Annotated in this window: 105 protein-coding genes and 1 tRNA gene (1 of these 106 cut by a window edge); 41 read left to right on the forward strand and 65 right to left on the reverse strand. The window is 60.2% G+C overall.

What is annotated here, in order from left to right; translation table 11 throughout:
• Nucleotides 1-110: 110 nt before the first annotated feature.
• Nucleotides 111-902: an SDR family NAD(P)-dependent oxidoreductase gene (locus ACO6TG_RS11495; RefSeq protein ID WP_422378299.1), complete on the reverse strand. Its 792-nt coding sequence runs from the start codon at nucleotides 900-902 to the stop codon at nucleotides 111-113.
• A gap of 134 nt (nucleotides 903-1036) precedes the next feature.
• The gene (locus ACO6TG_RS11500) at nucleotides 1037-2944 is read right to left on the reverse strand and encodes a propionyl-CoA synthetase (RefSeq protein WP_422378300.1); all 1908 of its coding nucleotides are present in this window, start codon (nucleotides 2942-2944) and stop codon (nucleotides 1037-1039) included.
• Between the two features lie 189 nt (nucleotides 2945-3133).
• On the opposite strand from ACO6TG_RS11500, the gene ACO6TG_RS11505 reads away from it, so the two are divergent.
• On the forward strand, nucleotides 3134-3901 hold the full coding sequence (locus ACO6TG_RS11505; protein WP_422378301.1) for a sulfite exporter TauE/SafE family protein: 768 nt from the start codon (nucleotides 3134-3136) through the stop codon (nucleotides 3899-3901).
• Between the two features lie 93 nt (nucleotides 3902-3994).
• Nucleotides 3995-5635 carry an acyl-CoA synthetase gene (locus ACO6TG_RS11510; protein ID WP_422378302.1) on the forward strand — a complete coding sequence of 547 codons (1641 nt, stop codon included), beginning with the start codon at nucleotides 3995-3997 and terminating at the stop codon, nucleotides 5633-5635.
• A gap of 159 nt (nucleotides 5636-5794) precedes the next feature.
• On the opposite strand, the gene ACO6TG_RS11515 is transcribed toward ACO6TG_RS11510, so the two are convergent.
• Together ACO6TG_RS11515 and ACO6TG_RS11520 are read right to left on the reverse strand one after the other, a co-directional pair.
• Nucleotides 5795-5974 carry a YdcH family protein gene (locus ACO6TG_RS11515; RefSeq protein ID WP_094072507.1) on the reverse strand — a complete coding sequence of 60 codons (180 nt, stop codon included), beginning with the start codon at nucleotides 5972-5974 and terminating at the stop codon, nucleotides 5795-5797.
• A 125-nt stretch (nucleotides 5975-6099) separates the two neighbouring features.
• Entirely contained in the window at nucleotides 6100-6360 is a 261-nt protein-coding gene (locus ACO6TG_RS11520; RefSeq protein ID WP_422378303.1) for a hypothetical protein, read from the reverse strand.
• Nucleotides 6361-6425: 65 nt separating this feature from the next.
• Between ACO6TG_RS11520 and ACO6TG_RS11525 the strand changes: the two genes are divergently transcribed.
• The 3 genes from ACO6TG_RS11525 (at nucleotide 6426) to ACO6TG_RS11535 (ending at nucleotide 8380) form a co-directional block, all read left to right on the forward strand.
• On the forward strand, nucleotides 6426-6632 hold the full coding sequence (locus ACO6TG_RS11525) for a YdcH family protein (RefSeq protein ID WP_422378304.1): 207 nt from the start codon (nucleotides 6426-6428) through the stop codon (nucleotides 6630-6632).
• 130 nt (nucleotides 6633-6762) lie between these two features.
• Nucleotides 6763-7251 carry a 5-(carboxyamino)imidazole ribonucleotide mutase gene (gene purE / locus ACO6TG_RS11530; protein WP_422378305.1) on the forward strand — a complete coding sequence of 163 codons (489 nt, stop codon included), beginning with the start codon at nucleotides 6763-6765 and terminating at the stop codon, nucleotides 7249-7251.
• A 34-nt stretch (nucleotides 7252-7285) separates the two neighbouring features.
• Nucleotides 7286-8380 (forward strand): 5-(carboxyamino)imidazole ribonucleotide synthase, encoded by a 1095-nt coding sequence (locus ACO6TG_RS11535; protein ID WP_422378306.1) that lies wholly within the window; start codon nucleotides 7286-7288, stop codon nucleotides 8378-8380.
• A 125-nt stretch (nucleotides 8381-8505) separates the two neighbouring features.
• Here ACO6TG_RS11535 and ACO6TG_RS11540 read toward each other — a convergent pair whose 3' ends face one another.
• The gene (locus tag ACO6TG_RS11540) at nucleotides 8506-9903 is read right to left on the reverse strand and encodes an MATE family efflux transporter (protein ID WP_422378307.1); all 1398 of its coding nucleotides are present in this window, start codon (nucleotides 9901-9903) and stop codon (nucleotides 8506-8508) included.
• 401 nt (nucleotides 9904-10304) lie between these two features.
• On the opposite strand from ACO6TG_RS11540, the gene rpsU reads away from it, so the two are divergent.
• Complete coding sequence (gene rpsU, locus ACO6TG_RS11545) at nucleotides 10305-10532, forward strand: 30S ribosomal protein S21 (RefSeq protein ID WP_008188883.1); 228 nt, start codon at nucleotides 10305-10307, stop codon at nucleotides 10530-10532.
• Between the two features lie 158 nt (nucleotides 10533-10690).
• Entirely contained in the window at nucleotides 10691-11554 is an 864-nt protein-coding gene (locus ACO6TG_RS11550; protein ID WP_422378308.1) for a tetratricopeptide repeat protein, read from the forward strand.
• Nucleotides 11555-11565: 11 nt separating this feature from the next.
• On the opposite strand, the gene ACO6TG_RS11555 is transcribed toward ACO6TG_RS11550, so the two are convergent.
• The 5 genes from ACO6TG_RS11555 to ACO6TG_RS11575 form a co-directional block, all read right to left on the reverse strand.
• A complete protein-coding gene (locus tag ACO6TG_RS11555) occupies nucleotides 11566-12237 on the reverse strand; it encodes an RluA family pseudouridine synthase (RefSeq protein ID WP_422378309.1) in 672 nt (223 codons plus the stop codon).
• A 95-nt stretch (nucleotides 12238-12332) separates the two neighbouring features.
• The gene (locus ACO6TG_RS11560) at nucleotides 12333-12614 is read right to left on the reverse strand and encodes an aa3-type cytochrome c oxidase subunit IV (protein ID WP_422378310.1); all 282 of its coding nucleotides are present in this window, start codon (nucleotides 12612-12614) and stop codon (nucleotides 12333-12335) included.
• Between the two features lie 174 nt (nucleotides 12615-12788).
• Nucleotides 12789-14168 carry an ABC1 kinase family protein gene (locus ACO6TG_RS11565; protein ID WP_422378311.1) on the reverse strand — a complete coding sequence of 460 codons (1380 nt, stop codon included), beginning with the start codon at nucleotides 14166-14168 and terminating at the stop codon, nucleotides 12789-12791.
• A gap of 98 nt (nucleotides 14169-14266) precedes the next feature.
• Nucleotides 14267-15160 (reverse strand): heme-dependent oxidative N-demethylase family protein, encoded by an 894-nt coding sequence (locus ACO6TG_RS11570; protein WP_422378312.1) that lies wholly within the window; start codon nucleotides 15158-15160, stop codon nucleotides 14267-14269.
• 19 nt (nucleotides 15161-15179) lie between these two features.
• Nucleotides 15180-17000 carry a M3 family oligoendopeptidase gene (locus tag ACO6TG_RS11575; protein ID WP_422378313.1) on the reverse strand — a complete coding sequence of 607 codons (1821 nt, stop codon included), beginning with the start codon at nucleotides 16998-17000 and terminating at the stop codon, nucleotides 15180-15182.
• Between the two features lie 192 nt (nucleotides 17001-17192).
• On the opposite strand from ACO6TG_RS11575, the gene ACO6TG_RS11580 reads away from it, so the two are divergent.
• Both ACO6TG_RS11580 and ACO6TG_RS11585 read left to right on the forward strand, forming a co-directional pair.
• On the forward strand, nucleotides 17193-18746 hold the full coding sequence (locus ACO6TG_RS11580) for a sigma-54-dependent transcriptional regulator (RefSeq protein ID WP_422378314.1): 1554 nt from the start codon (nucleotides 17193-17195) through the stop codon (nucleotides 18744-18746).
• Between the two features lie 393 nt (nucleotides 18747-19139).
• Entirely contained in the window at nucleotides 19140-20894 is a 1755-nt protein-coding gene (locus tag ACO6TG_RS11585) for a DUF882 domain-containing protein (protein ID WP_422378868.1), read from the forward strand.
• A 74-nt stretch (nucleotides 20895-20968) separates the two neighbouring features.
• Here the strand turns inward: ACO6TG_RS11585 and ACO6TG_RS11590 are convergent, their stop codons facing one another.
• The 3 genes from ACO6TG_RS11590 to ACO6TG_RS11600 form a co-directional block, all read right to left on the reverse strand.
• Nucleotides 20969-21235 (reverse strand): DUF2312 domain-containing protein, encoded by a 267-nt coding sequence (locus ACO6TG_RS11590; protein ID WP_094072519.1) that lies wholly within the window; start codon nucleotides 21233-21235, stop codon nucleotides 20969-20971.
• A 116-nt stretch (nucleotides 21236-21351) separates the two neighbouring features.
• Nucleotides 21352-21648: a DUF1244 domain-containing protein gene (locus ACO6TG_RS11595; protein WP_422378315.1), complete on the reverse strand. Its 297-nt coding sequence runs from the start codon at nucleotides 21646-21648 to the stop codon at nucleotides 21352-21354.
• 44 nt (nucleotides 21649-21692) lie between these two features.
• On the reverse strand, nucleotides 21693-22502 hold the full coding sequence (locus tag ACO6TG_RS11600) for an N-formylglutamate amidohydrolase (protein ID WP_422378316.1): 810 nt from the start codon (nucleotides 22500-22502) through the stop codon (nucleotides 21693-21695).
• Between the two features lie 450 nt (nucleotides 22503-22952).
• On the opposite strand from ACO6TG_RS11600, the gene ACO6TG_RS11605 reads away from it, so the two are divergent.
• Both ACO6TG_RS11605 and pyk read left to right on the forward strand, forming a co-directional pair.
• Nucleotides 22953-23396 (forward strand): DUF1036 domain-containing protein, encoded by a 444-nt coding sequence (locus ACO6TG_RS11605; protein ID WP_422378317.1) that lies wholly within the window; start codon nucleotides 22953-22955, stop codon nucleotides 23394-23396.
• Nucleotides 23393-24829, forward strand: coding sequence for a pyruvate kinase (pyk, locus tag ACO6TG_RS11610; RefSeq protein WP_422378318.1), 1437 nt, complete (start codon nucleotides 23393-23395; stop codon nucleotides 24827-24829). Before ACO6TG_RS11605 ends, pyk begins: the two co-directional genes overlap by 4 nt.
• A gap of 166 nt (nucleotides 24830-24995) precedes the next feature.
• Here pyk and ACO6TG_RS11615 read toward each other — a convergent pair whose 3' ends face one another.
• From ACO6TG_RS11615 to cpdR, 5 genes are all read right to left on the reverse strand, one after another.
• On the reverse strand, nucleotides 24996-26003 hold the full coding sequence (locus ACO6TG_RS11615) for an alpha/beta fold hydrolase (RefSeq protein ID WP_422378319.1): 1008 nt from the start codon (nucleotides 26001-26003) through the stop codon (nucleotides 24996-24998).
• A gap of 67 nt (nucleotides 26004-26070) precedes the next feature.
• Nucleotides 26071-26733 carry a tetratricopeptide repeat protein gene (locus tag ACO6TG_RS11620; protein ID WP_422378320.1) on the reverse strand — a complete coding sequence of 221 codons (663 nt, stop codon included), beginning with the start codon at nucleotides 26731-26733 and terminating at the stop codon, nucleotides 26071-26073.
• Nucleotides 26734-26895: 162 nt separating this feature from the next.
• A complete protein-coding gene (gene ykgO, locus ACO6TG_RS11625; RefSeq protein ID WP_006932207.1) occupies nucleotides 26896-27021 on the reverse strand; it encodes a type B 50S ribosomal protein L36 in 126 nt (41 codons plus the stop codon).
• Between the two features lie 150 nt (nucleotides 27022-27171).
• Nucleotides 27172-27246: transfer RNA gene (locus ACO6TG_RS11630), tRNA-Val, on the reverse strand.
• 149 nt (nucleotides 27247-27395) lie between these two features.
• A complete protein-coding gene (gene cpdR / locus ACO6TG_RS11635) occupies nucleotides 27396-27755 on the reverse strand; it encodes a cell cycle two-component system response regulator CpdR (protein WP_068409675.1) in 360 nt (119 codons plus the stop codon).
• A gap of 238 nt (nucleotides 27756-27993) precedes the next feature.
• Here cpdR and ACO6TG_RS11640 point away from each other — a divergent pair, with 238 nt between their 5' ends.
• Complete coding sequence (locus tag ACO6TG_RS11640; protein ID WP_247646299.1) at nucleotides 27994-28857, forward strand: N-formylglutamate amidohydrolase; 864 nt, start codon at nucleotides 27994-27996, stop codon at nucleotides 28855-28857.
• 528 nt (nucleotides 28858-29385) lie between these two features.
• Nucleotides 29386-30183 (forward strand): histidinol-phosphatase, encoded by a 798-nt coding sequence (hisN, locus tag ACO6TG_RS11645; RefSeq protein ID WP_422378321.1) that lies wholly within the window; start codon nucleotides 29386-29388, stop codon nucleotides 30181-30183.
• Here the strand turns inward: hisN and ACO6TG_RS11650 are convergent, their stop codons facing one another.
• Both ACO6TG_RS11650 and ACO6TG_RS11655 read right to left on the reverse strand, forming a co-directional pair.
• Nucleotides 30184-31326, reverse strand: coding sequence for an alpha/beta fold hydrolase (locus ACO6TG_RS11650; protein WP_422378322.1), 1143 nt, complete (start codon nucleotides 31324-31326; stop codon nucleotides 30184-30186).
• A 176-nt stretch (nucleotides 31327-31502) separates the two neighbouring features.
• A complete protein-coding gene (locus tag ACO6TG_RS11655; RefSeq protein WP_422378323.1) occupies nucleotides 31503-31940 on the reverse strand; it encodes a hypothetical protein in 438 nt (145 codons plus the stop codon).
• Between the two features lie 276 nt (nucleotides 31941-32216).
• On the opposite strand from ACO6TG_RS11655, the gene ACO6TG_RS11660 reads away from it, so the two are divergent.
• The gene (locus tag ACO6TG_RS11660; protein WP_094072529.1) at nucleotides 32217-32663 is read left to right on the forward strand and encodes an Hsp20 family protein; all 447 of its coding nucleotides are present in this window, start codon (nucleotides 32217-32219) and stop codon (nucleotides 32661-32663) included.
• A 256-nt stretch (nucleotides 32664-32919) separates the two neighbouring features.
• On the opposite strand, the gene ACO6TG_RS11665 is transcribed toward ACO6TG_RS11660, so the two are convergent.
• The 5 genes from ACO6TG_RS11665 to ACO6TG_RS11685 form a co-directional block, all read right to left on the reverse strand.
• Nucleotides 32920-33978, reverse strand: a complete 1059-nt coding sequence (locus ACO6TG_RS11665) for a threonine aldolase family protein (RefSeq protein ID WP_422378324.1) — start codon at nucleotides 33976-33978, stop codon at nucleotides 32920-32922.
• A gap of 42 nt (nucleotides 33979-34020) precedes the next feature.
• Nucleotides 34021-34608: a DoxX family protein gene (locus ACO6TG_RS11670; RefSeq protein ID WP_422378325.1), complete on the reverse strand. Its 588-nt coding sequence runs from the start codon at nucleotides 34606-34608 to the stop codon at nucleotides 34021-34023.
• A gap of 35 nt (nucleotides 34609-34643) precedes the next feature.
• On the reverse strand, nucleotides 34644-35417 hold the full coding sequence (locus ACO6TG_RS11675) for a DNA-binding domain-containing protein (RefSeq protein ID WP_422378326.1): 774 nt from the start codon (nucleotides 35415-35417) through the stop codon (nucleotides 34644-34646).
• 13 nt (nucleotides 35418-35430) lie between these two features.
• The gene (locus ACO6TG_RS11680; protein WP_422378327.1) at nucleotides 35431-36321 is read right to left on the reverse strand and encodes a DUF692 domain-containing protein; all 891 of its coding nucleotides are present in this window, start codon (nucleotides 36319-36321) and stop codon (nucleotides 35431-35433) included.
• 99 nt (nucleotides 36322-36420) lie between these two features.
• Entirely contained in the window at nucleotides 36421-36726 is a 306-nt protein-coding gene (locus tag ACO6TG_RS11685) for a DUF2282 domain-containing protein (RefSeq protein ID WP_422378328.1), read from the reverse strand.
• 605 nt (nucleotides 36727-37331) lie between these two features.
• On the opposite strand from ACO6TG_RS11685, the gene gltB reads away from it, so the two are divergent.
• The gene (gltB, locus tag ACO6TG_RS11690; RefSeq protein WP_422378329.1) at nucleotides 37332-42065 is read left to right on the forward strand and encodes a glutamate synthase large subunit; all 4734 of its coding nucleotides are present in this window, start codon (nucleotides 37332-37334) and stop codon (nucleotides 42063-42065) included.
• A gap of 88 nt (nucleotides 42066-42153) precedes the next feature.
• Nucleotides 42154-43584, forward strand: coding sequence for a glutamate synthase subunit beta (locus tag ACO6TG_RS11695; protein WP_422378330.1), 1431 nt, complete (start codon nucleotides 42154-42156; stop codon nucleotides 43582-43584).
• Between the two features lie 75 nt (nucleotides 43585-43659).
• Here ACO6TG_RS11695 and ACO6TG_RS11700 read toward each other — a convergent pair whose 3' ends face one another.
• From ACO6TG_RS11700 to ACO6TG_RS11710, 3 genes are all read right to left on the reverse strand, one after another.
• Complete coding sequence (locus ACO6TG_RS11700; protein WP_422378331.1) at nucleotides 43660-44928, reverse strand: DUF459 domain-containing protein; 1269 nt, start codon at nucleotides 44926-44928, stop codon at nucleotides 43660-43662.
• A 36-nt stretch (nucleotides 44929-44964) separates the two neighbouring features.
• Complete coding sequence (locus tag ACO6TG_RS11705; RefSeq protein WP_422378869.1) at nucleotides 44965-46134, reverse strand: lytic murein transglycosylase; 1170 nt, start codon at nucleotides 46132-46134, stop codon at nucleotides 44965-44967.
• 193 nt (nucleotides 46135-46327) lie between these two features.
• Nucleotides 46328-47797, reverse strand: coding sequence for an outer membrane beta-barrel protein (locus ACO6TG_RS11710; RefSeq protein ID WP_422378332.1), 1470 nt, complete (start codon nucleotides 47795-47797; stop codon nucleotides 46328-46330).
• A 202-nt stretch (nucleotides 47798-47999) separates the two neighbouring features.
• Between ACO6TG_RS11710 and ACO6TG_RS11715 the strand changes: the two genes are divergently transcribed.
• The 3 genes from ACO6TG_RS11715 (at nucleotide 48000) to ACO6TG_RS11725 (ending at nucleotide 50823) form a co-directional block, all read left to right on the forward strand.
• A complete protein-coding gene (locus tag ACO6TG_RS11715; RefSeq protein ID WP_422378333.1) occupies nucleotides 48000-49013 on the forward strand; it encodes a KpsF/GutQ family sugar-phosphate isomerase in 1014 nt (337 codons plus the stop codon).
• A gap of 160 nt (nucleotides 49014-49173) precedes the next feature.
• Nucleotides 49174-49941, forward strand: coding sequence for a motility protein A (locus ACO6TG_RS11720; RefSeq protein WP_422378334.1), 768 nt, complete (start codon nucleotides 49174-49176; stop codon nucleotides 49939-49941).
• A gap of 27 nt (nucleotides 49942-49968) precedes the next feature.
• Entirely contained in the window at nucleotides 49969-50823 is an 855-nt protein-coding gene (locus ACO6TG_RS11725; RefSeq protein WP_422378335.1) for a flagellar motor protein MotB, read from the forward strand.
• A gap of 29 nt (nucleotides 50824-50852) precedes the next feature.
• Here the strand turns inward: ACO6TG_RS11725 and ACO6TG_RS11730 are convergent, their stop codons facing one another.
• The 10 genes from ACO6TG_RS11730 to ACO6TG_RS11775 form a co-directional block, all read right to left on the reverse strand.
• Entirely contained in the window at nucleotides 50853-51308 is a 456-nt protein-coding gene (locus ACO6TG_RS11730) for an NfeD family protein (protein WP_422378336.1), read from the reverse strand.
• Nucleotides 51305-52294: an SPFH domain-containing protein gene (locus ACO6TG_RS11735; protein WP_422378337.1), complete on the reverse strand. Its 990-nt coding sequence runs from the start codon at nucleotides 52292-52294 to the stop codon at nucleotides 51305-51307. The genes ACO6TG_RS11730 and ACO6TG_RS11735 overlap by 4 nt, the downstream gene beginning before the upstream one ends.
• A 202-nt stretch (nucleotides 52295-52496) precedes the next feature.
• The gene (hemH, locus tag ACO6TG_RS11740; RefSeq protein ID WP_422378338.1) at nucleotides 52497-53576 is read right to left on the reverse strand and encodes a ferrochelatase; all 1080 of its coding nucleotides are present in this window, start codon (nucleotides 53574-53576) and stop codon (nucleotides 52497-52499) included.
• A gap of 233 nt (nucleotides 53577-53809) precedes the next feature.
• Entirely contained in the window at nucleotides 53810-55048 is a 1239-nt protein-coding gene (locus tag ACO6TG_RS11745) for a phenylacetate--CoA ligase family protein (protein ID WP_422378339.1), read from the reverse strand.
• 39 nt (nucleotides 55049-55087) lie between these two features.
• Complete coding sequence (locus ACO6TG_RS11750) at nucleotides 55088-55942, reverse strand: ABC transporter ATP-binding protein (protein WP_094072545.1); 855 nt, start codon at nucleotides 55940-55942, stop codon at nucleotides 55088-55090.
• A gap of 58 nt (nucleotides 55943-56000) precedes the next feature.
• Nucleotides 56001-57332, reverse strand: a complete 1332-nt coding sequence (locus tag ACO6TG_RS11755) for an ABC transporter substrate-binding protein (RefSeq protein WP_094072546.1) — start codon at nucleotides 57330-57332, stop codon at nucleotides 56001-56003.
• A 108-nt stretch (nucleotides 57333-57440) separates the two neighbouring features.
• Nucleotides 57441-58517, reverse strand: coding sequence for a branched-chain amino acid ABC transporter permease (locus ACO6TG_RS11760; RefSeq protein WP_422378340.1), 1077 nt, complete (start codon nucleotides 58515-58517; stop codon nucleotides 57441-57443).
• A 17-nt stretch (nucleotides 58518-58534) separates the two neighbouring features.
• A complete protein-coding gene (locus ACO6TG_RS11765) occupies nucleotides 58535-59488 on the reverse strand; it encodes a branched-chain amino acid ABC transporter permease (RefSeq protein WP_094072548.1) in 954 nt (317 codons plus the stop codon).
• 15 nt (nucleotides 59489-59503) lie between these two features.
• Nucleotides 59504-60304 (reverse strand): ABC transporter ATP-binding protein, encoded by an 801-nt coding sequence (locus ACO6TG_RS11770; protein WP_422378870.1) that lies wholly within the window; start codon nucleotides 60302-60304, stop codon nucleotides 59504-59506.
• 23 nt (nucleotides 60305-60327) lie between these two features.
• A complete protein-coding gene (locus ACO6TG_RS11775; protein ID WP_422378341.1) occupies nucleotides 60328-62313 on the reverse strand; it encodes an AMP-dependent synthetase/ligase in 1986 nt (661 codons plus the stop codon).
• Between the two features lie 369 nt (nucleotides 62314-62682).
• Here ACO6TG_RS11775 and ACO6TG_RS11780 point away from each other — a divergent pair, with 369 nt between their 5' ends.
• Nucleotides 62683-63075 (forward strand): VOC family protein, encoded by a 393-nt coding sequence (locus ACO6TG_RS11780; protein WP_422378342.1) that lies wholly within the window; start codon nucleotides 62683-62685, stop codon nucleotides 63073-63075.
• A 12-nt stretch (nucleotides 63076-63087) separates the two neighbouring features.
• Here the strand turns inward: ACO6TG_RS11780 and ACO6TG_RS11785 are convergent, their stop codons facing one another.
• Both ACO6TG_RS11785 and ACO6TG_RS11790 read right to left on the reverse strand, forming a co-directional pair.
• Nucleotides 63088-63465: an iron chaperone gene (locus ACO6TG_RS11785; protein ID WP_422378343.1), complete on the reverse strand. Its 378-nt coding sequence runs from the start codon at nucleotides 63463-63465 to the stop codon at nucleotides 63088-63090.
• A gap of 138 nt (nucleotides 63466-63603) precedes the next feature.
• On the reverse strand, nucleotides 63604-64152 hold the full coding sequence (locus ACO6TG_RS11790; protein ID WP_422378344.1) for a hypothetical protein: 549 nt from the start codon (nucleotides 64150-64152) through the stop codon (nucleotides 63604-63606).
• Nucleotides 64153-64663: 511 nt separating this feature from the next.
• On the opposite strand from ACO6TG_RS11790, the gene ACO6TG_RS11795 reads away from it, so the two are divergent.
• From ACO6TG_RS11795 to ACO6TG_RS11805, 3 genes are all read left to right on the forward strand, one after another.
• The gene (locus ACO6TG_RS11795) at nucleotides 64664-65674 is read left to right on the forward strand and encodes an ABC transporter substrate-binding protein (RefSeq protein ID WP_422378345.1); all 1011 of its coding nucleotides are present in this window, start codon (nucleotides 64664-64666) and stop codon (nucleotides 65672-65674) included.
• A 63-nt stretch (nucleotides 65675-65737) separates the two neighbouring features.
• Nucleotides 65738-66535: an ABC transporter ATP-binding protein gene (locus tag ACO6TG_RS11800; RefSeq protein WP_422378346.1), complete on the forward strand. Its 798-nt coding sequence runs from the start codon at nucleotides 65738-65740 to the stop codon at nucleotides 66533-66535.
• Complete coding sequence (locus ACO6TG_RS11805; protein ID WP_422378347.1) at nucleotides 66532-67299, forward strand: ABC transporter permease; 768 nt, start codon at nucleotides 66532-66534, stop codon at nucleotides 67297-67299. The genes ACO6TG_RS11800 and ACO6TG_RS11805 overlap by 4 nt, the downstream gene beginning before the upstream one ends.
• A gap of 17 nt (nucleotides 67300-67316) precedes the next feature.
• On the opposite strand, the gene ACO6TG_RS11810 is transcribed toward ACO6TG_RS11805, so the two are convergent.
• A complete protein-coding gene (locus ACO6TG_RS11810; RefSeq protein ID WP_422378348.1) occupies nucleotides 67317-68324 on the reverse strand; it encodes a GlxA family transcriptional regulator in 1008 nt (335 codons plus the stop codon).
• A 64-nt stretch (nucleotides 68325-68388) separates the two neighbouring features.
• Between ACO6TG_RS11810 and ACO6TG_RS11815 the strand changes: the two genes are divergently transcribed.
• Nucleotides 68389-68703: a DUF1272 domain-containing protein gene (locus ACO6TG_RS11815; RefSeq protein WP_422378349.1), complete on the forward strand. Its 315-nt coding sequence runs from the start codon at nucleotides 68389-68391 to the stop codon at nucleotides 68701-68703.
• A gap of 53 nt (nucleotides 68704-68756) precedes the next feature.
• On the opposite strand, the gene ACO6TG_RS11820 is transcribed toward ACO6TG_RS11815, so the two are convergent.
• Nucleotides 68757-69809 carry a LacI family DNA-binding transcriptional regulator gene (locus tag ACO6TG_RS11820; RefSeq protein WP_422378350.1) on the reverse strand — a complete coding sequence of 351 codons (1053 nt, stop codon included), beginning with the start codon at nucleotides 69807-69809 and terminating at the stop codon, nucleotides 68757-68759.
• Nucleotides 69810-69924: 115 nt separating this feature from the next.
• Between ACO6TG_RS11820 and ACO6TG_RS11825 the strand changes: the two genes are divergently transcribed.
• From ACO6TG_RS11825 to ACO6TG_RS11835, 3 genes are all read left to right on the forward strand, one after another.
• Nucleotides 69925-70227 (forward strand): hypothetical protein, encoded by a 303-nt coding sequence (locus ACO6TG_RS11825; RefSeq protein WP_422378351.1) that lies wholly within the window; start codon nucleotides 69925-69927, stop codon nucleotides 70225-70227.
• Nucleotides 70228-70318: 91 nt separating this feature from the next.
• Nucleotides 70319-72286, forward strand: a complete 1968-nt coding sequence (locus tag ACO6TG_RS11830; RefSeq protein WP_422378352.1) for a PAS-domain containing protein — start codon at nucleotides 70319-70321, stop codon at nucleotides 72284-72286.
• A 9-nt stretch (nucleotides 72287-72295) separates the two neighbouring features.
• Entirely contained in the window at nucleotides 72296-73021 is a 726-nt protein-coding gene (locus ACO6TG_RS11835) for a response regulator transcription factor (RefSeq protein WP_422378353.1), read from the forward strand.
• 80 nt (nucleotides 73022-73101) lie between these two features.
• On the opposite strand, the gene ACO6TG_RS11840 is transcribed toward ACO6TG_RS11835, so the two are convergent.
• From ACO6TG_RS11840 to ACO6TG_RS11855, 4 genes are all read right to left on the reverse strand, one after another.
• Nucleotides 73102-74052, reverse strand: coding sequence for an asparaginase (locus ACO6TG_RS11840; RefSeq protein WP_422378354.1), 951 nt, complete (start codon nucleotides 74050-74052; stop codon nucleotides 73102-73104).
• Between the two features lie 301 nt (nucleotides 74053-74353).
• Nucleotides 74354-77020 (reverse strand): TRAP transporter large permease subunit, encoded by a 2667-nt coding sequence (locus ACO6TG_RS11845; RefSeq protein WP_422378355.1) that lies wholly within the window; start codon nucleotides 77018-77020, stop codon nucleotides 74354-74356.
• 21 nt (nucleotides 77021-77041) lie between these two features.
• Nucleotides 77042-78076, reverse strand: coding sequence for a TRAP transporter small permease subunit (locus ACO6TG_RS11850; protein WP_422378356.1), 1035 nt, complete (start codon nucleotides 78074-78076; stop codon nucleotides 77042-77044).
• Nucleotides 78077-78151: 75 nt separating this feature from the next.
• Nucleotides 78152-79252 (reverse strand): TRAP transporter substrate-binding protein, encoded by a 1101-nt coding sequence (locus tag ACO6TG_RS11855; RefSeq protein WP_422378357.1) that lies wholly within the window; start codon nucleotides 79250-79252, stop codon nucleotides 78152-78154.
• Between the two features lie 188 nt (nucleotides 79253-79440).
• On the opposite strand from ACO6TG_RS11855, the gene ACO6TG_RS11860 reads away from it, so the two are divergent.
• From ACO6TG_RS11860 to ACO6TG_RS11870, 3 genes are all read left to right on the forward strand, one after another.
• Entirely contained in the window at nucleotides 79441-80802 is a 1362-nt protein-coding gene (locus ACO6TG_RS11860; RefSeq protein WP_422378358.1) for a cache domain-containing protein, read from the forward strand.
• 7 nt (nucleotides 80803-80809) lie between these two features.
• Entirely contained in the window at nucleotides 80810-81478 is a 669-nt protein-coding gene (locus ACO6TG_RS11865; protein WP_422378359.1) for a response regulator transcription factor, read from the forward strand.
• A 70-nt stretch (nucleotides 81479-81548) separates the two neighbouring features.
• Complete coding sequence (locus tag ACO6TG_RS11870) at nucleotides 81549-82307, forward strand: gamma-glutamyl-gamma-aminobutyrate hydrolase family protein (RefSeq protein WP_422378360.1); 759 nt, start codon at nucleotides 81549-81551, stop codon at nucleotides 82305-82307.
• 4 nt (nucleotides 82308-82311) lie between these two features.
• Here the strand turns inward: ACO6TG_RS11870 and ACO6TG_RS11875 are convergent, their stop codons facing one another.
• On the reverse strand, nucleotides 82312-84228 hold the full coding sequence (locus tag ACO6TG_RS11875) for a DUF1007 family protein (RefSeq protein ID WP_422378361.1): 1917 nt from the start codon (nucleotides 84226-84228) through the stop codon (nucleotides 82312-82314).
• Between the two features lie 251 nt (nucleotides 84229-84479).
• Here ACO6TG_RS11875 and ACO6TG_RS11880 point away from each other — a divergent pair, with 251 nt between their 5' ends.
• The gene (locus ACO6TG_RS11880) at nucleotides 84480-85547 is read left to right on the forward strand and encodes a Glu/Leu/Phe/Val dehydrogenase dimerization domain-containing protein (RefSeq protein WP_422378362.1); all 1068 of its coding nucleotides are present in this window, start codon (nucleotides 84480-84482) and stop codon (nucleotides 85545-85547) included.
• A gap of 69 nt (nucleotides 85548-85616) precedes the next feature.
• Here ACO6TG_RS11880 and ACO6TG_RS11885 read toward each other — a convergent pair whose 3' ends face one another.
• Both ACO6TG_RS11885 and ACO6TG_RS11890 read right to left on the reverse strand, forming a co-directional pair.
• Nucleotides 85617-86156, reverse strand: a complete 540-nt coding sequence (locus ACO6TG_RS11885; protein WP_422378363.1) for a TetR/AcrR family transcriptional regulator — start codon at nucleotides 86154-86156, stop codon at nucleotides 85617-85619.
• Nucleotides 86157-86263: 107 nt separating this feature from the next.
• Nucleotides 86264-87181: a helix-turn-helix transcriptional regulator gene (locus ACO6TG_RS11890; RefSeq protein WP_422378364.1), complete on the reverse strand. Its 918-nt coding sequence runs from the start codon at nucleotides 87179-87181 to the stop codon at nucleotides 86264-86266.
• A gap of 172 nt (nucleotides 87182-87353) precedes the next feature.
• Between ACO6TG_RS11890 and ACO6TG_RS11895 the strand changes: the two genes are divergently transcribed.
• On the forward strand, nucleotides 87354-87644 hold the full coding sequence (locus ACO6TG_RS11895) for a putative quinol monooxygenase (protein WP_422378365.1): 291 nt from the start codon (nucleotides 87354-87356) through the stop codon (nucleotides 87642-87644).
• Entirely contained in the window at nucleotides 87641-87946 is a 306-nt protein-coding gene (locus tag ACO6TG_RS11900) for a hypothetical protein (RefSeq protein WP_422378366.1), read from the forward strand. Before ACO6TG_RS11895 ends, ACO6TG_RS11900 begins: the two co-directional genes overlap by 4 nt.
• Nucleotides 87947-88047: 101 nt before the next feature.
• Here the strand turns inward: ACO6TG_RS11900 and ACO6TG_RS11905 are convergent, their stop codons facing one another.
• The 4 genes from ACO6TG_RS11905 to ACO6TG_RS11920 form a co-directional block, all read right to left on the reverse strand.
• Nucleotides 88048-88947 carry a LysR family transcriptional regulator gene (locus ACO6TG_RS11905; RefSeq protein WP_422378367.1) on the reverse strand — a complete coding sequence of 300 codons (900 nt, stop codon included), beginning with the start codon at nucleotides 88945-88947 and terminating at the stop codon, nucleotides 88048-88050.
• 119 nt (nucleotides 88948-89066) lie between these two features.
• A complete protein-coding gene (locus ACO6TG_RS11910; RefSeq protein WP_422378368.1) occupies nucleotides 89067-89567 on the reverse strand; it encodes a DUF2937 family protein in 501 nt (166 codons plus the stop codon).
• A 25-nt stretch (nucleotides 89568-89592) separates the two neighbouring features.
• Nucleotides 89593-90570, reverse strand: coding sequence for a WD40 repeat domain-containing protein (locus ACO6TG_RS11915; protein WP_422378369.1), 978 nt, complete (start codon nucleotides 90568-90570; stop codon nucleotides 89593-89595).
• A gap of 12 nt (nucleotides 90571-90582) precedes the next feature.
• A complete protein-coding gene (locus ACO6TG_RS11920) occupies nucleotides 90583-91665 on the reverse strand; it encodes a CobW family GTP-binding protein (RefSeq protein WP_422378370.1) in 1083 nt (360 codons plus the stop codon).
• Nucleotides 91666-91879: 214 nt separating this feature from the next.
• Between ACO6TG_RS11920 and ACO6TG_RS11925 the strand changes: the two genes are divergently transcribed.
• The 4 genes from ACO6TG_RS11925 (at nucleotide 91880) to ACO6TG_RS11940 (ending at nucleotide 97703) form a co-directional block, all read left to right on the forward strand.
• Nucleotides 91880-93043, forward strand: coding sequence for a pyridoxal phosphate-dependent aminotransferase (locus tag ACO6TG_RS11925; RefSeq protein ID WP_422378371.1), 1164 nt, complete (start codon nucleotides 91880-91882; stop codon nucleotides 93041-93043).
• 169 nt (nucleotides 93044-93212) lie between these two features.
• A complete protein-coding gene (locus ACO6TG_RS11930) occupies nucleotides 93213-95381 on the forward strand; it encodes a diguanylate cyclase (protein ID WP_422378372.1) in 2169 nt (722 codons plus the stop codon).
• 237 nt (nucleotides 95382-95618) lie between these two features.
• Nucleotides 95619-96032 (forward strand): universal stress protein, encoded by a 414-nt coding sequence (locus tag ACO6TG_RS11935; protein WP_422378373.1) that lies wholly within the window; start codon nucleotides 95619-95621, stop codon nucleotides 96030-96032.
• A 30-nt stretch (nucleotides 96033-96062) separates the two neighbouring features.
• Entirely contained in the window at nucleotides 96063-97703 is a 1641-nt protein-coding gene (locus ACO6TG_RS11940; protein WP_422378374.1) for a BCCT family transporter, read from the forward strand.
• Nucleotides 97704-97753: 50 nt separating this feature from the next.
• Here ACO6TG_RS11940 and ACO6TG_RS11945 read toward each other — a convergent pair whose 3' ends face one another.
• The 4 genes from ACO6TG_RS11945 to ACO6TG_RS11960 form a co-directional block, all read right to left on the reverse strand.
• Nucleotides 97754-98845 carry a LacI family DNA-binding transcriptional regulator gene (locus ACO6TG_RS11945; protein ID WP_094072577.1) on the reverse strand — a complete coding sequence of 364 codons (1092 nt, stop codon included), beginning with the start codon at nucleotides 98843-98845 and terminating at the stop codon, nucleotides 97754-97756.
• Nucleotides 98846-98942: 97 nt separating this feature from the next.
• Nucleotides 98943-99479 (reverse strand): OmpA family protein, encoded by a 537-nt coding sequence (locus tag ACO6TG_RS11950; RefSeq protein ID WP_247646119.1) that lies wholly within the window; start codon nucleotides 99477-99479, stop codon nucleotides 98943-98945.
• Between the two features lie 54 nt (nucleotides 99480-99533).
• Nucleotides 99534-100178, reverse strand: coding sequence for a L,D-transpeptidase (locus ACO6TG_RS11955; RefSeq protein WP_094072578.1), 645 nt, complete (start codon nucleotides 100176-100178; stop codon nucleotides 99534-99536).
• Between the two features lie 150 nt (nucleotides 100179-100328).
• Nucleotides 100329-101234 (reverse strand): DMT family transporter, encoded by a 906-nt coding sequence (locus ACO6TG_RS11960; protein ID WP_422378375.1) that lies wholly within the window; start codon nucleotides 101232-101234, stop codon nucleotides 100329-100331.
• Between the two features lie 126 nt (nucleotides 101235-101360).
• Here ACO6TG_RS11960 and ACO6TG_RS11965 point away from each other — a divergent pair, with 126 nt between their 5' ends.
• Together ACO6TG_RS11965 and ACO6TG_RS11970 are read left to right on the forward strand one after the other, a co-directional pair.
• Nucleotides 101361-101816, forward strand: coding sequence for a methylated-DNA--[protein]-cysteine S-methyltransferase (locus ACO6TG_RS11965; protein ID WP_422378376.1), 456 nt, complete (start codon nucleotides 101361-101363; stop codon nucleotides 101814-101816).
• Nucleotides 101817-101994: 178 nt separating this feature from the next.
• Nucleotides 101995-103194: a D-alanyl-D-alanine carboxypeptidase family protein gene (locus ACO6TG_RS11970; protein ID WP_422378377.1), complete on the forward strand. Its 1200-nt coding sequence runs from the start codon at nucleotides 101995-101997 to the stop codon at nucleotides 103192-103194.
• 11 nt (nucleotides 103195-103205) lie between these two features.
• Here the strand turns inward: ACO6TG_RS11970 and ccmI are convergent, their stop codons facing one another.
• The 4 genes from ccmI to ACO6TG_RS11990 are packed head-to-tail and all read right to left on the reverse strand — an operon-like array spanning nucleotide 103206 to nucleotide 107910.
• Nucleotides 103206-104633 carry a c-type cytochrome biogenesis protein CcmI gene (gene ccmI / locus ACO6TG_RS11975; RefSeq protein ID WP_422378378.1) on the reverse strand — a complete coding sequence of 476 codons (1428 nt, stop codon included), beginning with the start codon at nucleotides 104631-104633 and terminating at the stop codon, nucleotides 103206-103208.
• Nucleotides 104630-105109, reverse strand: a complete 480-nt coding sequence (locus ACO6TG_RS11980) for a cytochrome c-type biogenesis protein (protein WP_422378379.1) — start codon at nucleotides 105107-105109, stop codon at nucleotides 104630-104632. Before ACO6TG_RS11980 ends, ccmI begins: the two co-directional genes overlap by 4 nt.
• 12 nt (nucleotides 105110-105121) lie before the next feature.
• A complete protein-coding gene (locus ACO6TG_RS11985) occupies nucleotides 105122-107107 on the reverse strand; it encodes a heme lyase CcmF/NrfE family subunit (protein ID WP_422378380.1) in 1986 nt (661 codons plus the stop codon).
• Complete coding sequence (locus ACO6TG_RS11990) at nucleotides 107104-107910, reverse strand: Crp/Fnr family transcriptional regulator (protein WP_422378381.1); 807 nt, start codon at nucleotides 107908-107910, stop codon at nucleotides 107104-107106. The genes ACO6TG_RS11985 and ACO6TG_RS11990 overlap by 4 nt, the downstream gene beginning before the upstream one ends.
• Nucleotides 107911-108147: 237 nt before the next feature.
• Between ACO6TG_RS11990 and ACO6TG_RS11995 the strand changes: the two genes are divergently transcribed.
• Nucleotides 108148-110493, forward strand: a complete 2346-nt coding sequence (locus tag ACO6TG_RS11995; RefSeq protein WP_422378382.1) for a hypothetical protein — start codon at nucleotides 108148-108150, stop codon at nucleotides 110491-110493.
• A gap of 61 nt (nucleotides 110494-110554) precedes the next feature.
• Complete coding sequence (locus tag ACO6TG_RS12000) at nucleotides 110555-110941, forward strand: Rap1a/Tai family immunity protein (RefSeq protein WP_422378383.1); 387 nt, start codon at nucleotides 110555-110557, stop codon at nucleotides 110939-110941.
• Nucleotides 110942-111083: 142 nt separating this feature from the next.
• Here ACO6TG_RS12000 and ACO6TG_RS12005 read toward each other — a convergent pair whose 3' ends face one another.
• The 4 genes from ACO6TG_RS12005 to ACO6TG_RS12020 all read right to left on the reverse strand — a co-directional run.
• On the reverse strand, nucleotides 111084-111323 hold the full coding sequence (locus ACO6TG_RS12005) for a hypothetical protein (RefSeq protein ID WP_422378384.1): 240 nt from the start codon (nucleotides 111321-111323) through the stop codon (nucleotides 111084-111086).
• 103 nt (nucleotides 111324-111426) lie between these two features.
• The gene (locus ACO6TG_RS12010; protein ID WP_422378385.1) at nucleotides 111427-111951 is read right to left on the reverse strand and encodes a MarR family winged helix-turn-helix transcriptional regulator; all 525 of its coding nucleotides are present in this window, start codon (nucleotides 111949-111951) and stop codon (nucleotides 111427-111429) included.
• Between the two features lie 171 nt (nucleotides 111952-112122).
• Nucleotides 112123-112911 carry an ABC transporter ATP-binding protein gene (locus tag ACO6TG_RS12015; protein ID WP_422378386.1) on the reverse strand — a complete coding sequence of 263 codons (789 nt, stop codon included), beginning with the start codon at nucleotides 112909-112911 and terminating at the stop codon, nucleotides 112123-112125.
• 53 nt (nucleotides 112912-112964) lie between these two features.
• Nucleotides 112965-114006 carry the 3' portion of an MFS transporter gene (locus tag ACO6TG_RS12020; protein WP_422378387.1) on the reverse strand. Its footprint extends 116 nt past the window's final position, so the window shows 1042 of its 1158 coding nt (coding positions 117-1158); its start codon lies beyond the right edge, outside the window; it ends in the stop codon at nucleotides 112965-112967.

A 114006-nucleotide genomic window follows, 5' to 3' on the forward strand; every position in this document is an offset into this window, starting at 1 on the left:
CGCACCTGGACCTGCCGATCCCGGAAAACGACTCTGTCGTCGAAAATAAAAAGAGCGGCCTGCTGGCCGCCCTTTTGATTCAATCCATCCGTGGAACGCTCTGGCTCCGATCAAACGTCGTCCGGCACCGCAACGGTGTAGTTGAGCGGCATGCGCCCGCCATCGGCGAAGATGGTCTGGCCCGTGACATAGCCGGCATCGCTGGACGCCAGGAATGCGGCAACCCCGGCGATTTCGGCCGGTTCGCCGATGCGCAGCATCGGGGTGCGCGACATGATCCGGTTCTTGGCTGCCGGATCGGAATTCACCGAAGCCAGCATTTCCGTCATGATCGAGCCCGGGCCGATCGCATTGACCCGAATACCGTATTGCGCCAGCGACAGAGCCGCAGTCTTGGTCAGCTGGCTCATGCCACCCTTGGAGACGCAATAAGGCACCTGGTTCGGAATCGCCAGAACCGAGTTTACCGACGACATGTTGATGATGCAGCCGGGCTCACCACCGCCCTGCACTTTCTCGACCATGTGCCGCGCAACCGCCTGGGCACACAGGAAGGCGCCTTTCAGGTTGATCGACAGCACCCGGTCGAAATCATCTTCTTCAAGATCGAGGAAATCGGCGCCAACGACGATACCGGCATTGTTCACCAGGACGTCGATGTCGCCATAGGCGTTGAGCGTTTCGGCGACCAGGTTGCGCACATCGAGACGCTCGGCGACGTTGCAATGAATGTACATTGCCTCGCCCTGGGTCTTCAGATCTTCCGCAGCGGCTTCGCCGGCATCATCATCCACATCGGCAATCACGACCTTTGCGCCATCGGCGACAAAACGCTTGGCGATGGCAAAGCCGATTCCACGGGCTGCGCCGGTAATGATGGCGACCTTATTCTCCAAAGACACGGAAACCTCACGGTTGCTAGTATTGTGACCAGCCGCGAAAAGACGCGGGCCGCGCAGCGGCGGCCCGACCTTAAGTGGCAAAATCAGCTCTGTCGATGGCCCTTCTCAGGCTCCAGCAACGTCACTTGGTTGTTTCAGGCGGAAATCCCGTGGGATTTCAAAGCGTCGCTGATCTCATCCAAAATTGCCGGATCATCAATCGTCGCCGGCATCTTGTAGCTTTCGCCATCCGCGATCTGACGCATCGTGCCGCGCAGGATCTTGCCGGAGCGGGTTTTCGGCAGCCGGTCGACCGTTATGGCGATCTTGAACGCGGCAACCGGTCCGATCTTTTCGCGCACCAGCTTCACCAGCTCCTTCTCGATGTCGTCATGGGAGCGCTCGACGCCGGCCTTCAGAACCACAAAACCGCAGGGCAGCTGCCCCTTCAGCTTGTCGGCGATGCCGATCACCGCGCATTCCGCTACATCCTGGTGTGTCGCCAGCACCTCTTCCATGCCTCCGGTCGACAGACGGTGGCCGGCGACATTGATGATGTCATCGGTGCGCGCCATGATCGACAGGTAACCATCGTCATCGATCACACCCGCATCGGCTGTCTTGTAGTAGCCGGGGAACTCGGCGAGGTAGGAATCGAAGAAACGCTTGTCCGCATTCCAGAGCGTCGGCAGGCAGCCCGGCGGCATCGGCAGCTTGACCACGATGTTGCCGAGCGTGTTGGCACCAAGCGGATGGCCCGCATCGTCCAGCACCTGAACGTCGTAGCCCGGCATCGGCACCGTCGGCGAACCGGGTTTCACCGGCAGCGATCCAAGCCCGAGCGGATTGCCCACGATGCACCAGCCGGTTTCCGTCTGCCACCAGTGGTCGATCACCGGCACCTGAAGCTGGTCGATGGCCCAGTTGACGGTTTCCGGGTCGGCGCGCTCACCGGCGAGAAACAGCGACCGGTACTGGGACAGGTCGTATTTCTTGATGAGTTCGCCATTCGGATCCTCCTTGCGAATCGCGCGGAAGGCCGTCGGGGCGGTGAACAGCGAAACGACGTTATGGTCCGAAATCACCCGCCAGAACGTACCGGCATCCGGCGTGCCGACGGGCTTGCCCTCGAACACGATCGTGGTGCAGCCATGCAGCAGCGGTGCGTAACAGATATAGGAATGTCCAACGACCCAGCCGACATCGGAGGCGGCCCAGAAGACCTCGCCCGGCTCAACGTCATAGAGGTTCTTCATGGTCCATTTGAGCGCGACCATGTGGCCACCATTGTCGTGCACCACGCCTTTCGGCTGACCGGTCGTTCCGGACGTATAAAGAATGTAGAGCGGGTCGCTCGCCTTGACCGGCACCGGCGCAATCCGGCGCCCGGCGGCAACAGCATCTTCCACCAGCTTGCCAAGATCGTGGTCACGGCCATCCAGAAGCTCTGCGACCTGTTCTTCCCGCTGGAAGACAAGGCAGCTTGAGGGCTTGTGCGCGGCCAGTTCGATCGCCTGGTCAAGCAGCGGCTTGTAGGCAATCACCCGGCCCGGCTCGAGACCACAGGAGGCTGCGATGATCGCCTTCGGGGCCGCGTCGTCGATCCGTGTCGCCAGTTCGTTGGCGGCAAAGCCACCGAACACAACGGAGTGGATGACGCCAAGGCGGGCGCAGGCCAGCATCGCCATCACCGCTTGCGGGATCATCGGCATGTAGATGATCGCCCGGTCCCCCTTCTCAAGACCCTGGTCGGCCAGGACGCAGGCCATGGCCTCGACCTCTTCCAGAAGCTCCGAATAGGTGTAGGTGGCTGTCTTGCCTGTGATCGGGCTGTCATAGATCAGGGCAGGCTGACCCGGACGGCCACGCTCCACATGACGGTCAAGGCAGTTGTAACACGTGTTGCATTCCCAGTCGGGGAACCAGCGGCCGTACTGCCCCTCATCGGGATCGAACACCTTGTCGCCCGTCGACACCCAGTCGATCTCGTCCGCCGCCGACTTCCAGAAGCCGAGCGGATCGTCCTTCCAGCCCTGATAGACCTCGTGATACCGGCTTGCCATGATGTGTCCTCCCAAACGGCCGCCTGCGGGGGATCGCGATCCCCTGCTCTTTGGGCCTAGAGTGCTGTAAGGGCACCCAAAAAGGCAAGCCTAACCCTTTAGGCAATTAGACGGTCGGGACTTTACGTAAACCTTCTGGCGTGATTGTCTGCCCGCCCCTTCTGAATTTTCATCGCGATACTGCTGCCCATGACCCCGATTGCCGATCCCTGGTTCTATGCTGCCGCCATTCCGGCGGTGTTTTTTGTCGGCTTGTCCAAGGGCGGCTTTGGCGGCACCTTCGCCATGCTCGGCGTGCCCATCATGTCTCTGGTGATTTCACCGCTCCAGGCCGCCGGTATCATGCTGCCGATCCTGATCGTCATGGATGTGGTGGCCCTGCTGGCATACAAGGGCCGCGCGGACTGGAAATGCCTTGCCATCCTGCTGCCGGCCGCCGTCCTGGGGATCGGCATCGGCTGGGCAACGGCGGCCTATGTCAACGATGACTTCGTGCTGTTTCTGATCGGCGTGATGTCACTCGCCTTTGTCGCCGATTATGTTTTCAAGCAACGCAAGGCAACCGGGGCTGCCAACCACAATCTGCCCAAGGGCACGTTCTGGGGAACCGTCGCCGGGTTCACCAGCTTCATCAGCCACACGGGCGGCCCTCCCTTCCAGATGTACATGCTGCCGCTTCGCCTGGCGCCCCTGCTGTTTGCCGGCACCGCCGTCATCTTTTTCGCAACCGTCAATGCGATCAAGCTCGTGCCCTATTTCCTGCTCGGGCAGTTCGACACAACCAATCTGTCGACTTCGGTAACGCTGTTCCCGGTCGCGTTGATTGCCACCCTGGTCGGGGTCCAGCTGGTCAAGATCGTCAAGGCGGATACGTTTTATGCCATCATCTACATCTTCATGGGCCTGATCGGCGCAAAGCTTGCCTATGACGGCCTGATGGGCCTGCTGGCGGGATGAAAAGCTTGATGTGACGCAATTTCGACGTGGCTAACCGCAAGGCGAATTGCACCGGAAATGGTTTCCGGTTTTCATGAGAAAAACTCCGGGAGGATGACCATGGACGCTGCTGCCAACCCGTTCACGCAGGGGCTTGAGAAAAACACGGCCAACTACGCTGCGCTGAGCCCGCTCAGCTTCCTTGCCAGAGCAGCAGATGTTTTTCCCGAAACCATCGCGATCGTTCATGGCAACCAGCGGACCGACTATCGCACCTTCTATGATCGAGCCCGCCGGCTCGCCTCGGCGTTGACCGGGCTTGGCGTCAGCAAGAACGATACCGTCAGCGTCATGCTGTCCAACGTGCCGCCGATGCTGGAGGCGCATTACGGCGTGCCGATGGCCGGTGCAGTGCTGCATTCCATGAACACGCGCCTGGACGCGGCCATCATTGCCTTCCAGCTGGATCACGCCGATTGCAAGGTGCTGATCACCGACCGGGAATACGCACCGGTGGTCAAGGAAGCCCTGTCTCTGGCATCCGTTTCGCCCACGGTGATCGACTATTCCGACCCGGAATTTCCCCAGGACGGCGAGCGTCTCGGAGAAATCGACTACGGGGTCTTTGTCCAGTCGGGCGATCCGGAGTTTGTCTGGTCCCTGCCGCAAGACGAATGGGACGCCATCACGCTCAACTATACATCCGGAACCACCGGTAATCCGAAAGGCGTGGTCTACCATCACCGTGGTGCCTATCTGCTGGCTCAGGCCAACGTCATCACCGCTTCAATGGCCAAACACCCGGTCTATCTGTGGACGTTGCCGATGTTCCATTGCAATGGCTGGTGTTTTCCCTGGTCGCTGTCACTCGTCGCCGGCACGCATGTCTGCCTCAGATGGGTGCGGCCGAAGACCATGTGGGACCTGATTGCCGACGAGGAGGTCACCCATCTCTGCGGCGCTCCGATCATCATGTCCACGCTCCTGAACGCGGCCGCGGAAGACAAACGGGACCTGGACCGCGAGGTGGAATTCTTCACTGCGGCTGCACCGCCGCCGGAAAGCGTTCTGGCGGCCATGAAGATGGCCGGCTTCAACGTCACCCACCTCTATGGCCTGACGGAGGTCTACGGCCCGGCGGTCGTCAATGACTGGAAACGGGAATGGGACGCGCTTGCCTCCGATCAACAGGCCCAGAAAAAGGCGCGCCAGGGCGTGCGGTACGTTGCCCTGGAGGACCTGACGGTGCTCGACCCGGAAACGCTGGAGCCGGTGCCAGCGGATGGCGAGACCCTTGGCGAAGTCATGTTCCGCGGCAATGTTGTCATGAAAGGCTATCTGAAAAACCCGGAAGCAACCGACAAGGCTTTCAAGGGCGGCTGGTTCCATTCCGGCGACCTCGGGGTGCTTTACCCGGACGGCTATATCCAGTTGAAGGACCGGTCCAAGGACATCATCATCTCTGGCGGGGAAAACATCTCCTCGATCGAGGTGGAGGAGGTTCTCTACAAACATGCCGATGTCACGGCCGCCGCGGTCGTCGCCCGTCCGGACGAGAAATGGGGTGAGACCCCTTGCGCCTTTGTCGAGATGAAGCCCGGATCGCCGGTCAGCGAAGCGGATCTGATCGCCTTCTGCCGCCAGCATCTGGCCGGCTTCAAGGCCCCCAAGACCGTCGTCTTCTGCGACCTGCCCAAGACATCCACCGGCAAGATCCAGAAATTCGCGCTCCGGGAACAGGCAAAGGCGCTCTAGATTTTTCGAGAACGAGCAGCCCCTCACTCAGGAGGACGTTGGTGGCTGGGCACACGCTGCATTTTCAAAGCAATCCGGTGTTTTCCCCTCAGACGCACTACACAAATAAAACAAAAACGCCGCGCAAAGCGCGGCGTTTTGAATTTACGGCATGTCCGCCTAGTGGAGCGTAACATCTTGCCGTATTCGCTCGATCTCGTCCTTGATCTTGAGCTTTTGTCGTTTCATGTCAGCCAATTCCAGGGAGTCAGTACTCGGATGCAACAGAGCGTCTTCAATCCTGCGTTCCATTTCCGCGTGACGGCGCTCGAGTTCTGCGAGATGCGACTGCATTGACATGGAAAAAACCTCCTGTCTGTTGGCTCAACATTTTCATCGTGCCACAGAAATTCCGGCCTTGTCGATTGCAGATTCCGCATACCTGAAGCGTTTCGCCGTCAAATAATGCATTCTGGCGACTATCCTTACGAAACCCTAAAAAGCGGCGTGGAATTAACCAGTTCAAAACTCAAGAAAATTCCCCTTGAAAGATTTGCCAGTTCACAACTTTTCCCCGCGCGCTTTTTTCGCAGTTCCTTTCCGGCCGGACCATCTTCAACTGCAGCAATTTGCACGACAAATCCGGTGCTGATGCGTCTTGCCAGAACCTTGCCCAGCCGTATTTCCGGATAGTCCCCAATGCCCTGAGGAGATCTGGCTGCAAATTCCGGACGCGCGTCTGCCAAAGATGCTATCTTGCCGGAGTTCGGTGAAATGGATTAGGACTATCGTCCTGTTTTGGGGGACATGAATGGCGCAACAGGACAGTGAAGCCTTGCGTATGGAACTGGCGCAGCTGCGGCAGGAGCATCGGGACCTTGACGTGGCCGTCGAAGCACTCGCGGCGACGTCCAACCACGACGTTCTGCAGCTGCAACGGTTGAAGAAGAAGAAGCTGATGATCAAGGATCGGATCTCCGTTCTGGAAGACCAGCTGTTCCCGGACATCATCGCCTGATTGCCACGCTCTGAGCGGCCTGGTCCTCTATTTCAAAAATTCCCCGTTTCCGGCGATTCGCGCTTGCGATGTGGCTGTTGCTGCCTATACTCCGCGGCTCTTCTGAGCCCGCCGGAACCTGGAGCGTGAAATGGCACAAGCGGACGTCGCAATCATCATGGGCAGTCAGTCGGACTGGCCGACAATGAAACACGCGGCGGATACGCTTGATCAGCTGGGGGTCAGCTACGACGCGCGGATTGTCTCGGCCCATCGCACGCCCGACCGCATGTATGAGTTTGCCAAGGGCGCCAAGGCAGAAGGGTTCAAGATCATCATTGCAGGCGCCGGCGGCGCCGCCCACCTTCCAGGCATGACCGCCTCGCTGACGCCGCTGCCCGTTTTAGGTGTTCCGGTCGAGAGCCGGGCGCTGTCCGGCGAAGACAGCCTTCTGTCCATCGTCCAGATGCCGGCAGGCATTCCCGTCGGCACGCTGGCGATTGGCAAGGCTGGCGCCACAAATGCAGCCCTTCTGGCAGCCGCCGTGCTCGGCCTGACCGATCAGGTCGTCGCCGACGCACTCGATACGTACCGATCGAACCGCACGGCTGCGGTGGCTGAGGCACCGACTGACGACTGACCCCGCAAGACCGGCAATAACAGGACCGTCCGACATGAGCGACACACCCCGGCTGGCCCCAGGCGACACGATAGGCATTCTCGGCGGCGGCCAGCTCGGCCGCATGCTGGCGCAATCAGCGGCCAGCCTCGGCCTGAAAGCCCATATCTACTGCCCCGATCCCGCCAGCCCCGCTTTCGATGTCAGCGCGACCTTCACTGTCGCACCATATGAAGACGCAGACGCGCTCGACCTGTTTGCAAGTTCCGTTGCAGCCGTCACCTACGAGTTTGAAAATGTTCCCGGTGCGACGGCTGCCCATCTCGATGCGCGGGTCCCGGTCCGCCCCGGCGTGCGTGCCCTGGAGGTTGCCCAGGATCGTCTATCGGAAAAACAATTCCTGTCCGGCGCCGGCGTTGCCATTGCGGATTATGCCGACATCCAGTCCCAGGCCGATCTCGACGCGGCCGTTGCACGGTTTGGTGGAGCGGGCGTCCTGAAAACCCGCCGCTTTGGTTATGACGGCAAGGGGCAGAAGATGATCCGCAGCACCAACGATGCCGATGGCGCCTTCGACGCGCTTGGCGCCGTGCCGATGGTTCTGGAGCAGCTGATCGGCTTTGATTGCGAAGTGTCGGTGATTGTGGCCCGGGACGTCGACGGCCACACCGCCTGTTACGACATTGCCCGCAACCACCATGAAAATCACATTCTGAAGACATCGACGGTGCCGGCCGGCGTCACCGAGGCAACCGCCTCGACGGCACGCGCCATGGCAGAGAAGATCGTTACGGGTCTTGATTATGTCGGGGTCATGGGCGTTGAGATGTTCCTGGTTCGCGACGAAAAAGGCGAACGGCTGCTGGTCAACGAGATCGCCCCCCGGGTGCACAATTCCGGTCACTGGACGCAGGATGCCTGCCTCTGTTCGCAGTTCGACCAGCATATCCGTGCGGTCGCCGGCTGGCCGCTCGGCTCCGCGGACCGGCACTCGGACGCGGTCATGGAAAACCTGATCGGCTTTGATGCCGACAGCTGGCAGGACGTTCTGCGCGAGCCGGCTGCCCGTCTGCATCTTTACGGCAAGGCGGAAACCCGCGAAGGCCGCAAGATGGGCCATGTCAACCGGCTCTCGAAACAGTCAGTCTGAGATATCGGCCGGTCACCGATCTCACAGGCCAGCATGATCAGCCCTTCCGGACACATTCAGCGGTACTGCGCGCTGTTCCGGAAGGTCGACCTGACATGAGCGAACAGCCTTGACCGGTTGATCACTCAGCCTCGCACAAGACCAAGCTTTTCCCTGCGCGAAAAACGAAGGTTGGCAAGAACCGCGACCGACGCCAGCCCGCCAGCCAGCCCCACCCAGACGCCAACACCGCCCCAACCGGCCAGAAAGCCCAGGCCGAGCGACAGGCTGATGCCGACCACCCAGTAGCCGAACAAGGCGTAGAAGAGCGGGATGGTGGTATCGCCCAGTCCGCGCAGGTTGCTCACACCAATGATCTGGCCACCATCTGCCAGCTGGAAAAGCGCGGCCACCAGCAGGAACGACACGCCATAGGCCAGGACGTCCTGGGCGTCCGGGTCGTCCAGGTCGAGATAAAAACCGACCAGGGTTTCCGGAAACGTCCAGAACAGGATTGCAAAACAGCCCATGAACAACACCGTCACGGCCAGCGAGGTCCAACCGGCTCGGCCGACGCCGGCATGATCTCCCCGGCCGGCCGCAAGACTGACGCGCGTCATGGCGGCGACCGAGAGACCAACCGGAACCATGAATGTGATCGAAGCGATTTGCAGAGCAATTCCGTGCCCGGCGAGCGGCAGCGTTCCAAGCCATCCGATCATGATGGCAGAGGCGGCAAACAGAGAGCCCTCGGCAATGATCGTGAACCCAATTGGTGTCCCCATCCGGACGATCTGGAAAAAGACCGGCCAGTCGGAGCGCCAGATGCGGCCCAGAATATTGTACCGGCGCAACCTCGGATGCAGCAGTGTATAGGCAAACAGGAACAGGCAGGTCGTTGTCGCGCTGAATACGGAGGCAATGCCCGCACCGACCAGCTCCAGCCGGGGAAAGCCGAAATGCCCGAATATCAGGAGGTAGTCCAGGATCGCGTTGACCACGGCACCTGCGATCGTCGCCCAGAGCACGACCTGCGTCTTTTCCATGACGGTGAGAAAACCGCGAATGGCCATGATCAGGAGCGCCGGCAACATCGTCCATTGCAGATAGCGCATGTAGATCCTGGCCAGTTCGGCCAGTTCCGGTTCCTGGCCAAGCTCGTTCAGGATCGGCTCTACAAAGAAAAGAACGACCCAGACAGGAAGACAGAACAGCACGGAGATCCAGAAGCCCATGCGCACGGCTCGGCGCAAGTCACGCGGCTTGCGCTGACCGCGCGCCCGAGCGGCCAGCGGGATCACCGCCTGCAGCACGCCCATGCCGAAAAACCACAACAGCATGTAGAAATTGAATGCCAGCACGCTTGCAGCCAATTCCTCTGCACCCAACCGACCGATCATCAGAACGTCGGTCGTGTTGATTGCCATCTGCGCCAACTGCGCTCCGGCAAGCGGCAGGCCAAGCGAGAGGGTTGGCAGAATATCACTGCGCCAAAGCGAAGTTTGCTGCTCCGAATCGGGCACCCTTGACGCGTTCTGCGCCATCGTTTCCTCCAAAATGTGGGCAAACCCGCAACTTTATAATCATGATTGGTCTGGCGGGTGAGACTTCCACCTCTAATCCCCCTAAGCACCGAAGTCCACACCTCTTCTCACGCCATGGATCGCGAAAGCACCCCGGTTTGGCGGGCCGTTTGAGCATGTTTCTTTGCGAATGGCTGTGGACACGGCCAGATTGCTCTGGTATGTAGCCCGCCAATAGTGAGCGACGCGTCAGCGGCGATCAGGTTCCTGTACACATGTGAATGCTCGGTACATCGATCGTATCGGTGAGCGTTGACTGCGTGCCTCGGAGCAGTCGCACCAAAGCTGGCCAGACCTCGCTAAACTCAAAGTCCATACTGGCTGCGGATTGGCCGCGGCGCATCGAAAATGGGAAAAAACGCGTGCAGGTTCTGGTTCGCGACAACAATGTCGATCAAGCGCTGAAGGCGCTGAAGAAAAAGATGCAGCGCGAAGGCATCTTCCGTGAAATGAAACTTCGCGGTCACTTTGAAAAGCCGTCTGAAAAGAAGGCGCGTGAAAAGGCTGAAGCCATTCGCCGCGCGCGCAAGCTGGCTCGCAAGCGGGCACAGCGCGAAGGCCTTCTGCCGGGCAAATCCGCTCGCCGTTAAGTCGGCTTGAGTGCGCCTGGCGGCAACAAACGCCACTTTCGACAAGATTGCCGTAAGGCCGACCGCGTCCCGGTCGGCTTTTTGGCGTTTTGCAACGAAGGCTTTAAACTGAGTGGCGTGCCGCGGTAACAGCCACATTACCGCCCAATTGGAGGCACATGAACGGCATGTTTATTCACTTGACGATAAGAGATCACATGTGCCGCATGCGCAAGTTCCTGCCCCACGCCGCATTGCTCAGCCTGGCAACCCTTCTGGCTGCCTGCAACACGTCAGGTGTCTATAACGACGTTCCGGTCAACACGTCGGCCGGCTCGGCGACCAACATCGCCTCCTTGAGTGCGGTGATCGAGGCCAATCCGTCCGATGCGACCGCCTACAGCACGCGCGGCATTGCCTATGGCCAGGCCGGCAAGCTGGACAATGCCGTTGAAGACTTCAACCGCGCCCTGCAGCTGAACCCGCAGTCCTACCAGACCTACGCCAACCGCGCCCTGGTCTACCGCCGCATGGGCCGCACCCAGGAAGCGGTGTCGGATTACACCCGCGCCATCAACATCAAGCCGGACTATGACGTGGCTTATGTCGGCCGCGGCAACATCTACCGGCAGCAGGGCAATTACAGCGCCGCGCTGGCCGATTTCAACTCCGTCATCGCCCGCGACAGTTCAGATGCCCGTGCTTTCTACAATCGCGGCCTGATCTATCAAGCACAGAACCAGAACCAGCAAGCAATCGAGGATTTCGCCACCGCGATCGGTCTCAATCCGAAAGCCAGCGCGCCCTATATTGCCCGCGGCATTTCCTATCTCGCCGTGAACGACCCGAATGCCGCGTTCTCCGATCTTTCGATGGCCGTCAATCTGGACCGGGATTCGTCCGTTGCCTGGGCCAACCGGGGCCTCGCGCTGGAACAGCTCGGCAAGACCACCGACGCGCGCCGCAACTTCACCCGCGCCATGACACTGGACAATTCCAACCAGGTCGCCCGCGACGGTCTCAGCCGCCTTAACCGCGGCTGATCAGCTTCCGCTCAAAACGGGCAAGCGGCCTGAAAAAGGATCCGGTCACCACCGGTCGGATGATGCAGTTCCAGGCTTTCCGCATGAAGCGCCAGCCTCTCGCAGGCCGCAAGCGCCTCCCCGTCCGCATAAAACCGATCACCGAGGATCGGATGCCCCAGTGCCAACATGTGCACCCTGAGCTGATGTGACCGGCCGGTATGCGGAAACAACCTCACACGTGTCGAACGCTCTCCGCGTGAGATTACCCGCCAGCGGGTCAAGGCAGGTTTTCCGAACTCCTGGCTCACCATCTGTTTGGGTCGATTCGGCCAGTCGCAAATGAGCGGAAGGTCGATTTCTCCCTCCTCCGCGTCCGGCTGCCCCCAGATCTCGGCAAGATAGGTTTTCGACGTCTTGCGCCGCTCAAACTGCAATCCGAGATGCCGGTGCGCCGCGGCATTCATCGCCAGGACCATCACGCCGGACGTATCCATGTCCAGCCGGTGGACGATGCGCGCCTCCGGATAGGTTTCCCGGGCCCGCCGCTCGATGCAATCGGCATGTTCCGGCGCCTTGCCCGGTACGCTCAAGAGCCCGCTTGGTTTGTCGATCACCAGCAGATCGTCATCCGCGTACAGAACCGTGAGATACGGCTCCAGCGGAGGATCATAGACAAATTGCGCGGGCACTGGCTGTGACATGGACGATGCTCTTAAAGCACATTGCGTTCAGACAAAACAAAAGGCGCGGCTTGCGCCGCGCCTAGACCTTCGGAAAAGCCGAAGAAACGGGGATGTCAGACGGTCAGGACGGCGAGAACGCAGGTCAGACCGAAAACAACCGTAGGCGGGATCCAGCCGGAAGCACCAAGTGCCAGGCCGATGGCGGAAGAAACCAGCATTGCGAACAGCATCAGCCAGCCGAACACAACGGCTGCGGTGCCGCCGAAACCGAACATGATCAGGCACACGACAATGGTCAAAACGGCAACTGTGCCGACCTTGGAGAAGTTGATGAACCCCTCATAGGTCGCTTCGTGAGCGGCATAGTCCATTGCGGGCGCGTTATCGTCAGACATGAAGTCCCCCAGAAAAATTCGTAAGTCGGCAGCCTTCTTACAATAAAGCGCGCCCATTGGGCAATCATCTGAAAGGAAGTTTCAGCTTCAAAAAACGCGACTTTTTGGCAGCCGGCAAAGATTGTCGCCTCGGAAGCGCGGATTTATTGGCAGGACTGCTTCACCAGCACCGGGTCATGCGGCGTTGGAGGCAGTGGCGAGCCCGGCGGCCTGCATGGCATTGTCCTGCCGGTTGCGCACCACCTGTGCGTCAAACCCGTCGATCTGTTCGTTGAACAGCTGAAAGAAATTCAGTTCGGCCCGCAAATGCAGGAACACCCCGCCAAGGCCGATGGCGGCCCGATCCATGAAGACAAATTCCTGCGGCACCGTGACCGGCCCGAGCTCCTTCAGGGCCGAATGCACCCGGAAGGCTTCCTTGCGGCCATATTCGGCGGCCGAGACACCATCTGCAATCGAACGCACCCGGTCGCTCAGCAGCGGCCCGTAGATGAACCGCGCCCAAATGTTCAGGACCTCGATGATCTCCTTCTTCAGGTCCTTGAAGCCCCAGCGTTCATAGGCTGCGACAACCCGGTCGTTGTCCTCTTCCAGAAGTCCCCGGTAAAGCTCGACCACACCTTCCACGAAGGCTTCGGGGAAGATCCGGATACAGCCATAATCGAGCAGGTTGATGCCCGCCGGCGCTCCGCCGGTTTCAAACACCGTGTAGTTGCCAAGATGCGGGTCGCCGTGGATCACGCCAAAATGGCTGAACGGGTGCCACCAGGCATGAAACATGGTCCGTGCCAGAAGATTGCGGTCCTCCTGGCTGTGCTCCTTGAAGTCGAGCAACGGCTTTCCCGTCAACCAGCCCATGGTCAGAAGCCGCTTGGTCGACAGGTCATGCACCACCTCGGGCACGCGGATTTGCTCGGCATCTTTCAGGATCTGCTGATAAAGCGCGATATGAGCTGCCTCGCGGCCATAGTCGAGCTCCTCGCGCACCCGCGCGCTGATCTCCTTGGCAATCTCGCGTGTGTCGATGGCAGGGCTCATGCGCCGGTGCAGCGAGAACAGCATCTGAAGCTGTTTCAGATCCGCTTCGACGGCCGACGCCATGTCCGGATATTGCAGCTTGCAGGCCAGCACCCGGCCGTCATGCGCCGTCGCGCGATGCACCTGGCCGAGCGATGCCGCAGCAGCCGGCTCCCGGCCGAACTCCTCGAACCTTTTCTGCCAGTCCGCTCCGAGTTCGGCGCGCATGCGCCGTTTGACAAACGCCCAGCCCATGGGCGGGGCACTTGCCTGGAGTTTTGCAAGTTCCGTGGTGTATTCCGGCGGCAATGCATCAGGGATGGTCGACAGAAGCTGGGCCACTTTCATCAGCGGTCCTTTCAGACCACCAAGCGCTTCTGCGAGCTCAGCAGCATTCTTGGCATTGTCCAGCTCCATGCCGAACAGCCGTGCACCGGCGACCTTGGCCGCGATCCCGCCCATGTTGGTACCGACCCTGGCATAGCGCCCCATGCGGGCGCTGAAGCGGTTGCTTTCGCGGTCTTTGCTGTCTGCCATGAATGAACCTGCTCCCGTCGGACCGATGTCGATGTCATCACTCTAGATAAGCATTACGGTGCGGACGTCCAGCCGGACCAGCCGCCGTGGTGCCGCACCTAGTCCGAGACCGCCGCCAAGGCGTCTGCCAACCCGTCCCGCGTGGCGACCAGCCCCTTATAGGCCAGCTGGGCCGGATCCAGCGCCAGCAATTGTCCTCGCAAACCTTCGGCAATCTCCCGTCTGTCGGGCTGGCGCTCCAGAACGGCCAACGGATCATGATGGATCCTGATCGTGAACAGGATGTCTCCCGATCCCGCCAAGCGTATCAGGGTCTGCCGTTCAACGCGCAGGAACAGGCGCGCCAGGGCATTTTCAGCGGTTGCCAACTGGATCTGGCGCGGTTCGGGATGGTGCAGCTCTCCGTCGGGATAGACCGACCAGTTGAACCGGCAAAGCACCTGACCCGTTTTCAGATTGTCGAAGATCCGCGCCACCATCTGCCCCATACGGCTGCCGTTGAAGCCCGGCACGCTTTCATGAATACCGGTCATCGACAGTCCGAATTTTTCCGCCAGAGACCAGGAGGAAGGAAAACACAGGGCGGCGGCCACCAGCCTGTATCCGTCCGGACCAGGACGCATCAGAACCAGATCCTCCTGAACAAGACGCGCGGCGGTCAGAAGATCGGGCTTCTTATTGAGAAGAACCCGCCGTCCGGTGTCGGTGAGCGTGACGACATCCCCGTCAACTTGGTGACTAGTTCCGCAGTGCCTTTGAAGATGGGCGAGCACCAGATCAAGCACTTCCCTTTGAGCCGCTTCGGTTTGCGGTTCCGCCCGAAAGACCGCGTCGCGCGCCTCTTTGAAAAGACGTTCCTTCTCGGCAAGCTGCCGCGCCAGGCCGGAATCGACGTCCAGCCAGTCCTCTTCGTCGACCGGCTTCAGGCCGACCGTGAAGGGCTGACTCGTACCGTCATAAGGCGTGTGGCGAAACACGGCATCTTCGGACATCAACGCACGATCCCGCGTCTTATGCCTGTTCCAGGGCTTCCAGCTCGTCGATCAGGCCTTCAATCACCGACAGACCTTTCTTCCAGAAGTCCGGGTCGGATGCGCTGAGGCCAAACGGAGCGAGCAGCTCCGAGTGGTGTTTGGTGCCACCAGCTTTCAGAAGGTCGAAATACTTCTGCTGGAAGCCGGCTTCCGCGTCCTCGTAGACCGCATAAAGCGAGTTCACCAGGCAGTCACCAAAAGCATAGGCATAGACATAGAACGGCGAATGGATGAAATGCGGAATATAGGTCCAGAAGGTTTCGTAGCCCTCGTTCAGCTTGATGGCCGGTCCCAGGCTCTCGCCCTGAACAGACAGCCAAAGCTCACCGATCTTGTCCGCGGTCAGTTCGCCATTGCGCCGTTCTGTATGGACCTTGCGTTCAAAGGTGTAGAAGGCGATCTGCCGCACCACCGTGTTGATCATGTCCTCCGCCTTGGACGCGAGCATGATCTTGCGGGTCTGCGGATTGTCCGCCGTGGCAAGCAGCGACTTGAAGGTCAGCATTTCGCCGAAGACGCTGGCAGTTTCCGCAAGCGTCAAGGGCGTCGGCGCCATCAGCGGTCCGTTGGGTGCGGCCAGAACCTGGTGCACCCCATGGCCCAGTTCATGCGCCAGCGTCATCACATCGCGGATCTTGCCCTGATAATTCAGAAGCACGTAAGGATGTGCGCTCGGGACGGTCGGATGCGCAAATGCGCCCGGCGCCTTGCCGGAACGGGCGGGCGCATCGATCCAGCCCTTGTCGAAAAACCGCGCCGCGATCTCCGCCATGTCCGGAGAGAAACTTGAATAGGCGTTGAGCACCGTTTCCTTCGCTTCCGTCCAGGGAATGACGCGCGTATCGGCATCCGGCAGCGGTGCGTTCCGGTCCCAGGTGTTGAGCTGGTCCATGCCCAGCCACTTGGCCTTGAGCTTGTAGTACCGGTGCGACAGACGCGGATAGGCGTCGCGCACGGCGGCCACCAGCGCATCAACCACTTCCCGCTCGACCCGATTGGACAGGTGCCGGCTGTCGGCAATGTCGGAAAAGTTCCGCCAGCGGTCGGAGATTTCCTTGTCCTTGGCCAGTGTGTTGGTGATCAGCGTGAAGGTGCTGAGATTATCCGAAAAGGTCTTTGTCAGCGCACCAGCGGCCTTGCGGCGTTTTTCAGCGTCAGGATCAACGAGCAGATTGAGCGTCGGCTCGATGGTCAGCAGCTCCCCGTCCACGTCATAGGTGAGCGAGGCCATGGTCTCATCGAAAAGCCGGTTCCAGGCACTTGATCCGGTCACGGATTTTTCGTGAAACAGCTGCTCGACCCGGTCTTCCAGCTGGTAGGGCTTGCCTTTTCTCAGATCCTCGATCCACGGTCGGTAGTGGCCGAAGTGAGGGTCCTTCAGCGCCGCTTCGATGACGTCGTCCTCGACCGTGTTCATCTCCAGCGTGAAAAACAGGAGATGCGTGCTGGCGGTCGTGATCTGCTCCTGCACATCACCGTAGAATTTCTGCGATTCCGGCCGCACGGTGTTTTCCGCATAGATCAGCCCGGCAAAGGAAATCAGCCGGCCCATGACGTCTTCCAGGTCCTCATAAGCCCGGATGGCGGTGACCAGAGCGGACACGTTCTCGGTGGCAAGCTGGGCAAGGCGTCCCTTGTAGGATGCTTCGAACGTCTTGGCCCGCTCCAGGATTTCCTTCAGGTCGGCTGCAACTTCAGGCGAATCGACGGCGGGGTAAAGATCCGTCAGATCCCACTCCGGCAGGTTGCCGAGATCTTTGGCGGCGGAAGACTGGGGGGCAAAAACGGGTTTCGTCATGAAGCTGTTCTTCTCTGATAGCCGGAGACCGGCCCCTTGGCCGGCATGTAGCGGTTTTGGAATTAGTAGGCCGGAGAAAGCCGCTGCTGCAATCAATCTCTATAAACTTTTTTGCCCCCGCTTGGACGATTTGTTTACTCAAGTGCGACCAGAATGGCTCGAAACGAGACAATTCGGGACAGTGAACCAAAAATGCAGGCACTGAGCGGCAAGATTCTGATTGTTGACGATGATCCGATCCAGCGCAGACTGTTGCAGGAGGCGGTGAAGAAGTTCGGCTACCGGTCGAAAACCGCGGAGAACGGGGCGGAAGCCGTGCGCATCATGACGGGTCCCGAAGCCAGCGAGATCGATCTGATCATTCTCGACATGGTCATGCCGGAGCTCGACGGTCTTGGTGTTCTGGAGCGGTTGCGCGGCGACAAGATTGCCACTCCGGTGATCGTGCAGACCGCCCATGGCGGCATCGACACCGTGGTCAGTGTCATGAACGCCGGGGCACAGGATTTTGCCGTCAAACCGGTCGCTCCGGAACGGCTCAACGTATCGATTCGCAATCTTCTGAAGACCTCGGCTCTGGAAGGCGAGATCACGCGCATCCGCAGCAAGGCCTCAGGCACGCTGACCTTCAGCGACATCATCACGCATTCGGCGGCCATGGAACGGGTCATCGATCTGGGCAAGCGGGCCGCCGCCTCCAACATTCCGATCCTGATCGAGGGCGAGAGCGGCGTCGGCAAGGAAATGATTGCCAGCGCCATTCAGGGCTCGAGCGACCGCAAATCCAAGCCGCTCGTGACGGTCAATTGCGGCGCCATTCCTGACAATCTGGTCGAATCGATCCTGTTCGGCCACGAGAAGGGCGCCTTTACCGGTGCGGTCGACAAACATGTCGGCAAATTCCAGGAAGCCCATGGCGGCACGCTGTTTCTCGACGAGGTCGGCGAATTGCCGCAGGAAGTTCAGGTCAAACTGTTGCGCGCGATCCAGGAAAATGAAATCGACCCGATCGGGGCACGTCGCCCCGTCAAGGTGGATTTCCGCCTGATTTCCGCCACCAACCGCCGCCTGATCGATCAGGTAAAGGAAGGTGTTTTCCGGGAAGACCTCTATTACCGGCTCAACGTGTTCCCGATCTGGATCCCCCCACTGCGCGACCGGCGCGAAGACATTCCGGCCCTGACCCGTCATTTCCTGGCCCGTTTTGCCGCGGAAGAAGGCAAGCCGCAAGTGGCCGGCGTCACGCCGGATACGCTGGCCATGCTGCAGACATATCACTGGCCCGGAAACATTCGGCAGCTTGAAAACGCCGTCTTCCGCGCCGTGGTTCTGTGCGATGGCGCGCAGCTGACCGTCAATGACTTCCCGCAGATCGCGGCCGCCACCGAGCAGCCTGTGTCAGTGTCCCCCACCCCAGCACCGGCGATCGCAGAGACGCCGGCCGCGGCACCAGCCATGTCCCCCGGTGTTCCGGTCGCGACTGCACCGGCACCGACGCCCCCGCCACCGCCGTCACAAACAGGTTTTGAGGGAGCAGCCCCCTTCGGTTTCATGCGCAATCTCGATCAGGAAGGACATGTGCGCAAACTGACCGACATCGAGGAAGAACTGATTCGTGCAGCCATCAATCACTATTCAGGGCGGATGACCGAAGTCGCCAAGCGTCTTGGCATTGGCCGGTCCACACTTTATCGCAAGCTCAAGGAATACGGGCTTGAGGAGGGCGGCAAGGAAAACGCCGCCTGATCCGGCACTCCGAATTTTATCCAGCAAGACACAGCACCGAGTGGTCGGCGCCATGCTGCCGGACCGCGCCATCCGGCGCTCCTGTGCGTCAACCAGGGCAATTGAGGCAAATCATGGCGACGCCACTGGATTTGGACCATTTTTTGACGCAATCTGCGGATATCCAGCGCGTTGGTTGAAAGTACCCTCTTTGACTTGCATCGTTGCATTTCTGCCACGATTATCATGCAAGCGAATTTAGGGTAAAAACTTCTTAACTTGCGCCGGCTAGGATATATCTCCTGCTGGGGAGCACGGGATGGGTGAAAGCCCTCGAAAACGGCGAGATAGAGATTGCGTAAACGGTTAGTTGATTTCGACGCCGTCGGATGGCTGAAGCGTGGCCTGGCAGCAATGGGCGCGCTTGCGGTTGCGTCGTTCTGCCTGACAGCAGCGGCTCAGGCTGAGACCCGCACGCTCAAGCTGTACAACACGCATACCAAAGAGCGTGTCTCGATCACCTTCAAGAGAAACGGTCGCTATATTCCCGAAGGTCTGCGCGAAGCCAACCGCTTCCTGCGCGACTGGCGCCGGAACGAAATCATCAAAATGGATCCGGAACTTCTGGATCTCGTCTGGGAAGTCTACCGGAAAGTCGGCGCGCGGGACTACATTCACGTCGTCTCGAGCTACCGTTCGCCGGCGACCAACAACATGTTGCGCAAGCGCTCGCGCGGCGTCGCCAAGAACAGCCAGCACACGCTCGGCAAGGCAATGGACTTCTACATTCCAGGTGTCAATCTGGCCAAACTCAGGGCCACGGGCCTGCGCAAGCAGGTTGGCGGTGTCGGCTACTACCCGCGTTCAGGCTCACCATTTGTGCATATGGATACCGGCAGCGTCCGCCACTGGCCGAAGATGAGCCGGTCGCAGCTGGCCAAGGTTTTCCCGAACGGCAAGACCCTGCACATTCCGCGGGACGGCAAGCCTATGAGCGGCTACAAAGTTGCTCTTGCCGAAAGCAAGTCCAAGAAATCGCGCAACTCCCGGCCGACAATTGTCGCTTCGAACAGTCGCTCCACGCCCAGCACGCGCAACCAGAACCTGACCAATCCTGGCAAACCCTTGCCCGCCCCGGCAACGGCAACGGCAACGGCGTCGCGCGAGTCGAATTCCTCTGGCGGCGGCAATCTTTTCGCCAGCCTGTTCGGTGGTGGCCAGAGCAACGACCGTGACACACAGCGCCCCGGCGCCGTTGGCAATCAGCCGCCGGCAAACCTGACGGCAAGAGTGTCTCCGGTCATCGAGAACCCTCCTGTTCCAGGCCGCAAGGTGCTGGCCGAGGAGCCGGAAACGCCTGCTGCGGAACCGACCCTTGTGGCCAGTGCGCCCCCCACGCTCAAGCCACAGGAAGAGACCCCGATCATTGTTGCGAGTGCTGCTCCTGCCGTCGCTCCGGCCCCTACACCTGCTCCCAACACGCTTGACGCACAGCGCGTTGCCCTGGAATCCGGACAACCGGCCCTGCCGAAGCAGACGCTCGACAGCCGCTTTCAGGTGGCGCGTGCCCCTGCCCAGAAGCCCAATGCGGGCCTGAGCGAAGCTGCGCAGATTGCTGCAGCAACTCTCGGACAGACCGGAGGCGTTCCGGTTCCCCAGGCGTCACCGGCGGACGATCCGGTGGCAGCCATTGCAGCCGCGACCGGCACTGCCGTGCCCTCGCCTGTTCCCGCACCACGCGCCGGCACAACGCTGGCCTACGCGTCGGCAACAGCGACGCCGCCCAGCCTGAGCCGCTCGCTGCGTCCGTCCGTAAGCCCTCAACAGCGGCCTGCGACAACGGCAAGTGCCGGCGCCGCAGCAGGTACGTCCGCCCGACCGACCGTCTCTGGTCGCATTCCGCGTGACCAGATCGTCGATCCGCTCGCCGGATTTGCAAGCTTGCCGGACAAATCCGAGCCGACACTTCTGTCCGGTGTCGGCACCACCCGCCACAAGACATTCGCCTGGCTGAGCCATCCCAACCAGCGCGCCTTGAAAAACGTCATGAAGCCGGGCAACCGCTTCGTCGCGGCAAGCTTCAACACCAGTCCGAATGGGGGTTTGCGCACGGACCGTTTCGACGGTGGTCCGGCCGTGATCGTGCTTCCGGTCCGGTTCGCCCGCTAACGCAGTCGGATCCTTCAGACCAACAAAAAAGAGCGGCCCGAAAGCCGCTCTTTTGCTGTCCGCTTCTGCTCGCCCTAGCCTTCCGGCATTGCCGGGCCGGCCATGCCGAGCGCGTGCATGTAAAGGTCCAGAACGGCCTCTTCTTCTTCGCGCTCATGCGGCTGTTTCTTGCGCAGGCTGACCACCTTGCGCAGGATCTTCACGTCATAGCCGTTACCCTTGGCTTCCGCGTAGACATCCTTGATGTCGTCGGCAATGACCTTTTTTTCTTCTTCCAGGCGCTCGATGCGCTCTACGAATGCCCGCAGCTGATCGGCTGCCACTCCACCCGGATCGGACATGTTTTCAAGATCTCCTTGTTCTTGCTTCTTCGCTGTCGGATTGCGCGGCTCTGCAAAGAGCCACAGAGGTTAGGGATTTCTTTTCGCTCCAGACGCAACAGCGCCGGAGAAAGGCCTCAATGCTGCGGTTTGTTCTTTTCAAACGCCGCCTTCTGTTCGGCACTGGCCTCAGTCTGGTATTTGTTCTTCCAGTCGTCATAAGGCATGCCGTAAACGATCTCCCGGGCCCCCGCCTTGTCGAGCTCAAGGCCCTTTTCAACTGCAGCGTCCTGATACCAGTTGGACAGGCAGTTGCGGCAAAAGCCCGCCAGATTCATCATGTCGATATTCTGCACGTCCGTGCGGCCGCGCAGGTGGTCCACGAGCCGGCGGAATACAGCGGCTTCCAGTTCCAGTTTGGTTTGTTCATCCATGGCCCAGATCTCCTTGGTCTCCGGTCGACGTTCCCGAAGAACGCTCACTCCGTGTCGCTGCGCGACTTGAAATGCTGAATACGCCGGCACTCCAGATTGCTGGCAATAGTTTTCAGAATTGGCTCCAGGCGGTCCGCCCACTCCATGGCGCCCGGCTGATCTGCAATAAGATCCTGGCGCAGTTCCAGAAGCACATGCGCGAGCCCTCGGCGCGATGCGTGCCGGTACATTGTGTCGTTTTTGAGAGCGCCGTCATATGGCTCGTTGTCGCCCACAACAAGGTCCTGCTGAGCCCTCAGTCCGTCCAGCATTGGCCGCACGGCGCGCGGATCGCTGTCCCACAGCACCGTCACGTGCCATGGCCGCGGCACGCCGCGCCAGACCGGTGTGAAACTGTGAATGGACACAATAACCGGCGGCGGCGCCTTGGCGATCATGACGTCCAGCGTCTGGTCGATCAGATCGTGGTAAGGCTTGTGAAATGTCGCGATCCGGTGGGCGCGCTCTGCTGAATCCACCCGTGCATTGCCCGGAACGACCGCGCCATCCGACAGGCGCATGATCAGGGTCGGGTCATCGTCGCCGCGGTTGGGATCGATCAGAAGGCGGGAAAAAGTGGTCAGGCAGGCCGGAGCACTGAGCCGCTGCGCAAGTTCGACTGTTACCGCCCTGGCGCCGATATCATAGCCGATATGACGTTCGAACTGGTCCGCCGGCACGCCCAGGTCACCATATCCCGGTGGCACCGTGTTGCGGGCGTGATCACACAGGAGCAAGAGGCCGCTGTCCGCGTTGCCGTTAATATATTCGGTTGGCTCAAACGCCACGCCAGAGGCGGCTGCAGTTTCTATCATTTCTTTCTTCGTGGAAATTTGTGCGGCCTGCGATATGCAGGCGGTCAGGTTTACGTCAAACCGTGTTGTGAACCAAGACCCAATTCGTTCACATTGGCCGCAGCGCGAAGAGTTTTCCAATTTGGCAAAAAAGTCTGCCATTTAAACACAGGTAGTTTTGCCAAGGAGGTCACTCCATTGTATACGCTTTATTGACAGCGAAATTCATTCTGAGGCGGTTCGGCCATGTTCCCGCCCCATTTCTGGCAACATAGGAGGTGGGGCCGTCCATTTGGGCTAAATGAACGGGCGGTTTGGGAAACAAGTTTGGGCGAAAGCTTCCGGATCCCGTTAACGACGTTGACAAGTCCCCCTTGTCCACGCAAAAAGCGAATGTCTGTGAAGCAGCAAAGTGAACGACTGCATATGTTAAAGGTTGGGGAACGGTACCAGGGCTGGTTTCGGGCACGCATGAGCGCGCCTACAAAAGCTGCCTTTGCCGGAATCCTCTCCGTGCTGCTTCTTTCCGCCTTCAGCGACGACGCCAGGGCCGATCTGCGCCTGTGCAACAAGACTGACAGCCAGGTCGGCGTTGCAATTGGCTACAAGGACAAGACCGATTGGGTCACTGAAGGCTGGTGGAACCTCGCTTCCAATTCCTGCGAGACGCTGGTGCCGGGCGCATTGGTGTCACGATACTATTACATCTACGCAGTTGATTACGACCAATTCGGCGAATGGGGTGGCCGGGCCTTCATGTGCACCCGGGAAAAAGAATTCACCATTCGCGGAATTGAGGACTGTGTAGCTCGCGGGTTTGAGCGGACAGGCTTCTTTGAAATCGACACGGGCGAACAGAGCAGCTGGACGGTCCAGCTGACCGAGCCCGTGCAACAGGGGACAGGTGGGCGATGAGGCGTAACCGACGAGTCAAGATACTGGCAACTCTCGGACCCTCTTCCTCAGAACAAGACATCATCGAAAAACTGTATCGCTCAGGTGCGGACGTGTTCCGCATCAACATGAGCCATACGGATCATGATCGTCTGAAGATGCTTGTGCAACGCATCCGTTCTGTTGAAGAGAATCTGGGACGGCCGATCGGCATTCTGGCTGATCTGCAGGGACCGAAACTGCGTGTGGGCACCTTTGCCGAAGGTCCGGTCATGCTGGAAAACGGCGCAACCTTCACACTGGACGCAGACACCTCCGGCGGCGATATCAATCGCGTTCACCTGCCGCATCCTGAAATTCTGCAGGCGCTTGAGCCCGGTCACCGGCTGCTGCTCGACGACGGCAAGATCCAGCTGAAGGTGAAGGAAGCCAACCAGACCAAGGCAGTCACGGAAGTGGTTGTCGGTGGCAAGCTTTCCGACCGCAAGGGCGTCAGCGTTCCCGATTCGGAAATCAAGACCAGCGCCATGACCGAAAAGGACCACAAGGACCTGATCGCGGCACTGGAACAGAATGTCGACTGGGTGGCGCTCTCCTTCGTGCAGCGCCCGGACGACATTGCCGAAGTTCGCAAGATCACGCGCGGCCGAGCCGGCGTGCTGGCCAAGATCGAAAAGCCCCAGGCCATTGGCCGGCTGGACGAAATCATCGAGCTGTCCGATGCCATCATGGTCGCCCGTGGCGATCTCGGTGTCGAACTGCCGCTGGAACAGGTTCCGGGTCTGCAGAAACGCATCACGCGCGCCTGCCGCCGGGCCGGCAAACCGGTGGTGATTGCCACTCAGATGCTGGAATCCATGATTTCCGCGCCGGTGCCGACCCGCGCCGAGGTTTCCGACGTTGCAACGGCCGTCTTCGAGGGCGCCGATGCCGTCATGTTGTCTGCCGAATCGGCTGCCGGCGACTTCCCGGTCGAGGCCGTCTCCACGATGGACAAGATCGCGCAACAGGTGGAGCAGGACAACAACTACCGCACCATCATCTATGCGCAGCGGACCGAACCGGAAGCGACCGGCGCGGATGCGATTTCCGCAGCAGCCCGTCAGATTGCCGAAACGCTCAATCTGGCCGCCGTGGTCTGCTACACGACATCCGGTGCCACCGGTCTCCGGGCGTCCCGCGAACGGCCGTCCAGCCCGGTCATCGTGCTGTCGCCGGTGCTTGCCACTGCACGCCGCCTGTCGCTCGGCTGGGGCCTTCACTGCGTCGTCAGTGAAGATGCGGCCAACGAGGAAGACATGATCGACCGCGCCTGCCGCATTTCCTTCTCCGAAGGTTTTGCAAAACCGGGCCAGCGCATCATCGTGACCGCCGGTGTTCCGTTCGGCACGCCCGGATCCACCAACATGTTGCGGATTGCCTTTGTCGGCAATGATGGTCAGGGCGGCATTTAGGAATTCAATCGGTTGAACCGGGGTCAGAACTCATTGATCTGATCGAAATGGCGCAACAAACGGCAACGGGTTGCGAGTAATATCCGAGAGACCGCAATAGCCGGCTCACCGTTTTCTAGAAACACCACAATCGATGAGACGATCAAGGCGGCTTCAGCCGCCTTTTTCATGCCTGACCAAATTGCAGCTCTGGTTCAGTGGTCGGGTCCGCGGTCCCGTTTTGCGGCTCCATGCGGCTGAGCAACCGCTCAAGACCCGCCACAATGTCGGCCGTGTGGGTGTGTTGCGGCATATGACCGGCCCGGTCGAGCATCAGGACTTCGGCTGCCGGCAGATCCGACAGGAGACCTTCACAATGGATTGACGGCCAGACAACCGTGTCTTCGGTCCCGGTCACGATCAACGCGGGCTGGGTCAGGCGCCGGTAGTCTCGTGACATGACGCGCACCGCTTCCTTGATGCTGCAGATCTGTGCCGCATTTGCCCGGAAGCTTTCTGGCCGGAACAACAGCGGCAAACGGATGTCCTGAGCATAGGTTGCCGGCGCGAGATCGGGATGAAACACGTTTTTCATCGCCGAGGGGGCCAGGCGTTCGCCCACCGGAAGTGTCAATGTCCAGGTGAACAGCCAGCCCAGAATGGGCAGTGCCGCAAGCGTGTAGTACCAGTTGACACCGCCCGGCCAGACATGGCTGACCGGCGCCAGGAATGCGAGACCCTTGACCCGTTCCGGTGCGTGAAGCCCGAGCGCTGCCGTGACCGAACCGGCAAGCGAATGGCCGACGACCAATGCGTTCTCGATCTCAAGATGCTTCAGGAGCCCCGCAATCAGTGCGGCCTGACCCGCCGGCGTGATATGCGCACCAGATCCGCACTCCGAAAACCCCAGTCCGGGCCGGTCGACAAAGAGCGTCTCGGCCCGGCCCCGAAAGGCGTTTTGAAACGCCAGTTTCATGTCGTAGGCATTGCCGCTGGCACCGTGCAGGAACACCAGAACGGGCCGCCCGCCGCAACCGGGTGCTGCCGGACAGTGATGATAATGAAGGCGAACACCGTCAATGGTTGCAAAGGTGCCGTCCGGCGCAAACTGCGCCCGGATGCGGTGCACGCGCAAGACCGTATAGACGGCAGCCAGCAGCACGAACAGAAAACACAGAAAGAACAGGATTGTCATAGGGCGGACATAGCACCATTGCACCCCTGATCAAGAGCGCATCAATGGCTTGAAGCGATGGCAGGCGTCAGGTGGGCTCACCTTCGGCGTCTTTTTCAAGGTCCTTGATCGCCTTCACGGCGTTCTCCAGACCCGGATTGACCTCAAGGGCCCGGCGGAAGGTTGCAAGAGCGTCTCCCTCGAACCCGAGACGGCGCTGGATGATCGCCAGACCGGACAAGGCTCCCCAGTGACGCGGCTCCAGCGCCAGGGTGCGTTCGATATCGACAAGCGACTTGCCGAACTCCTCGCGCATGTAATGCACCGTCGCGCGGCGGTTCCAGCCCTCGGCGAAGGAAGGTTTCAGGATCACCACCACGTCCAGAAGGTCCAGCGCCAGTGCGTGATCTTCCGCCTGGATGGCCTTGCCGGCCCGGGACATCAGGACGTCAACCGTTGCGCTGCCGGACTCCATCCACATGATCTGGATGTTTCTGGCGATACGTGCGGCCGCTTTTGGGTCTTCGGCTTTTGCCAGATCGGCAAAGAGCTCGTCCAGCTTGTCCTGCTCCTCGTCCGGGTCCCCTTCCTCGACAGCAACCTTGCCCCCCTCTTCGGGAAGGTCTTCGGTGAGCGGGTTGAAATCCTCCGCAGACGGCGGTGCAGCCTCCGGGCCGAGATCCGGCACGGGCTGGGCACCGGCGAGCGAGGTGCTAAAACAAAAGAGAAGGGCAAACACAAAAATCCGCATGCAACGATTATGGGTCGCTGCATGCGGCGGTCAATCCGGGAATTTGACACATGTTCGTGCACGGAAGGTGCAAGGGCTCGGTTCTTCGGCTCGAAAAGCGCCTAGACGCTTCTTTCCAAAAGACTTTTCAACCCACGCACCGCAATCGGCACGGCAACAAGCTTAGCCCTGGCGTGCCTTGAAACGCGGGTTTTTCTTGTTGATGATGTAGACACGGCCTTTACGGCGAACCATGCGGTTGTCGCGGTGGCGGGTCATGAGCGCTTTAAGCGAATTCTTGATCTTCATATCACTGTCCCCCTTAAGGGCCCTGCTTCTTTAAACCAAATGAGCGCCAAAGGCGCTCAGTTTCGATTGGATCGGCCTGGAAGCAGCAGCAGCTGATGCGCCTGTCTTCAGATCAATCCGCGCTTCATGAACTCTCAATCAGCGCAATAATGGTGGGCGTGACAGGGATTGAACCTGTGACCCCTTCGATGTCAACGAAGTGCTCTCCCGCTGAGCTACACGCCCGAATTTCTCGGTAGTCCGGCGCCCCAACGCCGTGGTGGAGTGCGATATAACGGGGATCAGCTGGGAGTGCAACCCCCCTTTTTCACCGAACCGTCAAAATTTCCCCAGCAAGGGCCGGCACACCAATCGGCCCTGGCGGCAGGTAGCCATCAGGCTGCCAGCATCCGCTCCACTTCCTGGACCAGGTCCTTGAGATGAAACGGCTTGGACAGGACCTTGGCGTCTTTGGGCGCGTCCGATTCCGGGTTTAGCGCTACCGCGGCAAAACCGGTGATGAACATCACCTTCAGGTCCGGATCGAGTTCAGTCGCCCGCCGTGCCAGTTCGATCCCGTCCATTTCCGGCATCACGATGTCGGTCAGGAGCAGCGAGAACGGCTCTTCGCGCAAACGTTCATAGGCACTTTTGCCGTTATCGAACGAGACGACATCATAACCGGCATTTTCCAGCGCCTTGGCCAGAAAGCGGCGCATGTCATTGTCATCTTCGGCAAGCAGGATACGCGGCATCTTGATCGACCAGGTCCCTTATTCTATGGCGGTTGTGTTTCAGCCGGTTATAGCCCGAATTCCACAGAATGATAGGAAGAATTGGTTCTCCTTGGGTTTTGAGGTCATCACTGTGGACTGTGTGTTGATTCCTTGGCACCATGGGTGATCGCCAAATCGGGCGGGCAACGGGAAAAACAATTTGACGGACCATCAGAAGCCCTCATCAAAAGCTCCCTTTGAAGCCGACTTCAACGGCCTGCCAGCGTTCGATGTCCTGTGCCCTGCAGATCAGCGTATCCCCTTCGTCTTCAACTCGCCCCATTCCGGCCGGCAGTATTCAAAGAGCTTCCTGGAATCCTCGCGACTCGATGAAAAGTCCATTCGCCGTTCGGAAGATGCCTATGTGGACGATCTCTTCGCCCATGTGGTGCCGCTCGGTGCGCCATTGCTGCGCGCGCATTTCCCCCGCGCCTATCTGGATGTGAATCGCGAGCCCTATGAACTCGACCCGAAGATGTTCGAAGGCCGGCTGCCGACTTACGCAAATGTGCGCTCGATCCGGGTCGCAGGCGGACTCGGCACCGTCGCCCGCATCGTCAGCGAAAATCACGAGATCTACCGGCACAAGCTCCCGGTTCAAGAAGCGCTCAGCCGGGTCGAGGAAATCTACAAGCCATATCATTCCACATTGCGACGCCTTCTCGCCCAGACCCATGTCACATTCGGCCATGCGGTGCTGATCGATTGTCATTCGATGCCCTCCAGCGTCAAATGCCAAACCACGGATACGCGCCCGGATTTCATCCTGGGGGACCGGTATGGCACCAGCTGCAGCAGCGACCTGACCGAATTTGCCTGCACCATCCTGAAAGACATGGGATACAGCGTTTCCCGCAACAAACCCTATGCCGGCGGCTTCATCACGGAACATTACGGCCGTCCGTCAAGCGGCCTGCATGCCCTTCAGATCGAGATCAACCGCGGGCTTTATCTGAATGAGGCCACGCAGGAACCCTCTGCAGGCTTCGGCGACCTGTTTCACAATCTACGTGATTTTGCCCGCGAACTCACATCCATGCCGGATGCTGCCCTGCCCGCCGACTCCATCGCTGCCGAATAAAAAAAGGCCGCACTCAAGAAATGAGGCGGCCCGAGTCTAGGGAGGAAACGCCCAAGGAGGGCGCGTGCAATACAACGTATCGCACCGCAATAAATTCGCATTGCACCGCACAAACGTCAAGTCTGATGAACGCTCAAACTGAACAAAGTATGAGCAGTTAGAGCATTTCCCGGTCAGATTGGCGCCTTCTGCCGAAGCCAGTTTGGTTCAAGGTCAAGGAAGCTGACGAAGAGCGTGCTGGCGGCACGGTCGAGATAGCTTCCGCGGGCATTGAACCAAACTGGCCCGGCCCTTCGGGTTTGTGTCTGGCGGCCGCCTGCTTTGTCGGACCGCTTGTCCATAGCCACGCTATGGACTGCCCGCCCCTCCGCGCAGATCACCTCGCCAGACCTCAAACAGAATGAGCCAATCTGACCGGGAAATGCTCTGATCAGGTTTTGCAGATTCATTTTTTTGCAGAACGGGTTATACAGGCGGCACTTCAGACTGAACTGACAATGACGGCGTGTTGCCCGGCGGAGGATATTGATGTCGCAGCCTGTTTCCAGCTCCCATGCTTATGCCTCTTTTTTGGACAGACTTGCGGATGCGGCCAGCCACGCGATCATGCCGCATTTCCGGCAGGGCTTTGCGGTCGACAACAAATGGGACACCGGCTTCGACCCGGTAACAGTCGCCGACAGGAACGGCGAGACCGCCATGCGCGACCTGATCAACAAGGCCTATCCGGACCATGGCATCCTCGGCGAGGAACACGGCCCGGAAAATCTGGGCGCAGAACATGTCTGGGTGCTGGATCCGATTGACGGCACGCGCGCCTTTATCACCGGACTGCCGACCTGGGGCACGCTCATCGGGCTGAAGACCGAGGGCCGGCCCAGCCTGGGCATGATGGTGCAGCCCTATATCGGTGAACGCTTCGGTGGCGACGGCGCCATGGCTTGGTACAGGGGCCCGCTCGGCACCAACCGGATCTCGACCCGGGCCTGCGAAGACCTGAAGGACGCCACCATCTTCACCACCACACCTGCGCTCTTCAACAACAGCGAGCGTGCCGCCTTCGACCGTGTCGAAACCCAGGCCCAGCTGTCCCGCTACGGCACAGATTGCTACGCCTATTGCATGGTTGCTGCCGGTCATGGCGATGCCGTGATCGAATCCGGCCTTCAGGCTTACGACATTGTTGCTCTGGTACCGATTATTGAGGGGGCCGGCGGCGTTGTCACCACCTGGACCGGCGGGTCGCCGGCAGAGGGCGGACAGATCGTTGCATCCGGCAATCCACGACTGCACGAGATCCTGCTTCGGGAGCTGGCCCTCACCTGATCATTGCGGTGTGGCCGCGCGTGGCATGACCTGCTGCGCGCGGTCCAGATCCTGCTCTGCTTCATATCCGGGAACAAAGGCATCAAAAGCCGCCCAGAACTGATCGCGGAATACATCGCGCTCGGTCATCAGTTCGTGCTCTGCCCCGGCAATTTCCACATAAGCGGCCGACTTGGTTCTGGAGACAAAGTCCTCGATCATCGGCGTTGAGACGATTCGGTCACCTCCGGCTGCCAGCACCAGGCAGGGAAGTTTGATATTCGGTCCCGCCTGACGTTTTCGAAGCGCCATCGCAGTCCTGCCCATGGCCGACAGCCAGCCGAAGGTCGGCGAACCGACACCCAGTTCCGGCGCTTTTTCAAGCACCTTGTTGAAGCGGTCGAACCGGCCCCTGTCAGAGGTCTGCCGGTTGCTCTCAAATGGCACAAACAGCTTGCCGTTGCCGCCGGGGATGAACAACCGGCCAAGTCCGATCAATGACATGAACCGGGCCAGCCGGAAGCCGACCTTTTCCAGGAACCAGGAGGTCTTCGGCGCCTTGGCTTTCAACGGTTCCCGGCCAAGAAGGCCAAGGCTGACAATACGCAGGAGCCGCCGGCCGAGACCGCTAGCCCCCGGCAGCCAGGCCCCGGAGGGGAGGCCGAGCAACGGCGCCGTCAGGACCGCCCGGTCCAGCATGGTTCTGAGCCGCTCGGTGTCGGACAGCAGGACAAGAGCACCGGTCGAATGGGCCAATGCGAAATGCGGTCCCGGATAGGTGGCCAGGGACACTTCCTTCAGAACCGTTCTGAGATCGATGCGGAACTTTCTGAAATTCGAGACATGTCCCCGCCTCGGGTTGCGGGTAACCCGCTGGGATCCACCCTGCCCCCGCCAGTCGAAGGCAACCACGGCAAATCCCCGATCGCGCAGGTCCTGGATGACCTCGAAATACTTCTCGATGAATTCCGCGCGCCCCTGCAGCAAGGTGACGGTACCCTTGCGCCGCGTCCCGCCCGCCGGCCAATGGGCGTAGCGGATACTGATGCGATCGGGTGTGGTCACAAAGCCGCACTGAGCCCCATCGGGCACCGGGTTGTCGGCCAGTCCAATCAGCGAGGCGCGTTTTTCTTTGCCGGGGTCTGCAGATTTTTTCTTTTTCAATCGGGTACCTGTCTCGCTCCAGGCAAGAGGACCGGCGGATATCCCGAATCAGCTGATACCGCGAATTCTTGCAGTCGCTAGTGTCTCATACTGATAGCCGCCCCGCTACCACCGAACAACAGCTTCAGGCCGGCTCCGTTTTGGAACCGGTCCTGAAAAGTCCGTGAAAAAGCAACCTAGTACCAACGGCCCTGCCAATACGGTCCGTGACGGTGACCGCCGCCGAGCGGGCGGCTGCGCACGATCTGCGCTGTACGGCTATCAACGACCAGCCGGAATTTCTGCCCACCCCAGGCACGGGCCTTCACGATATACATCGGGCCGCGGCGGTCGAGAATGCGGATCTTGTGGAAGCCCCGATGGCGCAGACTGCGGCGAATCTGGCGCGGTCCCATTTCATGGTACCCCCAGCCATTGTCCCAGCCATGACGGCGATGACCGTTGCGGCCGTTCTTCCCGCGGTGATCGACCTCGACAATCAGTTCGGACGGAGCTGGTTGAAACTTGAGATTGGCGGCTTGCGGCATCGCGGGGGCTGCACCGGCATAACCGATGGTTGCCAGCAGAAGGGCGCCGGCGATCGGGGCGGACAATTTGGAAACGGTCATGAACATCTGGTCTCTCCTGACGGCTCGGTCAGCACCGCGCTGACGTTGGAAAGACAATGCGCCAAGCCACTTGAACGCAGCCGGAAGGCGGCGTTCATGTGAGGTTCAGGTTTTGCACCTCCGCCAGACTATCTCCCTCTTGAAATGAAAAATCCGAATGCCCAAATCCTGTAGTGCAGGCGCCAATGACGGGTCTGCACAGCGGTCCGGTCCCGCCAATCGGGGGACAGAAGGATGCGCAAACCAAACGAAGTATCAGTTGCTCAAAGAGAGGACAAATACATGCGTCACTTAGACTTTTCTCCGCTTTACCGGTCCACCGTCGGGTTCGACCGTCTCTTCTCCATGCTCGACAGCGCCGGCAATGAAGCGCCGAGCTATCCGCCCTACAACATCGAGCGCACTGGCGAGAACGCCTATCGCATCACCATGGCCGTCGCCGGCTTCACCGATGCGGAACTGAGCGTGGAAGCCAAGGAACACGTGCTCACCATCAAGGGCGAAAAATCCGAGGAAGACAGCGACCGCGAAGTGCTTTACCGCGGCATCGCCTCGCGCACCTTCGAGCGCCGCTTCCAGATTGCCGAACATGTTCGCGTGGAAGGCGCCAGCCTGGAAAACGGCCTGCTCCATGTCGATCTCGTGCGCGAGATCCCGGAAGCCATGAAGCCGCGCAAGATCGAGATCAGCTCCGGCTCCGCCAAGCAGATCGAATCAACCGCGCACTAATCATCGCTTTCGCAGCATAAGAATGCAGGGCGCCTGGGAAACCGGGCGCCTTTTTTAAGTCATGGACACCATTTGATGAGCCCAGGAAATCTGCGTGGCACGTGAGTGTCATCCCGGACAAGCGAAGCGCAGATCCGGGACCCACTCGCCGCACCGCTTGTCCAGGCCGAGCTCTGGAAGCGAGCAGGCCCCGGATCTCCCTTCAGTCGTCCCAGGTGACACAGCAATGTGTCGCAGACCCACCGTCAAAAATTGATCATCCCACCTCCGCCAGAACCTTCAGAAACGCATCCACGTCTTCGTCGGAGGTTGCGAAGCTGCAGACCATGCGGAAACAAACCTCGTCATCTGCCGGCGCGTGATCCGGCGCGAGCTCCTTGGCAGGCCATTCATAGATCAAGGCACCCGCCGCCTGGAGCGCATCGAACTGGCTGCGCTTCAGGATCGGGAACAGTTCATTGGCTTCAACCGGCCAGGCCGTCCGGCCGCCCTTGCTGCGAATGCCGTCCGCCAGCCGGCTCGCCATGGCATTGGCGTGGGTCGCCGTCGTCAGCCAGCTGTCATCCTCGAAATAGCCATCAAACTGGGCCGCCACAAACCGGCTCTTGGAAAAGAGGTGCCCGCCACGCTTGCGGAAATACTCAAAGCCCCTGGCGGCTTCCAGATCGAAAAACACCACCGCTTCCGCGCACCAGCAGCCATTTTTGGTAGCGCCGAAGGAAAGCACGTCGACCCCGGCTTTCCAGGTCATATCCGCCGGTGTGCAGCCGAGCGTCGTCAGGGCGTTCGCAAAGCGTGCACCATCCATATGCAGCGGCACCGACCGCTCAGCGCAGACCGCCTTGAGAGCGGCAATCTCGTCAAGCGTATAGACGGTTCCGCTTTCCGTTGCCTGGCTGAGAGAAACAGAGGCCACCTGGCCGTGATGCACCACGCCGTCCGGAAAGGCTGCCATGGCCTCTCTCAAACCCTCCGGCGTCATCTTGCCATTTGCCCCGCCGACACTGACCAGCTTGCCGCCGGACGTCATGAATTCCGGGCAATTGCACTCATCGACCTGGATATGGGACTCCCGGTGGCAGAAGATCGCGCCGCCCGGTTTGGCGTAGGCGGCGAGCGCCAGGGAGTTGGCCGCGGTACCGGTGGCGACGAAATAGACGGCCACCTCCCGTTCAAAGATCCTGGTGAAGGTCTCGGCAACGGACGCGGTCAGCGGGTCCGTGCCATAAGCCGGCGCAAAGCCGGAATTATGGCGGGAGAGCGCCGACATCACCGCCGGAGCCGCACCCGCCCAATTGTCACTGGCAAAATTCATGTGCCGGTTTAATCAGTTCGCCGAGAAACCGGCAACATGATTTTAATCGTAGTACATTTCCCGCTTGCGGTAGGACCGGCCGAGCAGCCAGTCGAGGGAAACCACGCCTGGCCCCTTCAGGGTCGGCACCAGAAGCAGGAAGATCCAGAGCAGGCGGTCATCGGCAATTGTCGAATAGGGATCGTTGTCGAACAACGAACCTATGGTCTTGGCATCGACACCATGCCCATAGATGTCGACATAGGTCATCACGCAGATGAAGACGATCATGCCGAGGCTGGCAAAACGTGTGAACAGGCCAACGACGACCAACACCGGCAAAATGAATTCTCCCCAGGTGCCGAGCAGGACGATCAGGCCGTAGGGAAAAAACGCAACCTGGCTGGTGTCATAGCTGACCTGCTCCATCAGTTTCGGCAGCATCTGGGCATAAGCGCCCGCTGTCGGCGTGAAGATGTTCATCACGCTACCGCCAATTTTGGTCATAGCGGAATTGAGGAAAAACTGCAGGAGGACGGCGGCAAAAATCAGCCGCGAGGCAAGTCCGAGGAACCAGCCATTGGTCAAGCGTTCCAGCGTCCCGAAAACGAACGTGTACAAACGTACGAAAAATCCGATCAATGCACCCATAGTTACCCCCTTCCCGGTTCTGTCAGCGTCCGGGTTCAGTCAGTCTCGGCCGTTGCAAGGCCTTGAAAAGCACCATTTGAAAGACAATCCGACAGGCTGTCGGACAGTGAAAAGTCCGGGCAGTTCTCCTGGGCCGCCAGTGCGGCTTCCCCAAGCGATTGCCCGTTGAAAAGGCTCTGCAGGAACAGGTCAGCGCCCGGGCGCAACAGCGTCAGCTCGACGTCGAGCTCCGGCCGCGTGATCAGGACGGACTGGGCTGTGCCCAGATCGATCTCGACCTTTTCGTCGAAACGGTTGGCCCGTAGCAGATCGAGGACTGGCCAGGCCGTGGAGATCACCCAGGCAGCCGGATGACGCCGGAACCGGGCATCGCCAACCTCGTCCGGTGGCAGTGCCCCAAGAACCGCCGGGTCCATCGGTGCGGCATCCTCAGCATGATAGGCTTGCAGCCACGCCCACTCCACCCGCGCCACATCCGCAAGATAGGGATAGGCTTCCAGTGGCGGGAAAGTTTCGACAAAATCCGGAAATTCTGCACCATACCAGATCAGAACGGGCGATTGCGGAGGGGTCTGGGAGACAAAGGCACGCGCCAGGGCGTTGAAGTAGTCCTCGCCCAGCAGGGCCTTGATCGACGGGTAGGTTTTCCCGAGCGCCTCGCACAGGCTGACGACCACGTTGTTTCTGTAGACGTTGAATCGTTTCGGCGCGGGTTTTCCGTCCGGTCCAACGATCCCCTGGGGAAGGGGACTGTCCGGATCGAGCAGAGCTTCGCTGAAATGGACGCTGCCAGGCTTCAAGGATGTCATTGCGCTCTTCATCTCAGCCAGCTTGCTTGAGCGGCCGGTCGGCAGCCTCGGCCAGGAGGCGATCGGCGGCCTGTGCTTCGGCGAGCAGCACCGGCCAGGCCGGCACGTCGTTGTCCCACTCGATCAGCGTGGGCAGCGGCCCGGTTTTCCGGAGCACCCGCTCATAAAGGGCCCAGACAGCCTCGTCGACCTCCCGGTCGTGGGCATCGATCAGCAGCGGGCGACCGGCATCGTCGGTATCGGGCGCGTGTCCGCCCAGATGAAGTTCACCGACCGCGTCCATCGGAAACTCGGCCAGATAGTCTTCGGCGGAGCGTTCGTGATTTGTGGACGAGACATAGACATTGTTGACGTCGAGCAGCAACCCGCAGCCGGTCCGGCGCGTGATTTCTGTCAGAAAATCGATCTCACTCATCGTGCTCTGCGCGAAAGCGACATAGGTCGACGGATTTTCCAGGAGCATGCGTCGGCCGACGGTCTCCTGGACCTCGTCGATATGATCGCAGACCCGCTGGAGTGTTGCCGCGTCATAGGGCACCGGCAGCAGGTCGTTGTAATAGGTGGTGTCATGGGTCGACCAGGCGAGATGCTCTGAAAAGAGGCCCGGTTCGTAGCGCCGGTTCAGCGCAGCAAGACGGTTGAGATGTGCCTTATCCAGTGGGCCTTCACCGCCAATGGAAAGCCCGACACCGTGCAGGGACAGGGGGTAGATTTCGCGAATGTCTTCCAGCAGCCGGTGCGGCGCGCCACCCGCCCCCATGTAGTTTTCCGCATGAACTTCGAAAAACCCGAGATCCGCCCGGGTTTCCAGGATTTCGGGAATGTGCTCGCCCTTCAGCCCCGCACCTGCCCGCGCAGGCACATCGGCGGGGATGCGGATCGCGGTCGGGAATTGGGCGGTCATTCTATACTCCGGGTCGATGACACAGACATCCGGCAGGCGGTTGTTTTCCCGCCTGCCCGAATAGTGTGGCCGCATCTGCGGCCAGGCGACAGGCCCCTATCAGGCTTTCGGCAGGTCGCGATCAAGCTCGGTCAAAGACCCTTTGCGGCCGTCCGGCAGGTCCATGGTCACACAGGTGCCCTTCGGAACCAGCGTCCAGGCATTGCCCTGGTAGTCGACGGTGGAAGTGCCGGCACATGTGGTGCCCGGGCCTGCGGCGCAATCGTTCTTGCCTTTCAGGGACACACCATAGCATTTTTCCTTGGCCTGGGCATGGGCCGGAGTGGCGGTGGTGGTGGACAGGCCTGCAACGGCGGTTGCAACGGCACCTGCAACGATTGCTGCGGTCATAGCCTTCTGTTTCATGTCGAACTCCTCTGGTCGAACAAAAGTTCCAATTTCGTCCGCCACCCAATTTTGACTGCGCGGCGCAATCCGTAATTGAGCATATTGCCGATAAATAGGAAATCAAACGGCTGTGACTGTTTTGCGAGCAGTCTGATCAATGTCTTAACAAACGCAAGATTCTTACCCAAAACCACGCCCAAATGACCATTCCGGACGAATGGAACTTTTTGCGCGAAACAATTATAATGCACCCACGCAGAAACACTCTTGCTCCTGGCGGTGAAATCTGTCATGTTCGCGCCGCCTGGAATAGGACAGGGATACTGTCCCAATTACTGAAGGGCGCCGGGCGGGTCCAAGGGCCGCGGCGGACGTGGTGAACAGGCAGACCATCAGGCGGATCCGGGAAGGATGCGCATAGAGGCGGGACAAGATGTCCCGGCAGCGGCAGGGCCGCTGCGTCAATGCGGCGGTTTGTTTTGATGAACCGGCGCGGTTAATACACAACAGAGCCGGGGCAGACGAGCCAGGGTTCGCCGAGCCGCATTCTTGATGGAATGCGACCCGAACGGAACCGGACGCTTTAAGCCACGGTGGCACTGGGGTTAACAGTGAGGGCGCACATGACGAGACGAGAGCTGACGACCAGCACAGCCATGCAAGCCGGGGGAGACGTCGAAAAGACCACCGCCACCCGAACTCTTGCCGAACGACTGGGCACGGCCGCCGACAAAGGGCTCTACGATCCGTCGCGCGAACACGATGCCTGTGGCGTGGGCTTTGTTGCCCACCTGAAGGGCGAGAAGTCCCACAAGATCATCTCCGACGGTCTGCAGGTCCTTGAGAACCTGACCCACCGCGGCGCCGTTGGCGCAGATCCGCTGATGGGCGACGGCGCCGGCATGCTGATCCAGATGCCGCACACCTTTTTTGCCGAAGAGCTGGCCGCAGCCGGCACACCGCTTCCGGAAGCGGGTGAATATGGCGTCGGTTTCATCTTCATGCCGCAGGACGACGCCCTGCGCGCCAAGTGCACGGAAATCGTCGAGCGTGTCATCAAGGCCGAAGGCCAGGATCTGATCGGCTGGCGCGATGTTCCCGTCGACAATTCCTCGCTCTCCAAGGCACCTGACATTGCCGCGACCGAGCCGGTGTCGCGCCAGGTGTTCATCAGGAAATCCAATGGCGATGACGACAATGCGTTTGAGCGCCGCCTCTACGTGCTGCGCAAGGTGATTTCCAACACCGTGCGCGCCGAGACCGATGCAGTCGAAAAAGGCTTCTACATTGTCTCCCTGTCGAGCCGCACCATCGTTTACAAGGGCATGTTCCTCGCCTACCAGCTCGGCGCCTATTATGCCGACCTGAAGGACGAGCGGTTCACTTCCGCCCTGGCTTTGGTGCACCAGCGCTTCTCGACCAACACCTTCCCGTCCTGGGACCTGTCCCACCCCTACCGGATGGTGGCCCATAACGGCGAGATCAACACGCTGCGCGGCAACGTCAACTGGATGGCCGCGCGCCAGGCCTCTGTCTCCTCCGCGCTGCTGGGTGACGACATTTCCAAGCTCTGGCCGATTTCTTATGAAGGCCAGTCGGACACTGCCTGTTTCGACAACGCGCTCGAGTTCCTGACCATGGGCGGTTACTCGCTCGCCCATGCAGCGATGATGCTGATCCCGGAAGCCTGGGCTGGCAATCCGCTGATGGACGACAACCGCCGCGCCTTCTACGAATATCATGCGGCCCTGATGGAGCCGTGGGACGGCCCGGCCGCGGTGGCCTTCACCGATGGCCGCCAGATCGGTGCAACCCTTGACCGCAACGGCCTGCGCCCGGCCCGCTACATCGTGACGGACGAAGACTTCGTCATCATGTCCTCCGAAGTCGGTGTGCTGCCGGTGGACGAGGAGCGCGTCGTCCAGAAATGGCGCCTGCAGCCGGGCAAGATGCTGCTAATCGACCTGGAAGAAGGCCGCATCGTCTCCGACGACGAGATCAAGCGCCAGCTGTCCACGGCCAACCCATATAAGGACTGGCTGCACCGCTCGCAGATCGTTCTGGAAGACCAGCCGGGCGTGCGTCAGCGCGCACCTGTTGCCGGTGAGAGCCTGCTCGACCGTCAGCAGGCCTTCGGCTACACCCAGGAAGACATCAAGCTGCTGATGACGCCCATGGCCACCGTCGGCCAGGAAGCCATCGGCTCCATGGGCACCGACACGCCGATCTCGGCGCTGTCCGACAAGTCCAAGCTGCTTTATACCTATTTCAAGCAGAACTTCGCGCAGGTCACCAACCCGCCGATTGATCCGATCCGTGAAGAGCTGGTGATGAGCCTGGTGTCGTTCATCGGTCCGCGCCCGAACATCTTCGACCTGAAAGGCGCCTCGACCTCGAAACGCCTCGAAGTACGCCAGCCGATCCTGACCAACGAGGATCTGGAAAAGATCCGCGCCATCGGCGATGTGGCGGACAACCAGTTCTCCGCCAAGACGCTCGACATCACCTATAATGCCGAAAAAGGCGCCGGCGGCATGGAGGGCGCCCTCGACGAGCTGTGCCAGCGCGCCGAAAAGGCCGTCCGCGACGGCTACAACATCATCATCCTGTCCGATCGCCTGATCAGCCGGTCCCGGATCGCGATCCCGGCCCTGCTGGCGACCGCGGCCGTGCACCATCATCTGATCCGCAAGGGACTGCGCACCTCCGTCGGTCTCGTGGTTGAAACCGGTGAAGCCCGCGAAGTCCATCACTTCTGCGTTCTGGCCGGCTACGGCGCGGAAGCGATCAACCCCTATCTCGCCTTCGAGACCCTGCTCTCCATGCATATGGAGATGGACTTCCCGGAAGAGGTCGATCAGTACGAGGTCGTCGAGCGCTACATCAAGTCGATCGACAAGGGCATCCTGAAAGTCATGTCCAAGATGGGCATCTCGACCTACCAGTCCTATTGCGGCGCGCAGATCTTCGACGCCGTCGGTCTCGGCACCGGTTTCGTCAAGAAATATTTCTTCGGCACCGCCACCATGATCGAGGGCATCGGCCTTGCCGAGGTTGCCGAAGAAACCGTGCAGCGCCACGAGGAAGCCTTCGGTGATGTCGCCATCCTGCGCCGGTCGCTGGAAGTCGGCGGTGAATATGCCTACCGGACCCGCGGCGAAAGCCACATGTGGACGCCGGACAGCATCGCCACCTTGCAGCATGCGGTACGTTCCAAGCTGCCGGACATGTACCGGGCCTTCGCCAAGGAAGTGAACGAGGAAAGTGGCCGCTATGCGATCCGCGGCCTGTTCCGGGTGAAATCCGCCGAGGAAATCGGCACCAAGCCGATTGACCTCGACGCAGTCGAGCCGGCTGAGGACATCGTCAAGCGCTTCGTCACCGGCGCCATGTCCTTCGGCTCGATCTCGCGCGAAGCCCATTCGACGCTGGCGATCGCCATGAACAAGATCGGCGGCAAGTCGAACACCGGTGAAGGCGGCGAGGAACCGGAGCGGTTCAACCCCCTGCCGGACGGATCCCAGAACCCGCAGCGCTCCGCCATCAAACAGGTGGCCTCCGGCCGTTTCGGCGTGACCACCGAGTATCTGGTCAATTCCGACATGATCCAGATCAAGGTCGCCCAGGGCGCCAAGCCGGGCGAAGGCGGCCAGCTGCCGGGCCACAAGGTGGATGCGGTGATCGCGAAAGTGCGCCACTCCACCCCCGGCGTCGGCCTGATTTCGCCGCCGCCGCACCACGACATCTATTCGATCGAGGATCTGGCACAGCTGATCTACGATCTGAAGAACGTCAATCCGGAAGCCGACATTTCCGTCAAGCTGGTCTCCGAAGTCGGTGTCGGCACCGTTGCCGCCGGCGTTGCCAAGGCCCGTGCCGACCACATCACCATTTCCGGCTATGACGGTGGTACCGGCGCTTCGCCGCTGACCTCGATCAAGCATGCCGGAAGCCCCTGGGAGATCGGTCTTGCCGAGACCCAGCAGACCCTGGTGCTGAACGGCCTGCGCTCGCGCATTGCGCTTCAGGTCGATGGCGGCCTGCGCACCGGCCGGGATGTACTCGTCGGCGCGCTGCTCGGCGCAGATGAATTCGGCTTCTCGACCGCTCCGCTGATCGCAGCCGGCTGTCTGATGATGCGCAAGTGTCACCTCAACACCTGCCCGGTCGGCATTGCGACCCAGGACCCGGTCCTGCGCAAGCGTTTCAAGGGCACGCCGGAACATGTCATCAACTACTTCTTCTACGTTGCCGAAGAAGTTCGGGAACTGATGGCAGGCCTCGGCATTGCGAAACTGGACGAGCTGATCGGTCGGTCCGACTATCTCGACAAGAATGCCGCACTCGAGCACTGGAAGGCCAAGGGTCTCGACTTTTCGCGGATCTTCTTCCAGCCGGAGGCAGCTGCTGAAGAGACCCGCTGGACGGCGCGCCAGGAGCATCCGATCGTCGACATACTGGACCGCCGCCTGATTGCAGCTGCCCAGCCGGCCCTCGACTCCCGTGAGCCGACGGTCGTCAACGAGACCATCTGCTCCGTCGACCGCTCGGTCGGTGCTATGCTGTCGGGTGAAATCGCCAAGCGCTACGGCAGCAAGGCGCTGAAGAAACCCGACACGCTAACCGTCAACCTGACGGGCACGGCCGGACAGGCTTTCGGTGCCTTTGTCGCCCGCGGCGTGACCATGAACCTGGTCGGCGATGCCAATGACTATGTCGGCAAGGGCCTTGCCGGCGGAAAGCTCATCGTGCGCCCGCCGGAAAACACGCGGATCGTCGCCGAAAACTCCATCATTGTCGGCAACACGGTGCTTTACGGGGCAACAGAAGGGGAATGTTACTTCCGTGGCGTCGCCGGTGAACGCTTTGCCGTGCGCAACTCCGGCGCGGTCGCCGTTGTCGAAGGGGTGGGCGACCACGGCTGTGAATACATGACCGGCGGTGTTGTCGTTGTCATCGGCCAGACCGGCCGCAACTTCGCAGCCGGCATGTCCGGCGGCATCGCCTATGTGCTCGACGAGGACGGGTCCTTCGGCTCACGCTGTAACCTGGCCATGGTCGACCTGGAGCCGGTAACGGAAGAAGACGATCTTCTGGAAAAGCTGCACCACCATGGCGGTGACATCGAACACAAGGGCCGCGTGGACCTCTCGTGCGACATGACCCGCCACGATGACGAGCGCCTGCGCCAGATGCTGACCAAGCACGTGGAGTACACGGGCTCGACCAAGGCACAGGCAATCCTCGACGACTGGACCACCTATCGTCCGAAATTCGTCAAGGTCATGCCGGTCGAATACCGCCGTGCGCTGCGCGAAATGGAAGAGCAACGTCTGGGGATGGTTGCCGCCGAATAACCCCGGCACTTGAACAACAGGGCTCTCGGCCGGACTCGCCGGCCGATCGAGCCACCTTGTGAACGAGATTAGTTATGAGGAGGTCACCTTGGGCAAGGTAACCGGTTTTCTGGAAATCGATCGGCAGGAACAGAAGTATCAGCCTGCATCCGACCGTATTCGCCATTTCCGCGAGTTCACCATTCCGCTGAACGAGCAGGAAGTCGCCAACCAGGCGGCCCGCTGCATGGATTGCGGCATTCCGTTCTGTCACGGCCCGACCGGCTGCCCGGTCAACAATCAGATCCCGGACTGGAACGACCTGGTCTTCCAGGGCGACTGGGACCTGGCGCTTCGGAACCTGCACTCCACCAACAACTTTCCGGAGTTCACCGGCCGCATTTGCCCGGCCCCCTGCGAGGAAGCCTGCACGCTGAACCTGGAAGACATTCCGGTCAACATCAAGAGCGTGGAACAGGCGATTGCCGACAAGGGCTGGGAGCAGGGCTGGATCGTGCCCGAGCCGTCCGCGACCAAGACCGGCAAGGCCGTGGCCATCATCGGCTCCGGCCCCGCCGGCATGGCCGCGGCGCAGCAGCTCGCCCGCGCCGGCCACACCGTACATGTCTACGAGCGCGAACCGAAGGCCGGCGGCCTGCTGCGCTATGGCATTCCCGACTTCAAGATGGAAAAGCACTACATCGACAAGCGCGTCCAGCAGATGGAAGCCGAAGGTGTGACCTTCCATTATGGCGTCAATGTCGGTGTGACCGTCAGCATGGAAGAACTGACCGAACGCCACGACGCCGTAATCCTGTGCGCCGGTGCCGAGCGCCCGCGCGATCCGGGCGTCGAGGGCATGGAGATGGAAGGCTGCCACTGGGCCATGCCGTATCTCGTACAGCAGAACCGCCGCGTTGGCGGCGAGCCGGAAGGCGACGAAGCGCCGATCTGGGCAGGTGGCAAACATGTCGTCGTCATCGGTGGCGGCGACACCGCCTCTGACTGTGTCGGCACCGCATTCCGCCAGGGCGCGCTGTCCGTGACCCAGCTCGACATCCGGCCGATCCCGCCGCTGAAGGAAGACAAGATGACCGTCTGGCCGTACTGGCCGACGAAATTCCGCACCTCTTCCAGCCAGGCGGAGGGCGCTGAACGCGAATTCTCCGCAGCCACCCTTGGTCTCGTTGGCGAAGACGGCAAGGTGGAAGGCGTCAAATGCGCCCGCGTCGACGAAAAACGCCGCCCGATCGAAGGCACAGAGTTCATCCTGCGCGCCGATCTTGTACTGGCGGCCATCGGCTTCTCCGGCCCGCTGCTAGACACTTACGTTGCCGAAGCCGGTGAGACCCTGGAACTGGACGGCCGCACCAACGTCAAGGCCAACACCGACGACTACAAGACCTCGATCGACAAGGTCTTTGCCGCCGGTGACGTGCGCAAGGGGCAGTCGCTGGTCGTCTGGGCAATCCGCGAAGGCCGCCAGGCCGCCCGTGCGGTTGACCTTTACCTGACCGGCGAAACGGACCTGCCGCGATAAGACATTCGCCAGACTTTACAAGGAAGCCGCCGGCTCACGCTGGCGGCTTTTTCTTTTTCTATGGATTGAGCAACGTCACTGCCCGGGCGGGCGAATCGTGACGGAGATCCGTGTCCCCACACCCTGCTGAGCGCCTGACGCATCCGAAAGCGGGCCACGCAACCCCGGAACCTCCAGGACCGGCACATCGTCCGTTTCGACGGCCACCGCCTCCGGCATTTGCGGGTTGTCCACCCGGCCTCGCATGGGCTGTAGCGGCTCGCCCTGAACAAAGAAACGGTAGGCGCGGCTCTTCGGGTCCATTGACCGCTCGTCCTCCCCCCCCATCAGAAGCGCTTCCGGCGATGTGGTCCGGCCCGTCAGAACGATGAAATTCGGATCATCCTCGACCCCTTCAAAGGCAAGCCCGCCATAGCTGCCGAGAAGGCGTAACAACTCACGTTCGACGAAGAAGGCGACTTTCCGGTATCCGTCCCAGGTAAAACCGATCCGGTCATTGGTTCGAAGCCGCGCATTTTTGCCGTCGACATTCGGGCCAAAGGAAGAATAGCTGCCGTCCTGGGCCAGAAAGATGTCCCAGATGTCGACGTAGCGCACCCGCCGGTCTGCTGCTGCTGCTTCGAAAATCGAATTCAGCTGCGTGAAATCCGCGTTGATGAGCTTGTTGTTGGTAGGCGGCAATCCGGCCCAGACAAGCGGCTTTTTCTCCTGGCGCACGACACGCACCAGGGCATCCACCTTGCTGCGATAGGTTTCCAGCCATTCCTCGGTCATGAATTCGACCGGCGGTTCGCCAGGGAAAGTCTTGCTCAGATCGCGTTGCCCGATCATGACGACAACGGCCTTCACGTCACCGCCACGAATTTTGGAGAGGACATCAGTCGCCCAGTCCGGCGCTGTTTCTCCTGTAAAACCGGCCTTGTCCTGCGTGACGGGCTCGACCCGGATATGGGGCTTGTCGGCGAGCATGAATTTCAACCCGTCCGCAACACCGCGCGCCATCCGGTCGCCAACCACGACGATCAGGCCGGCGTTCGGGTCCTTCGGCACACTTTCAAACTTGGGCGGCGCACCGGCAGGACGGCTCACCTTCGGACGTTGCTGGGTTTTGGGCTGTTTCTTGGTGCGTCGCTCGCCCCCGAACAGGCGTTGCAGCGGCGCAAACGGATTGAAGCCCCGGAACGGGCCGTTCTGTGCAACGATGATTTCCTGGTCGGGGATCGTTTGCGCCCAGGCACGGTCCACCGGTTCGGCAAGCAAGGCAAAGGCAAGCACGGCAGCAGCAAATCGTGCCGTTTTTGCCCTGTTCTTCAAGCTGCTTGCCTGCCGCTTTGGAATGCGCACTCGCGGGTCCTCAATGAAGCTCTCTTCAGCCCGAGTTTAGCTGCCGAGTTTCAACCGCGCCAGCAAAACCACGGAGGCATACCCGTCCGGTATCATACCGCGCGACTTCTGATAGGCACGAATGCCGCGCCGCGTTGCCGGACCTATCTTGCCGTCCGCAGCGCCAACCGAAAATCCGTGCCGGTTCAAGAGAGATTGCAGTTCTGCGGTCTCCGACCGGGTCAGCGGCAGATGTTCCCGCGACCAGTCTCCCGCGAGCGGTCCACCGCCGATGATCCGGTCTGCAAGATGCCCGACCGCCAACGCGTATGCCGTGGCGTTGTTGTAGCGCTTGATGACATAGAAGTTTCGCAGCATCAGGAAAGCCGGACCGCTGGCGCCGGCCGGCAGCACCAGGATGCCCTTGTCAGACGGACGCGGAAAATCCCTGCCATTGGAGCGGCGCACGCCATAACGGCTCCACTCCCCGAGCGTCAGCGTCTTGTCACCATCTGCCAGATGATAGTCGAACCCGGCTGGCAGCTTGACCTCGTATCCCCAGGTCTTGCCGGTCTGCCAGCCATGTTTCTTCAGATAGTTGGCCGTTGAAGCAAGGGCATCGGGGATGGAAGTCCAGATATCGCGGCGGCCATCGCCATTATAATCGGCAGCATAGGCTTTCCAGCTGGAAGGCATGAACTGGGTGTGCCCCATGGCGCCTGCCCAGGATCCCTCCATGTCGTTGAAACGGACATGGCCCGCCTGCACGATGGCCAATGCTGTGATCAGTTCCTTCTGCCAGAAACTCTTGCGCCGCGGGGCCGCGTAGGCAAGCGTTGCCAGAGCCTGGATGACATTGTGCCGGCCCATGAAGCCGCCATAGTTGGTCTCCATGCCCCAGATCGCAAGCACCGCCTCACGGTCCACGCCGTATCTGGCTTCGATCTGCTTCAGGACCGGACCATATTCGCGCAGCATCTCGCGGCCCTTTTCGACCCGCGTATCGGACACCGCACTGTCCAGATATTCCCAGATCGGCTTGACGAACTCGGACTGCTTGTTCATCAGCCGGATCGTGTCGTCATCCGGCTTCATGCCGGTAAAGACGGCATTATAGGTCTGCGCCGAAATGCCGGCAGCCTGGGCCTTTGGCCAAAAGCCCCGGACAAACTTGTCGAAACCCGGATCGGCCTGGGACGGCACGGTCAGCACGATAAGCGCCACCATCCAGAGGACGGCGCACAGTCCTGCGGTCCGCACCATACGGAACGGCGATTTCAGAGAGGATCCAGAAAAGGGCAAAGACATCATTCTGTCAGCAGTCCGTTGCACAACATTACGCATTAGGGCCTCCTTGACGCCCAATTTCGTGTCTGTTCTGCCCCCGCCCATGAATGGTCTAGCTTTGGTTACTGTATAGTTAATGACGGAACCGAAGCCCGGCTTCAATAGCGTTTTCCGTATAATCGCTGCCGTCCTGCGAACTGTCGAAGCGACGATGGGTGTAATCCGCCGTCAATGCCACGTTCTGTGTCAGGGCGAAGGTGACCCCGCCGAAGCCGGTCAACGTGTTTTCTTCAATGTCGGCACCTTCATAGGTCCGATAGCTGTAGCCGAGCCCGGTTTCCGCGACCAGGCGATCACTGAAGCCATGGGCAAGCCTCAGATCCCCAGAATAGATGATCGACCCGCTCGCGCCGTCAATATCTGTTGAGGAAAAACTTGTGCCAAGGCCAGCCGTGACGGTGGTCAACCGGCTGGGGGACCAGACAAGAGACCCGTCGAGCACCAGACCCGTCAAGGCATCCAGACGGCTGTCCTCGATATCCTCGATGCGCCAGCCCACTCCAAGCTCACCGGTGATCTTCGGTCCGGATGCAATGGTCACGCCACCGCGCAGCTGATAACCGTTGGCGTCACGTTTTTCACACAGGCTGTCGCTGCAGGTCTGGTCATAGCGCCGCAGCAGCAGCGAGCCTTCGACAAAGGGCGAGATCACGCTGTCGGTGTTTCCATCCAGGCGCAGACTGGCGGAATAGAGCGTATTGTCCCGGCCGCTTTGCGAGGAACCGCCATCGGTCGTGTAGATGTTTCGATCGACACCAAGCGACGCTGTCGCCGCAATAATGCCGACGGCCCGGGTCGCACTCAGATCTCCCGAAATTTCCTGGTTGTGGTCGGTGCCGGACGAGGTCGATTCCGCGCTGCCATCTTCCTCGCGCGTGTAGGAATAGGCAAGACTGGTGGTCACCCGGGTGGCCTCGCTGATGTCCAGCCGCAGATTTGCTGCCGCGAAAACGGAAGCGTCATCATCGTCGGAATTGCCCGGATAACCCGTGTAAGTGCCACGCAGGGAGACGTCGAACTGATGCCGCGACCAGTCGGATGTCAAGGAGAGGTCCGGAGAGATCCTGTAGAGGCTTCCCGACGAGCCTGAGGACGAACGGGCCGTGTTGTCCGTATAGCCTCCGGTGACCGTGACCTGAGGCGTAAAGGTGAAAGACCCGAGACGAATGCCGTCAGCGGCATCAAATGTGGTGTCTCCGCCGAAAATGCTGTCATCAATTCCGGAACCATTCAGAGGAACGGCTCTGCCGACGGCTGCGATCCGGTCGGAAAAGGGCCGCACCGGCGTGACCCTGCCATTGGTGCCAAGCCCGCTCGATCCTGTTTCCGCCGCAGCGGAATTGAGCGTTGAACGCAAGGAAAAGACGTTGGCCTGGGTCGGGTTCGGATCAGCCGCATCGGCCGCCTGATCCGTGGTATCTTCAGCATCAAGAGGGCTGTCCGCGTCGGAACTGCCACGCAAGTCCCCCAAGGCTGTCTGGGCAGCAGTGGGCGTGGTTTGCAACGCGGCAAAACACAGCAGCAATGGCAAAAAGCGGTGCATGGACTTCCGGAACCAGTCGACGTCGTAGTCCAACCAAACTGAACAAGCTTGGTTAATGCTTCGTTTCTTTTTTGCAAATTGACAGTTACATGGTGTTACATAAAGTCAGGCGTTCTAATCGATTTAATGCATCACAGGTTCTTGATCCCGTTGAGCGTCTGGCCTAGAGCTGATCCATCAAAAACAAAAAAGTTTTAAGATCATGGCAATCTCCCAGTCCGACCTTGCTTCCGAACAAGAGTTCGACATGACGTCCCAATCGCTCGTGTCTGCCGAACGGACGCTTGAAACAGAGATTGCCGGTCTGAGTGCTGTGCGCGCGGCGTTGAAAAACGGCCTTGCAGCGCCTTTTCAAAAGACCTGTGAACTGATCCAGAACAGCCCGGGCCGCGTGATTGTGACCGGCATCGGTAAAAGCGGACATATCGGCACCAAGATTGCCGCAAGCCTGGCGTCCACGGGCACTCCCTCTTTCTTTGTTCACGCCAGTGAAGCCAGCCATGGCGATCTTGGCATGATCACCGAAGACGACGTGGTCCTGGCCCTGTCCTGGTCCGGTGAAACTCAGGAACTGGCAGGAATTGTCAGCTATACTCGCCGGTTCAAGGTTCCGCTCGTCGCCATCACGTCACGTGAGGACAGCACCCTCGGCCGCGCGTCGGACATCATCATGAAACTGCCGAGCGTCACGGAGGCCTGTCCGCATGGACTGGCGCCGACAACATCGGCGCTGATTCAGCTTGCGATCGGCGATGCCCTGGCCGTCGCCCTCCTGGAAAGCCGCAGTTTTACCGCACAGGACTTTCGCATATTCCATCCGGGCGGCCGACTGGGCGCCAGCCTGAAGGTCGCCAAGGACATCATGCATTCCGGCGACCGCATGCCGCTGGTCTCGGCCGGCACGCCGATGAGCGAGGGCATCGTGCTGATGACCCAGCGCGGCTTCGGCGTTCTTGGCGTCACGGACGAATTGCACCAGTTGATCGGCATCATCACGGATGGTGATTTGCGGCGGCACGTTACCTCCAATCTCCTGGAGAAAACGGCAGGCGAGATCATGACCCAGTCGCCCAAGACCGTTTCCACTGACACCTTGTCCGCGTCGATCCTGGAACTGGTCAACAGCCTGTCGATCACCTCGGTGTTTGTCGTTGAAGACGGACGTCCGGTCGGCATCGTGCATCTGCACGACCTGCTGCGGATCGGCGCTGCCTGAAAACACGGACAACACCATCACAATCGCGTCACGCCGACCGAAATTCGTTACGATCCGGTGCTGAAATCCCTCGGCATTAGGATTTGATTAGCCATAAGCCTCTTACACTGCCCCAAAGTTTACTTGGCTCGACAGCCACAGACCTTGGTGTGTGTACAGAATGGATCTGGCGACATTAATCGGAATTGTCGGCGCATTTGGCGTGGTCATTACCGCCGTGTTTCTCGGCGGCAGCTTCACGCAGTTCGTTGACATTCCCTCGATTCTGATCGTGTTCGGCGGCGGCCTGGCCGCCACGCTGATCCGTTTTCAGCTGTCCGATATCGCTGCCGCTTTCGTTACGGGATTCAAAGTGGCCCTGGCCGGCAAGAATGCCAGCCCGCGCGACCTGATCAACGAGATCACCAATCTGGGAGAGATCGTGCGCAAGTCCGGCCCGCTGGGGCTGGAAAATGTCGACGTCTCCGACCCGATCCTGGCCAAGGGTGTTCAATACATCGCCGACGGATACGAACTCGAATTCATCAAGGAATCGATGGAGCGGGAGCGTGATCTGCAATTGTCGCGCTTGTCTGAAGGGCGCCGCGTCTTCAAGGCGCTCGGCGATTCGGCCCCTGCCTTCGGCATGATCGGAACGCTGGTCGGCCTGGTGCAGATGCTGGCCAACATGGATGATCCCGCCGCAATCGGCCCCTCCATGGCGGTTGCGCTGCTGACGACCCTCTATGGCGCGCTGGTTTCCAACATTCTGTGTCTGCCGCTGGTGGACAAGCTCGATGCAAAATTCGATGTCGACGAACTCAACCAGACGCTGATCATCGACGGTATCTGCCAGATCCGCGAATCCAAGAGCCCGGCTCTGATCAAGGAAATGCTGGTCGCATATCTGCCGGAAAAAGCACGCGCCGAGCTCGAAGAAGCGGCCTAATCCCAGACACCGGATCGGACAAACAGGATGGCCAAGAAAAAACAGAAATCAGGTGGAGGCGCACCCGACTGGCTGGTGACATTTGCCGACCTGATGTCCCTGCTGGTGTGTTTCTTCGTTCTGATCATCTCCTTTTCCATCCAGGACAAGGAGAAGCTCCAGGTCGTTGCAGGCTCCATGCGCGAAGCCTTCGGCGTCAAGGACACCTCCCGCAAGACCGGCATCATCGAGGTCGAGGGCATTCCGATTCGCGACTACATGAAGGACATCAGCCAGGTCGAACAGGAGATGGATTCCGACTTTTCCCAGGAGCGCCACGAAAAGCGGCGCAAGCAGGGACCGGAGGCCAATACCCACGACACGCTTGAGGCCGACATCGAGAAGCCGCGCCAGTTCGCAACCGCCGCAGCATCCCTCCGCCAAGCCTGGCAGGAAATGCCGGAAATCACCGAGATTTCAAGCAACATCATTCTGGAGGAGACCGAAGACGGTCTCAACATCATGCTGGTCGACCAGGATGGCCGCTCGATGTTCCGGGAAGGGTCAAAATACCCTTATGAGACCACACGCCGCCTGATTGCCAAGATGGCGCCGGTGCTGGCGCAAATGCCGAACCGTGTTGAAATCACCGGCCACACGACGGCTGGTCAGCTGTCCGCCAATCCGGATTACACCGGCTGGGACCTGTCCAGCGAGAGAGCCAACATCGCCCGGCAGATTCTGGCCGAATATGGCGTGCCGGGCGACCAGTTCTATGCCGTGGTCGGCAAGGCGGACACGGAACCGCTCTTCCCGAACGACCCGTATCTTGCGGCCAACCGGCGCGTCGGCATTCTGCTGAAGGCGGAAGAACCACCGCTGCCGCTCGGCCACAAACCCTGACACTTTTCAAGTAGGCGGTTTAGCCGCCCTCACTCGGCCCGCGAGACGACCAGCCTGGCGCCATCGATCGCGTCCACTTTCACCTTCGTGCCTGCCGGCAGGTCCGGGCCGGTGATCCGCCAGATCGTGTCATCGATCGAAAGGTTCCCGGCTCCCTCGTTCAAGGGGGCAGCCAGAGTGAACTCGCGACCGATATAGCGGCTGCCGCGTTGATTGAGCCCCGGGTCGCCCTTTTCAGAAGCGAGACGCTGCATCATTCTCCGGCCGACAAGCAAGCTCACAAGCGAGAGCACGAGAAACAGCGCAACATCGATCTGCCAGGCAAAGTCGAAGACCAGCGACACGACACCGACCACCAGGGCCGACAGACCGAACCACAGGAAAATCGTGCCCGGCGCCAGGATCTCAAGGCCCAGCAGGATCAATCCAAGGACAAACCAGCTCCAGGGGCCAAGCGCTTCGATGGTGCTTTCAATCAGGCTCACCGCTCAGGACCTCCCTCATTTGCCCCGGTATTGGGGATACGGGACGACGTCCGGCTGCCGCCCTTGTCGTCGCCGAAGGCTTCCTTGGCGATCTCGCCAATACCGCTCAAAGCCCCCAGGAGCGACGTGGCTTCCATGGGAAGAATAAGGGTCTTCTGGTTGCGCGAGGTGGCCAGTTCCTTGAAGGCCTCGACATATTTGTTGGCAACGAAGTAATTGATCGCCTGGACGTCGCCCGATGCAATTGCGGAACTCACCATCTGGGTCGCCTTGGCTTCTGCCTCTGCTTCACGCTCGCGGGCTTCGGCGTCACGGAATGCCGATTCGCGCCGGCCTTCGGCTTCCAGGATCAGAGACTGCTTTTCACCCTCGGCTTTCAGGATTTCCGACTGGCGTTTGCCTTCCGCTTCCAGGATGGAGGCACGCTTGTCACGTTCTGCCTTCATCTGGCGCGCCATGGCATCGACCAGATCCCGCGGCGGGTTGATGTCCTTGATCTCGATTCGGGTGATCTTCACGCCCCAGGGCTCTGCCGCTGCATCAACAACGCGCAGGATCTTGGCGTTGATCTCGTCACGGTTGGACAGAAGCGAATCCAGGTCCATGGAGCCCATGACGGACCGGATATTCGTCATGGTCAGGTTCAGGATCGCGTTTTGCAGACCCAGCACCTCATAGGCCGCGCGAGATGCTTCCAGCACCTGGTAGAAAGTGACGCCATCAGCGGTGACGGTCGCGTTGTCACGGGTGATGACTTCCTGGGAGGGCACATCGAGCACCTGTTCCATCATGTTCAGCTTGTGGCCGACCCGATCGATGAACGGGATGATGAAATTCAGACCCGGTGTCAGGGTCTTGCGGTATTTTCCAAAGCGCTCGATTGTGTAGTTGTAGCCTTGGGGAACCGTCTTCACCCCGGCGAAAAAAATCAGAATGACCAGCACAACAAGGCCGATCAGGACAATATCCAATCCCGCGATAGGCATGAACGTCTCCCTTAAATCTATAGAATAGTGCGGCCACTATGCTCCGAATTGCGACCTTCTTCCAGCGCAATTGGACTGCAGTGTAAATGACCGCGCAAATAGCTAGCCGGCATCTGTGACCAGATGCAGACACGTTTCAAACACAACACCAACTATATGGGGATTACTGTCAGAATTTACGAGTTTTCCGGAAATGCGGCTGTCAGATCCAGCCGCCAAGTTCCCGGCGGACCACATGGGCGATGACATCCATGCCGAGGTCGCTGTCGTTCAGACAGGGAATGTGGCTGAAGTTCTCACCGCCGTTTTCCTCGAAGATCTCGCCGACTTCTCCGGCAATCTCTTCAAGCGTTTCCAGGCAGTCCGACACGAAACCCGGGTTCATCACGGCAACGTTCCTGACGCCATCCTTGGCCAGCTGCTCCACGGTCTTGTCGGTATAGGGCTGCAGCCATTCTTCCGGACCGAAGCGCGACTGGAACGTGACTCGCAGCTTGTCCTTGCTCCAGCCGAGCACGTCGCGCATCAGGCGCGTCGTTTTCATGCAGTGGCAGTGATAGGGGTCGCCGCGCTTGAAATAGGACTGCGGAATGCCGTGATAGGAGGTGAGCACCACATCCGGTTCGAAATCCAGTGTCTCCAAATGCTGCTCGACGGATTTCGCCAGGGCAGTCACATAGACCGGGTCGTCATGATAAGGCGGCACGGTGCGGATCGCCGGTTGCCAGCGCATCTTCAGGAGGGTCTTGCAGACAACGTCGTTCACGGTCGCCGTGGTTGTTGCCGAATATTGCGGGTAGAGCGGGAAAACCAGGATGCGGTCGCAACCTTCATCTTTCAGCGCCTGGAGTTTATCCGGAATGGACGGCTGGCCGTAGCGCATCGCCCAGTCGACTGTCAGCTGGCCATCACTGTCGCCAAGCATGTCAGCGAGTTTGTCTGACTGGCTGCGCGTGATCGTCCGGAGCGGCGACTCGTTTTTATCGTGGTTCCAGATCTCGTCATAGGCCTTGCCGGATTTGCCCGGACGGGTCATCAGCACGATGCCGTAAAGGATTGGATACCAGATGGCGCGCGGCCACTCGATCACCCGCTTGTCGGACAGGAACTCACGCAGATAGCGGCGCATCGGCCAGTAATCCGTTGCATCCGGCGTGCCCAGATTGACCAGCAGGACACCGACCTTTCCGGTCTTTACGGACGGGTGATCGGAGGGCAGTTCGATCTTTCTGAACTCGGTTTCCTGGTCGGCTGTCAGGGGGGCGGACGGTTGCACGGTCATTTGCTGGATCATTCCCACGAATTTCGGTCTGCCGTCTTACATAGGCCATAGGCTCGCACAGGCCAATGCGGCATTTGTCATACGCACCCCAACGGTACCGGATCATGCCGATGACCGTCGATGCCAAACAAAAACCTCCCCTTGAGGCGCGGGTCCGCACGCACCTCAGGGGGAGGTTGATTGATGACGGCGTCTCTCCCGGGACGGGTAAACCAAAAAGGCCGGGACTTTGCTCAGCCGTATTCCCGCTCGTCGGCAATGACCTTGCCGTCATTCGGCAGATTGCCCGGAGCCACCAGCAGTACGTCACCCTTCAGGCGGGTGACTTCACGCAAGGTTTCCGCGACCCGATCAGACAGGCCATTTCCGGAGGCCTCCGTTTCAACGGTAAGCGTCATCGCATCCGCCTCTCCGTCGCGCATGACGGCAAGACGGGCCTTGTTGACTTCCGGGTGTGCCGCGACAATCTGGGCAATCTGGGCGGGGTCGACAAACATGCCCTTGACCTTGGTACGCTGGTCGGCCCGGCCCATCCAGCCGGCTAGCCGCATGTTGGTGCGACCGCAGGTCGACTGCCCGGGCACGATCTTGGACAGATCCCCGGTGGCAAAGCGGATCAGCGGATAAAGGCTGTTGAAGTTGGTGACCACCAGCTCCCCGACTTCACCCTCGGCGACCGGTTCACCGGTTCCCGGCCGGACGATCTCGACAATATAGTCCTCATTGACGACCATGCCGTGCCGTGCCTCGGTTTCGTAGGCAATGACGCCCAGATCCGCCGTGGCATAACACTGGCCAACCGTTATGCCCTGGTCTTCGTATTCCTGCCGCAGCGACGGAAAAAGAGCGCCGCCGGAAACAAGGGCTGTCTTGATGGAGGAAACATCCCTCCCCTGTTCCCGGCCGCGGTCCAGGAGGACCTTCAAGTAGTCCGGTGTGCCGACAAAACCGGTCGGCTTGAGCACTTCAATCGCTTCAACCTGCGTGTCGGTATTGCCGACCCCCGCCGGGAAGACGGTGCAGCCGAGTGCGATGGCACCTTGGTCGAGAATGAAACCACCAGGCGTCAGATGGTACGAGAACGCGTTCAGCACCAAATCGCCTTTGCGGAAACCGGCCGCAAAGAGGCTGCGCGCTCCGTTCCAGGGGTCAAGGCCCGGCGCCTGCGGTTCCCAGATCGGTCCCGGCGACATGAACACCCTTGCCGCTCCGGACAGCTCGCCGGCGAGAAAGCCGCCAAAGGGCGGGTTTGCCTTTTGTTTGTCCAGAAGGTCGGCTTTCCGCAAGACCGGCAAAGCGGCCAGCGTTTCGCGGCTGGTCACCGCGGTCAGGTCCTGGCCGTCGAGATGGTCCGCCCAGCCCGGTGCCTTGGAGGTGGCATGCGCAAGCAGCTCGGGCAACTTGGCAAAGAGATCCTGTTCGCGCTGAGCGGGATCCTGCCGCTCGCGCGCGTCAAACTGAGTATCGCTCATGGTCGTCTCCGCTTGTTTCAGCCTCGGGTTCAGATCCCGTCAGGCCAGCCAGCGCTTCCTTCGTTTATAGTGTTTGACGTTCCGGAACGACCGGCGGCCTTCGCCACCGACGCCCAGGTAGAATTCCTTCACATCCTCGTTCTCACGCAGCGCCTTGGCGTCGCCATCGAGCACAATGCGACCGGATTCCAGGATGTAGCCGTAAGTGGCGTATTTCAGCGCCACGTTGGTGTTCTGCTCCGCCAGGAGGAAAGACACGCCCTCATTCTGGTTGAGCTTGCGCACGATTTCGAAAATCTCTTCCACCAGCTGCGGCGCAAGACCCATGCTGGGTTCGTCCAGTAGGATCATCTTGGGCCGGCTCATCAGGGCGCGTCCGATCGCGCACATCTGCTGTTCACCGCCCGACGTATAACCCGCCTGGCTGTTGCGCCGCTCGCGCAGGCGCGGGAAATAGGTATAGACCATCTCCAGGTCCGCCTTGATCGCGGCATGCCCGTCCTTGCGGGTATAGGCCCCGGTCAGCAAATTCTCTTCAATCGACAGGTGTCCGAAACAGTGCCGGCCTTCCATGACCTGGATGCAGCCGCGGCGCACCAGATCGTTCGGCGACAGGGCCTGGACCTCTTCGTCGTCAAACAGGATCTTGCCCTTGGTCACTTCCCCGCGCTCGGCGCCGAGAAGGTTGGACACCGCCTTCAGCGTGGTCGTCTTGCCGGCGCCATTGGCACCAAGCAGGGCGACGATACCGCCCTTGGGCACCGTCAAGGACACGCCCTTCAGCACCAGGATCACGTGGTCGTAGATGACCTCGATATTGTTGACCGACAGGATCGTCTCCGCCGTATCCGCGGCGTTGTCCGATCCGGGCTGTTCTACATCCAAAAGTGCCATTCCCTACTCTCCTTGGAAGCTCCGCCGTGCATGAGGCACGGCGGAGCGGACTGCCTTCTTAGTTCGGGCAGGGTTCGGTGCGTGCCGGCCACGGCGCGTTCTTCTCAGCGTATTCAGCTGCGGCCTTTTCCAGCATCGGGCGAACCAGGTCGGTCATCGGCTCGATCCAGCCGGACGCCTGACGCCACTGTTTGCCGTCCCACTCCTGGATGAACACCGGATGGCTGCCGGCATGGTCTTCACAGGTGACCTTCATCGGGTGGGCAAAGCCTTTCAGACCGAGTTCGGCCAGACGGGCCTCATCCAGGTCGAGGGCTTCCAGACCCATGCGCATGTCCTCACCGGTGATGACCTTCTTGCCGGTCAGCTCCTGAGCGGTGCGGATGCCTTCTGCAATGATCACGGAGTTCAGAACGCCGCGATTGTAGAGCGTGCCGCCAATGGTCTCCGCATCGGTCGAGCTGAGGCCCGCGTCAACGACATGTTTCTTGATGTCGTCAAGCGCCGGGAAGTCGGAACCGACACCGGAGAAGTTCATGGCCTTGTAGCCCTTGGCACCTTCGCCGCCGGCGGCTGCATCATCATCGCCTGCGGACCACCAGACGCCGATGAACTTGTCCATCGGGAAGCGGATCTTGACGGCTTCCTTGATGGCGGTCGGGTTCATCGCACCCCAGCCCCACATGACCATGTAATCCGGACGGTCACGGCGCACGTTCAGCCACTGTGAGGACTGGTTCTGCATTTCCTTGACGCCAACCGGGTACTGCAGCAGTTCAAAGCCGTATTTCTCGGCCAGCTGCTCCAGCAGCGGGATCGGCTCGCGGCCATAGCCGGCATCCAGGAAGATGTAGCCGATTTTCTTGCCGCTCAGCTTGTCGAGACCGCCTTCCTGCTCACCAATATACTTGATGACCACGGACGCGCCGTCCCAGTAGGTGTCCGGTACGTTGAAGACCCACGGGAAGACCGAGCCATCGGCCGCAGCGGACAGGCCGTAGCCCATCGACAGGACCGGGATCTTGTCAACGCCGGCTTTCGGGATCAGCTGCAGCGTGATGCCGGTGGAATACGGGTTATAGACCAGCGCGCCCTTGCCCTTGGTGGCTTCGTAGCACTCGACACCTTTCTGGGCGTTGTAGCCGGTTTCACACTCTTCCAGTTCCAGCTTCACGCCGCCGATGCCGCCGTCGCGCTCGTTGAGCATTTTCAGGTAGTCATGCATGCCGTTGGCAATGTGGATGCCGGAGGCTGCGAACGGTCCGGTGCGGTAGGTCAGCAGCGGCACGTAGTTGCTGTCTTCTGCCTGGACCGGCGTTGTCATGGCGCCGGACAGGCCGACACCGACGGCAACGGCGGTTCCCAGCGCAAGTTGCTTGATGCTTTTCATGTTTCTCCTCCCATGCGGCCACGGACCACCCGAAACCGCCGGACCAGTTACGCCATTCCTCACCGGACAGGTCCAAATCCGGATGGCGGCGAAAAGGCTGGCAGCCCCCTAGTAGGGGAACGGCCAGACCCTGAGCTTCTGTTTCCCGATCTGCCAGAGCCGGGCAAAGCCGTGCGGCTCCACGATCAGGAAGAAGATGATGAGCGCACCGACAACCATGAACGTGACATGTTCGACGGTTTCTGCCGCGATATCGAAGCCGAGCATGCCCGGAATGAACTTCAGGAACACCGGCAGGATCCAGATGAAGGCCGCGCCCATGAAGGCTCCGGCAAGACTGCCGAGACCGCCCAGGATCACCATGAACAGGATCTGGAACGACAGCGCGATCGAGTAGGACGACGGCTCTGCCGCGTTCAGCCAGAAGAACACCATCATCGCACCGGCAACGCCGCAGATATAGGACGATACGGCGAAGGCCATCAGCTTGGTCTGCAGCGGGCGAATGCCCATCAGCTCCGCGGCAATGTCCATGTCGCGGATCATCATCCAGGAGCGGCCGATCCGTCCGCGCAGCACGTTGGCGATCAGGAAGGCGATGCCGACCGTGATGCACAGGACGATGAAGTAGCGCACGATCGGTGTGGCTTCCGCGCCCGAGACCACAAATCCAAACGCTTCGCGATGCGGCACTTCGATCGCGCCCGATGCGTTGTCGTTGTAGAGCCAGGAAATGCGGATGAAACACCACTCCAGAAAGAACTGGGCCGCCAGCGTGGTCACTGCCAGGTAGAGCCCCTTGATGCGCAGGCTCGGCAGGCCGAACACGGCACCGATGGCGGCGGAGAACACACCCGACAGCAGCACCATCAGGATGACATTGGCATCCGGAAAGATGGTGGTGAGCTTGTAGGCCGCATAGGCGCCAACCCCCATGAACGCCCCGGTCCCGAGAGAAAGCTGTCCGCAGAAACCGGTCAGGATGTTCAGGCCGATCGCCGCCAGCGCGAACACCAGGAACGGGATCATGATCGAGGTCAGGAAGAAGTCATTGGCAAAGAGCGGAATGACGACGAATGCGACAGCAAGAATAACGGCCAGACCGAGCCGGTCCTGGAGGATCGGCATGAGCGCCTGATCCGCCTTGTAGCTTGTCTTGAATTGGCCAGCTTCGCGATAGAACATGTGCTTGAGCCTCTCCCTTAAATCCGCTCGATGATGCGTTCGCCGAAGAGACCTTGCGGCCGGAACAGTAGGAAAATCAGGGCAATGATATAGGCCAGCCACGATTCAATGCCGCCGCCGACAAGTCCGCCCCAGTAGAGCTCGCCGATTTTTTCGCCAAAGCCGATGATCAGCCCGCCGACAATCGCCCCTGGAATGGAGGTGAAGCCACCGAGGATCAGCACCGGCAAGGCCTTGAAGGCCACGATTTCCAGCGCGAAGGAGACGTCGGAGCGCGCGCCCCACATGATGCCGGTTGCCAGCGCCACCAGACCGGCCGCGAACCAGACAATCGCCCAGATCTGGTTGAGGGAGATACCGACGGACAGGGCCGCCTGGTGGTCATCCGCCACCGCCCGCAGGGCCCGGCCGATCCGTGTCTTGTTGAAGAAGATGCCAAGCGCCGCCACCATGATCACCGCAATCACGGCCGCCGCAATGTCGATATGCTGCAGGATCACCAGACCGCGGTCACCGAATTCGAAAGCGGTCGAACCTGTCGGCAGGCCGAGTTCTTCCGTGATCATCTGTTTCGGTTCGCCGCCAAAGACAAATTCGCCGAAGCCGATCAGGAAGTAGGTCAGGCCGATGGTGGCCATCAGGAGGATGATGTCAGGCTGGTTGACCAGCGGCCGCATCACGACCCGTTCCACGCCATAGGCGAGTATACCCATGGCGCCAATGGTCAGGGCCAATGCGATATAGGCGGGCACCCCGTTTTCATGGAGCCCGACCAGGGTCAGGCCGGCAAACACCACCATGATGCCCTGGGCGAAGTTGAAGACACCAGACGCCTTGAAGATCAGCACGAAACCGAGCGCGATCAGGGCATAGAGAATTCCGGCGACAAAACCTTCCCACAGAACCTGCAGGAAGAAATCCGGCATGGAATACATCTGCACGAAGGGGTCGATGAAAATGTCGTAGAGCATGGTCCGTTCGTCCCCCTAGTGGCTCACGCCGAGATATGCGTCGATCACGTTCTGATTGGCCTGCACTTCTTCCGGCGGGCCATCCGCGATCTTCTTGCCGTAGTCGAGCACGACCACGCGGTCGGAAAGATCCATGACGACACCCATGTCATGTTCAATGAGGGCGATCGTCGTGCCGAACTCCTGGTTCACGTCCAGGATGAACCGGCTCATGTCTTCTTTTTCTTCCAGGTTCATGCCGGCCATCGGCTCGTCGAGCAGAAGCAGATCAGGCTCCATAGCAAGCGCGCGGCCAAGCTCGACCCGCTTCTGCAGGCCATAGGGAAGACGGCCCACCGGCGTCTTGCGGATGGCCTGGATTTCCAGGAAGTCGATGATGTCCTCGACCTTGCGCCGATGTTCGATCTCTTCCTGTTCGGCCGGACCGCGCCACAGAAGCTGCCAGAAGAAGTTCCTGTGCATCTTCAGCGACCGGCCCGACATGATGTTGTCGAGCGTCGTCATGCCCTTGAACAGCGCCACGTTCTGGAAGGTCCGGGCAATGCCGTTGCTGGCCGCCTCGTACGGCTTCATCTTGCGGCGGACCTTGCCCTGCCAGGTGATCGTGCCTTCCTGCGGGTGATAAAAGCCGTTGATGACATTCAGCATCGAGGTTTTGCCGGCCCCGTTCGGGCCGATGATCGCCCGGATCTCGCCCTTCTGGATATCGAAGGAAATGTCGGTGATCGCCTTCACGCCGCCGAAGGACAGCGAGACATTGTCGACCTGGAGCAGAACCTCGCGCTTGGCGGTTTTGGTGGCCGGCTCCGGGGACATCGCGTTTTCCTGTACGATGGCGTTCATTCGGCGGCCTCCTGCATGCCCTTGGCAGCGTCATGAGCGGTCATGTCGCGGATCTCGACAGTGGCCTCGATCGCGCCCTTGCGGCCGTCCTCAAACGTGACCTCCGTACGCACATGTTTTGACGTCGAGCCGTCGTAAAGCGCATCGATCAGCGGCGCATAGCGCTCGGCGATGAAGCTGCGCCGGACTTTCTGTGTCCGGGTCAGCTCACCGTCATCGGCGTCCAGTTCCTTGTGCAGGATCAGGAAGCGCTTAATCTGTGCGCCTGCCATCATCGGCTCCTGCGACAGGTCCCGGTTGACCTGGTCCACATGGCTTTCGATCATGCCGTAGACATCCGGATTGGCAGCCAGTTCCTGATAGGACGCGTAGTTGACATTGTTGCGCTCCGCCCAGGACCCGACAGCAGTCAGATCGATGTTGATGAACACCGCCACCATGTCCTTCTCGTGACCGAAGGCGACGGCCTCCTTGATGTTCGGGAAGAACTTGAGTTTGTTCTCGATGTATTTCGGCGCAAACAGCGCCCCGTCGTTCAGCTTGCCGACATCCTTGGCGCGGTCGATGATCTTCAGGTGGCCGTTTTCGGCAATGATGCCCGCATCCCCAGTATGCACCCAGCCATCGGGCGTCTTGGTGCTGGCGGTCGCCTCGTCATTCTTGAAGTAGCCGACAAAGACGCCGGGAGAGCGATACATCACCTCGCCGCTGTCGGCGATTTTCAGCTCGACATCCGGAGCGGGCTTTCCGACCGTGTCACCGAAGATCTCGCCGTCCGGCTGCAGGGTGATGTACACGCTGGCTTCGGTCTGACCGTAGAGCTGCTTCAGGTTCAGCCCGAGTGAGCGGTAGAACTGGAAGATTTCCGGACCGATGGCCTCACCGGCCGTGTAGCCGACCTTCATGCGGGTCAGGCCCATCCGGTTTTTCAGCGGTCCATAGACAAAGAACTCGCCAAGCCCGTAGAGCATGCGGTCCTTGAAGGCGACCTCCTCGCCATTCAGGATCTTCTCACCGACCTTGCGCGCAACGCCCATAAAGAAGTCGAACATCTTGCGTTTGGTTTTGCCGGCATCTTCCATGCGCACCATGATCATGGTCAGCATGTTTTCAAAGACCCGGGGCGGTGCAAAGAAGTAGGTCGGCGCGATCTCGCGCCGGTCCACATCGATCGTGTCCATGCTTTCCGGGCAATTGACGCAATAGCCGGCGGTGAAGGACTGCGCGAGCGAGAAGACGTGGTCGCCGATCCAGGCCATCGGCAGGTAGGCGAGCACTTCCTCGGTCTCGTTCAGATTGTCGAAGACGTTGGCATTCCGAGCCGAGATGACCAGGTTGTCGAAGGACAGCATCACGCCTTTCGGACGACCCGTCGTCCCGGACGTATAAAGCATGACGGCAATGTCGGAGCCCTTGCCACCGGAAAAGCCCGAGGCCCAGTCATCGGCTGCCGACGCAGACTTTTTCAGCTGGTCACGGCCGAGATCCTGCACAGAGGCGTAATCATGCAGCTGGGTGTGGTCGTAATCCCTGAGACCGCGCGCCTCGTCATAGATCACATGCCGCAGCGAGGGCACGTCCTCGGACATGGACAGCAGCTTGTCGACCTGCTCCTGGTCTTCTACAACCGCAAAGGTGACTTCGGCATGCCCCAGAACATAGGCCATTTCCTCTGCCACGCTGTCCGCGTAGACCGGCACGGGCACGGCCCCGATCGCCTGGGCGGCGACCATCGACCAGTAGAGCCGTGGCCGATTCGAGCCGACAATGGCGATCTTGTCTCCAGGCTTCAGCCCCAGAGACTTCAATCCGATGGAAAATGCGCGGAGCTCTTCCAACACCTCGGACCAGGTCCAGCTTTGCCAGATCCCGAAATCCTTTTCCCGGAACGCTGTCCGGTCACCGAAAACCTTCGCGTTTTGCAGAAGGATTTTCGGAAAGGTGTCCTCCCCGCGCGATGACGCGCTGGCCGACCCTACCATGAACTGTTTCTTCCCTTTAGAAGGCGCCCCGGTTGTCCGGGATCGTTCCCTGATGGGTATGAAACTCTCTGCCGCGCCAACCTTCAACCGGTAAATTGTGAATGGCAGACCGGCAGCGTGTCCCAACCCGTTATCTTCACGCTAGGACCGGGCGTTTGCAGCAATATGTTTCAATCATGTCGAAATGTTTCAATCGCGCTGCGAGTGCGAAATGGCTTTCTCGGCATGCGCGCGCCCGCGACGGAAAACCTGAATGAGAACAGGGCTCTGGCACCTGGTACTCGGGTCAGAAAAACCTCTTGACCTCAAGTTAACTTGAGAAGGCATGATGCCGGCCCGTTCAGGATTTGTCGAAATTTGGAGATGGAAATGGATTTGAACCAGGTCACGTTGGACGCTGCCGACTTTGAAGCGTCGGTGGATTTTTACCAGCGGCTCGGACTGCATCTGATTGTTCTGAGCGAAGGCCGATATGCCCGGTTTGAACTTCCCTCCGGCTCCACGACGCTTTCCCTTCACAAGGCCGAAAACCCGGTTACGCCGGGCGCCGTCTTTTACTTCGAGGTCGACGATGTCGATCAGCACTACCGGCAGCTGGTCGAACAGGGCATCGCGTTTGAGACCCCGCCAAAGGAAGAAAGGTGGCGCTGGAAGGAGGCCCGTTTCAGCGACCCGTCAGGCAACAGGCTCTGCCTGTTTCACGCAGGACCCGATCGCAGGTTTCCACCCTGGAGACTGGACGGGACCAAGGTCGGCACATAACCAGCCGTCCTTTCAACAACCGAACTGCTCACCACCGGCTTTCATCGCCAGTGCCTTTTGAATGAAATCGGAGATCCGTGTCTGCTCGACGGCTTTTGACTTGGCAAATCGCACACAGCCCTTGCCCACACTCAGGCCCTTGAGCAGCATGCCGTCCGGGTCGATCCGCGAAGCGTCACCGACATAAAGGCTGACATAATTGCGCTGCGCATTGAGATGAAAAACGAAATCCTCGCCGATCCGAAACCCCAACATCTTGTAATGGATGCATTCTTCAATCTCCGGCGCCGCCTTGCGTATCACTTTGCGCAACTGCAGCAGCGTTTGCTTGCGCCAGTCATCTTCAAGGGCCTTCAGATAGGCATCCGGTGTCTCAGCATCATACTGCATTCCGGGGCTCCCCTATTGGTCGCGCCCGACTGCCAGTTCGAACCGCGGCCGGCCAACGGACGGCGGTTATCAAGTGGCCGAACGCCAACCCGCCAATCCTGGCTGGACCCCATTCATCAATCAAGTGAGCGTTCGGGGCTAGAACCGGTGCCGGATACCCAGGGTCGGCGTATCTGATCCACAACGGCGGCAGTCGAACAGGCCGTAGACGCTGGACCGGTGATGCATGCGGAAGACCAGCTCGGTATCCGGATGACTGGGCAAGGCAAAGGTAACTTCAGGCGAGAAATAATGGAGCAGCTTCCGGTTGGGATCGGGCGCGGCGCTGCGGGCCTCATAGTCCATGCGTTTGATGGTGTAGTTCAGGCCCGTGCTGACGGCGACACTGGTCCTGATCGTCTCGTTCCAGGGGAAGTTGTGCCAGCGGGCATAGAGCGCGCCCCAGACCTGAGGACCGTTGCTGTCGCCGAACATTGCACCGGCGCCGGCTTCCGCCTCGAAGGAAAACAGGGAATTTCGGTAGAACTCATAGCCGGCTGCAGCTCCGATGAAACCGGTATCTTCATACTCATCGCTGAAAAGAAGAACCTGATCCATCGGCTCGGAACTGAGCCGACCGCCAAAAACCATGACGTTCCAGTGCCTGGAAATGGGCTGCGGGTCGAGCAATGTCTTGAGGGACGTCAAAGCGGACCCTTCTTGCCCCTCGGACGCGAAGCCTGTCTCAAGCCCGACAGCAAACAGAAAAAGCAGGAGAGCGGCAGCATGGCGCAACCGGCAAAATGTCGTCGAACATCCTCTCAAACTCGGCATTACCCGCTGCCTCACCACAATCGCGCCAGACACATGGAGGATCGTTTGGCCCTCCGCCCCCTCTGACTGCCGGCCACACTGAGTGACATTCGAAAAATACGAATCCCCCGATAATTCTTGGCAATATGGGTCAATCTTACTTAACGTAAATTAAACCTAGCCAATCCTTACCCGGATCAGCTGGAATAAGTCACCGGCGATTTTGCGCTGTTCGGCAATGCCGGATTTGGATCAGGGAGAGACACGACATCATGCGCTCTGCCCAAAAAATGCACTTGCCGAAAAAGTTTGCAAAACAAAACCACCATCACTAACGTGTCATGCTTGTGCATTGCAGGACGGGCGCAGCGATGAGACTGCGCTGACGAAAATACAGGAGAGGTTGATGCTCTACAGCAAGATCGTCGCAGCTGCGCTCGTGGCGCTTGGAACGACCGCGGCGGTGGCAAGCGACACGACAGATGTTCCCTTTGCCCTCGATTGGAAATTCGAAGGACCGTCTGCCCCCTATTTTGCAGCCATCGACAATGGTCACTTCGCAGACAAGGGCCTGAATGTCGAAATCACCGCCGGTTCCGGTTCGCTGGACGCCATTCCGAAGGTTGCGACAGGCGCCTTTCCAATCGGTTTTGCGGACATCAACAGCCTGATCAAGTTCATCGACCAGAATCCGGGCGCACCCGTCATCGCCGCCATGATGGTCTACGACAAACCACCCTTCGCCGTGATCGGCCGCAAGTCCCTGGGTGTCGAGGGTCCGGGCGATCTGGCCGGCAAGGTTCTGGGCGCCCCGCCACCGGACGGAGCCTGGGCACAGTTTCCGATCTTTGCCGCGGAAAACGGCATCAACATGGACGACATCAAGGTCGAGCCGGTCGGCTTTCCAACCCGTGAACCGATGTTGGCCGAAGGCAACGTGTCGTCGATCACCGGCTTCTCTTTCAGCTCCTATCTGAACCTGGTGCGCCTTGGTGTTCCGGAAGAAGATATCTCCACCATCCTGATGGCCGATCACGGCCTGGACCTCTATGGCAATGCGGTGATCGTGAACACCGAGTTCGCCGAAGCGAACCCGGATGTGGTCAAGGGCTTCCTGGAAGCGGTTGCCATGGGCTGGAAAGACGCGATTGCCGACCCGGAAGCCGTCATTCCGTCGCTTGTCAAACGCAACCCGGCCGCCGATGCGGCGCTTGAGCAGCGCCGGCTTCAGCTGGCAATCGACGCCAATGTCGTCACCGACTACACCAGCGCCAACGGCATGGGCGGCATTGATGCTGACCGCATGGCCAATGCCATCAAGCAGATCGGCACGGTCTATGACTTCCAGAACGCGCCGGATGCCAGCCTCTATTTCACCGACGCCTACCTGCCTGCAGGTGGTTTCTCTCTGAAGTAGGTTTGAAACAAGTTCGGGGCGGGGGCCCGCCCCCGCTTCCCTCCCGGTCGATCCAAGGACCCCATGACAGCACTGATTGAAATCAAGGACGTCCGCCACGCCTATGCGACGGCGGCCGGTCCCTTGCCCGTTTTGGACGGGTTGAATGTTTCCGTAGAAGAAGGTGGTTTCTGCGCTGTTGTCGGCCCATCCGGCTGCGGAAAATCCACCTTGACCCGGCTGATCGCCGGACTGATGAAACCCGACGAAGGCGAGGTCTGGCTTCACGGTGAACGGGTGCGCGGTCCACGCTCCACGGTCGGCATGGCCTTTCAGAACCCCGTGCTTCTGGAATGGCGCACGATCCTGAAAAACGTGATGCTGCCCCTGGAAATCGTGCCGAACGGCCTGAAGGGAAAGGCCGCCGTCGACCGGGCACGGCATCTCCTGTCTCTCGTCGGCCTTGAGGGCTTTGAAGACAAGCGGCCATCGGAACTCTCCGGCGGCATGCGCCAGCGGGCGTCGCTCTGCCGGGCGCTGGTTCACCAGCCCGAAGTCCTGATCCTTGACGAACCCTTCGGGGCTCTCGATGCCTTCACGCGCGAAGACCTCTGGCAGACCATGCATGACCTGAAGGAAAAGGAACCCTTCACCGGCGTGCTGATCACCCACGACCTGCGCGAATCCATCTTTCTGGGTGACCAGGTGGTGGTGTTGTCCGGCCGTCCCGCGCACACGCAATATGTCATGTCCATTCCGCGTGCCGAACGTGCTTCGCTCGAGGAACTTTACACGGCAGAGGCTGCTGAACGACTGGCGATCCTGAGGCACCAGATCGAGATTGCACAGGGCCGCGCCCCGGAAGAGGAGCCAGCAGCATGACCGGACGCTTCCGTAATGTGATCGTGCCTCTTGTGGCCATGCTTGTTTTCCTGCTGCTCTGGGAGGCCCTCGTCTGGCTGAACGGCTGGCCCAACTACAAGATGGCCTCCCCTAGCGATCTCTGGCCCGCCTATACCCGCTACTGGGAGCTGTTCCTGGTGATGGGTTGGCAAACGCTCTGGCGCACGGTGGTCGGCCTGCTGCTGGCGGTGATCGTCGGCACGGCCTTTGGCATGCTCATGGGCTTTTCGCGCACCATGCGCGATGCGCTTTACCCGCTCCTGGTCGGCTTCAACGCCATCCCCAAGGCAACGGTGGTGCCGATCGTCGCGCTGATGTTCGTCGGCGCTCATGACTTCAACACCATCCTGATCGCCTTCATGATCTCGTTTTTCCCGATTGCTGTTTCAGTCTCGATCGGCCTGTCGACCCTGGAACCGGAATACCGGGACATCCTCAGATCGCTAGGGGCGTCACAGACGACGATCTTCTGGAAAATTGCGCTGCCCAAGACCCTGCCGGAATTCTTCGGAGCCCTGAAGGTCTCGGTAACACTTGCCTTTATCGGCACCAACCTGATGGAAATCGTCAGCCCGCATGGTCGCGGCCTCGGCGCCCTCTTCGACAGCGGTAAAACCAATTCGGACTACCCGCTCATGTTCGCGGTCCTGATCGCGCTCGCCCTGCTCGGCATCGTTCTCTATTATATCGTTGTCGGACTGGAGAAGATTTTCGCGGGCTGGGCGGAACGGGCGCCGCACTAGACACGGGGCTGATTACTCTAACCGCCAAAGCGCTGCAGGTAGTCCTGCGGCGCGATTCCCTTCTTCCGCTGAAAAGCCCGCCGCATTCGTTCCGCATTTCCGAACCCGAACAGATGCGGCAACTCCGCCAATTGCGCTTCCCCTCGCTGCATGGCTTCGCAGGCCGCCTCAACGCGCAGGTCTTCAACAAATCGGGCCGGGCTCATGCCCATGACTTTTGAAAACTTGCGGGCGAAATTCCGCTCGCTCATATGCACCTTCTCGGCCAGCCGCGGCACGGACAGATCGGCCGCCAGATTTGCCATGATGTCCGTGACCAGGGCATCAAAAACATCGCCGCTGCTTTCCGTTTGCCTTGCAAGCGCGGAACTGAACTGCTGCTGTCCACCCGTCCGGCGCACATAGAGCACCAGTGACTGCGCCAGCCGCAAGGCTTCGGCCCTGCCCAGATCCTCCTCGACCATGGCAAGCGCCATGTCGATACCAGCCGTCACCCCCGCGGATGTCCAGACCTTGCCGTCTTTTTCAAAGATGGAGTTTTCATTGAGTTTTATGTCCGGATACCGGCGTTGCAGATCGGAACACGCCATCCAATGAGTGGTCGCCCGTTTGCCATTCAGGAGCCCGCCTCTCGCAAGAATAAAGGCTCCAAGACAAATCGACCCGATGCGACGGACCCGGCCAGACATCTCAGACAGAAAGATCTGCAAGCCGTCCGACTTTGCAGCCTCCAGCGCACTGTTGCCACCGGAAACCAGGAGCGTGTCCGGGGGATCGCTCGCGCAGGTGTCGAACGCTCCCGTTTCAAGCGAGATCCCGGCATCTGTGACAACGGGGCCGCCGCGCTCCGACAGCAGTTCAATCTCGTAGGCCTTGCGGCCAGGCAGCCCGGTCGCATCCGGAAAGCGGGCATCGTTGAACACTTGCAACGGTCCGGTCACGTCAATCAGCTTCGTCCGATCGAACAGAACAAAGGCGACCCGGCGTCTGACTTGATCAATATTGGCAGAAAAAGTGGGCATCATGTCATTTATGTCAGAACGATTGCGAGGCAACAATGGCCCAGGACCTGACTTGAAGGAGAAAGCCATGCTCGAGCTGCGCCCCAACTGCGAATTATGCGACTGCGATCTGCCGCCACAATCTGCTGAAGCCCGAATCTGCAGCTACGAATGCACCTATTGCGCGGATTGCGTCGACACGGTTCTCAAGGATGTCTGCCCGAAATGCGGCGGCAACTTCATGCCGAGGCCCATACGGCCCCAATCCGCCTGGCGGCCCGAACGCCAGCTGGGCCTAGGCAACAATCCTGCCGGTGAAAAGCGCTATCACACGCCCTACACCCGCGAAAACATCAAGGAATTCGCCAGCCAGCTGAAGGATGTGCAACCGGACAAACGATAAGGAGACCTTGTGTTGCGCTGCAGCTCTTCAGCCGATTTTCCAGAGCCAGGACCTTAGCTGGTGCCTTCACTCGCAAGATTTCCCGGCGCTGCCGTGCTCCTGCGCACCACCAGCCAGGGCTCCAATTGAACACTCGCCGTTTTTGGCTGCCCACCCTGCAAAAGGTTCAACAGCAGTTGTGCCGCCTGTTCCCCGACAGCGCGGCGCGGCTGGTGGATCGTCGTCAGAGGCGGCACGAAGTGGCCTGCAATATCGATATCGTCGAAACCGACCACCGACACGTCTTCCGGCACGTTGAAACCGGCTTCACTCAATGTCGAAATGAAACCGAAGGCGGCGCGATCACTGGCACAGAAAACAGCCGTCGGCCTGTCCTTCAGAGCAAGCCAGCCTTCCGCCGCCTGCCTGCCCGATTCCAGAGTGTAGTCACCTTCGAAGACCCAGGCCTCTTCAGCCTCCAGTCCGGCACCTGAGAGCGTTGCCCTGAAACCTTCCAGACGGTCGCGACCGGGCTTGTGCGACAACAGCCCGGTGACATGGCCGACGGTCTTGTGGCCGAGGGCCAGCAGATGCGACACCGCAAGATTTGCACCAAGCAGATTGTTGACGACGGCAATGGGCACGGTCGGGTCATCACTCCATTCGCCCGCCGTTACGATAGGCGGCAGTTTTGGATTGGCGGCCCGAATTTCGGCGATCGAAAAATGCCCGTCCATGATGACAATGCCGTCGCAATTGTTCTGGCTAAAGAACTCGTTGAGATTTGAGCGTGCCATCGAAGGCTTGCGCGTATCTGCAATCAGAACCTTGAGATTGCGGTCGGCGCAGACGGTTTCGATCCCTTGAAGGATATTGGAAAAATGCGAGTTACCGATATCGGGAACAAGGGCAACGATCGCGCCTGTGTCCCGGCGGCGCAAGTTGCGGGCCGCGTGATTGAGCACATAGCCGGTTTCCTCGACCGCCCGGGCAACCTTGTTGCGGGTTTCTTCCGACACCCGGTCGGGCATGGACAGGGCCCGGCTGACCGTCGCCGTGGAGACCTTGGCTGCACGAGCGACATCCTGAACCGTGGGATTTGTTTTTTTGGGGCTCGAATTGCTCATTCTGGTCAGGTTTGCCGCAAAAGTCTGAGAATACGGTCTAATGTCATGACCTCGTTCTTTAGCACATTTGGCCGAAGCAGCCACAATCGGCACGCCAACGAAAACGGAGAGCCCCATGGCCGAGATATCTGACCTCGACCTGTCAGCCAGCGCCCCCCGGGAAGAATTGCCGCCACCCATGAAAGCGCTCTGGTGGCTGAAGAAAGGCGACTTCCGACTTGGCCCTGACTGGCATGAAGCGCATGAGATCTGCCAGACCGCTGAAGGGGACCCGACACACGATTGGATCCACGGTCTCTGCCATCTCATCGAAGGAGACCCCGGCAACGCAGCCTATTGGTTCCGTCGGGCCGGTCGGAACCCGGCCACACAAGATCCGCAAGACATCTGGATGGAGATTGCCGCGTCGCTGGGTTGATCGCAGCAAGCCCTTACGCCCACACGCCTCCTCCATTCGGACTAGGCGAGAGCAGTTCAGTCTCCGGGCGATTTGATTTACTCTCCCGCGCATGGAGGAAACAGACCAGCTCAAGGCACAGATCGACCTGCTTCAGGCAGCGCTCGATCACATCAATCAGGGCTTCACCGTGTTTGACAGCGACCTTCGTCTGGTCGCCTGGAACCGTGGCCTTTACGATATGCTCGACATGCCGGAGGAGATCGTAAGGCGCGGCTCCCATCTTGAAGCCTTTATTCGCGTCAACGCGGAGCGCGGCGAATACGGCGAAGGCGACATCGAAGGCAAGATCGCCCGCCGGATCGAGCGCGCCAGGCTCTTCGAACCGCATTATTTCGAGCGCGTGCGTCCGAACGGTCAGATCATTGCCGTTTCTGGCACCCCACTGCCACAGGGCGGTTTTGTGACCATCTATTCGGACGTCACCGAGGAACGTCGGCGGCAGAAAAAGCTGGAACAGACCGTCGAGGAACGCACGCGCGCGCTTCAACAGTCGGAAGACTGGCTGCGCCTGGTCACCGACAACATTCCCGCCCTGATCGCCTATCTGTCACCCGGCCCGGTCTTCCGCTTCGCCAACCGGCGATATGCAGACTGGTTCGGCCAGTCCGTTGCCTCCATTGCCGGCAAGCGGGCGCCTGATGTCGTCGGTGACGATCTGTTTGCCGAAATCGCACCGCATATCGAAAAGGCCTTTGAGGGCAACGCGGTCAGTTATGAATACCAGCGCAGTCGTCCGGACGGCACGCTGGCCTATATGCGCTCCACGCTGATCCCCGACATGACCCAGGACGGCCGCACCCTCGGTATCTTCGTGTTGTCGCTCGACGCGACCGACCAGAAACAGGCCGAAGCGGCCCTGGTGCAGTCGCAACGCATGGACGCGGTCGGCAAACTGACCGGTGGTCTTGCCCACGATTTCAACAATCTCCTGGCGATCCTGATGGGCAACCTGCTCAGCCTTGGCCGACTGGAAGAACCTGTCGACAAGGAGGCTCTCGACAAGAAGCTGTCGCCAATGCTGGATGCCACCAAGCGCGGTTCGGAACTGATCCAGCGCCTTCTGGCGTTCAGCCGGGGCAAGGCGATTGATCCGCAAACCGTCCCGCTCGCCGATGTCATTGCCGGCACCAGCCGCCTTCTTGAAGGGTCGCTGCCCTCCTCGATCACCTTGAACATCCATGCGGACGACCGGCAGGTCGCAGCCTGCATCGATCCGACCCAGATGGAAACGGCCCTGATCAACCTTGCGTTCAATGCACGCGATGCCATGCCCGACGGCGGCCAGCTCACGATCTCGCTGGACGAGACCGTACTGGAGACGCAAGAAGCAAAAGATCTCGGCATCGCCGCCGGCCCCTATGCGCGGATTGCCGTTGAAGATACGGGCGGCGGCATGGATGCAGATACCCAGCTCAAGGTCTTTGAACCGTTTTTCACGACCAAGAGCTTTGGCACAGGAAGCGGACTTGGCCTGTCCATGGTCTATGGTTTCATCCGCCAGTCGGGCGGAGCCATTCAGATCAGCAGTGCGCTCGGTGTCGGGACCTTCATGACGCTCTATCTGCCGCTTGTTCGTCTGCAGGACCCAGAGGACCAGGCCCGCGACAAGAGCAAGGCCCAATCGCTCAAGCGCGGCCAGGGAGAGCTTCTGCTCCTGGTGGAAGACGACCCGGATGTTGCCGCGGCCGTGACCGATCAACTTCAAAACCTAGGCTACAGTGTGCTGCTGGCGGAGAGCGCGGATGATGCCCGGACGCTGGCTCTGGACCTGCCGGAGCTGAAGGGCGTTTTGAGCGACATCATCATGCCGGGCCAGGTCAACGGCCTCGCTCTTGCCAGGGAGATCCGGCGCGAGCGTTCGGATCTCGGCATCGCGCTGATGTCCGGATATGCCGACTGGTCAAACCTTGCCGGGCAGGGCCAGACGTGTGAATTTCCGGTCTTGGCGAAACCCTTCGCAGATGCTCAACTCGCTGACGCCGTTCAGCAGATTCTCTCATTGAATTCCAAGGGATAGGAAACAGCCTTGCAGACACGCTCCGCATCGGCCGGCAGACGCCAGGTTTTCATCGTCGATGACGAGCCGGAAATCGGCAACCTGCTGGCGGATGCCATGCAGCAATTCGAGATGGATGGCCGGAGTTTCTCAACGGCGCGGGAGGTCCTGTCTGCCCTCGATCTTGAGACGCCCGATGCCTGTATCGTCGACCTGGGTCTGCCGGACATGGAGGGTATGGCACTGATCAACGAGATCCGCCGGCGCTCGTCGGTGCCGATCATCGTGCTTTCCGCACGTGGTCACGCCACCGACCGGGTCATGGGTCTCGAACTTGGCGCCGACGACTATGTGGTCAAGCCCTTCGACCCGAGAGAGGTCGTTGCCCGGATCCGGTCCATTCTGCGACGATCTGCAGAACAGGCACCGGCCACAGCGAAACTGGAACTGGCCCGTTTCGAGGGATGGACCTATCAGCCGACCTCTCACGGACTGACGTCACCCGAGGGTGAAGAGACCTTTCTTTCGACCGGCGAAGCTACTCTGCTGGAAGCGTTGCTCCGAGCTCCGAAACGCGTGCTCACGCGCGACTATCTGCTCGAACATGGCGGCCGGGACGAAAGCCTCGACCGATCCATCGATGTGCGCGTGTCACGCCTGCGCAAGAAGCTGACCCGCAAGGGCGAGGCAGAAGTCATCCGCACCATTTACGGATCCGGCTACATGTTTGCCACGGACGTCGACTGGACGTCTTGATGCTGCCTGGCCCGAGCTTCTGACTGAGCATTTCCGGCACAAATCGACGCTAACACAAGACGGGCTGGATCAACGCCGTTTCAGGGAGTGAATTCCCCGCAGAGGCAGGCTTCCAGCCGCTGCCTGCGACCCGCCGGATCAGATGCAAAGGCAAGCGTATAAGCAAGCTTTGCATAGGCCGCTTCCACAGTCATGTCGCGGCCGTCGACAACATCATGGTCCAGCAATATTTGCGCCGCCGCATAGGTCCCGAGCGCCATGCCGCCCTCGGGACACTGGCTGACGCCGACAACCGGGATCCGCCGCGATTGGGCAATTTCAAGAGCGACCCTCAGTCCCTGCGTGTCCGGTGCTGTGCCCGAGCCGAAGCAGCGCAGCACCAGGCCGTCGCAGGTTTCGGCAGCATGCTGGAGCAGCGACGCCGGCATGCCGGGCGCCATCGCAATGATGCCGATGGCAGGCGTGCCGACACAATGAAGGCTGGGTTCACCGGCCTGCTGAAGCGGAGCAATGTCACTGGGATCGGCGCTGAACCCGTCAAATGCGCGCGAATGAGACTTGCGGACCCGGCCACCATGCAGCTTCTTGCCGGCGAACTGCACCCAGACACCCGGTGCCGTCGCCTGCACCAGCTGGAAGGCCTCGATAATATTGCGCACCCCGTCGTTGCCATCCACGGTCAGCGGCAGCATGGCCCCGGTCAGGACCACCGGAATGCGAAGACCCTCCAATGCAAAGCAGAGCGCCGCGGACGTATAGGCAAGCGTGTCCGTACCGTGGGTCACCACGACGCCCTCGAATGCGTGCTGGTGCGCATGAATAACCCGGGCGATACGGTTCCAGTCCTCGGGCGTGGCATTGGCGCTGTCGATCAGCGGCTCCAGAACCTCAAGCTCGATCTCATCGGGCAGCTTTCCTTCGGCTTGCAACGCCACGACAGCGTCTTCGACGACGCCGCGGCGCGGTGCAAAGCCGGCCCCGGTCTGCGCCATGCCGATGGTGCCGCCGGTATGAACCAGTAGAATGCGCATGTTTCCTCCCACGACCGAGACAGCAGCTGACGGGCGCCTGTGTCCGGTTTGCGGGCGTCTTACCGGATTTGCCGCGCCCTCGCCATCCCCGGAAACCGGTTGGCTGCCAGTTCCGGCAGATTGTCTCCGATATGCTGTGGAGGGTGTTTCAGGTCCCAGCCACGATACCAACGAGACGCGGGAAGTACCGCGCAAGTGTTTCCCGCCCCCTACCGGACTACGTCGCCCTGAAAGACAACAGCCCAAACAAAAAGGCGGGAGGAACATGCCTCCCGCCTTTCATCAACTCGTTTGGCTTGTCTTAGAAGCTCAGGGAAATATCCCGGTGATCCGACAGACAGGCAGCAACGTCCAGAGCCATGTCGTTCGGCAGACGCTCCTGAGCGCGGATGCCGATATTGTTGATCACAGCGGCGTCATAGGCAGCCAGTTGCGGCAGGATCTCTTCTGCGCCCTTCTGACGCCAGGCAAGATCGGCATCCAGTGCGGCGATCGACTTGTCGATCTCGGCAATGGCGGCCTCCGCATTGGGCTCTCGGCTGCGCATGATCTTGCGCGCTTCCGTCAAGCCCTTGCGGATATCACCGGTGCCTTCCGCTGCGCCCACTTTCGAGCGCATCGCGGCAATGGCTTCGACAGCGGCTTCCGGTTCAAGCTGGGCCACTTCCGCCTTCAGGGCTTCGAGCTCCGGCTTGAAGGCGGCAACCGTGTCCGCATCCCCAAGGATCGCCTTCAGTTCGAGCAACGGCTCATAGGCCTGGTCGACTGTCCGGCGGTAGGTTTGACGCGCCTTGGTCTCCGCCTTCTGGATCTTCGAGAAGGCGTTGTAGGTGTCTTCCCAGGTCCCCGGGATTTCGCCCAGGATTGCGTCGCGGTCTGCCTCAAGCGCAGCAATCCGCTCTTTGGCGCGCTCACCCTGTTCCGGCGTGTAGACGGCATTCGCACCGGACCGGTCCACGATGATCTGGTATTCGGCAATGCGTTCATCCACACGGCGCGCATCGCGTTCCAGGGCACGAACGGTCACGTGTTCAGGACGATAATCCCCTGAGGCGGCTTCCACGGCTGCTTCCGCCTCGGCAATCGCCTGCATCTGCGGGATGGCATCGCGGGCCTTTTCAAAGCCTTCGGCCATGTCCTTCTGCAGGTCTTCCGGCAGATAGCTCATGTCGATGGCCTCGGCCTTCTGGATCGCGGCCAGAATGCTGTCGCCATTCGATTGGAAGTCCTCGTAGATGAGGCGTTCCATGCAGTATTGCAGGCGCGGGTTCTTCGGCGGCGGCGCCGTTTCCGACAGCAGCGACGAGCGGTTCGGCAGGTAGTTCACCAATTGCGGATAAAGCCCCACAATGCCGAGTGCCACAAGCTGCAGGCAGATGAACGCAATGACGCCCTTGTACATGTCCAGCGTCTTGACCACGGCCGGCGCAACCCCGCGCAGATAGAACAGCGCGAAACCGAAGGGCGGTGTCAGGAACGAGGTTTGGATGTTCAGGCCGATCATTACGCCGAGCCAGACGGCCGTGACGTTGGCCGACGGGTCGGCCAGCAGGATCGGCGCCACGATCGGCACGACCACCACGGCAATCTCGATGAAGTCGAGGAAGAAGCCGAGGATGAAGATCACCAGCATGACGATCAGGAACTGGGCCCAGAACCCGCCCGGTAGACCCTGCAGGAAGTTCTTGACCAGTTCTTCGCCGCCAAAGGCACGGAAGGCCGACGTCAGCATGGCCGCACCAAGCAGAATGATGAACACCAGGGCGGTGGTCTTGGCGGTTTCCACCATGACCCCGCGCAGGGTGTTTTCCAGTTGCAGAGTGCGCCACCCGGACCAGAAGATTGCGATCAGCAGGAGCGACACGGCAATCAGCGCCAGGATCAGGGCGACCAGGTCATCACTGGTCTGGATCAGCTTGATGTTGACCGCGCCAAAGAAACTGATGACGACGGCAAGGCCCAGGAGCGCCAGAATCGCGATGATCGCGGGGGAATAGGCGCCCCGCTTGCCTTCCCGCAAACGGTAACCGGCCATCACCATGGCACCAACGGCGCCGATGGCACCGGCCTGGTTGACGGTGGCAACACCGGCGATGATCGAGCCGAGCACCAGGAAGATCAGCGCCAGCGGCGGCACCAGGGTGATGAACACCTTGACGGCAAACTGGCGGGTGAATGTGCCTTCCTCATGAACGGCCGGAGCAGCTTTCGGGTTCAAGAGCGCAAAGCCGAGAATGAACAGCATGTAGAGCCCGACCAGGACAAGACCTGGCAGGAAGGCGCCCAGGAACATTTCGCCGGCACTTGTCGAGACGACGGCAAAATCGGACGGCATCGACAACTCGCCGGTATTGGCCTTGTAGAGCGTCGTTCTGAGCGAACCGGCCTGGTCGACTGCGCTGGCCAGCTGGTCAGCCAGAATGATCAGGACGATGGACGGTGGAATGATCTGCCCAAGCGTACCCGACGCTGCGATCGTGCCCGTTGCCAGCGGCACGGAGTAATTGTTGCGCAGCATGGCCGGCAGCGAGATCAGGCCCATGGCCACAACGGTCGCGCCGACAATGCCGGTGGTCGCTGCCAGAAGCGCGCCCACGAACACGACGGAGATGCCCAGACCACCCGGCACCGGACCGAACAGGCGCGCCATGGTCACCAGAAGATCCTCGGCGATCTTGGACCGCTGCAGCATGATGCCCATGAAGACGAAGAGCGGAATGGCGATCAGCGTATCTCGCTCCGCCTCCCAGTAGATCCCTCGGAAGTTGGTAACGCCAGCGCTCAGCCACTGCCCGGGCCCGCCATGGGAGAAGAAGGCATCCGTGTCTCCGGCGAAGAGATAGCCGGTGCCTGCGGCGATGCCGATGGTGAGGATCGCAGAGCCCGGCAGAGCAAAGGCGACCGGAAAACCGGAGCCAAGCGCGAAGGCCATCAGCACCACAAGAAGAAGAAGGAAGAAAAGTTCCATGTCTGTTGGTCTCGCCCGGCTCTAGTGTGCTGCGCTGCTGCTATGGTCCCGGCCACCCGGTTCGCCGCGAATGTCGGCGATGGCATCCAGGAAATAGGACACGAACTGGATCAGCATGGTCACGGCGAACACGCCCAGGAACCCGGCCATGAGATATTTCACGTAAAGACCGAAGCCGGCCTGCGTGACCTCATAGGTCAGGATCGGGCTGTTGATGATGTTCTGCTTGCCACCCATGCCGATGAAGAGAATGACCGTGCAAAGCGTCATGCCGAGCACGACCGAGCCGAAGGCATTCACGTAGCCCTTGGTCTTGGTCGACATGCCGGCGTAAAAGACGTCGACGCGCACATGGCCTTCTTCCAGCAAAGTGTAGGCACTGGCGAACAGGAACAGGGCCGCGTACCAGAAGCGGACGAGATCCGCCAGGAAGGCCTGCTCATAGGAAAAGACGAAACGGCCGATCACGATCATCAGCTCGGCGATCACGACCAGCAATGCCAGCCAGGTAAAGCCGAGCGTGCGCGTGAAAGCGGCGATGACCACGGACAGGCCGATCAGCGGCATGTGCACGTAGGCGCCGCGGAACCTGGACTTGCCGAGATCCTCGGCCAGTTGCTCGCCGACGACATTCGCCAGGAAGCCCTCAACCCGCAGGAAGGAGATCGCGGCATCCACCAGTCCGACGATCAGGACTGCGAAGAAGGCAGCACGTATCAGAAAGGCATTGATGTTGCTGATGCGGGCACTGTCCTCGCGAAGGGTTCTGTCGGACCGCATCACATAAGCAAAGCCCCACAGGATCAGGCCTGCATAGATGGCCAGCTGAAACCAGGACCAGATGATCGACATCGACCCGTTCGCCACGCCGCCGTAGATGGGCTGCACACCGGGCAGGTTCTGCCAATATGTCAGGTAGTTGTTGATCAGAAACGCCGTCATGATCGCGAGCACGGTCCAGCCGAAGAGGCGGAAGATGCGGGCGCTACCGGGAGTATAAGCGTCACCGGAATTCATGGCAGGCGAGCCGTCTTGAACAGGGTCCAAGGCCGTCATCGTGGCTATGCCTTTTATCTTGTCAATGCAAAGAGGGACGGGATTGCTCCCGTCCCTTTATCCCCCAAGCCGTGCTTAGGACGGAATGCCCAGAACGCGGTTCCGCTTGTTGGAATAGGCAACGTCGGAGATTGCCATCCAGCTGCCGATTTCCTGGCGCGCATTGACGAAGCTTTCGAAGATCTTCTTGGCTTCCGGAGAATGGTCCATGGCCTCTTCGAGAACTTCCTGAGCTGCTTCACCGAAGGCGTCGTAGATTTCGTCGTTGAACTCTTTCAGTTCAACGCCGTGCTCTTCGATCAAACGCTTCAGGTAGACACCGTTGTTGGCGTTGGTTTCCGCCATGGTGTTGGCGTTTTCTTCCGCACAGGCCGCTGCGATGATGGCCTGGTCGGTCTTGGACAGACCGTCGAACCATGCCTTGTTGCAGCCCATGGCCAGCATGGCGCCCGGCTCGTGCATGCCCGGGTAGTAGTAGTACTTGGCCGCTTCGTAGAACTTCATGAAGTAGTCGTTGAACGGACCAACCCACTCGGTTGCGTCGATCGCGCCGGAGACGAGGTTTTCATAGATCTGGCCACCCGGCAGGGAGACCGGAGACGCGCCCAGTTTCGCCAGAACGTCGCCGCCCTGACCCGGAATACGCATCTTCAGACCTTTGAGGTCGTCGGCGGTTTCGATTTCCTTGTTGAACCAGCCGCCCATCTGGACGCCGGTGTTGCCGCAGGCAAAGTTCTTCAGACCAAAGCCGGCTGCGAGTTCGTCCCACAGCTCCTGGCCGCCACCGAACTTGATCCAGGCATCCATTTCCGTGACGGTCAGACCGAACGGCACGGCTGTGAAAGCTGCCCAACCCGGGTGCTTGCCCTTCCAGTAGTAGTCGGCGGCGATGTAGGCCTGCGCGTTACCGGAAGCAACTTCGTCGAAGGAGTCAAAGGCACCAACGCGTTCGCCGGCGGCGAAATACTGAACGTTGATACGGCCTTCGGTCAGCTCGGCGATACGGGCGGCAAGACGCTGTGCCGGAATACCCAGGCCCGGGAAGTCCCGCGGCCAGGTGGACACGATCACCATGTCGGTGGTGCCCTGAGCAATAGCCGGAGCGGCCAGAGCGGAGCCTGCAGCTATACCGCCAGCGCCAAGGCCGGCCTTTTTGATAAACGAACGACGATCCATTAGTTTCCTCCCTAATCGGACCCGATTTCGGACCGGGTACACACTTGCACCGATCTCCGCGTATGTCTAGTTGACGGAGCGGTGCGGATGCTATTCGTGGTTCTGCGCATCTTCTCGGTAGTACTACTGAGATTGAAGCAACAGAACACCGGTGAAACGGGCATTTGCGCAACAAGAGGGCGAAATAGGTGACGTTCAAGACCAAATTGCTGCTCATCACCATTCTGCCGCTGATCGCGGTATCGATGCTGATCGGCGGCGTCACATACTATCAGTCCCGGGAGCTGATCGCCGCCGAAACCAGGTCCGTGGAGGAGCGCATCCTGGCGTCCAAGCGCCAGGAAATCCGGAACTATGTCAGCCTGGCCCTGACCTCGATCGAGCAGATCTACCGGGAGGAACCGAACGGCCGTGCAGCCGCCCAACAGGAGGTCAAGGAGATCCTCCAGAACCTGACCTTCGACTATGACGGCTATTTCTTCGTCTACCAGCTGGACGGCACCAATGTGGTGCATCCGAAACTGCCGCATCTGGTTGGCGGCAACTGGTGGGATCTTCAGGACGACAAGGGCGACTACGTCATTCGCAATCTGATTGCAGCAGCCAAAGGTGGCGGCGGCTTCCACCAGTATGTCTGGCACAAGCCGTCGACCGGTTCGGTGGAAGAAAAACTTGGCTATGCCATCCTGCTCGACAAATGGGACTGGATGCTTGGCACCGGCCTTTACACGGACGACATTACCCGGGAAGTCAGCGCCATCCGCGTGGACTTCGCCCGGTCCATCCGCCAGACGCTCTTCGTGATCTTCATGATCACGCTGGCAGCCATCATCATTGCCGGCTCGCTGATCGCCGGCGTACGCTTCTCCGAACAGCGGTTTGCCGACAGCAAGCTGAAGGAACTGACCAACCGGATCTTCCAGGTTCAGGAACAGGAACGCAAACGCGTCTCGACCGAACTGCATGACAGCATCTCGCAGCTGCTGGTTTCAGTCCGGTACGGTGTCGAACTGATCCACAGCGAGGCCAATCGCGAGCCGGACCTGCAAGCCCAGGCCGCCAAATGCCTGAAGACGCTCGACGGCACGATTGCCGAGGTCCGCCGGATTTCGCGCGACCTCAGACCCAGTGTCCTGGATGACATGGGCCTGGCTGCAGCCCTTGGCAGTCTCGGCAAGGAATTCCAGAACCAGTCCGGCATCACCGTTAATGTCACCGCCGAACAGTGCCACAGCCGCCTGTCGGAAGGCGCCAAGACGGCGCTCTATCGGGTGGTGCAGGAATGCATGACCAATGTCGCCCGCCATGCCCAGGCCAGCGAAGTCAATATCAGCCTGAAGGTCGGCCTGCAGACCCTCATTCTGTTCGTGGAGGACAATGGTGTCGGCCTGCCCCGCCCGCTGCCGAAATCCGGCGGCCTCGGTTTCCGCAACATGCGCGAACGCATCGAGACCTATGGCGGCAAACTGACCCTCAGCCGCCGCTCATCGGGCGGCACCAGGATCAAGGTTCAGATGCCGCTCGACAACGCAGCCGCAAAAGCGGCATGATGCAGTGATGACAATGACTTCCGCCACGCCAAAATCCTTGTCCAGACCCATCCGCGTGCTGCTTGCAGACGACCATGAACTGGTTCGCGACGGCATACGCGCCAGACTGCAGAAAGTGCCTGAACTGGAAGTGGTGGGCGAGGCAACCAATGGCCGGGACGCCCTCACTCTTGCCCGCGAATTGCAGCCTGATGTCCTGCTCATGGATGTGTCGATGCCGGTGATGAACGGGTTGGAGGCCGCAACACAGATCCGACAGACCCTGCCGCGGATCGCGGTACTGATCCTGTCGGTTTACGACAATCCGGAATATGTGCGCGGGGTCGTCCAGGCCGGTGCGCGCGGCTATATCCTGAAGGACATCTCGGCTGCGGAGATGATCACGGCCATTACAAGCGTTGCCAATGGCGGCTATTATTTCTCCTCCGCCGTCGGTCCGACACTGGTTGGCGCCAACACCTCCGCTCCGGTCGAAGATCCTTATGGTCTCACGGACCGGGAGCGCCAGGTCCTTACCGCGATTGCCAGGGGCCAGCCCAACAAGGCAGTTGCCAAGGAACTCGGCATCAGCGTGCGCACGGTTGAATCCCACCGGCTGAACCTGCGTGAAAAAGTCGGCACCAAGAACGCTGCCCAGCTCTACAAGGTCGCCCAGGATCTGGGATTGCTGGATTAGATTTTCACGTCTATTTTGTGATCACATTTTTGGTGAGAGGCAGTCGCCTCGCGATTCCACAGGCTCAGACATGACCAAACCGCTCGTCCTGGTGACCGCCGACGTGAAAGCCATTGATGGCTTCAACTGGCACGCCGTGATCTCCACCTATCTCCAGGCCGTCCTGAAGGGGTCGGATGCCATTCCGATGATCTTGCCCTCGCTCGGCCCGGACCTCGACCTCGATGCGGCCCTCGACCAGGTCGACGGTGTGCTTGCGACCGGAGCCCGGTCCAATGTCAACCCGCAGCTTTATGGGGACATTCCCACCGAAGAAAACGGGCCATATGACCCGGACCGCGATGCCACCACGCTGCCGCTTCTGAAGCGGGCGCTGGAACGTGGTATTCCGGTCTTTGCCATCTGCCGGGGCATGCAGGAGCTGAATGTCGCCCTTGGCGGCACGCTTCATACAGAGATCCAGGCCATGACCGGACGCCGGGACCACCGCGCACCGCAATCCGATCATCAGGACGAACGCTTCCGTATTGCCCATCCGGTCGAAATCGCCCCTGGCGGCTGCCTGGAACAGGTGCTGGGCGCAGAGCCGTTCGAGGTCAATTCCCTGCACCGGCAAGCGGTCGGGGCGCTTGGCAACGGCCTTGTCATCGAGGCTCAGGCCGAAGACGGCACGATCGAGGCCGTTTCGGTCAAGGACAGCCCGGGCTATGTGCTCGCCACCCAGTGGCATCCGGAATACTGGGTCACCACTGATGGTCCGTCGAGGAAGCTCTTCGCCGCCTTCGGCGACGCCGTGCGCAGCTATCGGCAGAAAAGGTTGGGGCTGTAGGTCTCTAGCGCCACCCGACCGCGGCAATCAGCAGGATCAGGCCAAACAGGAAAATCACCAGTGCGGCGACGATCTCGATGGTTCGATGGACAAGGTTTGCCATCGGGCTGCCTTCACCGAACAAACGGACAGCCAGGTCCTTGGCGCCCACCGCCAGTGCGGCGAGCAGCGACACCGTTATCCCCGTCCCGACCGCCATGACAAGCGTCGAAGCTATGCCGGCGGCAACCATGCCCTGCGACAGGGCAAACACAAGCACCACCAAAGCGCCGGTACAGGGACGCAAACCAACAGCCAGAACGATGGCCACAGCGCGTTTTGGAGTGATCTTGCCTTGTAGCATTTCCGGCGTCGGCGCATGTGCATGACCACAGGTAGAGCAAACCCCGTCCGGGCCGATCTCGTGGTGATGATGCCCATGCCCGTGATGATGGTGCCCATGACCATGATCGTGGTGGCCATGGCCGGCTCCGGCAAGGGCCAGTTGGTTTGAAGAAAGCCTGGCAATTAACGCCGAGGTAAGAGGTTTGAACGCTTTCAACCACAGCAACCAGGCTCCCAAAACTGTGATCAGCGCATAGGAACCGACTTCGAGCCACTCGGCCGAATCTTGCACGACAATGCTGGTCTGTTTGAGCACGATCGCCAGGCCGCCAACCAGAACGATCGCGGTCAGCGCCTGCGCAAAGGCCGCAGCAAATGACAGCACGATCCCTTTTTTCAAGGTCTCGTTGTTCGCCACGACATATAACGTGATGACGGCCTTGCCGTGCCCGGGCCCTGCCGCGTGAAAGATACCATAGGCGAAAGACAGCCCGACCAACAGCCAGAATGCATTCGGATCACTCCGGAAAGACCGCAGACTGGCAACCAGCGACTGATAGAATTCCTTCTGCTTGACGGCAATCGTGCCAAAGACGCTGTCCAGAACGCCGACCTGGATTTCTGGCTGGCCCTGACCGTCAATCACCAGAACATCTTGCTGCGCGCCCGCAACAACGTCCTCCGCCCGGCTTTCTGATGTTCCCGTCCCAGTGTCCGCGGGAAATTGAAGGGCGTTTTCAATGGCGGCAACGCTTGTGGTCGTTTCCGGCGCCGCAACGCCATCGCCCGCTGAGGCGGTGGTGGTCGCACCTCCGCATGTGACAATCATCTGGTTGATCTGCGATGCCGCGGCCGATTGAAGTTCCGGCGGCAAGTCGCGCTGATCCGGTCCGATCTGGGCAAGTGCATAAGCCGTGGCATCGTCAAGCGGTGGTGGTTCGCGCCGCGTGATTTGGCAGGCTGCCGGTGCATTTACCGTTCCGAGAGCACCGTCCTCCTGGCCGAAGCGGAAATCGACGTAATAGGTCGGATCGTAGACATCGAGCGTGATGGCGTTGTCCGCGTCGCTTGCGTCCTTCAGAGGCAGTGTGAAATGCAGTTCAAGCAGATCGACATCCTCGATCATGGAACCGCCATTCATCTGCACGTCTTCCCGCATGGCCTCGAAGTCTTCGGGTTTCATCACCCAGTAGTCCTGGATCGGCACCGTGGCCACTTCGAGCCAGTAGTCCGTCGGCGTTTCGAAATCGAGTTCGATGCGGGTGTTGTCGCCGAAGGTGAAATAACCGAAATCAGCCATGCTTTCGATATTGACATCGGCAAGCTCGCTGAGCTCTTCGCGGGAATAGACACCGTCATTGTTGGTGTCGAACCCCTGAATGGCAAAGGCCGTAAAAGCATCGTCAAAGCGGAAAATATGCTGCACGGCGACCGCATTGCCGTCGTCATCGAAAACCAGCTTGGATCGCGCTTCCACGAAAACATGAGGATGCGCGGCAAGGCCCGTAAGTGTGGCCACCAGGACCAGAAGGCCGAGAGCAGCGCGCCTTAGTGCAAAGGCGACGGCATTGCGGGAACAGGCGATGAGGGACCGCACGATCATATTCCACCAGGTCTCATGTCAAACAGTTTACATGGCACGACACCTGCCCCTTGACCAGAGAAGACGGCAGGAAGATGACGTCCGCGGCGCCGCAGCGCAAAATCACCAAGGAACAATTTTCGTATGTTTACGCAAAAATAGGAACATACAGCCCGGATTTCGGTCGGATTTGAGGTCAAAAGAGACATTCTTCCCAAGAAGGGGCGTAAAATATTCACAACAATAACCAGCTTACTGAGCCAGCTATGAACGCCTTGCACACATCTGTTTATCACAGCGCCGTTTTCGATCACCCGGAAACGGGTGACCACGAGAATGTGGTTTTCCTCCAGGACAACGATACGGGATTGCGTGCCATCATCGCGGTTCACGACACAACGCTCGGACCGGCCCTCGGCGGCTGCAGGGTGTGGCCGTATGAAAAGCCGGCGGATGCCCTGACCGACGCGCTGCGCCTGTCCCGCGGCATGACCTACAAGAACGCCCTGGCCGGGCTCGACCTCGGCGGCGGCAAGGCGGTGATCATCGCCGATCCACGCAAGGACAAGACGCCTGCGCTAATGGAAGCCTTCGGCAAACATGTCGAGCGCCTGTCCGGCACCTACATCACTGCGGAAGATGTCGGTGTCTCGCCGGACGACATGGAGGCAGTGGCCCGCCACACCGATCACGTGCGGGGAACCAGCGCAACCGGTCTTGGCGACCCCTCGCCCTACACCGCCCTCGGTGTTTTTGAAGGCATCAAGGCATCGGCGAAGCATGTCTTTGGCAGCAACGACCTCAGCGGCCTGACCGTGTCGGTCCAGGGCCTCGGACATGTCGGCTATGACGTTGCCCGCCAGCTGCACGCCGCAGGTGCCAAACTGATCGTTTCGGACATTCATGCCCCGGCGGTCATTCGCGCCATCGAGGCTTTCGGCGCCACGGCAGTAGACCCCGGCGAAGCCCACATGGTGGCCGCAGACATCTTTGTTCCCTGCGCGCTCGGTGCCGGCCTCAACGCCAGAACCATTCCGCATATCCAGGCAAAGATCGTCGCCGGAGCCGCGAACAATCAGCTCGAGACCCCTGCTGACGGCGTGGCACTTCGAGAACGCGGAATTCTCTATGCACCCGACTATGCAATCAATGCCGGTGGCGTGATCTCCATCGCATTGGCAACGCCAAATAGCGGCGACAACCTCGTGCGTGAAAAGACCTTCGCCATCGGCGATACGCTCACCACCATCTTCGAGCGGGCCGCACGGGAAGAGACCACGCCCGAGCAGGTCGCCGACACCATGGCCGAGGAACGGCTGGCAAACGCCTCCTGAACCCGGCACAGCATGAACATGACAAAAGAAGCGGCGGTCAGACCGCCGTTTTTCGCTTTTCCGGCCTGATCACGAAAACTGCCGTTCGTTCGCGGCCTTGAACATCTGCCGCACCATCTCTTTGGCATCTTCGACCGCTGTTTCGCCCATCTCGGCATAGCAGGACGTGACGCCTTCGTGCAGCAGGTAGAGTTTGGACGCGAAGCGGTCCTGACCGGACAATTCCCCGAAAAACCGAAGCAGCTCGCCCTTGTGCCGCTTGACCATGGCTTCGATGTCACTGCTGTCCGGATTGGCCGCAAGCGCTTGACGGAACATGCATTCCTTGCCTTCGGTCATGCGCATCCAGCCACCAAGCTTGTCGAACAATTGTTCGGCAGCAGCCAGACCCGGTGCACTTACACCCTCGCGCACGTATTTGAGATAACGTTGGTGCCGGTACTCAAGCGCACCCAGAACCATAGCCTCGCGGGATGGGAAGTGCCGGTAAAGCGTTCGCATGCTGACACCCACGCCGGCCCTGAGTTCCGGCACGCTTGGCTCCGCAAACCCCCGGTTCCAGAACACCTGCTCCAGACGGGCGGCAATATGTTCCTGAGCGTCATTCATGGAAAGACTGTGGGTCCTATGGAACAATTTTTCAAGCTTTACCTACACCTGCAACAAATATTCCAAGCCGCCTAAGTACATCCACTAGGTCTCTATCAACCCGGGGGTTATCGGACAGCCATGCGCAATCGTCTGGGGGTCACGCCGTAAACGTTTTTGAACTGGGAAATGAAGTGCGACGTGCTCTGAAAACCGGCATTCAATCCGATGTCGGTCACGGACAGCTGCGTTGAAACAAGCGCCTCTTTGGCGCGCGCAAGGCGCTGTTCCATCAGGAAGCGGCTGGGGGCCACACCATACTGACGCTTGAACTCGCGGTGAAAGGCGGAAACCGAGCGACCGGATAGCCTGGCAAACTCGGCGACAGACAGGTTGCAATCCCGATAATGGCGGATCAGATGCCGGATGTTCTTTCTTCCGTTTGCCTCGCGGTTTCCGGACAGAAAATCCATCAACCGGTTCGGACCATCGATTGCGGCGATCAGGTGCAGGAGTTCGAGCAGTTTCACCCTGAGCAGTCCCTGTGAACCCGAAACATTCTTGTAAAGGCTCGGCACTGTCGACATGTAGGCCGGCAGGCCCTCCCGGCCTTCAATCAAAAAGGCATTGGCGCGCTTTCCAGGCCCGTCAAAGGGCCGCTTCACACCGGCTGCAAACGCTCCAATGGTACCCGGATCGAAAAAGAACAGAAACGCCTCAAGCGGACCATGTGCATCGTGAAAGTCGGACACCAAGTAAGTGTGCCGCGGCAGCAGGATCATGTTGCCGGCTTCAACGACATGCTCGGCGCCGTCGGGGGCCAGAAAGGTTTCCCGGCCTTTCATGACAAAACACAGGCATGGTGTACTGCAAATAAACTCAACACCGATCGCCTCCGCCTTGATGAGCTTGTGATAGATGGCAGCGCTTCCTTGCACCAGGACGGGGTCCGCATCCTGAAAACCGGCCAGCCCTTCGGGAATGACCAGGCAGCGCTCGACACCGTCTGAAAGTCTGGCCGATCCCTTGTGATCTTTCCCTGTCAACGCACATTCTCCCACTGCATCAAGCGCTCTCAGACTGACACAGATCCCGCCATCGGGTCAGAGGTCGGATTGTCTCATCACACGCTCGATTTCCGGCATTAGTGCCCGATGCCTTGTATCCCCCGGACCTGGGCGCCGGTTATGCCTCTGGCGTCACAAAGGAGATCGGTGAATGAGTATTTGGGTAACATTGGAAATGACCGTACGTGACGGTTTCTACGAGCCGCTTGAAGAATTCCTCGCAGAGAAGCTGCCGGCGGTGCGCGGATTTGACGGTGCGCTTTCAGTATCGATCCTGTTCGACGCCCCCACAAGCAAGCTGATGATCCTGGAAGAGTGGAAGTCCCGCGCACATCACCAGGCTTATATTCAATCCATCACGGAAAACGGTGTCATGGAGCAGTTGCTATCCTTCATGACGTCACCTCCGGACGTGCAGTATTACGAGAGAGTCCTAATATGAGCGGGCAAGGCGCAGGACATCCGGACAGACGCTGTTTTCTGTCTCTTGCGGCCACGGGAACCCTGGCCCTGGCGCTGCCCACACGGGCCCGGGCGATCACAAATGGCGCAAACAGCGCCGCGATAAGCGTTTTTCGTTGCCCTGCAAGCCCTTCCTCCTTCCGGACAATCGCCAAGCGAAAGAGCCGAAAGGGACTGATGTCGCAAAAGGTGCTGCGCAGCGGTTACCAGCTCACGGTCATTGAGGAATGGAACACCGCGCCGATAACGACCGAATTTCGATATCTGCGCCTGGAACTCTAGCGAGCGATTGCGACCGGAAACGCGTTAACGGACAGTCGGGCCAAGGTACCGGCTGTCCGCGGCGAAGCGCTGGGCGCACTGCTGCAAAGATGCGGCAGGTGTCAGGCGCATGCTTTCTTGTCTGAATACCATTCGACCAGAAAATCGACAAAAGCTCGCACTTTTGCACTCAGATGCCGCCTGTGCGGATAAACGGCATGTATGCCCCGCATGGGTTCTTCATAATCTTCCAGAAGCGTGACGAGCCGGCCGCTGTCGATGTCCTCTTTCACGAAAAACAAGGGCGTCCTCAGGAAACCCAGGTTGCAGAGCGCCGCCTCCCGGGCTGCCGCAGCACTGTTGACCTCAAGCGGCCCCTTGACCGCCACCGACAACCGCTCACCACTGTCCTGAAACGCCCAGTTCTGCTTGTAGCGGTAATTGGTGTCGATAATGCAGGGACGACTTGCCAGGTCGGCGGGAACGCGCGGTGCACCAAAGGTCTCGATGGTTTTCTGACTGGCGCAGACCACCGTCCGGAAGGGCGCGATCTTGCGGGCAATCAGGCTTGAATCCTCCAGTTGCGTGACCCGGACCGCCAGGTCAAAACCTTCTTCGACAAGATCGACGAAACGATCTTCCAGCCGCAGATCCAGATTGATCTCCGGATACTGCACGAGAAACTGCATCATCGCCCTGTTGAGCATATCGTCGCCCATCGAGCGGGGAGCGGACACGCGCAAGCGACCGCGCACTTCCTGATGCGAGGACTGGACCGATGCCTGCAGATCGTCGATCCGCTGCAGGATTTCTACCGCTTCCTTGTAGTAGGCCTCACCAACCTCGGTCATCGAGACCTGCCGGGTGGTCCGGTTCAGAAGCCTGACACCGAGTTCATCCTCCAGTTCACCGACATATTTGGAAACCAGGGCCTTGGAGCGGCCCATTTCCCGGGCTGCTGCGGAAAATCCGTTTGAATCGACAACTTGAATGAAGCATCGCATCCGCGTGATCGCATCCATCCGGCATCCTTCCCTGGGCGCATCCTGTGGAAGTTGATTACAGTATTTTCCGCGCAAACGCCAAAACATGTTCAGCAGGACTGAAGATCTGCGCAAACAGCCGCGCAGGCACCGGCTTCTCAGCCGTTTTGCCGCTGGCGACGGCGGCCCAACCTGGCCATACCGATCAGACCCCGCATCACCAGCAGACCGGCCAGCGCACCGATGCCGGCACTGGCAAACCCTGTCACGGTCACCGGCACGGCCGGCTCATAATCTTCGGCGGTCGCCTGTGCCAGCTGAGAATCGAACCCGCGCGCAAATATCATCAGCCGCTCGAACGGCCCCGCGTTTTCGTATTCGCTCTGCTGCTGCTTCAGTCGGCTCAAGCGGATCTCCGCATTGAGCATGCTGTCGCCGCGCGCCCGTATGAAGGGGTCTTCGGAAGCCTTCTGACGCGCGATCGCTTCGGCGGAAGACAGCCCGTGCTGCGCGGCGTCCCGGTTGAAATCCGCGAGGATCTCTTCCAGGGCGTCGATCGCACCCCCGAGGCGCTGCCGGTATTGCTGCGAGAACTCGGGAAGCTGAGAGGTCGCGGTTCCCCCCATCAACATGACGATCAACATCAGCATCCGCGCCATTTGCCCCTCCTCCGTGTCGCGTCAATCAGTCCTTGATGCTGACAAGGCCTGCTTCGGCGGCCTCGGTTCCAAACACAAGACGGTCGCCGGCTGCATCCCACTCCAGCGTCGTCACCGGACCGTTGCCGGGTCGCCTGAGCGAGACTTCCGCATTGTCGGCAAACCGGCACATCAGGATCATGCCATCCTGATAGCCGACCGCAACGACCTCTTCTTTCGGGTGACAGGCAACGGATGACACCAGGCTGTCGCTCCTTGTGCCCAGTTGCAGCGGGTTCTGCCCCATCGGCCCGGTCTTGCCAAAGAACGGCCAGAGGATCGCAGCATTTGCTCCGGAGGTTGCAAGGTACTTGCCCCTGAGCGACCAGCTGAAGGATTTGACCTTGGCCGGATAGCCAGTCATGCGCATGTCCTGGCTGTCGGAGAGCCGCCAACCGTGCAGGGCGTTTTCCTGCATGGCCGTGACAAGATACTTGCCGTCGGGGGAAAAACTGATGCCCAGATGGGCCCCGCTCCAGCTGAAGTCGACAGGGGCCCCATCTGACCCGGCCCACCACAGCGTTGCCCCGTCATAGCGGGACACCGCAAGACGAACGCCCTTGGGCGCGAAGGCGAGACCACCGACCGCCCGGTCATGGGCAAATTCCTTTTCGCGGCCGTCGCCAAGCCGGACCCAGGCCGTCCGCCCGCTGGCAAAGGCAACGGCACCAGACGGCCCGGTCGCAATCAGGTCGATCCACTTGCGCGGACGCTCGGCAACCAGGGAGCTGGTTCCGTCCGCGGCCGTCAGATAGATGCAGCCATCGTCGCCGGAGGTGACTAGGCCGCTGCCATCACGCAGCGGTTCTGCCGCCAGGAGACCAGCCTTGTGTGGCCGGGCCTTTGTTTCACCGCTGCCGGAAAACAGGATTTCCCCTTCTCCGGTTGCGAAATAGGCAAGGTCATTGAGAAAACCCGCGCGGACGACAAAGCCGTCCACATCCAGGGGGGCTACTGTTGGCAAGGCTGACGATCCCTATTGTGCGGCACAGGCCTGGAAACTGTCTTTGAGCACATCCCAGTTGAGATCACGGCCGATGAAGACGAGACGGCTCTCGCGCGGCTCGTCCGCCTTCCAGTCGCGCTGGTGATCCCCTTCCACGATCATGTGCACGCCTTGAATAACGTAGCGCTGCGGATCGTCCTTGAAGGCCAGAATGCCCTTCATGCGCAGAATGTTGGGTCCCTGAACCTGGGTGACCTGGTTGATCCAGGGAAAGAACATGTCCGGATTGAGATCGCCGGCGGTCAGCGAGATGCTCTTCACCGAATGCGGGTCCTCGTCATGGTGATGATGGTGATGGCCATGATCATGCCCGTGATGATGGTCGTGATCATGATCGTGGTGATGGTGGTCATGATCGCAATCCGGACCGCACTCGTGAGCATGATGACCATGTTCCAGGAAATGCGGATCGAGCGACAGGATCCGGTCCAGGTCGAACGCGCCACGATCGAGCACCTTGGCAATGTCGACGCCGCAACGCTCGCTGTGGTGCAACACGGCATAGGGATTGATTGCCCGGATCCGCGCTTCAACGGCGGCAAGCTCCTCTGCGGAGACCAGATCGGTCTTGTTGATCAGGATGACATCCGCGAACGCCACCTGGTCTTCTGCCTCTTCGGTGTCTTCCAGGCGCTGCAGCACATGGCGCGCGTCAACGACGGCAACCACGGCATCCAGTTTCGCCTTGGCCCGCACATCGTCATCCATGAAGAAGGTCTGCGCGACCGGCGCCGGGTCGGCAACGCCCGTGGTTTCGACGATGATGGCGTCGAAGGCCCCTCGGCGTTTCATCAGGTTCTGAACGGTGCGGATCAGGTCACCGCGGACGGTGCAGCAGATGCAGCCGTTGTTCATTTCAAAGATTTCTTCGTCGGATTCCACAAGCAGATCGTTGTCGATGCCGACCTCGCCGAATTCATTGACGATGACAGCATATTTCTGGCCATGGTTTTCGGTGAGAATCCGGTTGAGAAGGGTGGTCTTGCCGGCGCCGAGATATCCCGTCAGCACGGTGACGGGGATCTGGGCCGGAGCGTCCTGGGTCGCAGTCATTGCGCAGCATCCTGGCATGAGGGTGGTCTTTGGCCCGCAACAGGGCGGGCGCCTTTGGCGCGAATATAAGCACAATTCCCGACCAATGGGAGAGGCGCGAGAAAATTTCCCGGCTCCGGAGATGATCGTACCTTTTGTACCGCCGACAGACTTTCCAACTGTTTCGCACAAGCTTTAACGTCAAACTTTGAAATGCCGTAGTCGGGAGACAGGAATGCTGCAGACAATTGCCGGTTTTGACCGGATCGGTGAGGAAAACGCGTTTGCCGTTCTGGCGCGCGCAACAGCGCTCGCCGAAGAGGGCCGCGACATTATCAATCTCGGCATTGGCCAACCGGACTTCAAAACCCCTGACCATATTGTCGAAGCGGCGATCAAGGCGCTCCGCGACGGCCATCACGGATACACACCGGCAACCGGCATCGCTCCGTTGCGGGAAGCCGTCAGTGCGGATCTCTTGAAACGGCATGGCGTCGAAACAGATCCGGCGAACGTGCTGATCGTCCCGGGCGGCAAGGTCACCATGTTCATGGCCATCCTGATGTTCGGCGAACCTGGCGTGGACATTCTATATCCGGATCCGGGTTTTCCGATCTACCGGTCCATGATCGAATTCACCGGAGCGCGTCCGGTTCCCGTGCCGATCCGCGAAGAAAACGACTTCGCCTTTTCCGCGGAAGAGACCCTTGAACTGATCACGGACAAGACGCGTTTGCTGATCCTGAATTCTCCGGCCAACCCGACGGGCGGTGTGACCCCGCGCGCTGAAATCGAAAAACTGGTCGCCGGTCTGCAGCATCACCCGGATGTCGCCATTCTGTCTGACGAGATCTACTCCCAGATGACCTATGACGGTATGGAGCATGTCTCCCTGCTGTCCTTCGAGACCATCCGGGACAGACTGATCCTTCTGGACGGCTGGTCGAAAACCTATGCCATGACCGGCTGGCGCATGGGTTTTGCGCTCTGGCCGGACAGTTTGATCGACAAGGCCCGAAAACTCGGCGTCAACGCCTGGTCCTGCGTCAACGCGCCTGCCCAATTCGGAGCTCTGGCAGCCCTGACAGGTCCGCAAGATGCCGTGCATGAAATGCTGCGCGAATTCGATGCCCGGCGGCGCGTCACGGTTGACGGGCTGAACGCCCTTGACGGTGTCACATGCCGCACGCCCCTGGGGGCGTTTTATGCCTTCCCAAACATCAGGAACACCGGCTGGAAGTCCAAGGACCTCGCGTCCGCACTTCTTGAGGAAACGGGTGTTGCCCTGATCGGCGGACCGGACTTCGGCACGCTGGGAGAAGGTTACATCAGGCTGTCTTATGCCAATTCAACAGAAAACATCGAAAGAGCACTGGACCGGATGAGAAAGTTCCTGTGAAGCACTCAAGACCGAATAGATCTAGGCAATATTACCAATCCTTTTGCAATTCACCACAAAAGTAAGCGGCCTTTCTTGTCATTCTCTTCCTCTACGTATCCCTTTTATTAAACTTTTATTGTCTTGAATGTGAGTGAAGCTCGAACAAAGCGAGACTGCGGGGACGGATATGGCTGAAAGCATCACACTGGATCTGAAACAGTCGTTTGGCGATTTGAACGAATGCGTGCTTGTCACGGATGCCGATCGCAAGATCGTGTTCGTCAACAAGGCCATGGAAACGCTTCTCAAGACCGACGCCGATTCCCTGGTCGGGGCAACGACGGAACGGTTCTTTGCCGATCCCGCACAATTCGAGACGATGGCGGAACTGTATCAGTCCCCCGCCGACCAGCGGCACCGCCGTGCCCATGCCCTTGAGCTCAAGGCTGACGATGGCAGCTCGGTATCTGCCGAGGTTGTCAGCGCTCCGCTGTTTGACGCTGACCAGACCCTTTCGGGGCTGCTGTTCATTGCCCGCGACACCGCCGAGCGCAAGGCACTTGAATCCAAGCTCAGCGACATTGCCTTGACCTTGGAAGATGCTCTTGATGCAATCACCGAGGGTTTTGCCATTTTCGATGCGGAAGATCGCCTGATCATCTGCAACGATCAGTACCGCGAAATCTATGCCCATTCAGCTCAGGCCATTTTCCCGGGCAACCGGTTCGAGGATATCCTGCGCTTTGGACTGAACAAGAAACAGTATGACACCGGCGGCCTCAGCGACGATGAGTGGCTCCAGCAACGGCTGGACTGGCACCAGGCCGCAGATGGCAAGGTTATCGAACAAAGCCTTGGCGACGGCCGTTGGCTGCGCGTGTCGGAAACAAGAACCAGCAGCGGCGGTGTTGCCGGGATCCGGGCAGACATCACCGAGCTCAAACACGCCCGTGCCCAGGCAGAAGCGGCCTATCGAAACCTGTCCCTGATGGCGGACAACATCACGGCAAGTGTCACGGAAGTCGACACGGAAGGCCGCTGCGTCTTCATCAACAAGACCGGTTGCGAATGGTTCAATGACGAACCTCAGAACCTCATCGGTTCGCGGTTGCGCGACACCCTTCCCTGGAAGGAGCGCGAGATTGTGCGCTCGCTTTTCGAGCAGGCCCAAAAAGGCGACAAGGTCTCAACCGAGGTCAGCTTTCATTTTCCCGACGGCATCCACCGCGAATGCCTGATGAGCTGTAACCCTCGCCTTGCCGAAGACGGCACGGTGGAAGGCATCGTCGTGCTGATTTCCGACAATACCGATCGGAAAAAAACCGAGCGGACCCTGGCCGAGCTCTATGCCATAACGTCTACCCGCGAGCTGAGCCATGAGGACAAGATCGCCGAAATCCTGCGACTGGGCACAGAACACTTTGATCTGCCCTTCGGCATCATCAGCCATGTGATCGATGACCACTACACCATCACGCATGCGCATAGTCCGGGCGGCGAGCTTGTGCCCGGCACGTCCTTTCCCCTGGAAAACACCTACTGCACGCTGACGCTTGACGCCGATGGCCCCCTTGCAACAGCAAGCGCGGCAAACTCGGAATTTGCCAAACACCCGTGTTACGAGCTCTTTGCCCTGGAGACCTATATCGGCGCGCCGTTGCTGGTTGACGGCGAGGTCCACGGCACGATCAACTTCACTTCTCCCGATGTTCGCAAACGGCCGTTCACACCGGCAGACGTCCAGATCGTACGCCAGTTCGCGGACTGGGTCGGGCACGAGATTGCCCGCCAGCGCGATCACCAGGCGCTCATGGACGCCAAAGTCAACCTGGAACGCATTGCCAGCGTCGACGATCTGACCCAGGTGCTCAACCGCCGCGCTTTCCTGGAACGCGCCAACACGGAAGTCCAGCGTTTCCGCCGGACCAAGCGCCCCTTCACGGCCGTCATGATCGACATCGACAAGTTCAAGCAGATCAACGACGTGCATGGGCACGCGACAGGGGACGAAGTCCTGAAGCTGTTTTCCGACGTGATCGGCGGAGCCTTGCGCGCGGTCGATGTCTTCGGACGGGTCGGCGGCGAAGAGTTCTGCATGATCCTGCACAACACGAACATGGACGACGCCATGCTGGTCTGCGAGCGTCTGCGCCAGAAGATCATCGAAGAGTGCCAGCTGGAGTCTGTCGATCAGACCGTGACCTGCAGTATGGGTCTGGCAGCTGCCGCACGTGAGGACGTCGAGTTCTCAACGCTGATGCAAAAGGCGGACACGGCCCTTTATGAGGCCAAGTCCACCGGCCGCAACAAATGCGTCGCCTATGTGGGGGAGCCTGAAAAAGCCGCGGTTCTCTAGGGCCCCGCTTGTCTCCAACAGCGTGATCACTTCTGCCTGCCGGCCGGCGTCGTGTCGCCTGTCAGCGCGGGAGTGCCGTTCTTTGACGCAAAACACCCGCCATGCAACAGTAGCGTTAGTCGGGCGGAGTGGATTTAGATAACAGCACAAAACCCAAACAATACTGCGAACCCTCCGTAGGATCACCTTCTCGGCTTGACTTGTCACTTCTTGCCGGAACAGACCTGGGAGGGACATTTGTTCAAAAAAATACTCATCCCCATAGACTTAAGTCATGCGGACAAACTCGAAAAGGCCGTTTCGACGGGCGCGTATCTGGCCAGACAGGACAACATTCCCGTTGTCTTTGCCGCCATAACCACCACCGCACCGGGACCCATTGCGCATAATCCGGAAGAATTCCGGGAGAAGCTCGACGCGTTTGCCGCCGAAACCGGCAACAGACACGGCATTCAGGCCAGCGGTCACGCTGTCTTCACTCATGACCCAGCAGTCGACCTTGAAAGCGGCATTCTGAAAGCTGTCCACGAAACGGGCGCGGACCTTGTGGTGATGGCCACGCATATCCCGCATCTGGCGGATCATTTCTGGCCGTCCAATGGTGGCCGGGTGGCCAGCCATGCGGATGTGTCCGTTTTCCTCGTCCGATAGTCAGGCTCCCCGAACACAAGGAACGCTCCCATGAGCGACAGCACAAGCAACCAGGGCATCCCGGGTCCCGAAGGGGATGCCAACGTCATCGACACCGACTACGAGATCGGTCAGGACAATATCGAAACCAGCGTCGGTCCCTTCGATCTCGACATTCACAATCCGGTCTTTCTGGTCTCCGGCCTGACCATCGTTGCCTTCGTTTTCCTCACTCTCGCCTTCCAGACGGAAGTCGGCCCCGTCTTCGATGCCATGCGCAAATGGCTGACGTCTAACCTCGACTGGTTCTTCATCATTTCCGGCAACATCTTCGTGCTGGTCTGCCTGCTCCTGATCGTCACCCCGCTTGGCAGTGTGCGCATCGGCGGCAAGGATGCCGACCCGGACTACAGCTATTTCGGCTGGTTCGCGATGCTGTTCGCCGCCGGCATGGGCATCGGTCTGATGTTCTTCGGCGTTCTGGAGCCGGTCTATCACATGGCCTTTTCCGAACCCATCGGCGTTCCAAAACCGTTTGATGCCGACGGCAACCTGATCCCGGAAAATGTCGCGGCGGCAAAGGCCATGGGCATGGCCGCAACAATCTTCCACTGGGGCCTGCATCCCTGGGCGATCTATGCCGTTGTCGCCCTCGCGCTGGCGCTGTTCTCCTTCAACAAGGGCCTGCCTCTGACCATGCGGTCCGTGTTCTATCCGATCTTCGGGGAACGTACCTGGGGCTGGCCTGGCCATATCGTCGACATCCTGGCTGTGTTCGCGACGCTGTTCGGCCTGGCGACTTCGCTCGGCTTCGGCGCACAGCAGGCCAATGCCGGCCTGGACTTCGTCTTCGGCATTCCGGTCAGCAATACGGCCCAGATCGTTTTGATCATCGGCATCACAATTGTGGCCCTTGTTTCGGTGCTGCGCGGCCTCGATGGCGGCGTCAAGGTGCTGTCAGAGATCAACATGCTGATCGCAGCGCTGCTGCTGGTTTTCGTGATCTTCGCCGGCCCGACCGCACAGCTGGCTTCCGACTTTGTCTCCAACCTCAGTGCCTATGCCCAGGAAATCATCCCGCTTTCAATGCCTTTCGGGCGTGAGGATGACGGTTTCCGCCAGGGCTGGACGTCCTTCTACTGGGCCTGGTGGATTTCCTGGTCGCCATTTGTCGGCATGTTCATCGCCCGGGTCAGCCGCGGCCGGACCGTACGTGAATTCGTCATCTGCGTGCTGATCATTCCGACCATCGTCTCGGTGCTCTGGATGACGGCCTTTGGCGGCACTGCAATCGAACAGGTCCTGACCAAAACCGCGGACAGCCAGGTTCATGCCTATGTGATTGCCTCCTACAGCCCGGAACTGTCGCTGTTCGGCATGCTGGCCGACCTGCCGCTGGCCTCGATCACGTCGTTCATCGCCATCATCCTGGTGATCGTGTTCTTCGTGACGTCGTCGGACTCCGGCTCCCTGGTGATCGACACGATAACCGCGGGTGGCAAGGTCAACGCACCCGTGTCCCAGCGCGTCTTCTGGTGCACCTTCGAGGGCCTGGTCGCGATTGCGCTGCTGCTCGGCGGCGGATTGGGCGCGTTGCAGGCGATGGCCGTTTCAACGGGCTTCCCGTTCACCATCGTCCTGCTTCTGTCCTGCTACGCCATCATAAAAGGGCTTATGGACGAACCCAGATAACCGAGACATCCTGCAAAGACGAAACGGGCGGCTTCTGGCCGCCCGTTTTGCTATTCTGCCAGCTTCGGCGCAAGCCGCACGCCCGGTGGCGGAGAGCTCTCCCGAATCCGTAATTCCGGTTCGATGACAATCGGTGTGTTGGGCACCCGGTCGCCGGCAATCTGGCGCAGCAGGGTCAGCGCAGCCAGACGGCCGATCTTGTCCGGCTGGGCAGAGACCGTGGTGAGCGCCGGTGTACGCGCGTCGGCGCCATCAATATCGTCATAGCCGGTAATGGCAATATCGGGCCCCGGCTCGACACCGGCGCGGCGCAGCGTGGTCATCAAACCGAGCGCGACCAGGTCGTTGAAGGCAACGATGGCTGTCGGCCGGTTTTCAGCTTCGAGGATTGTCGGCACTGCCGCCCGGCCGTCGGCCTGGGTCATCAGCTCCGGCAGATCCAGCTGCGTATCGGGGTCGATCCTGGCTTCCGCCAGCGCCTTGCGCCAGCCTTCGTTGCGGTAACGCCCCGTCGAGCTCTCCCGCCGGCCACCGGCCATCGCAATATCCGTGTGGCCCTGTTTGATCAGGTGTCTGGTGACTTCGTAGATGCCGTTCAGGTCATCACCGCGGACACACGGCGCCCAGACACCGGGCACCTCGCGCCCGACCAGTGTCACTGGGATGCCCTGATCCACGAGACGATTGATCTCCTCTGCCGTCGTACCGACCGACGGACACAGGATCAGGCCATCCGCCCGGTGCTGCAGCAGCGTGTTGACGAAGGCCCGCTGGCGCTTGACGTCATCCCGGTGGTTGCTGATGAAGATCATCTGCCCCTGTTCTTCCAGCACGTCTTCCAGCGCTGTGAACACTTCGGCAAAAAACGGGTTCAGGATGTCATGAACCGCAACACCGACGATCTGGCTGCGCGCCGTGCGCAGCGAGGCGGCCGAGCGGTTGTAGATATAGCCGATTTCCTGGGCTGTCTGCTTGACCTTTTCCCGCGTTTCCTCAGCCACAAGCGGACTGTCCCGGAGCGCGAGCGACACGGTGGCCGTCGAAATGCCGAGCTGGTCGGCAATATGTCCAAGCGTGAGCCTTTTTCCGGGCTTGGGTGGCAGGTCCGGTGAGGGGGACTTGGATCCGTTGTCTTCAGACATTCATGTTTCTCGGTGACCGCAGCGGCGATGGGAGAGACCGTTATAGCTCCCGGCCGCCGCGGTAAACAGGTTTTTCTGATTTTCTGCCGTGAACGCCCTAGCGGCGTGCCTGCGGAGCGGATTCGTCGAATTCTTCCCTCAGGTTGACCACCACACGCCGGTTCTGGGACTGGCAGGTGACCGCATCGCAATCCGTAACCGGACGTTCGACACCATAGCCCTTGACCCACATGCGTTTCTGATCGACGCCCAGTTTGACAAGTTCGGCCATGACCGCATTCGCCCGCTGCGTCGACAGCGTCTTCTGGGCCGCCTCGCTGCCCGGGTCATCGGCGTGGCCCTGCACCTTGACCAGCCACTTCTTGTTGTTTTTCAGCCAGCGCGCCTGGTTCTCGATCGTGATACGGGCTTCATCGGTGACAACGGCCGACCCCTTCTCGAAATAGACCCGACGGCCGACATTGATGATGAATTCCTCCTCGGATCCGGGCGAAATGTTGCCGAACCCGGCTGCCGGCGCGTTGGTCACATCCGGCGACGACAAACCACCGGCGCTGTTGCAGCCGGCAAGCGCAAATCCGCAAATCAGCGCGATTGCCGCGCCCTGGCCGAAACGGCCGAACCTGTTACCCAAGAATGCCCCCATTCTTTTTACGTTGTTAGGCGCCACCGGCCGGCGGCACCGGGCTCAGCCGGCATTTGCCCCGAGATGCTCCAGAACGAGCACACCAGTCCCTTTCGGACAGCGCTGATAAAGATCGATGACGTCTTCCGGGAACATGCGGATACAGCCGCTCGACACATCATGCCCGATGCTCCAGGGCTCCAGTGTGGAATGCAGCCTGTAGCCGAGATCGCGGCCGTCCCTGTAGAGATAGAGCGCGCGCGGCCCGAGCGGATTGTTCGGCGCCCCGCCTTCGACCTTGCGCGGCAGTTCCGGCTGGCGTTTCAGCATTTCGGGCGGCGGCACCCAGCGCGGCCACAGGGCCTTCCTGTCAATGCGTGCGCGTCCGAACCACTGGAAGCCTTCGCGGCCGACACCCACGCCATAACGAAGCGCGGTGTTGTTTTCCCAGACCCAGTAAAGGAAGTGGTTGTTGGTATCCACGACCACTGTGCCGGGCGGTTCGTCGCTGAAATACTTTACCATCTGGCGATGCCAGACCGGATCAATGCGTTTGAAATTGGTCCGGCGGTACTGGAACCCATTGTCCGGCTGATAGCCGTTGAAATAGGCATTGGCGGCGGCATTCGCTCGCGCCACATGCGGCATGGCGAGGGTTCCGGCGGTAGCGGCAAGACCTCCCAAGAATAGTCGACGGTTCAGTTCCATCCCATTCCTCCTTAACAGGCTGGTGACTTTCCCAATTGCGCGGCGGACAAATCGCCGAACGGTATTAAGACGGGAACTCGTCAGGCACGTCAACAGTCAGCCGGGTGGCAATAGTCTGGTACTTTTGGGCGAGATCCCTGGCCGTCCCTTTCAGATGCCCTTCACCCGCTCGCGGTAAAGAATGTAAAGGCCCGACGCGACCACGATCGCGGCACCGGCCATTGTAGTGCCGGTCGGCACGTCGCCGAAAACCAGAAAGCCGAGCGCGATCATCCAGACAATCTGGATATAGATGAACGGCGCCAGTACCGGAGCCGGCGCAATGCGGTGGGCAATGATGAACAGAAAATGCCCGCCGGCGCCAAAGGCTCCGGTGGCAAGAAGCAGCGCCCAGGTCCAGATATCCTGGGGCATGACCCAGACGGACAAGCCGACGGGCGCCATCGCCACCGCCGCAACGATCCCGGAAAGGATCAGCATGCCGGCAGAACTGTCCGTCGCCGTCAACTGACGGGTCAACAGTGCATAGATGGCATAGAAGGTCATCGCCGCCACGGAATAGATCGCGGCCCAGTGCATGCCGCCGAGACCTGGCTGCGTCACCACCAGAACACCGACAAATCCGACCACAATGGCTGCCCAGCGCCGCGCACCAGCCCATTCGCCCAGCATCGGACCGGCAAGCGCGGTAATCACGAAAGGGGCCGCAAACATGATCGCCATCGTCTCTGCCAGTTGCAGGTAGCGAACGGCCAGGAAGTTGAACACCGTCGTGCCGAGCAGGCAGAAGGCCCGCACAATCTGCAGCAAAGGTCGTTTTGTCGTCAGCAGCGCCGGCTTTTTCCAGACCTGGAACAACACAAGCGCCAGAAACACGTGGCTGACAAATCGCACCCAGACAATCTGCAAGGTTGGAAGACTGGCCGAGAGGTATTTTGCGGTTGCGTCCAGGACGGAAAAACTCAGGCAGGCCAGAACGATAAGCCCGATGCCCGCGATCGGTGCAGCTCCGCTGGAGCCCCCTGCGCTGGTGCGGTGCTGAGTGTCGGACGCCATGGCGGTCGGCCTTTACCGGTTGATCATCCTGAGATGAAAGACGAAAAAGGGATCATTCCACGGGAATGTCCGGTTGAGTCGTGACCGGCCAGTCAGCACCAGAGAAAAAGGCACGCGGAGACCGACATGCCAGTTGCGGAAATTGAAACCTGGCTGGGGCGCCTGTCCATCACGGAACATGAAGGCGCGATCACCCAGATACAATGGAACGGTCCGGCAAGCCAAGACAAAACACCTTTGCTGGAAGAAGCGGCAAAACAGGTGACGGCATATCTGGCGGGTGACCTGAAGCAGTTTGATCTTCCCCTTGCCCCAAAGGGCGGTGAGCTGCACCAGGCCGTGTTCAAGGCCATGCTGGCAATTCCCTATGGTGGCACACGTACCTACGGTGACCTTGCAAAGGAACTCAACACCTATGGACAACCGATCGGCCAGGCCTGCGGCGCCAATCCGATCCCGATCGTCATCCCCTGCCACCGGATCCTGTCCGCCAACGGCCTGGGCGGGTATTCCGGAGATGGCGGCACGGAAACCAAGATCGCCCTCCTGAAACTGGAAGGCGGTTACCCTTTTCTGGTCTGACCATTGTTGCTGTCCGCTGCGACCGGCCCTTGCCCCATCTCCCCGCTTGTAAACGCGGAACTAACGGTTCTGTCACAGGATGGCCAAAGTCTGAAGGCAAGCCTCGGCCAACAAGCCGCAAGGTCCAAACAAGCCACGCGGACGAGGCTGTCCAAGCGACTGCCGGAAGGTTTGAGCCATGATGCCCTGCATTCACCTGCCCCTGACCCGCATAATGCGCGCGCTGACCGTGGCCGCCGCAGGTCTTGCGATGACGGTTTTCGGTGACGGCCTGTCACCCGCCACCGCGACGCCCGCACTTGTCGTTGATCTAGACAATCAGAACATTCTCTACGAAGAGGATGCCGGGCGCCCCTGGTTTCCCGCCTCAACGACAAAGCTGATGACGGCGCTCGTGACCTACAAGGCCTTGCAGACCGGCGAGGTCGATCTCGATACGCCGGTCATCCTGTCACGACGGGCAACAAGCCAGAGTTTTGCGAATTCCGGGTTGAAGGCCGGTCAGGCAATGACCTTGTGGGACGCGCTTCATGCCGTTCTTGTCGGCTCGGCCAATGATGTCGCCGTCGCACTCGCCGAAACAGTCGCCGGCACGGAAGAGGAATTCGTCACACGCATGAACGAGGAGGCAAAGAAGCTCGGCCTGAGCGCCAGCCATTTTGCCAACCCGAACGGCCTGGCCAATCCGGACCAGCAGGTAACGGCACGCGATCTGGCGATCCTTGGGAGAGAACTGTACAAGAACCACCCGGACTTTCACCCGATCTACCGGACGTCACGGGTCGTGATCGATACAAAGGCAATCGAATCCTTCAACATTCTCCTGACCGAATATCCCGGCACGCTGGGGCTCAAGACCGGGTTTCTGTGTTCTTCTGGACGCAATCTCGTGGCGCTCGCCGAAAAGGACGACCGGCGCATCCTTGTGGTTCTTCTGGGGGCTACGACAGGACGGGAACGCAGTGAACGCGCTGCCAAGCTGTTCACCGAGGCGTTTGACGGCACACTCAAACCGACCGGCCAGCGGGTTGCAGACCTCCAGAATGATCTGGCCGCCGAACCGCCGGACATGCGCATGAAGCTCTGCAGCGACCAGACGGCTGCTTATGAGACAAGACAGGAAGCGCTTTACCCGATGGGTCTGCCGGGTCAGAAAAGCTACCTGTCGCCTCCCATATCCCCGGTGACTCACACCATCAACACCTGGAAGATGCCGGGTGACTATGATGTGCCGGTTCCGACCACCAAACCTGCCCTTGCATCCGTCAAGCAATACGTCGCAGCAAATGCGGAAGGCTGGAACGGGGTCAGGCCGCCACGCAAACCGGTGATCGGTGCGGCCGCACCAGGCGGCGCGGCACCGGGCCCCACGCTCTAGGCACTCCGACGCTACTGAACGAATTCAGCCACACTGCGTTTGATCTGGGCGACCACCATCGGATTGGAAGCAAAGTGGCTCGTGGCCTTGTCAAATGCCGCTTTCGCTTTTTCTGCCTCCCCCAGATGCGAGTAGGACCGGATCAACATCACCCAGCCATCCGGGTTCTCCGGGTTCTCTTCCAGCTTGGCCGCCAGCCCGGCGACCATGCCCTGGATCAGGTCGGCCTGCTCGTCAGTGGAAAGGCTCTGCGCGGCCGCGATATCCGCATCCGTTGGCCCCTTCGCCAGCACAGTCGCTGGGACCAGATCCAATCCAAGATTGGCCGCTGTTGCATTGATCTTGGAGAGTACGAATGGCGCTGCCGCAAACTGTTTTCGCGCGGCGTCGATCGCCGCCTTGGCCTTGTCCGTTTCTCCAAGAGCCGCGCGGATCTGGGCCAGCTCCTGCCAGGATTTGTAGTCGGTCGGCTCGGCCAGAAGTTTGTCATCAAGTACATCGGCCCGCCGACGCAAGGCATCTCCGTCCTGACCCGTTGAGTTACCCGCGGCCTTGTCCAGCTCCGCATCGGATGCATTCGGCAGATACGCGGAGACATCGGCCTTGGTAAACCGCGCCATATTGACGATGTCCCGCCGCACCAGGGCCATCCATGGGGCATTCGGGTCTGAATCCGCCGCCAGTTGCGCCCAGTCTGACAGCGCGCCCTCAAAGTCCTGCGCCTGTGCCTTGGACAGAGCCAGATAGTACCGCGCCCGCGGATCGTTCGATTTCGCCCGAACCTGCTGGAACAGGATCCTGGCAGCCTGAGGCACCTTGTTGCCGTTGGCCAACGTCATCGCCTCGGCATAGGCGGACAGGACGCCAGGGTCATTGTCGGACAGTTCGGCCGCCCGGCGATAGGCATCGGCAGCAGATGCATTGTCTCCGGTCGACGCATAGCTGCGCGCCAGAAGCCACCAGTCTTCAAAAGAGTCCGGATGCTTATCGACGGTCTCGACCAGCAGCTGGATCCGGCTCTTGATATCGCCGGCCTGCGCGCGCTGGATCAGCACTTCCGTCTTGCGCGCCTGAAGCGGTCTGTCTGCCGCACCAGCTGCACCAAGCCAGACATAGCCTGCAACCGATCCGGCTGCCACGACGGCCGCGAGGCCAGCCGCGAGCAGCGGCGAGCGGCGGGAAACCGACAGACCGCCAACAGAGTGTTTCGCGGCCCTGAGCACGCGGGCTTCAATCTCTCGCTGTGCGGCATCCGACTCCGACTGAGAAATCAGACCGGCCTTGAGGTCCCGTTCAACCTCGTCGGCCTGGTCCCGGTATATGGAAAGGGCCGCGTCGGTCTCGTCCCGTTCGACACCAGTGCGTCGCACGAAGGGCAGCACCAGCCAGAGGGCACAAAGACCCACAACAAGCGCTGCGAACACCCAGAACATGTTCATGATCGCCCCTCCTGAAGAAGTTTGCGGGCAGCGGCCCGTTCGTCGTCTGTCAGGTCCGTTGCCGCGAGTGGTTTCCGGCGACCGCGCAGATAGAAAGCCGCGCCGATCAGCCCCAGGCCGAGCGCAAGCACGGGCGCGGCCCAAAGCACCGCGTTGCGCGCGGAAAATCGTGGCTCCAGCAGCACATAGTCGCCATAGCGATCCGAGATATAGGCAAGGATTTCGGTGTCCGTTTCCCCTTCTTCCATGCGCGTACGCACCAAGACACGCAGGTCCTTTGCAAGGCCCGAATTGGAATCGAAGATCGACTGGTTCTGACAGACCATGCAGCGCAGCTGGCGGCCAATCTCCCGCGCGCGGTCTTCCTTGACCGGATCGGCAAACATTTCATTGCCGTCGATGGCCGCCGCCGGACTGCTGACGAGCAGGACCACCGCAAGCACGCTCATCAAACGGATTAGGAGAGCCGTTGACATGGTGATCTTCTCCTATTCCGCCGGTTGCGGCAGTGGGGTTACAGCGCGGCGCGGTGAGGGAACACCGACACGAAGGCGCCGATCAGCCAAGGACAACAGTCCGGCAAGCGAGATCATCAATGCGCCCAGCCACATCCAGGGCACACCCGGATTGTAGTAGAAACGCGTCACGAACTGGCCGTTTGCCGCGGGGTCTCCAAGGACAGCGTAATAGTCGCCGTGCCAGCGAGTGACGATGCCGGCTTCGGTGGTCGGTTTCTGCTCGACCGGATACCAGCGCCGTTCCGGATGAAGGGTTGTTATGGCGGCTCCGTTTCGGCTCACATTCACGGTGGCAACCGAGGTCTGGTAGTTGGGGCCCACACCGTTTTTCACACTGACCAGCGTGTATTCGTACGGCCCGACGGCGACCGGCTCGCCGGGCGTGACGGTCTGGATTTCCTCGAAGCTCCAAAGAGAGGCTGCAACGACACCAGCCGAAGCGATTGCCAGCCCCATATGGCCAACATAAAGCCCCCAGGCGCTGAGCGGCAGCCCCGACAGTCGCCCGGGAATTCTCGACCAATGAGCGCTGCCAATCCCCGCTCGGCGCGCGAGATCCAGAAGCGTTGCAACACCGAGGAACAGGGCAACGGCAACACCGAACAGGCTGGCTGGATCTGGTGTTCCAAAGACGATGACCAGACCAATGCCGATCAGCGCTGTAACAAGGGCCGTCACCAGTACATCCTTGCGCAACCGGCGCATATTGGCCCGTTTCCAGGACAGGAAGGGACCGACCGCCGCCAGCAGCACCACGATGGCGAACATCGGCAGGAAGGTCTTGTTGAAATAGGGCGCCCCAACCGTAATCTTGTCGCCGGTCGCAATATCGACAAAGAGCGGGAACAGCGTTCCGACAAAAACGGTCGCGGCACATGCACTCAGCAGAACATTGTTCATCAGGAGCCCCGTCTCGCGGGAGATACCGGCAAACGTGCCGCCTTCCCGGATGTCAGACGAGCGGAGCGCGAACAGGGTGAAGGCGCCGCCAATGGCCAGGACAAGCAACAGGAGTATGAAGACGCCACGCTCCGGATCATTGGCAAAGGCATGCACGGAAGACAGAATGCCGGAGCGAACCAGGAACGTGCCGATCAGGCTGAGCGCGAAGGTTAGGATGGCCAGGAGAATGGTCCAGGTCAAAAGGGCCGCACGTTTTTCGACCACGATGGCCGAATGCAGCAGGGCAGTGCCAAGCAACCACGGCATGAAGGAGGCATTTTCCACCGGGTCCCAGAACCAGAACCCACCCCAGCCGAGTTCGTAATAGGCCCACCAGCTGCCCAGAGCGATGCCCGCCGTCAGGCCGGACCAGGCGAGCAGGATCCAGGGCCGCATCCACCGGGCCCAGCTCGGATCGACCTGGCCGCGCACCAGCGCCGCAATGGCAAAGGAGAAGGCCGTCGAGAACCCGACATAGCCCAGATACAGCAGCGGCGGATGAAAGGCGACGCCGGGATCCTGCAGGAGAGGGTTCATGCCCTGCCCGTCCAGCGGCGCATTGACGATCCGCTCGAACGGATTGGACGTCAGCAGAATGAAGGCCAGAAACCCCGCACCGATCATGCCCTGTACGGCAAGAACAACGGCGCGCATGCTGACGGGAATTCCACGGCCAAAGAGGGCGATCAACACGCTGAACAGGGTCAGGATCAATACCCAAAGAAGCATCGAACCTTCGTGGTTGGCCCAGACGCCGGTGACCTTGTAGAGCATCGGTTTGCCCGAGTGGCTGTTGAGAGCCACGTTCAGGACCGAGAAGTCTGAAACGACATAGGCATAGGTCAGCGCAGCAAAGGCCGCCGCCGTCGCCAGGAACTGGATTTCCGCCGCATTGTCGGCAAAGCGCATGGCCGAGGCATTGTCCGCGCGCACTCCCCACAAGGGCACGACGGACTGAAGAATTGCGACGATGAAGGCCAGGATCAGACAGAAATGGCCGATTTCGACAATCATTGACCGGCTCCCTTGTGAGCAACCTGACAGGGTTGAATGGTCGACAGGAAGGCATCCAGACTGCTGGTGTCGCCCGGCTCTGCGACCGCCACCGGCAAACGGCGCTGAAGCGCAGCCGGGTCTGGAATGAAAAAGGCATTTCTGGAAGGAAACTGCGCCAGCTTGCTTTTCTTCAGACGCGTGAAGATCCGGCTGATCGTTTCCGTGTTCAGGCCGAGATAGTCGGCGATGTCTTCACGGGTCATCGGTAGCTCGACAAAATACCCGTTTTCACTGGACCGGCCGATACGCAAGGCCATGTCGAGCAGGAACAGCGTTACCCGTTCGGTGCTGTCCATCCGGCCAAGCGTGACGAGATGCGATGAACAGGCTTCCAGTCTTTGATGAATGATGCCGAACAGATCCGTGACGAGCTGGCCCCCCGCATCACCTGCCGCGTCATGAGTCCCGAGCCGGGTCAGCATCTGAAGGTCGAGTTCGCACAGGACCGTGTCGCAGAAAGCTTCAATCCAGGCACCGGACTGATGCCCCGTGCTCATGCCGCAGACGGTATCGCCACGTGTGTCGAGACCCAGGATCTGGCGCCGACCGTCCTCAAGGCCAACACAAAGCGCCGTCATGCCCTTCACGATGATCCAGATCTTGCGGCAGGAGGCTTCCGACAGTGACAGCCGGTCCCCGCGCTGTAGGGTCCGGTGCCGTTTGATAAAGGACATGCCAACCAGTGACCGGCACAGTTGCCGGTCGCACATCGTTTCCGTGCAGTCGGGTCTGTTTGTTGTCACCTGGGTCTGGATTGCCATCGACGCCCCCACTTGCATCCGCTTGGGCAACTCACCCGCGCCCTGGCTATGCTGTGGCGCCAAGGCTAGTCACGCACCGGTTGAGCGGTCCATGACCTGAATCATTTCAAATCTTCGAAACTACCGATGTACTGATTTGTCCGACTAATCACGAAACACTGACAATTGTCAGGGAACCCGTTTCGGCGCTCCCCTACCCTTCTTCCGATACGACTGTGCTCGAGAGGAGTCGGGTCTGTGAGACATCTGATAGTTGCACTCGGTTTGTTCCTGGGCGGAACCGCCTATGCGCAAGAGGTTCCGGAAACGGTTGATCAGGCCGTTGCGGACGAGAAGGGCTGTTTGTCCTGCCACGAGGGAATTGAAAAATTCACCTCCGGCGTCATGATGGAAACCATTGAGGCGATGGGTCCCGATCTGGGCGACCCGGCGGGCTGCGTGGTTTGCCATGGCGGCAACCCGCAGGGGCTGACGGCGGAAGAGGCCCACAAGGGCACGCCAGCGGACCTCGCCGAGGCCGGTGGGCCGCACACGTTCTACCCGGACCCTGGTGCGCTTTGGATCGCCGACAAGTCCTGCGGCCAGTGCCACGACGGCTATGCCGAACGCCTCACCAAGTCTCTCATGAACACCGAAGCCGGCAAGCTTCAGGGCAACCTGTGGTCCTGGGGTGTCCTCGACACGCACCGGTCTGTCTATGGCAACTACGATCTGGTTGACGAGGATGGCTATGTGCCGACCGTCGGCACCGACGCCTATAAGGACTATATGGTTGCCTTTGCGGAGGCCCATCCGGACCAGCTGCCAAGTTCCATGGAGCAGGTGCCCGAGGTGGATGTGGATTCCATCGCGCAGCATCCGAACATGGCCGGCATCACCTATTCTCGCCAGCAGTGTCAGCGCTGCCACGTCGGCGTGACCGGGCGCGAGAAACGCGGGGACTTCCGCGGCGCCGGCTGCTCCTCCTGCCACGTGCCTTACTCCAATGAAGGCCTTTACGAAGGCAACGATCCGACCATCGCCAAGGACCAGCCGGGCAAGCTGCTCACCCACCAGATGCAGGGCTCGCGCAAGTCCAAGGTCAAGGTCGGCGAGGTCGAGTATTCCGGCATTCCGTCCGAGACCTGCAACTCCTGCCACAACCGCGGCAAGCGGATCGGCGTGAGCTATCAGGGCATCATGGAATTCCCCTATGGCTCTCCCTACAATGAAAAGGGTGGCAAACAGCCCAAGCTGCACACAAAGAACTACGTCTTCGTCAAGGACGACCTGCACCATTCCGTTGAATCCCGGGAAGGCAACCCGGCGGGCGGCATGCTTTGCCAGGACTGCCACACTTCGGTTGACATGCATGGGGACGGCAATCTGCCCGGCACGACCCTCGCACAGGTGGAAATCGAGTGTGAGGATTGCCACGGCACGGTCTCCAAGTTCCCCTGGGAATTGCCTCTCGGCTATGGCGAGGAACACCAGACCGATATCGGCGACGCAGCACGCGGCCTGGCCGATGACATCACTGCGGAACAGTACTTCGCTGAGGTCTATGACGCCGAAGACGGCTATCTGCTCAGCGCCCGCGGCAACCCGCTCGGCAACGTTGTCCGCCGCGGCGACAAGGTGATCATGCACTCTGCCTCCGGTCTTGATTTCGAGGTTCCGGTCCTGCGCCAGCTGGCTCTGGACGGCAACTGGAAATCTCCGAATGCGGAAGTCGCCATGATGAGTGTCGGCAAGCATATGGAAAGCATGGAATGTTATGCCTGCCATGCCGACTGGGCTCCACAATGCTACGGCTGCCACATCACCGTCGACTATTCGGAGGGCAAAACGGATGTGGACTGGATCCACAACGCCAACTCGCGCGGCGAAGACGGTCTGACGGCTGACAACCAGCTGGGCACCAACGGTCTGACGAGCCCGGGCAAGGTCGCGGAAACCCGCTCCTACCTGCGCTGGGAAGAACCGACGCTCGGCATCAATGGCGAAGGCCGTGTCAGCCCGCTGATGCCTGGCTGCCAGGTGATCACCACCGTGATCGACAAGGACGGCAACACGGTCGCGCATAACGAGACCTGGATGACCCCGGATGCCGGAGGCACCAAAGGCCTCGATCATGCGGCCGTTCAACCGCACACCGCCGGCCGGGAGGCCCGCACCTGCGAGAGCTGCCATAACAATCCGAAAGCGCTCGGATACGGCATCTCCGGTGGCCGCTTCATGAAGGGCTATGACAAGGGCTTTGTGGTTGATCTGGAAACGGCAACGGGTGAAATCATTCCGCAGCAAACCCAGCTGCAGTCCCAGCCGGTTCCGAGCCTCGACCATGATCTCAGCCGGATCGTGACCGAAGACGGCAAGCAACTGGTGACGGTCGGCTCGCACTGGCCGCTGACCGGCCCGCTGCCACAGGAGATGCGTGAGAAGATGGAACGCACCGGCCTGTGTATGGGCTGCCACCAGAACATGACCGATGAAGACTTGTGGGACAAAGTCAACAGCCCGGCCTTCCTCAACAATGAGGAACACCAGGAGGTCATGGACCAGGCCGTGCACGCTCTTGCCGACAAGAAGAGCGCGCAATGAACCCACACATCCCCCGCGCACCGCGCGGGGGATGCCCCAGGCTTATCCTTGGAGCAAACCGATGCGATTTTCCCTGATTTCTTGCATTCTGGCCGGTTTGATGGTCGCCCCTGCCGCCGCAGCACCAGGTTCCGTCCTGCTCATTCACTCCAACTACACTGCGGAAGAATTGCTGTCTCCCTGCCAGGAGGCCGACAATGACGCCCGCTGGGGACAGGCGGCGGAAATCGAGTGCGAGCAATACATCATCGGCTTCGTGAACGCGCTTCAGGTCACCGGCGCAGCCGGTGAGGGCACCGACATCTGCCTGCCTGCCCAGAATGTTCCCGACGAGGTTCGCTGGGCCTTCATGCGCTGGGTTCATGGCGACTTTACGAAGCGCAAGGCCATGACTGCGGCCGATGCCCTGATGGCGACGCTGAAGCAGGACTTTCCCTGCAGCAAATAAGCTCTCATGAGATCAGGGGCCTCGCGGCCCCTGTTTTCTTCCAGCCTTCTGCCTACAACCCGCCTCAGTCCCTATCAGCGAGTTGCTGCCATGTGGCCCTTGGACGCTTGTACGCCTGTCTCCCGCAACAGGGAGCAGGGTACTAGAAAATCATAAACCCGATAAAAATCACCACAACGGCAAGCGTGCTCCAGGCCAGAAATTCCTGAAGCTGGGCTCGGTGTGCGCGGGTTGCGCCCCAGGATCGTCCGGCAGGCGAAGTGCGCAGTCCGAAGTGAGGGCGGTTGATTGACGTCTTGGAAACATGGGCGAACCGGCGCCGCAGCTCCGCAGCACGCCGGGCGCCCCGGTCTTCATTGATCGTATGGGTCTTGCTTGCCATTTCCAGTTCCTCCGCATGTCATCGGATCTGGCGGAGAAATGGTTTTGGTGGACCCGGAATTCAAATGAGCGATTTGTAATGTTGCTCGTGCCAGGCTTTGGCCTCAGGCGGCCGACAGCTCCTTGGACTTGGGCTCTGCGTCCTCGGACTTCTCGTCATCCGTATCGAAGTCGGCCTCGTGCTCCGGATCGTCGTCGACGGAAATCGACAGGTTCTTTTCCACCTGACGCAGCAGCTTGCGCAATTTCTTGCGATCCTTGTCATCAAGACCGGCCATCGCCTCGCGCTCGAGCCGTTTCCAGGCCTTGTCGACGGACAGGACCAGTTCGCGGCCGGTGTCGGTCAGATAGACCCTGGCAAGGCGGCCGTCGGTATCCGAGACCTGCCGGCGCACATATCCCTGGCTGGAGAGACGGGTGACCATCTTGGTGACGGTGGGCGGCTGGACACCGAGCGCCAGGGCGAGCTGGCTCATGGTGCGGCCATCGGCATCGGCCAGCACTTTCAGGACCAGTTCCTGCCCGGGATGCAGGCCGATGCGCATCAAATGTGCGCCAGAGCGGGCCCGTTGTGCTTTTGCGGCCTGAACCAGACGAAACGTTATGCTTTTCTTGTAGTTGAAAGCCATCGTGCCATCCCCGTTCTCAATCAACCCGAATCACGTTCAGCCGTGATGCGGGCGCACCCTAACGAGGTTATTTAACCGTCAAATGACACTTGTTCCGCTTGCCGCAAATTAATTTGCAACACGGGAACTTGGGCCCGTTTAGCCTGCTAAGCGGAGATTTCGGACCTCACGTCAAAACGCGTCCGCCGGCTCCATGGACGCCTGCAGCGACGCGGACACGTCCCGGCACAGGTCGCTGTAGCGCTGTGAAGTCCGGAAGGCGTCGTCACGGGGACGGGACATATCGATCCGGTGTTCACAGACCACCCGGCCGGGCCGGGCCGCCATGACGACCACCCGGCTGGAGAGATAGACCGATTCAAACACCGAATGGGTCACGAAAAGAACGGTCCAGCCAAAACTCTCCTGAAGACGCATCAGGTCGTTGTTGAGCTTGAAGCGGGTGATTTCATCCAGGGCTGCAAACGGCTCATCCATCAGCAGCACTTTCGGCCGCGTGATCAGCGCGCGCGCAATGGAAACACGCATCTTCATGCCGCCGGACAACTCGGCTGGCATGTGATCGGCAAAGTCCTGGAGGCCAACCGTTTCCAGCGCGCCCATGACGCGCTCGCGCGCTGCCGATTTCGACACCCCCTTGATGCGCAAGGGCAGCCAGACATTGCTGAAGACAGTTGCCCAGGGCATCAGGGTTGCTTCCTGAAAGACAAAGCCGAGCTCGTGTCCGGATTGCCCGCGTGCCTCTTGCGGCCAGGCGACGTCTCCCCCGCTTGGTGCGGCCAGTCCGGCAATGATCCGGAGCGCACTGGACTTGCCGCAGCCGGACGGACCGAGCAGAGACACGAACTCGCCCTGCCGGACCTCAAGCGAGAAATCCTGCAGCGCCGTCGTGCCGTTCTCAAACTCCTTGCGGACATTCTTCAACGAGACGATGACAGGCGCTTGGTCGGTCTGGGACATGCTTTCGTCTGGTCTCCTGTTCATTTCCCGGTCCGTCCCTGCCCGCATCCGGATCAGGACCTGACCTTGAGTGCGCCTGCAAGAAACGGGATCGCAAGCGTACACAACGCGACGGTCGCAAAAGAGGCGCGCAGAGACAAGAGATCGCCGACAAATCCGAGCAACGGCGGACCGAACAGGAACGCGCCGTAACCAAGTGTCGCCACCGCCGCCAGCGCCGACCCCTTGGACATGTTCTGATCGCTGGCCGCGCGGGACATGGCCAGGGGAAACAGCACCGCATAGCCCAGCCCCATGACAAAACTGCCGACCCAGACCGCCCAGATATTCGCGCCCGAGACGAGGAGAAGGCATCCTGCAAAGGCTGTCAGACCGCTCAGCCGTGCAACCAGCACCGGTCCAAAACGGGCAATCACCTGATCGCCGGCGAGCCGCATGACAACCATCGCGACCGAGAAGACGGTGAAGGCCGTCGGTGCGATCGCCTCGGAAAATCCGAGATCCTCGATCTGGTAAAGCGCCGCCCAGTCGGTCATGGCGCCTTCCCCTAGAGCCGCGACCAGTGCCATCAATCCTACCAGGATGAGCGCGCCCTTTGGCAGGGCAAACAAGGGCGCCTTGCCGTCTTTTTCCGTTTCGACGAGCTGCGGCCATGGCTGACGCCAGAACCAGACCAGGAAGGGCGCGATCATCACACTCCAGAGCGAAAAATGCGTCGCGACCGACAGGCCCAGTTCGATGGCAAGCCCTCCGACCAGTGCCGCGGCGCCGGCCCCCAGGCTGAAAAGGCCGTGATAGGACGACATGATCGGCTTGCCATATGCGGTTTCCACTTCAGCGCCCCAGCCATTCATGGAGACATCGAGAGCACCGAAGGTGAAGCCGGCCACAAACAGGGCGAGCGTGAGCAGAGGAACGGACGGAGCAAGACCGACCAGCACAAAACTCATCACATTGGCGCAAGCGAGGATCTTGGTCACGGGTGCAGGCCCCAGCCGGTCCAGCAGCATGCCGGTCAGCGGAAAGGCAACAAAGGCACCACAGGCCATGACAAGCAGGAGCAGGCCAAAGCCGCTCTCGTCTAGACCGGTCGCG

It is taken from the genome of Roseibium sp. (assembly GCF_965233565.1).
GTDB lineage: Bacteria > Pseudomonadota > Alphaproteobacteria > Rhizobiales > Stappiaceae > Roseibium.

What these genes read in the sequence shown, in the direction of transcription:
- ACO6TG_RS11985 (WP_422378380.1), bottom strand. Translation starts at nt 107,107, where the DNA reads ATGATTGTCGAAATCGGCCATTTCTGTCTGATCCTGGCCTTCATCGTC.
- ACO6TG_RS11575 (WP_422378313.1), bottom strand. Translation starts at nt 17,000, where the DNA reads ATGACGAAACCCGTTTTTGCCCCCCAGTCTTCCGCCGCCAAAGATCTC.
- ACO6TG_RS11965 (WP_422378376.1), top strand. Translation starts at nt 101,361, where the DNA reads ATGCCAGTTGCGGAAATTGAAACCTGGCTGGGGCGCCTGTCCATCACG.
- ACO6TG_RS11925 (WP_422378371.1), top strand. Translation starts at nt 91,880, where the DNA reads ATGCTGCAGACAATTGCCGGTTTTGACCGGATCGGTGAGGAAAACGCG.
- ACO6TG_RS11565 (WP_422378311.1), bottom strand. Translation starts at nt 14,168, where the DNA reads ATGGCAGACAGCAAAGACCGCGAAAGCAACCGCTTCAGCGCCCGCATG.
- ccmI (WP_422378378.1), bottom strand. Translation starts at nt 104,633, where the DNA reads ATGAACATGTTCTGGGTGTTCGCAGCGCTTGTTGTGGGTCTTTGTGCC.
- ACO6TG_RS11955 (WP_094072578.1), bottom strand. Translation starts at nt 100,178, where the DNA reads ATGGAACTGAACCGTCGACTATTCTTGGGAGGTCTTGCCGCTACCGCC.
- ACO6TG_RS11970 (WP_422378377.1), top strand. Translation starts at nt 101,995, where the DNA reads ATGATGCCCTGCATTCACCTGCCCCTGACCCGCATAATGCGCGCGCTG.
- ACO6TG_RS11720 (WP_422378334.1), top strand. Translation starts at nt 49,174, where the DNA reads ATGGATCTGGCGACATTAATCGGAATTGTCGGCGCATTTGGCGTGGTC.
- ACO6TG_RS11795 (WP_422378345.1), top strand. Translation starts at nt 64,664, where the DNA reads ATGCTCTACAGCAAGATCGTCGCAGCTGCGCTCGTGGCGCTTGGAACG.
- ACO6TG_RS12005 (WP_422378384.1), bottom strand. Translation starts at nt 111,323, where the DNA reads ATGGCAAGCAAGACCCATACGATCAATGAAGACCGGGGCGCCCGGCGT.
- ACO6TG_RS11865 (WP_422378359.1), top strand. Translation starts at nt 80,810, where the DNA reads ATGACAATGACTTCCGCCACGCCAAAATCCTTGTCCAGACCCATCCGC.
- ACO6TG_RS11770 (WP_422378870.1), bottom strand. Translation starts at nt 60,304, where the DNA reads ATGTCCCCGGAGCCGGCCACCAAAACCGCCAAGCGCGAGGTTCTGCTC.
- ACO6TG_RS11765 (WP_094072548.1), bottom strand. Translation starts at nt 59,488, where the DNA reads ATGCTCTACGACATTTTCATCGACCCCTTCGTGCAGATGTATTCCATG.
- ACO6TG_RS11885 (WP_422378363.1), bottom strand. Translation starts at nt 86,156, where the DNA reads ATGAATGACGCTCAGGAACATATTGCCGCCCGTCTGGAGCAGGTGTTC.
- hemH (WP_422378338.1), bottom strand. Translation starts at nt 53,576, where the DNA reads ATGACCGTGCAACCGTCCGCCCCCCTGACAGCCGACCAGGAAACCGAG.
- ACO6TG_RS11515 (WP_094072507.1), bottom strand. Translation starts at nt 5,974, where the DNA reads ATGTCAATGCAGTCGCATCTCGCAGAACTCGAGCGCCGTCACGCGGAA.
- ACO6TG_RS11710 (WP_422378332.1), bottom strand. Translation starts at nt 47,797, where the DNA reads ATGCACCGCTTTTTGCCATTGCTGCTGTGTTTTGCCGCGTTGCAAACC.
- ACO6TG_RS11800 (WP_422378346.1), top strand. Translation starts at nt 65,738, where the DNA reads ATGACAGCACTGATTGAAATCAAGGACGTCCGCCACGCCTATGCGACG.
- pyk (WP_422378318.1), top strand. Translation starts at nt 23,393, where the DNA reads ATGAGGCGTAACCGACGAGTCAAGATACTGGCAACTCTCGGACCCTCT.
- ACO6TG_RS11920 (WP_422378370.1), bottom strand. Translation starts at nt 91,665, where the DNA reads ATGACTGCGACCCAGGACGCTCCGGCCCAGATCCCCGTCACCGTGCTG.
- ACO6TG_RS11775 (WP_422378341.1), bottom strand. Translation starts at nt 62,313, where the DNA reads ATGGTAGGGTCGGCCAGCGCGTCATCGCGCGGGGAGGACACCTTTCCG.
- ACO6TG_RS11760 (WP_422378340.1), bottom strand. Translation starts at nt 58,517, where the DNA reads ATGTTCTATCGCGAAGCTGGCCAATTCAAGACAAGCTACAAGGCGGAT.
- ACO6TG_RS11535 (WP_422378306.1), top strand. Translation starts at nt 7,286, where the DNA reads ATGAGCGACACACCCCGGCTGGCCCCAGGCGACACGATAGGCATTCTC.
- ACO6TG_RS11895 (WP_422378365.1), top strand. Translation starts at nt 87,354, where the DNA reads ATGAGTATTTGGGTAACATTGGAAATGACCGTACGTGACGGTTTCTAC.
- ACO6TG_RS11750 (WP_094072545.1), bottom strand. Translation starts at nt 55,942, where the DNA reads ATGGCACTTTTGGATGTAGAACAGCCCGGATCGGACAACGCCGCGGAT.
- ACO6TG_RS11595 (WP_422378315.1), bottom strand. Translation starts at nt 21,648, where the DNA reads ATGGATGAACAAACCAAACTGGAACTGGAAGCCGCTGTATTCCGCCGG.
- ACO6TG_RS11670 (WP_422378325.1), bottom strand. Translation starts at nt 34,608, where the DNA reads ATGGGTGCATTGATCGGATTTTTCGTACGTTTGTACACGTTCGTTTTC.
- ACO6TG_RS11815 (WP_422378349.1), top strand. Translation starts at nt 68,389, where the DNA reads ATGCTCGAGCTGCGCCCCAACTGCGAATTATGCGACTGCGATCTGCCG.
- ACO6TG_RS11505 (WP_422378301.1), top strand. Translation starts at nt 3,134, where the DNA reads ATGACCCCGATTGCCGATCCCTGGTTCTATGCTGCCGCCATTCCGGCG.
- ACO6TG_RS11900 (WP_422378366.1), top strand. Translation starts at nt 87,641, where the DNA reads ATGAGCGGGCAAGGCGCAGGACATCCGGACAGACGCTGTTTTCTGTCT.
- ACO6TG_RS11820 (WP_422378350.1), bottom strand. Translation starts at nt 69,809, where the DNA reads ATGAGCAATTCGAGCCCCAAAAAAACAAATCCCACGGTTCAGGATGTC.
- ACO6TG_RS11540 (WP_422378307.1), bottom strand. Translation starts at nt 9,903, where the DNA reads ATGGCGCAGAACGCGTCAAGGGTGCCCGATTCGGAGCAGCAAACTTCG.
- ACO6TG_RS11930 (WP_422378372.1), top strand. Translation starts at nt 93,213, where the DNA reads ATGGCTGAAAGCATCACACTGGATCTGAAACAGTCGTTTGGCGATTTG.
- ACO6TG_RS11810 (WP_422378348.1), bottom strand. Translation starts at nt 68,324, where the DNA reads ATGATGCCCACTTTTTCTGCCAATATTGATCAAGTCAGACGCCGGGTC.
- ACO6TG_RS11510 (WP_422378302.1), top strand. Translation starts at nt 3,995, where the DNA reads ATGACCATGGACGCTGCTGCCAACCCGTTCACGCAGGGGCTTGAGAAA.
- ACO6TG_RS11715 (WP_422378333.1), top strand. Translation starts at nt 48,000, where the DNA reads ATGGCAATCTCCCAGTCCGACCTTGCTTCCGAACAAGAGTTCGACATG.
- ACO6TG_RS11745 (WP_422378339.1), bottom strand. Translation starts at nt 55,048, where the DNA reads ATGAGCGATACTCAGTTTGACGCGCGCGAGCGGCAGGATCCCGCTCAG.
- ACO6TG_RS11805 (WP_422378347.1), top strand. Translation starts at nt 66,532, where the DNA reads ATGACCGGACGCTTCCGTAATGTGATCGTGCCTCTTGTGGCCATGCTT.
- ACO6TG_RS11550 (WP_422378308.1), top strand. Translation starts at nt 10,691, where the DNA reads ATGAACGGCATGTTTATTCACTTGACGATAAGAGATCACATGTGCCGC.
- ACO6TG_RS11910 (WP_422378368.1), bottom strand. Translation starts at nt 89,567, where the DNA reads ATGGCGCGGATGCTGATGTTGATCGTCATGTTGATGGGGGGAACCGCG.
- ACO6TG_RS11680 (WP_422378327.1), bottom strand. Translation starts at nt 36,321, where the DNA reads ATGACCGCCCAATTCCCGACCGCGATCCGCATCCCCGCCGATGTGCCT.
- ACO6TG_RS11685 (WP_422378328.1), bottom strand. Translation starts at nt 36,726, where the DNA reads ATGAAACAGAAGGCTATGACCGCAGCAATCGTTGCAGGTGCCGTTGCA.
- ACO6TG_RS12000 (WP_422378383.1), top strand. Translation starts at nt 110,555, where the DNA reads ATGCGATTTTCCCTGATTTCTTGCATTCTGGCCGGTTTGATGGTCGCC.
- ACO6TG_RS11655 (WP_422378323.1), bottom strand. Translation starts at nt 31,940, where the DNA reads ATGTTCATGACCGTTTCCAAATTGTCCGCCCCGATCGCCGGCGCCCTT.
- ACO6TG_RS11785 (WP_422378343.1), bottom strand. Translation starts at nt 63,465, where the DNA reads ATGCAGTATGATGCTGAGACACCGGATGCCTATCTGAAGGCCCTTGAA.
- ACO6TG_RS12010 (WP_422378385.1), bottom strand. Translation starts at nt 111,951, where the DNA reads ATGGCTTTCAACTACAAGAAAAGCATAACGTTTCGTCTGGTTCAGGCC.
- ACO6TG_RS11905 (WP_422378367.1), bottom strand. Translation starts at nt 88,947, where the DNA reads ATGGATGCGATCACGCGGATGCGATGCTTCATTCAAGTTGTCGATTCA.
- cpdR (WP_068409675.1), bottom strand. Translation starts at nt 27,755, where the DNA reads ATGCCGCGTATCCTGCTTGCCGAAGATGACAATGACATGCGCCGCTTT.
- ACO6TG_RS11870 (WP_422378360.1), top strand. Translation starts at nt 81,549, where the DNA reads ATGACCAAACCGCTCGTCCTGGTGACCGCCGACGTGAAAGCCATTGAT.
- ACO6TG_RS11980 (WP_422378379.1), bottom strand. Translation starts at nt 105,109, where the DNA reads ATGTCAACGGCTCTCCTAATCCGTTTGATGAGCGTGCTTGCGGTGGTC.
- ACO6TG_RS11880 (WP_422378362.1), top strand. Translation starts at nt 84,480, where the DNA reads ATGAACGCCTTGCACACATCTGTTTATCACAGCGCCGTTTTCGATCAC.
- ykgO (WP_006932207.1), bottom strand. Translation starts at nt 27,021, where the DNA reads ATGAAGATCAAGAATTCGCTTAAAGCGCTCATGACCCGCCACCGCGAC.
- gltB (WP_422378329.1), top strand. Translation starts at nt 37,332, where the DNA reads ATGACGAGACGAGAGCTGACGACCAGCACAGCCATGCAAGCCGGGGGA.
- ACO6TG_RS11590 (WP_094072519.1), bottom strand. Translation starts at nt 21,235, where the DNA reads ATGTCCGATCCGGGTGGAGTGGCAGCCGATCAGCTGCGGGCATTCGTA.
- ACO6TG_RS11580 (WP_422378314.1), top strand. Translation starts at nt 17,193, where the DNA reads ATGCAGGCACTGAGCGGCAAGATTCTGATTGTTGACGATGATCCGATC.
- ACO6TG_RS11615 (WP_422378319.1), bottom strand. Translation starts at nt 26,003, where the DNA reads ATGACAATCCTGTTCTTTCTGTGTTTTCTGTTCGTGCTGCTGGCTGCC.
- ACO6TG_RS11605 (WP_422378317.1), top strand. Translation starts at nt 22,953, where the DNA reads ATGAGCGCGCCTACAAAAGCTGCCTTTGCCGGAATCCTCTCCGTGCTG.
- ACO6TG_RS11830 (WP_422378352.1), top strand. Translation starts at nt 70,319, where the DNA reads ATGGAGGAAACAGACCAGCTCAAGGCACAGATCGACCTGCTTCAGGCA.
- ACO6TG_RS11555 (WP_422378309.1), bottom strand. Translation starts at nt 12,237, where the DNA reads ATGTCACAGCCAGTGCCCGCGCAATTTGTCTATGATCCTCCGCTGGAG.
- ACO6TG_RS11990 (WP_422378381.1), bottom strand. Translation starts at nt 107,910, where the DNA reads ATGGCAATCCAGACCCAGGTGACAACAAACAGACCCGACTGCACGGAA.
- ACO6TG_RS11845 (WP_422378355.1), bottom strand. Translation starts at nt 77,020, where the DNA reads ATGGAACTTTTCTTCCTTCTTCTTCTTGTGGTGCTGATGGCCTTCGCG.
- ACO6TG_RS11660 (WP_094072529.1), top strand. Translation starts at nt 32,217, where the DNA reads ATGCGTCACTTAGACTTTTCTCCGCTTTACCGGTCCACCGTCGGGTTC.
- ACO6TG_RS11945 (WP_094072577.1), bottom strand. Translation starts at nt 98,845, where the DNA reads ATGTCTGAAGACAACGGATCCAAGTCCCCCTCACCGGACCTGCCACCC.
- ACO6TG_RS11525 (WP_422378304.1), top strand. Translation starts at nt 6,426, where the DNA reads ATGGCGCAACAGGACAGTGAAGCCTTGCGTATGGAACTGGCGCAGCTG.
- ACO6TG_RS11600 (WP_422378316.1), bottom strand. Translation starts at nt 22,502, where the DNA reads ATGATAGAAACTGCAGCCGCCTCTGGCGTGGCGTTTGAGCCAACCGAA.
- ACO6TG_RS11960 (WP_422378375.1), bottom strand. Translation starts at nt 101,234, where the DNA reads ATGGCGTCCGACACTCAGCACCGCACCAGCGCAGGGGGCTCCAGCGGA.
- ACO6TG_RS11755 (WP_094072546.1), bottom strand. Translation starts at nt 57,332, where the DNA reads ATGAAAAGCATCAAGCAACTTGCGCTGGGAACCGCCGTTGCCGTCGGT.
- hisN (WP_422378321.1), top strand. Translation starts at nt 29,386, where the DNA reads ATGTCGCAGCCTGTTTCCAGCTCCCATGCTTATGCCTCTTTTTTGGAC.
- ACO6TG_RS11705 (WP_422378869.1), bottom strand. Translation starts at nt 46,134, where the DNA reads ATGGTGGCGCTTATCGTGCTGACCGTGCCGTCCCAGGCCGATCCGGGT.
- ACO6TG_RS11725 (WP_422378335.1), top strand. Translation starts at nt 49,969, where the DNA reads ATGGCCAAGAAAAAACAGAAATCAGGTGGAGGCGCACCCGACTGGCTG.
- ACO6TG_RS11675 (WP_422378326.1), bottom strand. Translation starts at nt 35,417, where the DNA reads ATGACATCCTTGAAGCCTGGCAGCGTCCATTTCAGCGAAGCTCTGCTC.
- ACO6TG_RS11570 (WP_422378312.1), bottom strand. Translation starts at nt 15,160, where the DNA reads ATGTCCGAAGATGCCGTGTTTCGCCACACGCCTTATGACGGTACGAGT.
- ACO6TG_RS11940 (WP_422378374.1), top strand. Translation starts at nt 96,063, where the DNA reads ATGAGCGACAGCACAAGCAACCAGGGCATCCCGGGTCCCGAAGGGGAT.
- ACO6TG_RS11500 (WP_422378300.1), bottom strand. Translation starts at nt 2,944, where the DNA reads ATGGCAAGCCGGTATCACGAGGTCTATCAGGGCTGGAAGGACGATCCG.
- ACO6TG_RS11620 (WP_422378320.1), bottom strand. Translation starts at nt 26,733, where the DNA reads ATGCGGATTTTTGTGTTTGCCCTTCTCTTTTGTTTTAGCACCTCGCTC.
- ACO6TG_RS11735 (WP_422378337.1), bottom strand. Translation starts at nt 52,294, where the DNA reads ATGCCTATCGCGGGATTGGATATTGTCCTGATCGGCCTTGTTGTGCTG.
- ACO6TG_RS12015 (WP_422378386.1), bottom strand. Translation starts at nt 112,911, where the DNA reads ATGTCCCAGACCGACCAAGCGCCTGTCATCGTCTCGTTGAAGAATGTC.
- ACO6TG_RS11855 (WP_422378357.1), bottom strand. Translation starts at nt 79,252, where the DNA reads ATGGATCGTCGTTCGTTTATCAAAAAGGCCGGCCTTGGCGCTGGCGGT.
- ACO6TG_RS11780 (WP_422378342.1), top strand. Translation starts at nt 62,683, where the DNA reads ATGGATTTGAACCAGGTCACGTTGGACGCTGCCGACTTTGAAGCGTCG.
- ACO6TG_RS11585 (WP_422378868.1), top strand. Translation starts at nt 19,140, where the DNA reads ATGGGCGCGCTTGCGGTTGCGTCGTTCTGCCTGACAGCAGCGGCTCAG.
- ACO6TG_RS11665 (WP_422378324.1), bottom strand. Translation starts at nt 33,978, where the DNA reads ATGAATTTTGCCAGTGACAATTGGGCGGGTGCGGCTCCGGCGGTGATG.
- ACO6TG_RS11850 (WP_422378356.1), bottom strand. Translation starts at nt 78,076, where the DNA reads ATGACGGCCTTGGACCCTGTTCAAGACGGCTCGCCTGCCATGAATTCC.
- ACO6TG_RS11840 (WP_422378354.1), bottom strand. Translation starts at nt 74,052, where the DNA reads ATGCGCATTCTACTGGTTCATACCGGCGGCACCATCGGCATGGCGCAG.
- ACO6TG_RS11825 (WP_422378351.1), top strand. Translation starts at nt 69,925, where the DNA reads ATGGCCGAGATATCTGACCTCGACCTGTCAGCCAGCGCCCCCCGGGAA.
- purE (WP_422378305.1), top strand. Translation starts at nt 6,763, where the DNA reads ATGGCACAAGCGGACGTCGCAATCATCATGGGCAGTCAGTCGGACTGG.
- ACO6TG_RS11560 (WP_422378310.1), bottom strand. Translation starts at nt 12,614, where the DNA reads ATGTCTGACGATAACGCGCCCGCAATGGACTATGCCGCTCACGAAGCG.